Origin of the sequence: Bacillus sp. FSL K6-3200 (assembly GCF_038630485.1) — a bacterium.
Classification (GTDB): domain Bacteria; phylum Bacillota; class Bacilli; order Bacillales; family Bacillaceae; genus Bacillus; species Bacillus safensis.
Genome location: NZ_CP152032.1, coordinates 2,017,704 through 2,133,046, shown reverse-complemented (window position 1 = coordinate 2,133,046; position 115,343 = coordinate 2,017,704). Strand labels below are relative to the sequence as shown.

107 protein-coding genes, 1 tRNA gene and 1 other annotated feature (1 of these 109 only partly in view) are annotated in these 115,343 nt (G+C 42.3%); of the genes, 24 read left to right on the top strand and 84 right to left on the bottom strand.

Features of this window, described 5'->3' with window-relative positions; genetic code table 11:
• Positions 1-18 precede the first annotated feature (18 nt).
• The 4 genes from gap to MHI60_RS10690 all read right to left on the bottom strand — a co-directional run bounded on the left by gap (position 19) and on the right by MHI60_RS10690 (position 5,111).
• Positions 19-1,026: a type I glyceraldehyde-3-phosphate dehydrogenase gene (gene gap / locus MHI60_RS10705; RefSeq protein ID WP_007500174.1), complete on the bottom strand. Its 1,008-nt coding sequence runs from the start codon at positions 1,024-1,026 to the stop codon at positions 19-21.
• A 31-nt stretch (positions 1,027-1,057) separates the two neighbouring features.
• A complete protein-coding gene (locus MHI60_RS10700) occupies positions 1,058-2,095 on the bottom strand; it encodes a sugar-binding transcriptional regulator (RefSeq protein ID WP_034280955.1) in 1,038 nt (345 codons plus the stop codon).
• A gap of 309 nt (positions 2,096-2,404) precedes the next feature.
• A complete protein-coding gene (locus tag MHI60_RS10695) occupies positions 2,405-3,778 on the bottom strand; it encodes an amino acid permease (RefSeq protein WP_342502687.1) in 1,374 nt (457 codons plus the stop codon).
• A 139-nt stretch (positions 3,779-3,917) separates the two neighbouring features.
• Positions 3,918-5,111: an ornithine--oxo-acid transaminase gene (locus tag MHI60_RS10690; RefSeq protein ID WP_034280960.1), complete on the bottom strand. Its 1,194-nt coding sequence runs from the start codon at positions 5,109-5,111 to the stop codon at positions 3,918-3,920.
• A gap of 198 nt (positions 5,112-5,309) precedes the next feature.
• Between MHI60_RS10690 and MHI60_RS10685 the strand changes: the two genes are divergently transcribed.
• Entirely contained in the window at positions 5,310-6,749 is a 1,440-nt protein-coding gene (locus MHI60_RS10685) for a sigma 54-interacting transcriptional regulator (protein WP_144483551.1), read from the top strand.
• Positions 6,750-6,779: 30 nt separating this feature from the next.
• Here the strand turns inward: MHI60_RS10685 and MHI60_RS10680 are convergent, their stop codons facing one another.
• Positions 6,780-7,517, bottom strand: a complete 738-nt coding sequence (locus MHI60_RS10680; RefSeq protein ID WP_095409595.1) for a FadR/GntR family transcriptional regulator — start codon at positions 7,515-7,517, stop codon at positions 6,780-6,782.
• Positions 7,518-7,689: 172 nt separating this feature from the next.
• Positions 7,690-8,988: an RNA polymerase factor sigma-54 gene (rpoN, locus tag MHI60_RS10675; RefSeq protein ID WP_144472093.1), complete on the bottom strand. Its 1,299-nt coding sequence runs from the start codon at positions 8,986-8,988 to the stop codon at positions 7,690-7,692.
• 70 nt (positions 8,989-9,058) lie between these two features.
• Here rpoN and yvfG point away from each other — a divergent pair, with 70 nt between their 5' ends.
• Complete coding sequence (gene yvfG / locus MHI60_RS10670) at positions 9,059-9,274, top strand: protein YvfG (protein WP_024423509.1); 216 nt, start codon at positions 9,059-9,061, stop codon at positions 9,272-9,274.
• Between the two features lie 20 nt (positions 9,275-9,294).
• On the opposite strand, the gene MHI60_RS10665 is transcribed toward yvfG, so the two are convergent.
• The 19 genes from MHI60_RS10665 to MHI60_RS10575 form a co-directional block, all read right to left on the bottom strand.
• The gene (locus tag MHI60_RS10665) at positions 9,295-10,620 is read right to left on the bottom strand and encodes an MATE family efflux transporter (RefSeq protein WP_144483554.1); all 1,326 of its coding nucleotides are present in this window, start codon (positions 10,618-10,620) and stop codon (positions 9,295-9,297) included.
• Between the two features lie 150 nt (positions 10,621-10,770).
• Positions 10,771-11,586 carry a nickel import ATP-binding protein NikE gene (gene nikE, locus MHI60_RS10660; protein ID WP_095409598.1) on the bottom strand — a complete coding sequence of 272 codons (816 nt, stop codon included), beginning with the start codon at positions 11,584-11,586 and terminating at the stop codon, positions 10,771-10,773.
• 13 nt (positions 11,587-11,599) lie between these two features.
• Positions 11,600-12,415: a nickel import ATP-binding protein NikD gene (gene nikD / locus MHI60_RS10655; protein WP_186318683.1), complete on the bottom strand. Its 816-nt coding sequence runs from the start codon at positions 12,413-12,415 to the stop codon at positions 11,600-11,602.
• A 4-nt stretch (positions 12,416-12,419) separates the two neighbouring features.
• Positions 12,420-13,253 (bottom strand): nickel ABC transporter permease subunit NikC, encoded by an 834-nt coding sequence (gene nikC / locus MHI60_RS10650; protein ID WP_144472089.1) that lies wholly within the window; start codon positions 13,251-13,253, stop codon positions 12,420-12,422.
• A complete protein-coding gene (gene nikB, locus MHI60_RS10645) occupies positions 13,250-14,194 on the bottom strand; it encodes a nickel ABC transporter permease subunit NikB (RefSeq protein ID WP_144483557.1) in 945 nt (314 codons plus the stop codon). Before nikB ends, nikC begins: the two co-directional genes overlap by 4 nt.
• 18 nt (positions 14,195-14,212) lie before the next feature.
• Complete coding sequence (gene nikA, locus MHI60_RS10640; RefSeq protein WP_144472087.1) at positions 14,213-15,835, bottom strand: nickel ABC transporter substrate-binding protein; 1,623 nt, start codon at positions 15,833-15,835, stop codon at positions 14,213-14,215.
• 149 nt (positions 15,836-15,984) lie between these two features.
• Positions 15,985-17,163 (bottom strand): aminotransferase class I/II-fold pyridoxal phosphate-dependent enzyme, encoded by a 1,179-nt coding sequence (locus MHI60_RS10635; protein ID WP_111291394.1) that lies wholly within the window; start codon positions 17,161-17,163, stop codon positions 15,985-15,987.
• Positions 17,163-17,849, bottom strand: coding sequence for an acetyltransferase (locus MHI60_RS10630; protein WP_144483560.1), 687 nt, complete (start codon positions 17,847-17,849; stop codon positions 17,163-17,165). The genes MHI60_RS10635 and MHI60_RS10630 overlap by 1 nt, the downstream gene beginning before the upstream one ends.
• Positions 17,812-18,405 (bottom strand): sugar transferase, encoded by a 594-nt coding sequence (locus MHI60_RS10625; RefSeq protein WP_095409604.1) that lies wholly within the window; start codon positions 18,403-18,405, stop codon positions 17,812-17,814. The genes MHI60_RS10630 and MHI60_RS10625 overlap by 38 nt, the downstream gene beginning before the upstream one ends.
• 20 nt (positions 18,406-18,425) lie before the next feature.
• Positions 18,426-19,940, bottom strand: a complete 1,515-nt coding sequence (locus MHI60_RS10620; RefSeq protein ID WP_144483563.1) for an MATE family efflux transporter — start codon at positions 19,938-19,940, stop codon at positions 18,426-18,428.
• 28 nt (positions 19,941-19,968) lie between these two features.
• Positions 19,969-20,991, bottom strand: coding sequence for a polysaccharide pyruvyl transferase family protein (locus MHI60_RS10615; RefSeq protein ID WP_263640236.1), 1,023 nt, complete (start codon positions 20,989-20,991; stop codon positions 19,969-19,971).
• Positions 20,992-21,002: 11 nt separating this feature from the next.
• Positions 21,003-22,025, bottom strand: coding sequence for a glycosyltransferase (locus MHI60_RS10610; protein WP_144483568.1), 1,023 nt, complete (start codon positions 22,023-22,025; stop codon positions 21,003-21,005).
• A gap of 27 nt (positions 22,026-22,052) precedes the next feature.
• The gene (locus MHI60_RS10605) at positions 22,053-23,156 is read right to left on the bottom strand and encodes an EpsG family protein (RefSeq protein WP_144483571.1); all 1,104 of its coding nucleotides are present in this window, start codon (positions 23,154-23,156) and stop codon (positions 22,053-22,055) included.
• 14 nt (positions 23,157-23,170) lie between these two features.
• Positions 23,171-24,301, bottom strand: coding sequence for a glycosyltransferase family 1 protein (locus MHI60_RS10600; RefSeq protein ID WP_144483573.1), 1,131 nt, complete (start codon positions 24,299-24,301; stop codon positions 23,171-23,173).
• Entirely contained in the window at positions 24,294-25,133 is an 840-nt protein-coding gene (locus MHI60_RS10595; protein ID WP_095409610.1) for a glycosyltransferase, read from the bottom strand. The genes MHI60_RS10600 and MHI60_RS10595 overlap by 8 nt, the downstream gene beginning before the upstream one ends.
• Positions 25,126-26,274 (bottom strand): glycosyltransferase family 4 protein, encoded by a 1,149-nt coding sequence (locus MHI60_RS10590; RefSeq protein WP_144483576.1) that lies wholly within the window; start codon positions 26,272-26,274, stop codon positions 25,126-25,128. Before MHI60_RS10590 ends, MHI60_RS10595 begins: the two co-directional genes overlap by 8 nt.
• Positions 26,240-28,114 carry a nucleoside-diphosphate sugar epimerase/dehydratase gene (locus MHI60_RS10585; RefSeq protein ID WP_095409612.1) on the bottom strand — a complete coding sequence of 625 codons (1,875 nt, stop codon included), beginning with the start codon at positions 28,112-28,114 and terminating at the stop codon, positions 26,240-26,242. The genes MHI60_RS10590 and MHI60_RS10585 overlap by 35 nt, the downstream gene beginning before the upstream one ends.
• 165 nt (positions 28,115-28,279) lie before the next feature.
• Entirely contained in the window at positions 28,280-28,963 is a 684-nt protein-coding gene (locus MHI60_RS10580) for a CpsD/CapB family tyrosine-protein kinase (RefSeq protein WP_075611942.1), read from the bottom strand.
• A complete protein-coding gene (locus tag MHI60_RS10575; protein WP_024423528.1) occupies positions 28,953-29,684 on the bottom strand; it encodes a Wzz/FepE/Etk N-terminal domain-containing protein in 732 nt (243 codons plus the stop codon). Before MHI60_RS10575 ends, MHI60_RS10580 begins: the two co-directional genes overlap by 11 nt.
• A gap of 257 nt (positions 29,685-29,941) precedes the next feature.
• Between MHI60_RS10575 and MHI60_RS10570 the strand changes: the two genes are divergently transcribed.
• Positions 29,942-30,412 (top strand): helix-turn-helix domain-containing protein, encoded by a 471-nt coding sequence (locus MHI60_RS10570; protein WP_075611943.1) that lies wholly within the window; start codon positions 29,942-29,944, stop codon positions 30,410-30,412.
• Positions 30,413-30,498: 86 nt separating this feature from the next.
• Here MHI60_RS10570 and MHI60_RS10565 read toward each other — a convergent pair whose 3' ends face one another.
• The 4 genes from MHI60_RS10565 to MHI60_RS10550 form a co-directional block, all read right to left on the bottom strand.
• Positions 30,499-30,723, bottom strand: coding sequence for a phage holin (locus MHI60_RS10565; RefSeq protein ID WP_144483579.1), 225 nt, complete (start codon positions 30,721-30,723; stop codon positions 30,499-30,501).
• 144 nt (positions 30,724-30,867) lie between these two features.
• Positions 30,868-31,767: an ABC transporter substrate-binding protein gene (locus MHI60_RS10560; RefSeq protein ID WP_186437294.1), complete on the bottom strand. Its 900-nt coding sequence runs from the start codon at positions 31,765-31,767 to the stop codon at positions 30,868-30,870.
• A gap of 17 nt (positions 31,768-31,784) precedes the next feature.
• Positions 31,785-32,786 (bottom strand): iron ABC transporter permease, encoded by a 1,002-nt coding sequence (locus MHI60_RS10555; protein ID WP_065214796.1) that lies wholly within the window; start codon positions 32,784-32,786, stop codon positions 31,785-31,787.
• A complete protein-coding gene (locus MHI60_RS10550) occupies positions 32,783-33,811 on the bottom strand; it encodes an iron ABC transporter permease (RefSeq protein WP_186437283.1) in 1,029 nt (342 codons plus the stop codon). Before MHI60_RS10550 ends, MHI60_RS10555 begins: the two co-directional genes overlap by 4 nt.
• Before the next feature lie 323 nt (positions 33,812-34,134).
• Here MHI60_RS10550 and MHI60_RS10545 point away from each other — a divergent pair, with 323 nt between their 5' ends.
• Positions 34,135-35,544: a polysaccharide deacetylase family protein gene (locus MHI60_RS10545; RefSeq protein WP_144483588.1), complete on the top strand. Its 1,410-nt coding sequence runs from the start codon at positions 34,135-34,137 to the stop codon at positions 35,542-35,544.
• A 216-nt stretch (positions 35,545-35,760) separates the two neighbouring features.
• Here MHI60_RS10545 and abc-f read toward each other — a convergent pair whose 3' ends face one another.
• The 6 genes from abc-f to MHI60_RS10515 all read right to left on the bottom strand — a co-directional run bounded on the left by abc-f (position 35,761) and on the right by MHI60_RS10515 (position 41,704).
• Positions 35,761-37,320 (bottom strand): ABC-F type ribosomal protection protein, encoded by a 1,560-nt coding sequence (abc-f, locus tag MHI60_RS10540; RefSeq protein ID WP_197197751.1) that lies wholly within the window; start codon positions 37,318-37,320, stop codon positions 35,761-35,763.
• A 393-nt stretch (positions 37,321-37,713) separates the two neighbouring features.
• Complete coding sequence (locus MHI60_RS10535) at positions 37,714-38,880, bottom strand: macrolide family glycosyltransferase (protein WP_144483594.1); 1,167 nt, start codon at positions 38,878-38,880, stop codon at positions 37,714-37,716.
• A gap of 688 nt (positions 38,881-39,568) precedes the next feature.
• Positions 39,569-40,378 (bottom strand): DUF6270 domain-containing protein, encoded by an 810-nt coding sequence (locus MHI60_RS10530; protein ID WP_095409620.1) that lies wholly within the window; start codon positions 40,376-40,378, stop codon positions 39,569-39,571.
• A 410-nt stretch (positions 40,379-40,788) separates the two neighbouring features.
• Positions 40,789-40,887, bottom strand: coding sequence for a hypothetical protein (locus MHI60_RS10525; protein WP_263640238.1), 99 nt, complete (start codon positions 40,885-40,887; stop codon positions 40,789-40,791).
• The gene (locus MHI60_RS10520) at positions 40,883-41,059 is read right to left on the bottom strand and encodes a hypothetical protein (protein ID WP_223251027.1); all 177 of its coding nucleotides are present in this window, start codon (positions 41,057-41,059) and stop codon (positions 40,883-40,885) included. The genes MHI60_RS10525 and MHI60_RS10520 overlap by 5 nt, the downstream gene beginning before the upstream one ends.
• 569 nt (positions 41,060-41,628) lie before the next feature.
• Positions 41,629-41,704 (bottom strand) — tRNA-Arg (locus MHI60_RS10515).
• 253 nt (positions 41,705-41,957) lie between these two features.
• Here MHI60_RS10515 and clpP point away from each other — a divergent pair.
• Positions 41,958-42,554, top strand: a complete 597-nt coding sequence (gene clpP, locus MHI60_RS10510; RefSeq protein ID WP_024427684.1) for an ATP-dependent Clp endopeptidase proteolytic subunit ClpP — start codon at positions 41,958-41,960, stop codon at positions 42,552-42,554.
• 58 nt (positions 42,555-42,612) lie between these two features.
• On the opposite strand, the gene MHI60_RS10505 is transcribed toward clpP, so the two are convergent.
• Positions 42,613-43,191, bottom strand: coding sequence for a TIGR00730 family Rossman fold protein (locus tag MHI60_RS10505; RefSeq protein ID WP_095409621.1), 579 nt, complete (start codon positions 43,189-43,191; stop codon positions 42,613-42,615).
• A gap of 135 nt (positions 43,192-43,326) precedes the next feature.
• On the opposite strand from MHI60_RS10505, the gene MHI60_RS10500 reads away from it, so the two are divergent.
• Positions 43,327-43,668 (top strand): MazG-like family protein, encoded by a 342-nt coding sequence (locus tag MHI60_RS10500; RefSeq protein ID WP_095409622.1) that lies wholly within the window; start codon positions 43,327-43,329, stop codon positions 43,666-43,668.
• A gap of 26 nt (positions 43,669-43,694) precedes the next feature.
• Here the strand turns inward: MHI60_RS10500 and MHI60_RS10495 are convergent, their stop codons facing one another.
• Both MHI60_RS10495 and MHI60_RS10490 read right to left on the bottom strand, forming a co-directional pair.
• Complete coding sequence (locus MHI60_RS10495; protein WP_144483597.1) at positions 43,695-45,317, bottom strand: SulP family inorganic anion transporter; 1,623 nt, start codon at positions 45,315-45,317, stop codon at positions 43,695-43,697.
• Between the two features lie 38 nt (positions 45,318-45,355).
• Positions 45,356-45,937 carry a carbonic anhydrase gene (locus MHI60_RS10490; RefSeq protein WP_144483600.1) on the bottom strand — a complete coding sequence of 194 codons (582 nt, stop codon included), beginning with the start codon at positions 45,935-45,937 and terminating at the stop codon, positions 45,356-45,358.
• A gap of 553 nt (positions 45,938-46,490) precedes the next feature.
• On the opposite strand from MHI60_RS10490, the gene MHI60_RS10485 reads away from it, so the two are divergent.
• On the top strand, positions 46,491-47,468 hold the full coding sequence (locus MHI60_RS10485; RefSeq protein WP_144483602.1) for a D-glycerate dehydrogenase: 978 nt from the start codon (positions 46,491-46,493) through the stop codon (positions 47,466-47,468).
• 178 nt (positions 47,469-47,646) lie between these two features.
• Positions 47,647-48,126, top strand: coding sequence for a ribonuclease (locus MHI60_RS10480; protein ID WP_144483604.1), 480 nt, complete (start codon positions 47,647-47,649; stop codon positions 48,124-48,126).
• 53 nt (positions 48,127-48,179) lie between these two features.
• Here MHI60_RS10480 and MHI60_RS10475 read toward each other — a convergent pair whose 3' ends face one another.
• From MHI60_RS10475 to MHI60_RS10395, 17 genes are all read right to left on the bottom strand, one after another.
• Positions 48,180-48,923 carry an arylamine N-acetyltransferase gene (locus MHI60_RS10475; protein ID WP_144483607.1) on the bottom strand — a complete coding sequence of 248 codons (744 nt, stop codon included), beginning with the start codon at positions 48,921-48,923 and terminating at the stop codon, positions 48,180-48,182.
• 38 nt (positions 48,924-48,961) lie between these two features.
• Entirely contained in the window at positions 48,962-49,219 is a 258-nt protein-coding gene (locus tag MHI60_RS10470; RefSeq protein ID WP_024423549.1) for an HPr family phosphocarrier protein, read from the bottom strand.
• A gap of 26 nt (positions 49,220-49,245) precedes the next feature.
• Positions 49,246-50,196, bottom strand: coding sequence for a DNA-binding protein WhiA (whiA, locus tag MHI60_RS10465; protein ID WP_003213321.1), 951 nt, complete (start codon positions 50,194-50,196; stop codon positions 49,246-49,248).
• A 17-nt stretch (positions 50,197-50,213) separates the two neighbouring features.
• Entirely contained in the window at positions 50,214-51,173 is a 960-nt protein-coding gene (locus MHI60_RS10460; RefSeq protein WP_095409627.1) for a YvcK family protein, read from the bottom strand.
• Entirely contained in the window at positions 51,174-52,061 is an 888-nt protein-coding gene (rapZ, locus tag MHI60_RS10455; protein WP_048238005.1) for an RNase adapter RapZ, read from the bottom strand.
• Positions 52,062-52,100: 39 nt separating this feature from the next.
• Positions 52,101-52,565 carry an 8-oxo-dGTP diphosphatase gene (locus MHI60_RS10450; protein WP_024423553.1) on the bottom strand — a complete coding sequence of 155 codons (465 nt, stop codon included), beginning with the start codon at positions 52,563-52,565 and terminating at the stop codon, positions 52,101-52,103.
• A gap of 357 nt (positions 52,566-52,922) precedes the next feature.
• Positions 52,923-53,873 carry a thioredoxin-disulfide reductase gene (gene trxB, locus MHI60_RS10445; protein WP_048238006.1) on the bottom strand — a complete coding sequence of 317 codons (951 nt, stop codon included), beginning with the start codon at positions 53,871-53,873 and terminating at the stop codon, positions 52,923-52,925.
• A 234-nt stretch (positions 53,874-54,107) separates the two neighbouring features.
• Positions 54,108-55,508, bottom strand: coding sequence for an NlpC/P60 family protein (locus tag MHI60_RS10440; protein ID WP_144483610.1), 1,401 nt, complete (start codon positions 55,506-55,508; stop codon positions 54,108-54,110).
• A gap of 364 nt (positions 55,509-55,872) precedes the next feature.
• Positions 55,873-57,333 carry a tetratricopeptide repeat protein gene (locus tag MHI60_RS10435; RefSeq protein WP_144483613.1) on the bottom strand — a complete coding sequence of 487 codons (1,461 nt, stop codon included), beginning with the start codon at positions 57,331-57,333 and terminating at the stop codon, positions 55,873-55,875.
• A gap of 130 nt (positions 57,334-57,463) precedes the next feature.
• Positions 57,464-58,093, bottom strand: a complete 630-nt coding sequence (gene hisIE / locus MHI60_RS10430) for a bifunctional phosphoribosyl-AMP cyclohydrolase/phosphoribosyl-ATP diphosphatase HisIE (RefSeq protein ID WP_144483615.1) — start codon at positions 58,091-58,093, stop codon at positions 57,464-57,466.
• On the bottom strand, positions 58,090-58,848 hold the full coding sequence (hisF, locus tag MHI60_RS10425; RefSeq protein WP_039181656.1) for an imidazole glycerol phosphate synthase subunit HisF: 759 nt from the start codon (positions 58,846-58,848) through the stop codon (positions 58,090-58,092). The genes hisIE and hisF overlap by 4 nt, the downstream gene beginning before the upstream one ends.
• A complete protein-coding gene (gene hisA / locus MHI60_RS10420) occupies positions 58,845-59,582 on the bottom strand; it encodes a 1-(5-phosphoribosyl)-5-[(5-phosphoribosylamino)methylideneamino]imidazole-4-carboxamide isomerase (protein WP_095409632.1) in 738 nt (245 codons plus the stop codon). The genes hisF and hisA overlap by 4 nt, the downstream gene beginning before the upstream one ends.
• Positions 59,579-60,217: an imidazole glycerol phosphate synthase subunit HisH gene (hisH, locus tag MHI60_RS10415; protein ID WP_144483618.1), complete on the bottom strand. Its 639-nt coding sequence runs from the start codon at positions 60,215-60,217 to the stop codon at positions 59,579-59,581. The genes hisA and hisH overlap by 4 nt, the downstream gene beginning before the upstream one ends.
• A complete protein-coding gene (hisB, locus tag MHI60_RS10410) occupies positions 60,217-60,801 on the bottom strand; it encodes an imidazoleglycerol-phosphate dehydratase HisB (RefSeq protein WP_034281037.1) in 585 nt (194 codons plus the stop codon). Before hisB ends, hisH begins: the two co-directional genes overlap by 1 nt.
• Positions 60,801-62,087 (bottom strand): histidinol dehydrogenase, encoded by a 1,287-nt coding sequence (gene hisD / locus MHI60_RS10405; RefSeq protein ID WP_144483621.1) that lies wholly within the window; start codon positions 62,085-62,087, stop codon positions 60,801-60,803. Before hisD ends, hisB begins: the two co-directional genes overlap by 1 nt.
• Complete coding sequence (gene hisG, locus MHI60_RS10400) at positions 62,084-62,728, bottom strand: ATP phosphoribosyltransferase (protein WP_024427668.1); 645 nt, start codon at positions 62,726-62,728, stop codon at positions 62,084-62,086. The genes hisD and hisG overlap by 4 nt, the downstream gene beginning before the upstream one ends.
• A complete protein-coding gene (locus tag MHI60_RS10395; RefSeq protein WP_144472065.1) occupies positions 62,721-63,896 on the bottom strand; it encodes an ATP phosphoribosyltransferase regulatory subunit in 1,176 nt (391 codons plus the stop codon). Before MHI60_RS10395 ends, hisG begins: the two co-directional genes overlap by 8 nt.
• Before the next feature lie 235 nt (positions 63,897-64,131).
• Between MHI60_RS10395 and MHI60_RS10390 the strand changes: the two genes are divergently transcribed.
• On the top strand, positions 64,132-64,920 hold the full coding sequence (locus MHI60_RS10390) for a C39 family peptidase (RefSeq protein ID WP_144483624.1): 789 nt from the start codon (positions 64,132-64,134) through the stop codon (positions 64,918-64,920).
• A gap of 40 nt (positions 64,921-64,960) precedes the next feature.
• On the opposite strand, the gene MHI60_RS10385 is transcribed toward MHI60_RS10390, so the two are convergent.
• The 8 genes from MHI60_RS10385 to hprK all read right to left on the bottom strand — a co-directional run bounded on the left by MHI60_RS10385 (position 64,961) and on the right by hprK (position 70,764).
• Positions 64,961-65,593, bottom strand: a complete 633-nt coding sequence (locus MHI60_RS10385) for a DsbA family protein (protein ID WP_095409638.1) — start codon at positions 65,591-65,593, stop codon at positions 64,961-64,963.
• Positions 65,594-65,637: 44 nt separating this feature from the next.
• On the bottom strand, positions 65,638-66,279 hold the full coding sequence (locus MHI60_RS10380) for an NAD(P)-dependent oxidoreductase (protein ID WP_024423566.1): 642 nt from the start codon (positions 66,277-66,279) through the stop codon (positions 65,638-65,640).
• 87 nt (positions 66,280-66,366) lie between these two features.
• Positions 66,367-66,795: an Rrf2 family transcriptional regulator gene (locus tag MHI60_RS10375; protein ID WP_024423567.1), complete on the bottom strand. Its 429-nt coding sequence runs from the start codon at positions 66,793-66,795 to the stop codon at positions 66,367-66,369.
• A 69-nt stretch (positions 66,796-66,864) separates the two neighbouring features.
• Positions 66,865-67,383 (bottom strand): acyltransferase, encoded by a 519-nt coding sequence (locus MHI60_RS10370; protein ID WP_056765708.1) that lies wholly within the window; start codon positions 67,381-67,383, stop codon positions 66,865-66,867.
• A 1-nt stretch (position 67,384) separates the two neighbouring features.
• Positions 67,385-68,035 (bottom strand): pyrophosphatase PpaX, encoded by a 651-nt coding sequence (gene ppaX / locus MHI60_RS10365; protein WP_144483629.1) that lies wholly within the window; start codon positions 68,033-68,035, stop codon positions 67,385-67,387.
• Positions 68,032-68,976 (bottom strand): nucleoside recognition domain-containing protein, encoded by a 945-nt coding sequence (locus MHI60_RS10360; protein WP_144483632.1) that lies wholly within the window; start codon positions 68,974-68,976, stop codon positions 68,032-68,034. The genes ppaX and MHI60_RS10360 overlap by 4 nt, the downstream gene beginning before the upstream one ends.
• Positions 68,977-68,995: 19 nt before the next feature.
• A complete protein-coding gene (gene lgt, locus MHI60_RS10355; protein WP_144483635.1) occupies positions 68,996-69,820 on the bottom strand; it encodes a prolipoprotein diacylglyceryl transferase in 825 nt (274 codons plus the stop codon).
• 11 nt (positions 69,821-69,831) lie between these two features.
• Complete coding sequence (gene hprK, locus MHI60_RS10350) at positions 69,832-70,764, bottom strand: HPr(Ser) kinase/phosphatase (RefSeq protein WP_024423572.1); 933 nt, start codon at positions 70,762-70,764, stop codon at positions 69,832-69,834.
• 177 nt (positions 70,765-70,941) lie between these two features.
• On the opposite strand from hprK, the gene nagA reads away from it, so the two are divergent.
• Genes nagA through MHI60_RS10335 form a run of 3 tightly spaced genes read left to right on the top strand, consistent with a single transcriptional unit; the run spans position 70,942 to position 73,601 of the window.
• Complete coding sequence (gene nagA / locus MHI60_RS10345; protein ID WP_095409641.1) at positions 70,942-72,132, top strand: N-acetylglucosamine-6-phosphate deacetylase; 1,191 nt, start codon at positions 70,942-70,944, stop codon at positions 72,130-72,132.
• The gene (gene nagB, locus MHI60_RS10340) at positions 72,132-72,857 is read left to right on the top strand and encodes a glucosamine-6-phosphate deaminase (protein WP_095409642.1); all 726 of its coding nucleotides are present in this window, start codon (positions 72,132-72,134) and stop codon (positions 72,855-72,857) included. The genes nagA and nagB overlap by 1 nt, the downstream gene beginning before the upstream one ends.
• An 18-nt stretch (positions 72,858-72,875) precedes the next feature.
• On the top strand, positions 72,876-73,601 hold the full coding sequence (locus tag MHI60_RS10335; protein ID WP_144472055.1) for a GntR family transcriptional regulator: 726 nt from the start codon (positions 72,876-72,878) through the stop codon (positions 73,599-73,601).
• 29 nt (positions 73,602-73,630) lie between these two features.
• Here MHI60_RS10335 and MHI60_RS10330 read toward each other — a convergent pair whose 3' ends face one another.
• From MHI60_RS10330 to MHI60_RS10310, 5 genes are all read right to left on the bottom strand, one after another.
• Positions 73,631-77,485, bottom strand: a complete 3,855-nt coding sequence (locus MHI60_RS10330; RefSeq protein WP_144483638.1) for a metallophosphoesterase — start codon at positions 77,483-77,485, stop codon at positions 73,631-73,633.
• 95 nt (positions 77,486-77,580) lie between these two features.
• Positions 77,581-77,967 (bottom strand): phage holin family protein, encoded by a 387-nt coding sequence (locus tag MHI60_RS10325; protein ID WP_048237526.1) that lies wholly within the window; start codon positions 77,965-77,967, stop codon positions 77,581-77,583.
• The gene (locus MHI60_RS10320) at positions 77,968-78,162 is read right to left on the bottom strand and encodes a PspC domain-containing protein (protein WP_060698416.1); all 195 of its coding nucleotides are present in this window, start codon (positions 78,160-78,162) and stop codon (positions 77,968-77,970) included. It abuts the gene before it with no gap.
• A gap of 6 nt (positions 78,163-78,168) precedes the next feature.
• Entirely contained in the window at positions 78,169-79,260 is a 1,092-nt protein-coding gene (locus MHI60_RS10315) for a DUF4097 domain-containing protein (RefSeq protein ID WP_144472051.1), read from the bottom strand.
• An 11-nt stretch (positions 79,261-79,271) separates the two neighbouring features.
• Positions 79,272-79,607, bottom strand: a complete 336-nt coding sequence (locus tag MHI60_RS10310) for a DUF4870 domain-containing protein (RefSeq protein WP_144483640.1) — start codon at positions 79,605-79,607, stop codon at positions 79,272-79,274.
• A 197-nt stretch (positions 79,608-79,804) separates the two neighbouring features.
• Between MHI60_RS10310 and MHI60_RS10305 the strand changes: the two genes are divergently transcribed.
• Positions 79,805-80,035: a hypothetical protein gene (locus MHI60_RS10305; protein WP_144472049.1), complete on the top strand. Its 231-nt coding sequence runs from the start codon at positions 79,805-79,807 to the stop codon at positions 80,033-80,035.
• A 31-nt stretch (positions 80,036-80,066) separates the two neighbouring features.
• Here MHI60_RS10305 and uvrA read toward each other — a convergent pair whose 3' ends face one another.
• The 3 genes from uvrA to MHI60_RS10290 all read right to left on the bottom strand — a co-directional run bounded on the left by uvrA (position 80,067) and on the right by MHI60_RS10290 (position 85,474).
• On the bottom strand, positions 80,067-82,943 hold the full coding sequence (gene uvrA, locus MHI60_RS10300; protein WP_095409648.1) for an excinuclease ABC subunit UvrA: 2,877 nt from the start codon (positions 82,941-82,943) through the stop codon (positions 80,067-80,069).
• A 7-nt stretch (positions 82,944-82,950) separates the two neighbouring features.
• On the bottom strand, positions 82,951-84,936 hold the full coding sequence (gene uvrB, locus MHI60_RS10295; RefSeq protein WP_144483642.1) for an excinuclease ABC subunit UvrB: 1,986 nt from the start codon (positions 84,934-84,936) through the stop codon (positions 82,951-82,953).
• 292 nt (positions 84,937-85,228) lie between these two features.
• A complete protein-coding gene (locus tag MHI60_RS10290; RefSeq protein WP_024426229.1) occupies positions 85,229-85,474 on the bottom strand; it encodes a CsbA family protein in 246 nt (81 codons plus the stop codon).
• A gap of 281 nt (positions 85,475-85,755) precedes the next feature.
• Between MHI60_RS10290 and MHI60_RS10285 the strand changes: the two genes are divergently transcribed.
• The 8 genes from MHI60_RS10285 to MHI60_RS10250 all read left to right on the top strand — a co-directional run bounded on the left by MHI60_RS10285 (position 85,756) and on the right by MHI60_RS10250 (position 97,024).
• Positions 85,756-88,287: a PEP/pyruvate-binding domain-containing protein gene (locus MHI60_RS10285; protein ID WP_144483644.1), complete on the top strand. Its 2,532-nt coding sequence runs from the start codon at positions 85,756-85,758 to the stop codon at positions 88,285-88,287.
• Positions 88,288-88,377: 90 nt separating this feature from the next.
• Positions 88,378-88,950: a TetR/AcrR family transcriptional regulator gene (locus tag MHI60_RS10280; RefSeq protein WP_144483646.1), complete on the top strand. Its 573-nt coding sequence runs from the start codon at positions 88,378-88,380 to the stop codon at positions 88,948-88,950.
• A 40-nt stretch (positions 88,951-88,990) separates the two neighbouring features.
• A complete protein-coding gene (locus tag MHI60_RS10275) occupies positions 88,991-90,325 on the top strand; it encodes an MFS transporter (protein ID WP_095409652.1) in 1,335 nt (444 codons plus the stop codon).
• Between the two features lie 273 nt (positions 90,326-90,598).
• The gene (locus MHI60_RS10270; protein WP_144483649.1) at positions 90,599-91,582 is read left to right on the top strand and encodes a YncE family protein; all 984 of its coding nucleotides are present in this window, start codon (positions 90,599-90,601) and stop codon (positions 91,580-91,582) included.
• Entirely contained in the window at positions 91,579-92,265 is a 687-nt protein-coding gene (locus MHI60_RS10265; RefSeq protein WP_095409654.1) for a response regulator transcription factor, read from the top strand. The genes MHI60_RS10270 and MHI60_RS10265 overlap by 4 nt, the downstream gene beginning before the upstream one ends.
• Positions 92,262-93,677 (top strand): HAMP domain-containing sensor histidine kinase, encoded by a 1,416-nt coding sequence (locus MHI60_RS10260; protein WP_144472043.1) that lies wholly within the window; start codon positions 92,262-92,264, stop codon positions 93,675-93,677. The genes MHI60_RS10265 and MHI60_RS10260 overlap by 4 nt, the downstream gene beginning before the upstream one ends.
• 208 nt (positions 93,678-93,885) lie before the next feature.
• Positions 93,886-96,000, top strand: a complete 2,115-nt coding sequence (locus MHI60_RS10255) for a glycosyltransferase family 39 protein (protein ID WP_144483651.1) — start codon at positions 93,886-93,888, stop codon at positions 95,998-96,000.
• Between the two features lie 31 nt (positions 96,001-96,031).
• Positions 96,032-97,024 (top strand): glycosyltransferase family 2 protein, encoded by a 993-nt coding sequence (locus tag MHI60_RS10250; protein ID WP_111292241.1) that lies wholly within the window; start codon positions 96,032-96,034, stop codon positions 97,022-97,024.
• Positions 97,025-97,069: 45 nt separating this feature from the next.
• On the opposite strand, the gene MHI60_RS10245 is transcribed toward MHI60_RS10250, so the two are convergent.
• Positions 97,070-98,419, bottom strand: a complete 1,350-nt coding sequence (locus MHI60_RS10245) for an amino acid permease (RefSeq protein ID WP_144483654.1) — start codon at positions 98,417-98,419, stop codon at positions 97,070-97,072.
• A 75-nt stretch (positions 98,420-98,494) separates the two neighbouring features.
• Positions 98,495-98,720: a binding site (T-box leader), on the bottom strand.
• 89 nt (positions 98,721-98,809) lie between these two features.
• Positions 98,810-99,484 (bottom strand): NAD(P)H-dependent oxidoreductase, encoded by a 675-nt coding sequence (locus MHI60_RS10240; RefSeq protein ID WP_111292243.1) that lies wholly within the window; start codon positions 99,482-99,484, stop codon positions 98,810-98,812.
• Between the two features lie 228 nt (positions 99,485-99,712).
• Between MHI60_RS10240 and MHI60_RS10235 the strand changes: the two genes are divergently transcribed.
• Positions 99,713-100,078 carry a winged helix-turn-helix transcriptional regulator gene (locus MHI60_RS10235; RefSeq protein ID WP_024423595.1) on the top strand — a complete coding sequence of 122 codons (366 nt, stop codon included), beginning with the start codon at positions 99,713-99,715 and terminating at the stop codon, positions 100,076-100,078.
• Positions 100,079-100,087: 9 nt separating this feature from the next.
• Here MHI60_RS10235 and MHI60_RS10230 read toward each other — a convergent pair whose 3' ends face one another.
• The 3 genes from MHI60_RS10230 to MHI60_RS10220 form a co-directional block, all read right to left on the bottom strand.
• A complete protein-coding gene (locus MHI60_RS10230; RefSeq protein WP_186318679.1) occupies positions 100,088-101,275 on the bottom strand; it encodes a PDZ domain-containing protein in 1,188 nt (395 codons plus the stop codon).
• Between the two features lie 68 nt (positions 101,276-101,343).
• Complete coding sequence (locus tag MHI60_RS10225; RefSeq protein WP_007500014.1) at positions 101,344-101,697, bottom strand: swarming motility protein SwrAA; 354 nt, start codon at positions 101,695-101,697, stop codon at positions 101,344-101,346.
• A 344-nt stretch (positions 101,698-102,041) separates the two neighbouring features.
• Complete coding sequence (locus tag MHI60_RS10220; protein ID WP_144483657.1) at positions 102,042-103,490, bottom strand: S41 family peptidase; 1,449 nt, start codon at positions 103,488-103,490, stop codon at positions 102,042-102,044.
• Between the two features lie 153 nt (positions 103,491-103,643).
• Here MHI60_RS10220 and MHI60_RS10215 point away from each other — a divergent pair, with 153 nt between their 5' ends.
• Complete coding sequence (locus MHI60_RS10215) at positions 103,644-104,384, top strand: sulfite exporter TauE/SafE family protein (protein WP_024423598.1); 741 nt, start codon at positions 103,644-103,646, stop codon at positions 104,382-104,384.
• 49 nt (positions 104,385-104,433) lie between these two features.
• Here the strand turns inward: MHI60_RS10215 and MHI60_RS10210 are convergent, their stop codons facing one another.
• From MHI60_RS10210 to MHI60_RS10190, 5 genes are all read right to left on the bottom strand, one after another.
• Positions 104,434-105,696, bottom strand: coding sequence for a M23 family metallopeptidase (locus MHI60_RS10210; protein WP_144483660.1), 1,263 nt, complete (start codon positions 105,694-105,696; stop codon positions 104,434-104,436).
• 110 nt (positions 105,697-105,806) lie between these two features.
• Positions 105,807-106,697, bottom strand: coding sequence for a permease-like cell division protein FtsX (gene ftsX / locus MHI60_RS10205; RefSeq protein ID WP_048237545.1), 891 nt, complete (start codon positions 106,695-106,697; stop codon positions 105,807-105,809).
• A complete protein-coding gene (gene ftsE, locus MHI60_RS10200; RefSeq protein ID WP_024423601.1) occupies positions 106,690-107,376 on the bottom strand; it encodes a cell division ATP-binding protein FtsE in 687 nt (228 codons plus the stop codon). Before ftsE ends, ftsX begins: the two co-directional genes overlap by 8 nt.
• Before the next feature lie 379 nt (positions 107,377-107,755).
• Entirely contained in the window at positions 107,756-108,085 is a 330-nt protein-coding gene (gene cccB, locus MHI60_RS10195) for a cytochrome c551 (RefSeq protein ID WP_048237547.1), read from the bottom strand.
• 48 nt (positions 108,086-108,133) lie between these two features.
• Positions 108,134-108,982, bottom strand: coding sequence for a YitT family protein (locus MHI60_RS10190; RefSeq protein ID WP_095409663.1), 849 nt, complete (start codon positions 108,980-108,982; stop codon positions 108,134-108,136).
• 189 nt (positions 108,983-109,171) lie between these two features.
• On the opposite strand from MHI60_RS10190, the gene MHI60_RS10185 reads away from it, so the two are divergent.
• A complete protein-coding gene (locus MHI60_RS10185) occupies positions 109,172-109,906 on the top strand; it encodes an alpha/beta family hydrolase (protein ID WP_095409664.1) in 735 nt (244 codons plus the stop codon).
• Positions 109,907-110,089: 183 nt separating this feature from the next.
• Here MHI60_RS10185 and MHI60_RS10180 read toward each other — a convergent pair whose 3' ends face one another.
• From MHI60_RS10180 to secA, 3 genes are all read right to left on the bottom strand, one after another.
• Positions 110,090-111,883, bottom strand: coding sequence for a M3 family oligoendopeptidase (locus MHI60_RS10180; protein ID WP_144483662.1), 1,794 nt, complete (start codon positions 111,881-111,883; stop codon positions 110,090-110,092).
• A gap of 124 nt (positions 111,884-112,007) precedes the next feature.
• Positions 112,008-113,109, bottom strand: a protein-coding gene (gene prfB / locus MHI60_RS10175) for a peptide chain release factor 2 (protein WP_141211642.1) whose coding sequence is annotated in 2 segments (ribosomal slippage) — positions 112,008-113,036 and positions 113,038-113,109 — 1,101 coding nt in all. Because the reading frame shifts where the segments join, the coding sequence is not laid out codon by codon here.
• 67 nt (positions 113,110-113,176) lie between these two features.
• Positions 113,177-115,343: the 3' portion of a preprotein translocase subunit SecA gene (secA, locus tag MHI60_RS10170; protein WP_095409666.1), read on the bottom strand. 359 nt of this gene lie beyond the right edge of the window; the window shows 2,167 of its 2,526 coding nt (coding positions 360-2,526); its start codon lies off the right edge, out of view; its stop codon occupies positions 113,177-113,179.

Here is a 115,343-nt window from a genome sequence, read left to right as displayed (position 1 = left end):
TTCCTTCAGTGTGAGAAATTAAAGACCTTGTTTTGCAATGTAAGCTGCAAGATCAACAACGCGGTGAGAATATCCGCTCTCGTTATCGTACCAAGAGATCACTTTCACCATGCTGCCTTCCATTACCATTGTAGAAAGAGCATCGATTGTTGAAGAGTTTGCATTACCATTGTAGTCACCAGATACTAATGGCTCTTCGCTGTAGCCAAGGATTCCTTTAAGTTCTCCTTCAGCTGCTTCTTTAAGTGCTGCATTTACATCTTCAGCCGTTACATCTTGGTTTAATTCAGCTACAAGGTCAACTAAAGAAACGTTAGGTGTTGGAACACGCATAGCGCCACCGTTTAATTTACCTTTAAGTTCAGGCAATACAAGTGAAACAGCTTTCGCAGCACCTGTAGAAGTTGGGATGATGTTTTCCGCAGCTGCACGAGCACGACGGTAATCTTTGTGCGGAAGATCAAGAATTTGTTGGTCATTTGTGTATGAGTGAACTGTTGTCATCATACCGCGTTTAATACCAAATTTATCGTTAAGAACTTTTGCAAATGGAGCTAAGCAGTTTGTCGTACAAGATGCATTAGAGATGACATCGTGGCTAGCTGCATCGTATTTGTCTTCGTTTACACCCATAACGATTGTGATATCTTCTTCGTTAGCAGGAGCAGAGATGATGACTTTTTTAGCGCCAGCTTCTAAGTGTTTAGCAGCGTCTGCACGTTTTGTGAAGAATCCAGTAGATTCAACAACGATTTCTACGCCTTGTTTACCCCAGCTTAATTTCGCAGGGTCACGTTCAGCTGATACTTCGATTGTTTTACCGTTCACTACTAAGTTTGTACCGTCTACAGAAACCTCTGCATCTAGTTTTCCGTGAACAGAGTCATATTGTAAAAGGTGTGCAAGCATGTTAGCATCTGTTAGATCGTTAACCGCTACTACCTCAACTTCAGGATTATTTAATGCTGCACGAAATACGTTACGTCCAATACGTCCAAATCCGTTAATACCGACTTTTACTGCCATGATGTTTCCTCCTTTTATAGGTCACAATGTTTTATATTGAGGGATCAATTGATTCCCTTAATAACTCTTTTGCGGCTCCTTCGTCTGTGACGAGAACCGTTCGGCGTGGTTTTTTGAAATAAGCTTCAATAGCCCCCGCCTTTGATGATCCACCTGCAACAGCAATAATGTGTGGAATGCTTTCTAAATCATCTAGCTGCATGCCGACGGAGTGCACTTTGTGAACGACCTCACCATCACGATTAAAGTAATAGCCAAAGGCCTCTGTCACTGCGTCATGCTCATCAATCTTTTTTAAATCTTCAGCTGGTGTATTTCGTCTCATCGCCATTGTTTTTGCTTCACCAATACCATGAATAAGCATCGTGGACGATTTAATCGTTTGAAGCACTTCTTTGACGGACGGCTCTTCAATAATGGAAGAGTAAGCACCTTCTGACAGCTGCCCTGGAACAAACAGCAGTTTGTAAGTACCGGAAGCTTTTTCAGCCATGTGGGCACAAATGGTGTTTGCCTGATTTTTTACATTCTCCCCAAGACCGCCTCTCGCAGGGACAAACATCATATCGCGGTTTTTGGCATCAGGGGTCATCATTTCGGCAACGGCTTCCATCGTCGTTCCGCCAGTGACGGCGACGATATTATTTCCAGTAAACCTTTTTTTCATACATTGGACAGCAGCTCTTCCCATTTCTTGCTTCACCCACGGGGATTCGTCACTGTCTCCAGAAACGATCATGACTTCTTCCAGGCCTAACTTTCTCTTTAATGTATTTTCCAAAAAGGTTAAACCTAAAACGTCCTTCATCATTCCTTCAAGCATTTCAAGCAAAGCGTGACCCTCACTCGTCAGCATCATGCCGCTCGTTTTGACATCCAGCAGATTTTGTTCTTTTAAGAACTGAACTTCAGCTCGTAAGATGCGCTCACTGAGACCAAGACTCGTCGCAAGACTTCTGCGGCCAATTGGTTCAGCTAATCTGATGTACTGCAAAATGTCGTAGCGTTTTTGCATAACAATGAGAAGATCTGGCAATAATTTTTTTTGAGCTTCCAATAAATGATTCATGGCTAACGACCCTTTCTTTTCACGTTGGACTAAAAGCGTCCCACTGTGACAAAAAACGTCCCGCCACAGCCAAAAAAAATCAATCCCTGCTTTCTTTAATTATTTTAACAGGATAATCTTGCATTTTCAACTCTTACAAACACATTTAGACAAAAAATAGACACATTTTCACCGATAGCCTGCTTGTCATCAAGGTTCTTGCTATGATATTTCTTTTCAAAATATTTATTTTCTTTTATATAGAATGTATTCACGATGGAAAATGTGCATGCTGGTGATATCAGCATGCACATTTTTTTCAGGACCTGCTTATGTTTTCGTAATGGTTCCAAGCTGTTTTGCCTCTTCCTTCGGTTTGATTTTGAGATAATAAATAATGTAGCAGGCAGCCATGAACGGAATTCCGCAATAAAGACCGATCCGCTGATCCTCGATAAAAAATAAGCTGATGAGGACGATGGCAAATGCGATAAAGCCTGCTAATGGGACAAATGGATAGAGCGGTGTTCGAAAGACAAGATCCTTTACATCTCCGCCCGCCTTTATGAATTGTTTTCTAAAGAAATACTGGGACAAACAAATCGACATCCACACCACAACTAGGACCATACCAGAAATTGAAATGAGCCACACATACACCGTTTTTGGAGCCACAACACTTGTCAGCAGGGAGAGTGCAGATACGACCATTGTCACCAATAGTGCATTGATCGGAATTTTACGCTTGGACAGCTTTTTCGTAAATTTAGGTCCTTTCCCGTCTTTCGATAGCGACCAAAGCATACGTGATGATGCATACAATCCAGAGTTTGCTACAGATAAGACCGCTGTGATGATGATAAAATTCATGATATCTGCAGCATACGGTATGCCGACCTTGTCCAGCACGACGACAAACGGGCTGTCGACGGTGCCTGCTGTCTGCCACGGAAGAAGTGCGGCCAGAACCGCAATGGATAAAACGAAAAAGACCATCGTTCTCCAAATAATATTTCGTATAGATCGCGGCAATGTTTTTTCAGGGCTTTCACTCTCTCCTGCTGCAATCCCGACAAGTTCTGTTCCTTGAAAGGAGAAATTGACCGTGACCATGGTTAATAAAATAGCAAAAACGCCGTTAGGAAATAGTCCGCCATGATCCGTCAAATGACGAAATAGAGGGGCTGGTTCTCCATCTTTTAGATGAATCATTCCGAAAATTGCGCCAATTCCAATGATAATAAATAATAGAATGGCAGCGACCTTAATGGCCGAAAACCAAAACTCGGTTTCAGCGAAGCTGCGAGCTGAGATGGCATTGACGGCAAATAAAATCACGCTAAATGCAAGACACCACAGCCAAACAGGGATATCTGGGAACCACCTTTGGAGCAAAATGCCTGCTGACGTAAATTCCAGTCCTATTGTACATGCCCAGCTAAACCAATAAAGCCAGCCGATCATAAAGCCTGTGGAGGGACCTATATATTTGGTTGCATATTCCTGAAAGGAACCCGCTGTCGGCATCGCCACAGCTAATTCTCCAAGACACAGCATCACCAAATACATTAACAATCCGCCAATGATAAAGGATAGAATGGCTCCCCCGGGTCCAGCCTGATGGATAATGAGTCCTGATCCAAGAAAAAGACCAGTACCAATGACGCCACCTAAGGCAATCATAAAGAGATGCCTGCTTTTCATGGAACGCTCTAGTTCATTATGCTGCTCTTGCTTCAAATCATTTTCCCCACTTTCACTCTTCTATTCATCATCCTTTGACAAAATTCGCTGTTCGTTGAAAGAGAAAGGGAGAAAGTGAAGGTTTCTCCCCCTTTGACATTTATGCTTGAAATAATGCTTCAATATGACCAATCGCCCAGTCTAAATCTTCTTTAGATATCGTGAGAGGCGGTGCAAAGCGGATGACGGTCTCATGGGTTTCCTTACATAACAGTCCTGCTTGTTTCAGCTTCTCACAATAAGGTCTCGCTGCCTCTGTCAGCTCCATGCCGATAAATAATCCGCGGCCGCGCACTTCCTTGATGACAGGACTTTGAATGCGCGTGAGTTTGTCTTTTAAGTATTCGCCAAGCTCCATAGAACGCGCTGCAAGGTTTTCGTCGATCAAGACATCCAGTGCAGCCAGCGACACCGCACACGCAAGAGGATTTCCGCCGAAGGTAGAGCCGTGAGATCCAGGGTTAAACACACCTAATATATCGCGGTTTGCGACTACACACGAGATTGGGAATACACCGCCGCCTAAAGCTTTCCCAAGAATCAGCATATCTGGCTCAATGTCTTCCCAGTCACATGCAAACATCTTACCTGTTCGCGCTAATCCGACCTGAATTTCATCCGCAATGAACAGCACATGTTCTTTTTCACAAAGCGCCTTCGCTTCCTTCAAGAAGCCTTCTGGCGGCATGACAATTCCCGCTTCTCCTTGAATAGGTTCGATCAGAAAGGCCGCTGTCTGTGGTGTGATGGCTTCACGTAACGCTTCAATATCTCCGTAAGGAATCAATTTAATGCCTGGAAGCATTGGACCGAAACCTCTTTGATATTCTGCTTCAGAAGAAAGAGAAACAGCTGTCATCGTTCTGCCATGAAAGTTTCCAACGCACGCAATGATTTCTGCGCGATTGTCTTCGATTCCCTTGACGTCATAGCCCCAGCGTCTTGCTGCTTTTACAGCTGTTTCTACAGCCTCAGCTCCAGTATTCATCGGGAGTGCCATCTCTTTATTCGTTAGTTGACAAATTTTCTCATACCAAGGACCAAGCTGATCATTGTGAAAAGCTCTTGAGGTTAATGTCACCCGGTCTGCCTGTTTTTTGAGTGCCTCAATAATGCGGGGGTGGCGATGGCCTTGGTTGACTGCTGAATACGCACTCAGCATATCCATATATCGATTGCCTTCAGGGTCTGTCACCCAAACTCCCTCAGCCTCAGAAATTACTATTGGCAGCGGATGATAGTTTGCCGCTCCGTATTGTTCCGTTTGTTGAATCAATTCATTTGTCTGTGTCATCGTCTATTCCTCCTTCTATAACCTAGCCTCTTTTATCTACACACATATGATATGCAAGGATCGTGCCAACTTTCTGTCCGCATCATGACGATGATTGATCTGCTTCTTTATGCAAAATATTTTTGCACATGCCAAATTTTTTAGAGGAAACCGCAAAATTTTTCATGTAAAATAGAGGTAACGTCTGGAGGTGCCTCAATGAAAGAAGATCAGTATACTGCAAAGCTCGAAAATGAGATTGATCTGTATAAACAAATGCTCGATTTAATTGATGTCGGGGTTCATGCAATTGACGAGAATGGCAATACTGTTGTTTATAATAAAAAAATGATGGAGATTGAGTCTTTGAAACGCTCTGATGTTCTCCATAAAAATGTATTAGACCTCTTCGTCTTCCAAGACGAAATGCACAGTACGCTTGTCCAAGCGCTGCGTACTGGGAAACAAACCGTTCATGCAAAGCAGACGTATCATAATTACAACGGAAAAGAAATCACAACAATTAATCATACATACCCGCTCGTTCGAGACGGTCTTATCCAAGGAGCGGTTGAAATTTCGAATGATGTGACCAAGCTGGAACGGCTGATTCACCACAATATGAAGAAAAAAGGAAGCACCCGCTTTACCTTTGATTCCATTATTGGACAGAGTCCTGCGTTTTTAGAGGTGATTGAGCATGCAAAACGAGCGACACGCACCTCTTCCTATGTGCTCATTGTTGGAGAAACAGGGACAGGAAAAGAACTATTTGCTCAAAGTATTCATAACGGCAGCAGCCGGTCATCTGGACCATTTATTACCCAAAATTGCGCGGCACTGCCAGATAACCTCATTGAAAGTCTGCTCTTTGGTACGCAAAAAGGAGCTTTTACCGGCGCAACTGATCAGCCCGGCTTATTTGAACAGGCGCAGGGAGGTACACTGCTTCTAGATGAGATCAACTCATTAAATCCTGGCCTTCAAGCAAAACTACTGCGCGTATTACAAGAGAAGCGTGTGAGAAGGTTGGGCAGCACAAAAGAAATCGCTGTTGATGTAAGAGTCATTGCCAATATGAATGAGGACCCTGTAGATGCAATCGCAGGCGGACGCATGCGCAAGGATTTATTTTATCGGCTCGGTATTGTCACCTTATTTATTCCGCCGCTTTCGGAGCGAAAAGAAGATATCCCTACGTTTGTCAGTCACTTTATTCAAAAATATAATGAGCTGTTTCAAATGAAGGTGAAGACGGCTGATGAAGAAGTACTAGCCCTTTTTCAAGCGTATGATTGGCCGGGTAATGTACGAGAGCTGGAGCATGTGATTGAAGCGGGGATGAATATGATGATGGATGAGGATTCCTTAAGCATGCATCATCTTCCATATCATTTTAGATTTAAACATAGGGAAGGCCGTCCTACTGCGCAATTACAGACGAATCCTTTGCAGCATACCTCAGCAGCTGACACGTTTATTTATACAAGCCCAGAACATACGACTGATTTTCAAACCCAAATGGAAAGATTCGAAAAACAATACATCGTCCATTACTTAGAAAAAATGGACGATAATATTTCACAGACTGCAAAGATATTGGGCATGAGCAGGCAAAGTCTGCAATATCGCATGAAAAAGCTGCATATTTCTCGTTAATAATAGAGCTGTGCCCTCATTCGGCACAGCTTACTGTGGTTCTGACTGTCCTGCCGGTTCTTGACTCACATCACTCAGCAGTTTTTCTACATTTTTTAAATGCGTGAGCATCGCTCTTTCTGCTTCTTCTGGCTGTCTTGCCATGACGGCTTTGTAAATGTGTTCATGTTCTTTGTAAAGCTGCCGAATGGAGGCTTTTCTTGAAAACAAGACGACGTTTCTCGTCTCCCGCATTGTTTCTACCAGCAAGGTGGAGACCTGATTCATTAACGCTTTTAATAAATCATTCTTTGAGGCTTTGGCTAAGGCGAGATGGAATGCGAGGTCTGCCTCTTCACCAGTTTCTTTATGTGCTTCTGCGCGTTTCATTTGTTCGAGTGCCTCACGCAGCTGATGAAGGTCATCGTCCGTTCGCATGAGCGCTGCCTTTTTAACAGCACCCGTCTCAATAATGGTTCTTAATTCAAGGAGCTGTGTGACATCATGCTGCTTCATCAAAAATGCAGGAGACAGACTAAATGTGAGCTGCTCAGGATCAAACTGCTTCACATACGTGCCTTCCCCTTGCTTCATCTCTATTAATCCGATCGCTTTGAGAGCAGACAGTGCCTCTCTTACAGCGGAACGGCTGACTTGAAAGCTTTCTGAAAGCGCTTGAACCGAATCTAATTTTTCCCCCGGAAGAAGCTCACCTGTACGAATGGATTCAATTAATGCATCCGCAATTTCTTCATATATTTTTTTCGTTTTGATTTGTTTATATTTCAATTGGTCTCACCTCATCACTGTTGTCTATCCCTATCGGCTCATGCCCTAACTTATACTTTACCCCAAAATTTCCGATCACACGTCTCCACTCTTTAATTTTCAAAAAATCTTCGGGCCGCCTCGCTTTCAACAAAAAAAGAAGCACGTGCCATGTTCTGGCAAGTACTTCTTTTTAATCGTATCGCTTCCGCAGCGTAGAGGACGGAAGATTCATTTGTTCGCGATATTTTGCAATGGTTCTGCGCGACGCGCGGATACCAAAGGTTTGCTGAAGCAGCGTCATGATTTGCTGATCTGAATACGGTTTTTTCTTATTTTCCGTTTGGATGAGCTCTGCAATGTGCGTTTTGACTGTGTAGCTGGACGCCTCTTCTAGCGAATGCCCTTCTAATTTTGCTTGGAAAAATTGTTTCATTTCCATGAGACCATAAGGGGTTTGCACCATTTTCCCTTTTACAGTCCGGCTGACTGTTGATTCATGCACTTGCAGTATATCTGCGATCCGCTTCATCGTAAGCGGTTTCATTTTATGTTTCCCTGTAAGGAAAAAATCGGTCTGATGTGAGATAATCTCACGAACGACATGAGTCATCGTTTTCTTTCTTTGCTTCAGCGCTTGGACAAGCCAATTGTACTGCTGCTCTTTTTCCTTTAAATACGTGTATGCTTCATGCCGCTTTTGGTCTTGAATCATAGCGAAGTAGCCTTCATTCATTTCAACGTCTGGAAAAGCGCGCTGATTCAGCTCAAATGTGATGTGATCCTGCACCACAGTAATTGTCACATCAGGCTCTATATACACATGCTCTTCATCATATGCGAAATGAAGGCCTGGTCTTGGTTCAAGCTGAGACACTACATCTTGTACCGCTTGGAGCGTTTTCATTGAAACTCCTGTTTTCGACGCAATTTCCTTCCAAGCCTTTCTGGCAAAAAGAAAGAAATGCTCTTCGATGATCAGCTCGGCTTCATACCAGCGTTCCTTTTTCCTTCTCAGTTGAAGGAGGATGCATTCCTGCAATGATCTTGCGCCAATACCGGCAGGCTCTAGCGATTGCAGCTGATGAAGGACGGCTTCTACTTCTTCAGCTGGCACCTCTAAGACAGCTGCCATTGCGTCAATCGGTTCATTTAGATAGCCATTGGAATCAATGGACTCAATCATAAAATGAAAGATCCTTTGATTTTTTTCACTTAAATTCAAATCAATCGCCTGTCTCTTTAAAAACATTTGCAGGCTTTCTTTTTGATGCGTTCGATACGGCTCTGTCATTCGATCTTGTGATTTTTTATGATAAACTGGTTGATAGCTGTCCGTGTCTTTCCGCTCAATCAGAGGGTTCTCAAGCGCTAACTGGTCAAGATACTCGCCGAGCTCTGCGCAATTCAGCTGCAGCAGCGTAATGGCCTGCCTGAGTTCTTGTGTGAGCACCTGCTTTAATACCTGTTCTTGTTGCAGTTTAAGGCTCATTGTCTCCCCTCCCTCTCATCATTTTACATGAAGATTGACGGACCGTATATACGAAATAGGAGTGATTTCTATGTCTGAACTTTTTTCCGTTCCATACTTTGTCGACAACTTGAAACAGCACATCGCCATGAACCAAAATGAAGACAAGGTCCATGCCATGAATGCCTATTACCGCTCAGTGGTGTCAACACTTGTTCAAGACCAATTGACTAAAAATGCGGTTGTATTGAAGCGCATTCAGCATCTTGATGAAGCCTATCAAAAGGTGAAAAAAGAAAGCGAATGAACGAAAAAGAACACCCTTTGTCAAGATGGCAAAGGGTGTTTATCATATGCGAAAAGTTTCTGATCCAGCCTCGATTTATACATCATCAAAAAGCCAGACCGCCCTACAGTATAGATGATAAAAGCAAACCATAGACCATGATTGTGCCAAATGGGCGTGACCGCGGTTTGAACTGCGATAAACAAAATCATCGCAAACAGCATCGAATTTCTGACAGAGGCAATTTCTGTCGCACCTGTGAATACGCCGTAAATGACCAAACCGAAACAAGCTGCAAACGGATAAAGAACGAGCCAGTCTGCATAGCGTAATGTCACATCAAGCAGCTGTGGGAGATTTGTAAACAAGCTCAATATCGGCTCTTTTAATAGAAAATAAACCGCAGCAATGACACATGCCATGATAAGTGCCCACTGCCTCGAAAGGGTTAAGGTTCTTTCATAGAGGGTGCGGTCATTTGCACCAACTGATCGGCCAACAAGGATGCTGGACGCATTGGCAAAACCATCAAACAAATAAGCCATGATGTAGTGAATTTGAAATAAGATGGCGTTCGCTGCCAGCAGCTCTGTACCAAAAGAAGCGCCTTTTGCGGTAAACATGTTGATCACCACTAGCAGACAGATCGTGCGAATAAACAAATCTTTATTCACATGAAACATTTTCTTCACTGCCTGAGTATCCATGATTTTCTTAATAGAAGGCATCTGTAATCCGCTTGACGAATGTTTCATGATGATCCATGCCCCTAACACAAAAGCGGTTAGTTCAGATATCAATGTCGCCGCCGCTACCCCTTTGACTGCAAACGAAAACACATGAGCAAGCAGAAATGCGAGGGCCATATTCATGACATTGATCAAGATTTGTAATGAAAGAGCTTCTTTCATTTTTGCCATCCCCATCAGCCAGCCCAATATGACATAATTCATTAAGGTAAATGGCGCTCCCCAAATGCGAATATGAAAATAGTCTGCGGCAAATTGACAGACATCAGCATCAGGAGAGATCACTAGAAAAGCAGATTGAATAATCGGCCATTGCAGGGCAATAAAACAAAGTCCGACGATGATGGCGACGAAAAAAGGTCTTAGAAAAGCAAGAACACCCTGCTCCTCATTCTGCGCTCCGTTTGCCTGAGCGGCAAAAGCAGATGTACTTACCCGCAAAAAACCAAACAGCCAATATAATGTACTGAAAATGAGACTGCCAACCGCAACGCCTCCAATATAAGCGGGATTTGCGAGCTGACCGACAACCGCTGTATCAACAGCTCCAAGTAATGGAGTGGTCATCGTTGAAATCGTTAAAGGAATGGCCAAAGCTAAATACGCCCGATGGTTCACGATGCCACCTGCCTTTCATGAAAAATAGCCTCTTTCCTAAAAGAGGCGCAGATTACCTGCAAAGGGCTAAACTGTTCTTTATTTTCGCCCTTTGCTTTTTACCGAATGCGAGGCTTTGGCTGCACGCTGAGGCATTGATAAAATGAAGATTTACTGAACCGGTCTGCCAATCGTTCGTGACAAAGGATGGACTGCGAGCATTGCATCTCTCATTTTCCGCACCGCTTCCTCTTCTGATGAAAAGAATTCATCCTTTGATTGAAATTGGGCAGCAAGCTCTCCTTGATCAAGAATCGCCAATTGATCACTTAAGTGATAGGCTGCTGTCATATCATGTGTAATAAATAAGTAAGCCACACCCAGCTCCTTCTTTAATTCTACTAATAAATCTAAAATAACAGCTTGTGTGACCATGTCTAAGCTGCTGACAGATTCATCAAGTACAATGAGCTTTGGCTGGAGCAATAAGGCTCTAGCAATGTTGATCCTTTGCAGCTGGCCACCGCTGAATTGGTGTGGATATTTAGACAAATCCTTTTCACCGAGCCCGACTCTTTCCAGCCAGTGAATCAGTACATTTTTTCGTTCTTTTCGGCTCATGGTTTCATAGTTTTCAAGCGGTTCAGATAAAATTTGTTCAACTGTCCATCTTGGATTTACCGCGGAATAGGAATCCTGAAACACTGCTTGCACATGCCGGCGAAAATGCTTGCGTGTTTGTTGATCTGCACGATAGACATCCTGACCTTCAAAAAGAACCTGTCCAGCCCTTGGCTTCTCTAAACCAAGTATGATGCGGCCAAGTGTACTTTTCCCTGCGCCGCTTTGTCCCAGCAGCCCAAGGCAGGTGCCTTCTTCAATAGTCAAATCGACGCTTTTCAGGACAGGGGCTGCGCCTTTTTTTCTCATTAGAAACGACCGGTTCGTGTATGCATGACTGACTGCTTTCACTTCTAATAAATGCAAGGGCCTTCTCACCTCAAATCGGGCAAACAGCTGGAGTCGATGGACGAGCTGCTAATAGTTTTTTTGTATAATCATGTTTTGGTTGTTCAAAAAGCTCAAGAACTCCTGCCTTTTCAACAATTTCTCCTTGTTTCATGACGACAACTTGATCTGCCATTTCAGCAATGACACCAAGATCGTGGGTAATGAGTAAAATGGCCGTTCCATAGTCGTGACGAATTTGGTTCAGATGCTGAAGCACCCGTTTCTGATTGTGTACATCTAAAGCAGTTGTCGGCTCATCTGCAATGATGAGGGGCGGGTGCATACAGGCAGCCATGGCGATCATGACACGCTGCAGCATCCCTCCGCTTAATTCAAAGGGATACTTGTTGAACAGCTGGTCTGGCTGCGGCAGGTTCATTTGCGCTAACGCATCCATTGCCTGTGCTCGTGCCTGCCTTTTACTGACAGCGGTATGCCGGCGGATCGTTTCAACCAGCTGATGGCCGATTGTCCATACTGGCGTAAAGCTGTTCATTGGATTTTGCATAATATACGAGATGTCTTTGCCCCGAATGGATCGCATATCCTTTTCACTTATACCGATCAATTCTCGTCCCTGTAATGTGATACTGCCAGTGACTTCAGTTGTTTTCCGATCAAGCATATGTAAGATCGACATGCTTGTCACTGTTTTCCCGCAGCCGCTCTCACCAATTAATCCAAGGATTTGACCGCGTCCTACTTCAAACGAGACTTCTTGAATAAGAGGGGTTTTCCCTTGAGGTGTTTTCGTATGTACATGCAGGTTCTCTACTTGTAAAATGGACTCTTGCACATTGATCATTCCTTTACACACGGCGTTTAATGCCATATTTCTCTGAAAGGGCTTCTCCTAGTAAATTAAACAGAACCACCACAGCCATGATCACAAGACCTGGGTACAGCATTAACTGAGGATTCGTTTGAATGTACGACTTTCCTTCATGAATCATCGCTCCCCATTCAGGCATAGGAGGCTGAACCCCTAATCCGAGGAAAGACATCGCAGAAATGTCCATAATCGCCCAGCCCATTTCAAGTGTTCCAATGACTGCTAATGGCGGCAGAACATTTGGAATCATATGCTTTCTCATAATGTTCCAGTGCGAGGTCCCACTGATCTTCGCAGCTGCAATAAAGTTCTGTTCTTTTAAACTGAGCACCATTCCTCGGAAGACGCGCGCATAATACACCCATTGCACAAGCATCAAAGCAAGTACGACTTGAGAAAGTCCCGGACCGAAGATGCCGACTAATCCAAGGATGAGCACTAAGTTTGGAAATGCCATGACACCGTCACAGATTCTCATCAATACTTGATCGATCCAGCCGCCTTTGTATCCTGAAAACAGGCCGACAATTAAACCAATGAATAACGAAGAAAGAAAGATTAATAACGCACAGCCGAGCGAAACACGCGCACCATATAAAATACGAGATAAATTGCATCGCCCTAATTGATCTGTTCCAAGAGGATACTCCCACGAAGACCCCTTTAGCTTCATCGCTAGATTGACAGCTGACGGATCGTGTGGAGCGATCCATGGTGCACATATTGTCACAACCAGCAGGAGACCGAGCAGCAGGGCGCAGATCGAGATCATCTTTTGATGAGCGAAGAGATATTTTACTTTTGTCATCATTGCTGGCGGCCTTCCTTTCTAGATATACGAGGGTCAATGATTAGCTGAACCAAATCAACGATCAAGCTGCTCACGATAAAAATACAGGCTGACATGAGGACATAAAATTGAATGACAGGCAGATCCCGGTTAAAGATCGCTTCAATAAAAAATCGGCCAAACCCTGGCCATGAGAAAACAGCCTCTACAATAATGGTTCCGGTCAAGAGCTTGCCAAGGTTCACCCCAAGTCCGGTCAGCATCGGCGATATCGCAATTCTGAACACATGCTTGAACATGATCGATTGTTCCTTCAATCCCCTGATTCTCGCATATTGAACGAAAGGCTCTTGAAGCGCCTCACTCACACTTGACCGTAACAGCCTTGTATACGTAGCAATTAAAGGGACTGCCAGTGTGATCGACGGCAGAATGAGATGCTCCCATGTTCCGATTCCTTCAACTGGTAAAAGGTCGAGCTTCACTGAAAAAAAGAAGATGAGCAAATACCCCAAGACAAACGTCGGGATAGATGCTCCTAAGAAAGAAATGAGCCGGCTCACATGATCAACGGCACCATTTTTCCTCATGCCGCTGAAAAACCCGAGCGGAATGCTGACACAAATAGCGATCAGCAGACTGGTAAGCGCCAATTGAATCGTCGCCGGTATTCGATAAATCACCTCATCAACGACAGGCTGATTGGACATATACGACCGGCCAAAATCAAGATGAATGACTTTTTCAATGGTATGAAGATACTGCATATAAAATGGTTCATCTAAGCCGAATTCACTTCGTTTTTGCGCTAATATTTCATCCGTAGGCTGGATATGAGCCGCTGTTAAATATGCCTCAGCCGGGTCAACTGGCGAGAGGTGAATCATGCCAGTTGTGAGCAGTGTGGCTAATAAAAATACAGGAATAATTGATAGCACTCGTTTGACGATATAGCGGCCCATTTCCTTACCTTCCTTCTGTTACTTCAGCTTAATGCCTGTGAAAGGATGTTCATCACGATTTGCAGGGAATTCAAAGTCCTTCACAGCTTTTTGATAAACGGCTGTCTTTTTAAAATAAGAGATTGGCACAATTGCCCCTTGATCCTGTAAAGAGGATAAGACAGACGAATACAGTGCTTTACGTTTCTTTTCATTTGTTGTGGATGGAATTTCCGTCATTTCTTTGATCAGCTTTTCCTTATTTGGATAGGCTGAAATGGCTTCTTTGAATCCAAAACCATCTGAAGAGAGAACGTTCATAAATGTATGCGGATCATACGGCGCTCCGTAGTTGCTAAAGAAGTTCATATCAAACTTATTGGCTTTAAAGCGTTGAACCTGTGTGGCCAAATCCACACCCTCAAGCTTGACGCCGACACCAACAGCTGCCCATTCTGCTTGCAGCGTTTCCGCCATCGCTTTTTGAATCGATTCCGCTGAGTCATACATCATACTAAACTCAAGCTTTTTCCCATCTTTTTCACGAACGGATTTTCCTTTTGGAAGTGTCCAGCCCGCTTCATCTAGCAATGCTTTGGCTTTGTCCACATCATATTTGAAAGACTTCACTTGAATGTGTGACGTATACGGCATGTTAGTCGGCAGGATGTGATCTGCTTCATCCTCTAAACCTGAGGTGACCCCTTCTACCATTGATTTTTTATTGAAGGCATATTGAAGGGCAAGACGCACTTTCTCATCTGACAGCTGATCTACTTTTGTGTTCATGACAAGCTGTCTTGTAGCAATAGGCTCTGACATTTTCGTTTCATACTTGCCGCTTGCCTCTAGCTGTTTGTAGGAATCAAGGCTAATGGTTCCTTCTCCGTAAAGTAAATCCACATCTCCTTTTTCAAATGCCATGACTCTCGTTTCCGCATCTGGGATAACCTTTACCTTGATTTCTTTTACCTTTGGTTTTTCTCCCCAATAATGATCGTTTCGTTCGAAAATGGCATAATCATCTTTCTTATATGTTTTTAAAACCCAAGGGCCTGTCCCCACTGGTTTTTCAATTCCTTTTGACGTATCTCCGTTTTTAGGGAAACCTGCTTCACCTAAGAAACGAACTGGACGAACAACGGCTAATTCTTGCACAGTTGGATAATATGGTTCTGTTAATGTGAGTTTAAATGTCTTTTTATCAACAGCTTCTGTCTTTTTGATTTTCTTAATGACACCTAACCAGCTATGTAAATCTTTATTTTTTAAAATCGTATCGAAGTTCTTTTTGACAATATCCGCATTAAATTCAGAGCCGTCTGAGAATGTCACTCCGTCTCTTAAATGGAACGTATACACCTTGCCATCCTTTGAAACATCCCATGATTTCGCTAATTCCGGTTTCAGCTTACCATTCTTTTGATAGCTGACCAATGGCTCATAAATCATTGATTGCGCAAACAATTGTGATGGATTGTATAAGTGCGGGTTCATTTCACCGATATCTCTTGGCCATGCCATTGTGATCATATCAGGATGATCCTTATTGCCTTCTGCTCCATTGTTTGTTTGAGAGCATCCTACTAATAAAAAGAGAATAAGCAGGAAGGGTAACACAGTATTTATTTTAATTTTCGGAAAATTATTCCAAATAGTCATAAGTTGTTCCTCCTAATTGATGCTGATAATCATTTTCATTTTAAGGAGGAAGGCAACTATTGTCAATATCATATTTTAAACGAAATGACAATACTTATCCCAATTTATTCTATAAATTGATGAATTTGATAGAAAGAGAGGCAGGCTGCTTAAGAATGAGCAGCCTGTGAAGAGGTAAATGTTTTTTCTCGCAGTACGTCGTGGAGTATATGGATGATACGCTCCTGATCTGCATCTGTCATGCTCGTTCCAGACGGAAGACAAAGCCCCCTCTCAAATAACAGCTCAGATACAGGAGTCCCTTTTTCCGCAGTATAAAAAGAGCAATGACGAAAGAGCGGCTGCTGGTGCAGCGGCTTCCATACATGCCTTGCTTCGATTTGTTCTTTTTCTAAAGCACCAATGATATCTGCAGGAGACAATTGTTTCTCATGATCAATGGTCAATGCCGTCAGCCAGCGGTTGGATTTCGTTTCTTGATATTCTGGCATCAAATGAAGACCCTCTGCTTCTGATAAAGCATCCTGATAACGCTGAAAAATGCGGCGCTTTTGTTCAACACGCTCGTCCAGCACTTCCATTTGAGCAATCCCGACACCTGCTAAGAGGTTGCTCATGCGATAGTTGTATCCCATCTCTTGATGCTCATAGTGCATGGCTTGTTCTCTGGCCTGTGAAGCAAGAAAACGGCATCGTTCAATCGCAGCTTCATCATCACTCACAAGCATTCCGCCCCCTGATGTAGTAATGATTTTATTTCCATTAAAAGAATAGATACCGAACCTGCCCATTGAACCGCTTTTTCTTCCTTTATACAGCGAACCTAACGATTCAGCTGCATCCTCAATGACTGGTACATCATATGCTTCACACAAAGCCATGATCTCGTCCATTTTTGCGCTTTGCCCATATAAATGGACAACGATGACCGCGCGTGGTTTTTTCCCAAGACGCTTTGATTCAACAAAGGCTTTCTCTAAAGCGAGCGGGCACATATTCCATGTGTCCCTTTCAGAATCAATAAAAACGGGCTCCGCTTGTTCATATAAAATCGGATTTGCCGTTGCAACAAACGTGAGGGTGGAACAAAAGACAATGTCTCCTTTTTGAACACCTATCAGCTTTAAAGCAAGGTGAATCGCTGCTGTTCCTGAGGATAAAGCAGCTCCTGTCCTCACTCCTGCATAGTCCGCCACTGCCTGTTCAAATTCATTCACAAGCGGTCCAAGCGGCGCAATCCAGTTGCTCTTGAAAGCTTCCTCTATTTTTAAATACTCTTTTCCGCTCATATGCGGAGGAGATAAGTAAATTCGCTTCTTTTCTTTCATCACTTCCCACCTTCTCTCCGATCTTTGATTTCTATTGCAGGAATTCCTACAGCGACCTTCTGATCATGTATATCTCTTGTCACTGCCGCTCCAGCGCCAATGACCGTCCAGCTTCCGATTGTTGTACCCTGTATCACCACGGCACCAGCCCCAATATGGGCACCCTCCCGTACGGATACACCGCCAGTCAGAACTGCGCCTGGTGACAGGTGCACAAACGATTCGAGTATGCAGTCATGTTCTACGATAGATCCTGTATTGATAATCGTATGCTCACCGATGGCTGCATCTGCTTGAACCACTGCCATTGCCATCACGACAGTCCCCCTTCCAATGACCGCTGACGGACTCATGACCGCCTCTGGATGAATGAGTGTGGCATATGCTGTGTCTTCAAATGAGAGGCGTTCCTTGATGAGTTGTCTGATTTCATTTTGTCCGATTGCAATCAGCCATTTCATATGTGGCATGGTCTTTCTCAGCTGCTCACTCATGGAGATCGGTCCATACAAAATCCCACTTTGAGTGACCGTCTCTTCAAATTGATCATCTAACACCGCACATAATGAGTAATCAGAATGTGCAAAAATGACATCCTGGATGACTTTACTATGTCCGCCGGCCCCAATTAAACCAATGGTTTGCTTCTTACATATCGGTTCCTTTAAATTTTTCAGCTGTGGCATGATCCGGCTGCTGCACCCCCTCTGTTTTCATGACTTTCAGCAAAGTCATCCATAAAATTTTCATATCGAGCCAAAACGATTGATGCTCGACATACCAAAGGTCATAGGTGAATTTCTCCTCCCAGGAAAGCGTGTTCCGGCCGTTCACCTGTGCCCATCCTGTTATGCCGGGCTTCACAAGATGGCGCCTTGCTTGTTCTTTTGTATACATAGGCAAATACTCCATCAAAAGCGGTCTTGGCCCGACGAGACTGAGCTCTCCTTTGAGTACATTGACTAGCTGCGGCAATTCATCAAGACTAAGCTTTCGAATCAAGGCGCCGGTTTTTGTTAATCGCAGATGATCTGGCAGCAGCACCCCATGTTCGTCGCGTTCATCGGTCATCGTCCGAAATTTATATAGCATAAAAGGCCGGCCATACAGACCAGGCCGCTTCTGCCGAAACACCACAGGCGTTCCAATTTTCCATCTAATCAGTCCATAGATGAGAAGAAAAAGAAGACTGCCTGCGATGAGCAGCGTCAATGCCACTGTCACATCTATCATTCTTTTCATCATTGCATCTCCTTTTCATATTAGCGAGAGACCGCATGTTTTACCTTACGCATCAGCTGCATCCGCTCTCGTTTCGTTCCTGCAAACAGATACAAGTAACCCATATAGAGAATGAAACAAAGCCCGCCAATACAAAACAGCTCCCACCATGAAGTCACGTTATATACCGCCTGAATCCCTACGCAGATGCCCCAAATGAATAGCGCTCCTGCAAATGGAACCAGTGTATGTTTATAAAAGATAGTGCGTTTCTGATTCGTGATGCTGGCCGTATAAAAAGGCAGAAACACGATATTTTTGATCAATAAAACCATTGCCCCTGCTGATGCAATGCCATATAAACCTAACTGCAGCATATGAGTCAATCCATAGGCAAAAAGCACATTAGAGACACCTAATATAAGTGTGACAACCGCAGGAATTTTAAATCGATTAAACACGGTCGGCACATATGTGAGCGGTAAAAACATCAAGGTCAAACATAAATAAGCCGCATGAATCATGAGAAGCCATTTCAGCTCTTCAAAGGCAGGCCCAAGCCATAAAAGCATGAGCGGACCAGCGAGACCTCCTAGAAGTGCGGCTGGGAACGCCACAAATAAGCCGCTCCACTTAATGGCGTTTGCAGCATATTGAATGAGTCCCTCTTTGTCCTGATTCGAATAAAATTTCGTGATCGTTGGTGCAAACACAACGGCCAGTGTCCCTGCCAGTGTGCGTAATAATAATGGAAACTGTAAAATTGCCGCATACTGGCCCGTCGCTTCCGCTCCAATGAGCAAGTTGGTCATCAATAAATCAATTTGTAAAAACAACAAAATCCCCATTTGCTCAAATGAATGCCAGACCCCTGATCGAACAAGAGTGAGACTAGACGATAATGAGACGTGCCGCCACTTAAACGAAAACCAAGGGATGAGTTTCTTAAAATAATAGATACCGATTCCCATAGCCGCTAAACTTCCAATGACAGCCGCAAGTGGAATATGCCAAATGGCTGGTGTCGTCCATGTAAACAGGATGACAATCATCAGTGCCCTCAAAAACATTTGAACCGCCTGTCCAACACTTGATACATAGAGCTTATTCGCATAAAACGGTGCAGCCCCAATGCCAGACATGACGAAATTGAGCATAAATAAAAGACCCCCTAAAATAAAGGCGGTCTGTGTGTCTTTTGCGAGATGTTCAGGCACATGAAGCCATTCAACAAGCTGAGAAGACATGAAAAGACAAAGCAAAAAGAGACTGATAGATAGTAAAAACGAACTGACGAAATAGGAAGCGAGATAACGCTGCGCCTTCTCCATCTCTCCTTTATGAGCCGCCACAGAAAAAAATCGCACAACAACCGCACTTAACGAAGCCGTAATGACTGATAAATAGTTGATCATATTTTGCGTCAGATGGATTAAGCCGAATGCTTCCACTCCAAGCGTATGAACAATATAAGGTGTTAAACAAACAGACATAAGCATCATTAGGACAAACGTGATTAAGTTCGCACTGACATTGTAAAGAAACGCTCGATTCATTGTGCTTTCACGCAGCGTGTAAGAGCCCTCATCCAGCTTCCTCTCCCTTTTGACCGCTTGTTTTCATCAGCTGATGAACTGCCTCTTTCACAGCTGCCTCATTTGGTTCTTTTAAAAGGGTCATAAACGGAAGGTGCGCCACCCACTCAAATCCCTCCATCACCTTATGATCAAACGATCTAAGGACAACACACGGTGTATGAGTGATCGCACAAAAGATCATGCCATGCAGACGATCTGTCACGACGACCTGTGCTTGTTTTAACTCCGTCCACAAAGCCGATAATTCATCTAAGCGAGTTGTTCGATCGATTCGTTTGCCAATTGTCGTTGTGATCAAACCGACTTGATCATATGTCTCTTGGATATGCTGCTTCAGCTGCTGGCGCGATTCCTTTGTGAGATATGCTTCTTGATCCTCACGCAGACAAAGCAGAACCCCTTCACGTGTTTCATCCTTTGATGATTCGTCTAATGACAGCACCATATCAGGCTGTTTCCACACATCTTGATCAGGAAAATGAAGCTTCATCCATTCATAGGTTGTTTGATCTCTTGCCATGAGGAGCAGTCTTGGGTGCTGCTTATACGTGTGAATGGCGCGGCGTTCCTCTCGTTTCCCTCTCTTAGTTTCTGTAAAATGTACAGTGGCAGGCAGCTGGATCATGGGGTAGGACTTGAAGGTCTTGATGATAAATTGTCTCGTCCATTCTTCATACCGGTATAAATCCCCCATATTGCCCCCACCGATGATACAGACGATGTCTTCTGGGTGCCGGCTGCGCTTTAGCGGACGGGCAAGGCGATAGATCTCTTTCATGTCCACTTCTATGATGTCATAGGCTGGAAAGTGTTTCTTTAAAAAACAATAACTCGCATAGGCAATCGCATGATCCCCTAAATTATCATGTCCCGGCAGCAGCGTGAGAATGATTTTCTTCTGATGACTCAGTTCTGGCAGCCTTTGGCGGCTCAGTCGATATTCAAGCGGATATTTGACCTTTAAGAGCAGCCACTCTGCGGCTTTTGCCTTCAATTGCTGCACTGTCAATCCCATCACCCCTATTTCCTTGTCTGATATTCGATCCATTTTTGATAGCTAGAAGCCGCGGCAGAAAGCGGATAAACCAATCGGCACTTAGCAAGAAATAAAATCATTCGCTTTCTTACTGTGAGCTTTGATGGTTCCACTTGTTTGACGGCATATTGAAAAGTATCGTGTGTCACCATTTCCCGCATGTGATCAAGCTTTTCCTGAATGGAGAGATCATTTTGGCTCTTCCATTCGTTGAGCATACAATGAAGCGTATGATTGACGATAAAAAAGTCTAATGCTTTCTCATACAGAGAGATGTCATCATGCTCTTTTAAAAACGAGTGCTGCGCATAATAAAAGGTCAGTCCATGATGAAAATACTGCTTCTGATATCGCTGCACAATGGATGACAGATGAACCCTGTAGTAATAAAGGGGCTCATGAACAAAAGCGATACTGCGTGATAAAGAAAAGCAGCGCAGCGTCACATATTGATCTTCAATGTTCTCAAGCTCACCCCGCAGCGGAAATCGAATGTGGTGTTCTTCCATAAAGGCACGCCGATACAGCTTATTCCATGAGAATCCAGTTAAGTCTCCGTGTAATAACGCTTGGATTAAATTCGTTTTTTCGGCTGACCGCTTGTCTAACAATGTCGTTGGTATCGTTCGCTTTGACTGTTCAAATTGAATCCAATACTCACTCACAACAAGATCTGCCCCGGTCATTTCAGCTTTTTCATACATGGCTTCACAGTAATGAGGAGCGAGAATATCATCTGAATCCACAAAGGCGAGATACGTCCCTTTCGCTTCCTCGATGCCCCGGTTTCTCACAGCACCTAACCCTTGATTGAGTTGATGGATCACCCGGAAACGCTCATCACGCTCAGCATATGCTTCAAGCCATTCACCGCTGCGGTCGGTCGATCCATCATTTATAAGAATGACTTCTATATCGGAAAAGCTTTGATCTGCAATCGATTGAAGACATTGCTCTACATATTGACTCGTATTGTAAACTGCGACCAATAGACTGATAGCTGGCATTACAACATGCCCCACCTTTCTTCAAATCTACTTATTAAATATCGTTCTATACGGCAAAACCGAAGAATCAAACGGCATCAGCATGATGCTGTACAGAATATAACAAACAGCAATCCCTACATACATAAACACATTAGACCGCTGATCAAAAATACGTGTGAAATATGGCAGTAAAATGAGCTGATACAAGCCAAAATAAATATGAAATCTTGCATAAATGACATCCTTCGTTGCAAGGATGCCAAACAAGAAACCAAGCAAACAAAAATTCACAATGTAATCACTCTCAGGCGTCAGCTCACGAAGTCGTTTTCGATAAAAGAAAGCAAGCAGAAGCGGCAAAATCAAGACACCGATTTTTGTCACATTCATTCCATTCGTATTCGTTGTGAGCCATTCTTCGTAATGACCATATGAACTACCTTGCAGCATCACCACAAACACCGAGACAAAACGGTCATAAATAGCGGTTAAACCTAAGAAAATCAGGCATAAGACCAGCATCATCCAAGACCAAGCCTTTGTTCTCACGATAAAATACACAGGAATCATGATGAGGGCCGATGAATGAAACAATGAACATACAAGGACGAGCGGAAAATACAATTTCCACTGACCATTGATCACCAACCGGATGGCATAAAAAAGAATCGCTGCCACCATATACTGGCGCATGCCATTAAATGACGCATAATAATGAAAGGTCCCAAGAAAAAGCAGCATACTCAGCTCAAATGGACGGCCATATTGAATAAGCGTCTTGATAATAAAAAAATAAGTAATAGCCCCGACTGAAATATACATAATTTGCGGATCATGAGACAGTTGATTAAGCATCCATAAAATAAACGTAAACCCTGGATCTGTTGCGGCTTTATCCACACCGAATCCGAATATATGCCAAGGCTTTTCATAGTTGATGGAGAACTCATACATCTGTCCATATGTGACAAAATCGGTTCCTACTTTATACCGAATACCAGCTACGATACAAAGAAACAAAAACGGAAAAAACACCAGAAGTTTGTTAGGCCGCCATCCGCTTTGAATGGTATCATCACGTCTGCCGTAAAATGCGGCAAAGCTCGACCATAAATAGACCATGATCATGTTCACCAAATAAACCGCCATCTGCCCTTCCTTCCTTACAGTCCATATAGATTCATCACACGTGTAATATTCTGTTTCACATCAAATCCTCTTTGTTCAAGCTGTGAGGTAATGGTCTCTTGAAGAGGAGGTTCTGCATGATATGCTTCAAGCACCGCCTTCATCCATTCATGCGCGGAATCTCGCAGCGACATCCTTTTCACAAGCCCGCAGCCTAAATCTACTTCCTCTGTAATATGATCTGAAATCACACAAGGCAGCCCAGACGCCTGTGCTTCCACTAATACAAGCGGAAGACCTTCAAACAAGGAAGGCATCGCAAAAACATCAAATGCTTTCATATACTGCGGAACGTCTGATACGACGCCTGTAAAAACAATGTCATCCATCAGGCCTGCCTTCTCCGCATACGATTCGACTACTTGCTTCAGCGGTCCATCCCCTACGAGTACAAGCTGAAATGAAACGCCTTGCTTCTTTAAAGTCTGGGCCAGTTCTATAAAAAAAACATGATTTTTTTGCTCATGGAACCGCCCAATATGACCGATGACCATGTTTTTTCCGCAAAGATGAAGCTGCTTTTTGATCTCTGCCTTTTCGTCTGGATCAGGCTGAAAAAAAAGGGATAAATCAATCCCATTTGGCAGCACCTCAACTTGCCCATTCTGCATTTTTTTCTGTCCAAATAAAAAGACACCGGCATCCTCGCCGCATGCAACAAGCTGTGTAGAGAACGCAAAGATCAGCTGGCGAAATCCTTTGAGCATCATATGATCCAGCCAGTTTGGCGACTGCTTCCACGCTGTATTATGCGAATGGCAAATGCGCACCTTCACACCCGCTCGTTTTGCAGCAAGTGCGGAGAAGCCTGTTTGAAAATCCGTATGTGCATGCACTGCCTGATAGGGTCCTGTTTTCTTGATCGTCTTTGTCAATGTTTTCACAAAAGTCACCGGAGAGGACGCCCCAATACTCGGGACGTAAAAGATGCGTCCCCCAAGCCGGCGAATTTCCTCATCATAATCACAGACCTCCTGCCGGTGAGTAATGAAATCAAATTGAAGGACATTCCTGTCGAGTGCACGATAGATATTCATGATCATCGTTTCAGCTCCGCCGCGGTTCATCCCGCCCACAATATGAAGCACGCGTATTGGCTCACTCATCACGAATCGCCCTCCTCTTCAACATAGACGATGCCAGCTTCCGGCGATGATAAAGCTTCATGACCTTCGGTGACAAGCAGGCACGGACCACCGGCTTTAAAGCAAATAAATAGTCAAGCGGCGACAGCTTTAATACCCAGCATGCTTTCAAGACGAGCCAGGCATTATCCATCGAATATCGAAACTTTCGCCGCTGAAAGGCCGCTTCATCCTCTCTCACCAGATATAATGGCTCTTGTAAATTAAAACCTTTCCTCCCAGCAGCAAAAAAGCGGATCCAAAGATCGATATCTTCCATCCGCCTTGTTGTTTTCACAGAACGATAGCCATGTAAAGCCTTGTATGCAGAAGCCCGCATCATAATGGTCCCATGACAAAAAGGAGTCCCTCTTGCCAACACTTTCCGATCAGGCTCTGAAACAAGTGCCCGCACACCCTTTGTCCCCGATTCATCAAAAACCGTCATCGCCGTACCGACCACATCATATTCAGAATACGTATCGAGGAAATGAACCTGTTTTTCTAAACGAACAGGCACAGAAATGTCGTCGCCATCCTGCCTCGCAATCAACTCTCCCCTCGCTTCAGCCAGGCAGCGATTCAGACTGGCAGCGAGCCTTTGATTTTGTTTATTGCGGATCAGGCGAATTTTTTCAGGATGTCGTTTTGTATAAGACAGCACTTTCTCATAAGTGCCATCTGTTGATGCGTCATCACATATGATGAGCTCCCAGTTTTCATATGTTTGTTGAAGAATGGATTCAATGCTTTCTTCTACTGTCTCTTGGCAATTGTAGACGCCCATGATCATAGACACCTTTGGTTTATGCATGCTGTATCACCTTCTCTGCTTGATCCATATAGATTGTGTAAATTTCTTCCATTGCACTGACCGTCTGCTCCTGTGCAAATGCATGAGCCATAGAGCGCCCCGCTTTACCCATGAGAAGCAGCTGATCCTTTTTGTCATAGAGCTGCTGCAAATAATCAGCTAAACCATTCACATCTTGCGGTTTAACTAAAAAGCCATTGACGCCATGTTTGACAAGCTCACAATGCCCTCTATTCTCCGTTGCAATCACGGGTTTTTCTGCAGACATCGCTTCAAGCAGGTTCATGCCGAGCCCTTCTCTAAAGCTGGTGGAAACACACACATCGCTCATATGCATCCATTCCTCTATTTGTTGGCAAAACCCAGCAAAGTGAATATGCTTTTCAAGATGGAGCTGGCGGGTAAGCTTTTCATAGTTTGGTCTCATTGTCCCTTCCCCGGCAAACACTATTTTCATATTTGGTATTTTCCTAGACAGCTGTGCACATGCTTTGATGAGCATTCCTTGATTTTTATTCATGTTTAATTCGCCAGCACACAGCACGATAAAATCTTCCGAGGAAAAGCCATAGGCTGCGCGAAGGCGCTGCTTCTCTTTTTCATCGACTGGTGCGAACCGCTTCATATCCACACCCATACCGGGCACATAATAAACAGATGTCCGCTCTTTTGATAGACGGTCGGCTCTTTTAAAATCTTCTCCATTAATGGTGATCAAAGCGTCTGTATAGCGGGCGAGAAATCTCTCAATTGGATAATAGAGCAGCCAATTTTGAAGCGGCGCCCCCTGCCAAAAGTGAAAGCCATGTGCCGTGTAAAGAACCTTTGTTCCTTTTTTGCGCATGCCTTTGGCTGCTAGCCTGCCAATGACACTTCCCATTGGTGTGTGGCAATGGATAAAATCATAGTGCTCTTTCGCTAACAGCTTCTTCAGTTCTACATACGCAAACCGATTGCGTACATGAAAAGGAGAGCGCTGAATCGGAATCGAGTGAGCTTGATTCACATAGGGCAGCTCCAGCTGGCCGTTTGCCGCTGTATGCACTTCCCATCCTTGTTCCTGAAACCACCGGAAATATGGAAGATGAAAGGCCTTAAAGTGATAATCAACCGTTGCGCAAAACAAGACTTTTTTCTTCATTGGCAAGCGCTTCCTCCTCTCGTTTCATCTGATCGGACAACATATCTTGCGACTCAATGGCAGCAAATAATGCTTGTCTCATTTGCTCTTCACTCATCATGTCAAATTCATGGATAAAGCGGTTCAGCACATATGGGTCACCATCCAGCGCATGGCCGATGTGAATTTTCGGGAAGATTTGCTCCTGTGCTTTTTCATGCTGGTTGAGTAATTCCTCGTACATTTTCTCTCCAGGACGAATGCCTGTGAAAGTGATCGGAATCTGGTCTGTGGTGTAGCCTGAGAGGTGAATGAGGTTTTCTGCGAGGTCCACGATTTTCACTGGTTCCCCCATATCTAAAACAAAAATCTGTCTTCCTTCTGCCAGTGCACCTGCCTGAATCACAAGCCTTGATGCTTCTGGGATGGTCATAAAATATCTTGTCATGGCTGGGTGCGTGACCGTCACCGGCCCGCCTTGCTCGATTTGTTTCTTAAAAATAGGGATGACGCTTCCTCTGCTCCCCAGTACATTTCCAAACCGAACGGCGACAAATTTTGTTTCGCTGCTTGCCCCCATTTGCATGATCAGCATTTCAGCAAACCGCTTTGTGGCTCCCATCACATTGGCAGGGTTGACTGCTTTGTCAGATGAGATGAGGACGAATGTTTCAATGCCGTGCTCGTGTGCGGCTTCTGCGACATTTTTTGTCCCGATAATATTGTTTTTCACGGCTTCTTTCGGACTAATCTCCATGAGCGGAACATGCTTATGTGCCGCAGCATGATAAATCATATCCGGCTGAAATTGACCAACGATTTCACTCATTTTCTGTTTATCTTGAATATCCGCAATTTGTGGATAGAGTCTGATGCTGCCTCCATATAATTCTTTCAGCTCTAGTAAAATAGAATGAATGCTAAATTCTCCATGTCCCACAAGTACAATTGATTGAGGAGCAAACACACAAATTTGACGGCAGATTTCTGACCCAATCGATCCGCCTGCCCCTGTGACCATGATCGTTTTTCCCTTTAAATGAGCAGATAAACGGCTCGTATCTAATTGAATCGGTTCTCTCCCTAGTAAATCCTCTGGCTGTACATCCCGTAATTGATTCAGCGCATGGGTTCCTTTTAAAATCTGCTCCATTTCCGGCATGATCTGTGTTTTGACTCCGGTCGCGACACATTCCTTATACAACCCTTTTAAGGTGTGGCTGCTTTTGGACGGAATGGCGATGATGATCTTCTGAATATCCATCATGACGACAGCTGTTTGAATTTGTTCTTTTCCTCCTATAACAGGCAGACCCATAATTTCAAGCCGATGCTTCGTCTTGTCATCATCGATGAAGGCGACTGGCTCAATATGCACATCACTCGATTGCTGAAGCTGACGAACAAGCATGGTCCCCGCTGATCCGGCGCCAATAATTAAGGCCCTCTCCTTTTCTGCTTGAAGCCGTTTTGCCCCGTCATGAAATAGCCTAGAAGCCATACGAGATGCACCGATGAATAAGATATGAAAAAGCCACACGATGAATAAAAACCGAAATGGCCATGTCTGCACGAAAAGGTACAGCATCGTCATCGAAAATAAAAAAGAACACACAAAGGTCTTCATTAAAGAAAATAGCTCTCTTACTCCTGTATAAGCCCATACTTGCTTGTACACATGAAATATGCAGGCAAATACATGGTGCCCAATGAGCAGACTGAGCGAAGAAATGGCGAGCATTTCAAATGTATAAACGGTTAAAGCCGCCTCTTGGACAAATTGAAAGCCAAAAAAGACGGCAACTAAGATGAGATATGAATCTAGTGCTACGATGATTGATAATCTTTGGGCGTAAGTCAACGCTCCTCCCCCTTTTTAAAGCATCTCTATTCTTACGTAACATGGGCATCAAACCCGTCCTCACACCCCACTACTGATGACGAGCATCTAAGGCACCGGTTATGCCCACAGCAGGATCGAGTGCCTCCATTGTTAAAGATTAGGAGACATCACCTATCAATCTTTTTAATACATGTACAGCCTGCCCTTTTTCTCTTTCTTGCCATTTAGCATAGCTCCAAGCAGTTTACTTGTTGTTCCCTCTAATACTTCTTTTGATTTCTTCACAGCAGCAATCTTTGTTTTGCCGCTTAAGACAACGAGAATGCTCCCGTCCGTTCGGTTCGCCAAGATCTTTGCATCTGCAACTGGCAGAAGCGGCGTGGAATCAACGATCACCATGTCATATTGCTGTTCAATCTCATAAAAGAGCTGCTTCATCACAGAAGAGGAGAGCAGCTCAGCTGGATTCGGCGGAATGGTTCCACTCGGAAGCAGCTCTAAATGCTCAATCGGTGTAGATAAAACAGCTTCCTCCAAGCTGCAATTATTTAATAGCACATTCGTCAAACCGGTGTGATGACTCAGGTCAAAATATTCATGAACGGCCGGCTTTCGCAAATCAGCATCCATGAGCAGCACCCGCTTGTTCTGCTGTGCAAAAACAGCTGCTAAGTTTGCAGCCGTAAATGATTTCCCTTCCTTCGGCAAGGAGGAGGTCACCAATATAGATTTCAGCCTTGTTTGAATCGATGTGAATTCAATGTTTGTTCGGATCGTACGGAATTGTTCCGCAATGACAGAGTGAGGATTTAATACAGAAATACAGGATAAATCTCTCTTTTCTCTTTTCTTCCTCTTAAAGATCAATGTTCTGTCCTCCCGTTATGACGGACTGCTTGTCTTTTTTGGCCCTCCTGTCTGCCTGCATTTGATAGACACTGCCAAGCGACGGCAATCCGATCTCTTCTCTTATTTGATGTGTTCGTTTTACAGTATCATCGAGTAAATTCATTAAGAAAATGAGTGTCATTCCCCCTAATAAAGAGGCACCTAGTGCCAGAACGATATGAACGAATTTCCTTGAATTCATCAGAATCGTGTTGGACAGCTTGGCTTCAGACAAAACATTAATGCGATCCATATTCATTGTTTTTTTGATTTCTTCTTGCAGCACCTCTGTTGCGGTATTTGCAATGGCAACTGCCTTCGCGCGATCCTCATCTTGTACAGAAATATTGATGACCTCAGACTCATTTTCTGTACTTGTGGCAATTTTGTGTTTTAATCCTTCTGCTGATTCTGTGAGATGGAGTGTTTCTTTTACTTTTTCAATGACGATTGGGCTTTTTAATAAAACTTGAAAGGTACGTGTATATTGAAGGTTCATCTGAATATCGTTTAAATCTGCTTGTGCGTCATTGCTGCGTTTATGAACAAGAATTTGAGTGGTTGCCTGATATACAGGAGTCGAGACATAGAACTGATAGTAGGCTGAAATGCCCGTTACGATCAGGACAATCAGGATCAGAAGGGCCATTTTCTCTTTAATGACAGAAAACAGCTGCTTAAAACCTATATTCTCATTCATAGATACCTCCCGATTTCATCATAAAAAGGTTATATATGGTTTCTTTTTGTTAATGATTGGATTATAAAAGATAATACCCGCAAAGAAAAATGTCATAATAGGTCTTATAGTTCTTTTTAAAGAACGAAATCGTTCGTTTTCTTTTGTTTACTTCCTGATTCTTACGTTTTTGAATTTTATAAAGAACAATTTATTTCTTATAATGAACGAAAAGGTCGCAGAACTATTCGCCGTGGAGAAGGGAGATCATTGATCGAATGATAGGCAAGGTGATACGCATTTACCGAAAGAGAAAAGGATACTCGATTCAGCAGCTGGCTGAGGATGCTCATGTCTCTAAGTCATATTTGAGCAAAATTGAGCGTGGTGTCCACAGGAATCCATCTGTCCAGTTCTTAAAAAAGGTATCCTCTTCACTAGAGATTGATTTACAAGAGCTGTTTGATGCAGAGACGATGATGTTTCATAACGCTGAGGGTGGTGAACACGAATGGCGGGAGCATATCGTAAGTGCCGTCCAATCCGGCATGCCCAAAGAAGAGCTCTATCAACTGCTCCAAACCTACCGAAAAGAGCAGGAAGAAAAGTCGTTACATGTCACCCATAGAAAGCTGACTGATTCAAATATCGCAGAGTGGAAGCGTCTAATGAATGAAGCGAAAGCGATCGGCTTAAGTATTGAGGAAGTAAAAGCATTCCTCAACAACATGGGAGAACGCCGGGCGTAAGCCTTTCAGGAAGAATGATTGCGGGGAGAGGCGTTTGACGCTTCGATGAAAAAGAGCCTTTGATTCATGAAAGGCTCTTTTTTATCTTATTCTTCTATTTTTGTTCGTGCTTTTTTCGTTATATCATTGTTTTTCCAATAGGCCCATAGTGATGTAATCCCCAGAAAGGCCAGCGTGATGAATTGCTGAACGCCTTCTTCATCAATAGGAATTGGGCTTTTTCCCGCAGCAGTTAGCGCACTGTTAACAAGCGCCAGTAAAAGCAGCACAAGCCTTGCGATTGTACCTGCACTAATTTTTTGAACCTCCAACTGTAACCCCTCCCTTTCCTCTTCGTACGGGCGGTATTGCTCGTTCTCTCTCATATGTATGCAGCAGCCGAATGAATAGAAGAACGAATCAAAAAAAGAGACATCATTCCTATATGCGGAATGATGCCTGATTTCATTTGCTATTTATTTAGAAAACATCTCTTTTGCTTCATCCAATGCCATTTTATTGCCTAGAGCTGAGTAATCGAGCCACGGCTGATCGGCAATCGGATAGACTTGGTTTTTCTTCACTGCCTTTAGACCCTTCCAAATCGGAGTCTTTTCTAATTGCTTGAATGCCTGCTGCGCTTTATCATCACGGTTGACAACGACAAAGATCGCATCAGCATCATAATCAGGAAGAACCTCTTGAGAAATCACTTCAAATGGGCGCTTGCTGTCCAGATTTTTCACACCATCGACAGGTGTCAGGCCTAAATCATCGTATAAAATAGGACCCATTGGGCGCTTCATGCTAAATACGCGAAGCTCCTTTGCTGTCACACGAATCGCCATGACTTTTCCGTTTCCAATCTTTTTCTTGATGAGCGATTTGACTTCTTTTGCTTCTTGATTGTAATTCTTAATATATTGGTCCGCTTCTTTTTCTTTATTGACGTGTTTGGCGATTTTCTTCAAATGATCCCGCCATGTGCCATCACTTAAATTAAACACTTCTGTTTTGGCGATCTTCTTATATTTCGATAAGTCTTGTCCGGCTAATTCTTCATCAACATAAATGACATCTGGTTGTAACGCAAGCAGTGATTCCATATCTGGATCGGCTGCAATACCGAGCTTCTTCGTGTGACTCAGCTGCTTTTTCGCATGTGGAAGGAAATCTTTTAAGTCTCCTCCTACAACAGAGCCCGCCGGTTTGATACCGAGTGCTAACAGGTCATTTGTTAAATGAATAGACAAGGAAGCAATCTTTGGTGTGCCATTGGTCTTTTGATTTGTTGTATTCTTTGTTTCCTGTTGTCCACAAGCGGCAAGCAGCAAGAAACAGAGCGTTAATCCAATTACTAGTAGTTTTTTCATGATGAGTTCCTCTTTCATATTTATTTCGTTTTAGTTAATAAATAGAGAAAATACGGGGCACCGATAAAGGCCACGACCACACCCGCCGGTATGGCATTTGGAGCAAAGATGGAACGTCCGATTGTATCGGCACTGACCAAAATCAACAAGCCAAGCAGCGCACTAACTGGTAAAAAATACTGATGCAGTGAGCCGACAAGCCGCCTGGCCAAATGCGGGGCGACGAGGCCAATAAAGCCAATACCGCCTGTCATCGAAACACTTGCACTCGCGAGGCCTACCGCTAAGGTCAAGAGGAGAAGACGTTTACGCTGGACACGTACACCTACACTTGAGGCGACAGCATCTCCTAATGTCAATGCATTGAGCGTGTTTGACTGCATCAGCGTAAGCGGCACAAGGCATACAATCCAAGGCAGGAGTGCCAGCACATGTATCCAGTCTCTCCCCCATACATTGCCCACAAGCCACCTTGAAGCAAACGTGTATGTATCTTCATCCAGCTTCAATGACAAATATAAGGTGAGTGCACTAAATCCCGCAGCAACCGCAATTCCAACTAAGATCAGCCGGATAGGAACAAGCCCTTCATGCCGGTCATATGCAAGAAGCACGATGACCGCTGCCGCAAGCAGTCCGCCGCCAAACGTAAAGAGCGGAATAAGAAGAGACGGATTACCTTCAAGTGCGTGAAAATATGTCACAAACACAATTAAGCCAAAGGCTGCCCCGGCATTCAATCCAATAATCCCAGGATCGGCCAGCGGGTTACGGGATAAGCTCTGCAAAATGCCGCCAGCAATGCCAAGACCAATACCAGCTAACATCGTCACCACGATTCGAGGCAGACGATAGTCAAACAGCACCGTTTCACTTTGGAAATCTCCAAAGCCAAATAACGTCTTGACGACCATGACAGGGCTTAGTTTCAGCGTACCGGTATTTAAACTATACAGCACAACAGCCGCACTCAGGCAAAGCAAAACGACTGTCACGACAAGAGCACGCTGTTTCTCTCTCATGACAGGTTCCTCCCTTCTTTTCTGGCAATGTATAAGAAGAAAGGAACACCAACAAGTGCCACCATCACGCCAATGGCAAGCTCTCTTGGCGGATTGACTGTTCGGCTGGCAAGGTCTGCAAAGACAAGCAGCATTGCGCCTAATATCGCTGACATCGGAATAACGAAACGATAGTCTACACCAACAAGCTTTCGTGCAATATGCGGGATGACGAGACCGACAAACCCAATCGACCCGACTGCTGATACAGAAACCCCTGCTAATAACACAGCAGCGGTCATTCCTAGTATTCGCACTTGTCGTGTTTTCACCCCTAAATTTGCCGCTGTATCTTCACCGAGCGATAGTAAGGAAAGTGACCGGCCTAATAGCATTGCCCATACGATCACAATCAGAATGACGGGGGCAAGAATCATCAGCTGAGGCCATTTCACACCAGCTACCCCGCCTGCATACCAAAAAGCCAGATCCTGACTCAGGTCAAAATAAATCGCGATCCCAGAGCTGAGCGCATGAAGCAATGCGGCTACAACCGCCCCTGCTACAGTGAGGCGCAGCGGTGTCAATACGCCGCCAGCCGCTCCAATCGCGAAGATCAGCAGCGTACTGAGCACAGCACCAATAAAGGAAAAAAACATCAGTGCTGAATAAGGCATTCCTGGGAAAAAAGCAAAACAGAGAGCGACCACAAACATCGCACCGCCATTAATGCCCAAAATCCCCGCATCTGCCAGTGGATTTCTTGTGATGCCCTGCATAAGAGCACCCGCTACAGCAAACGCCGCTCCCACTAGAGCTGCCCCTAAAACACGTGGAAGTCTTAATTCATGGATGATCTGCTGCTCTGTAACATGTGACTGGTAGTCAAATACAGCTGTCCAAACCGTTTGCAGAGACAATGTTTTTGCACCGTATGACACAGCAAAAAACATGGCAGCCGCTAAACCAATGACAGCGAGAAAAAATATCAAAAAGAACAGAATATGTGATGATCGTTTTTGTTGAGGTGTTCGCTTATCCTGCAAAATCGGTGTCATCCTTTTCTTCATTAAAAGTCAGTTTGAAAATGAGAATCATAATCAACAAAATTATAGCCGCCAGCCTCTAAAAAATCAATGTACACCCTATTTTTTAATTAATGAAGGTATGTGTAGAGCAGCGGGGTGGGAGATTTTTTTTGCATCTCAGTACGGCCTATCATTTTTTCTCATAGTTTAATAGGAAAATAGTTGACATTTCGCATGAATATCCCCTAAAATTACAAAAGTAAGTCAAATGTTATAAAAATATTACAAACAGATGTCAAACTAATAAAGAATGACCCGTCATGAGAGGAGATTTGAAAGTTGTGTCAGTAAAGGGAAAATGGAGTATCGTCCTATTTGCGCTTGCAGTCGTCATTGGAGCAGTTGCTTTCTTTCAAAATCAACAAGCAAGCGGTACAGAGAAGAAAAATGTAAAGCAGGATTCGAACTATAAAAACGTAGAAATTGTCACTCTCGTAAATGACGGGAAATTTATGAGATATGCAGTCAACTATCCTCTTTTTCATCAAAAAGAGCTAGATGACAAGATTCAAAGCTATGCCAATTCAGCATTAGAGCATTTCAAAAAAACATTCAGTGAAGCAAAAGATATCGATGAAAATAAACGGTATGAACTGAATATTGATTATGAAATGGTGCATTATGCGAAGCAGTCTGCTGCCATTCGCTTTACGACCTATACGTATACTGGCCAGCAAAATGGAACCACCAATCATCTCACGATTAACTTTGATTTTCAGAAAAAAACCTTTCTTGACACAAAAGATTTATTTCTGCCTAAAACCAATTATTTAAAGAAATTATCCTATATTACATATACGGAACTTCGAAAGGATAAAACCTTATCTAAGGATCAGCCTCTCCTTCAGAAAGGAACAGCCCCTGATACTCAAAACTTCAGTCAATTTGCCTTGAAAGACAAATATGTAGAATTTTATTTCCCTGCATCTCAAGTAGCAGCGGAGGATCTTGGGCCGCAAACACTCGCAATCAAAAAGACATTGCTGAAGGACATATTAAAGCCAGAATATATGGATAAACTCAAAAATAAAAATGAAATGAAAGAACCGAACCCAAAAAGAAAAGCCGTCAAGCTGCCGCAAAAATCAAAGCTTGACCCGAATAAAAAAGCCATCGCCCTCACATTTGATGATGGACCGAATCCAGCGACAACCTCAAAAATTTTAGATGCGCTGAAGAAAAACAAAGGACATGCCACCTTTTTCGTATTAGGCAGCAGGGTGCAATATTATCCTGGGATGCTTGCCGACATTCTAAAAGGCGGGAATGAGATCGGAAACCATTCCTACAATCACCCTTTATTAACAAGACTGCCTTTAGAAGAAGCCGTGAAACAAGTGAAGGACACCCAGCAGCTGATTGAGAAAGCAAGCGGATATACACCTACGCACTTTAGACCGCCATATGGCGGTACAAATCAAGATATCAATCATGCAATTGGGATGAAGGTCACTTTGTGGGATGTTGATCCTGAGGATTGGAAAATCCGCAACAGCCAGCAAATCACAAACCGCGTTCTCTCACATGCAGCAGATGGCAGAACAGTGTTAATGCACGATATTTATGAAAGCTCAGCCCAAGCTGCCGTAGAGATCATCCATGAACTCACCAAACAAGGCTACCAGCTCGTCACAGTGAGTGAGCTTGAACAATTAAAAAAAGAACGACATGAACAAACCCCTGTAGAGTAAACAGGGGTTTTAGATTGTTGACAAAGGGCTAAAATGATCTTTATTTTAGCTCTTTGTCTTCTTTTCAGCGTGATGGAAAACCTTTGCAGTCTAGGAAGGACGAGTACCGGAGCGGAGCGAATTGTACATTCGTGAGCACCGGCACGCAGGACTGACAAAGAATGCGAGGGTTTGTCTACACGCTGAAACCCCTGTAGAGTAAACAGGGGTTTTCTTTTATGACTCCAAAGACTTTTTTTGTTTCAATAATGCTTGAAATGTCTCTTCAAGCTCTTGCGACGGCTCAATACTTAAACGGCTGAGCACTTCAGACAGCTGCATATCAATTAACAGAAGCTCCTCTTCTCTATTTGTCACAGCTGGTTTTTCTTCCTTTTGTTTATAGGCTTCATATGTGCCGTCAAATCCTTCAATACGTTCCTCATGAATATGGAAAATACGAGTGGCAACCTCCTCAATCAGCCTGCGATCGTGGGAAACAAACACAACGGTACCTAGGTAATCCTTCAGTAGACCTTCAAGAGCTTCAACTGCCGCCAGATCTAAAAAGTTCGTCGGTTCATCCAGCATGAGAACATTGGCATCACTGACGAGTAAGGACGCAAGCATCGTCTTCACCCGTTCTCCCCCGCTTAATACCTCAACAGGCTTATGCACATCATCCCCTCTAAATCCTAGTCTCGCCAAAACCGTTCGAACCACTGTCTCGTCTTGAACCGCCTCTTTTAGCGCATTTTGTAAAATCGATTCATCTACCTTCAATCCTGAAAGATCCTGACGAAAATAGGCTAACTTGACAGCCTCTGAGCGAGTAACTCCGGGATGTCCATTCACTAACATACGAAGAAACGTCGTTTTCCCGCTCCCGTTCTTTCCGATAATGGCAACCTTGTCTCCGCCCCTCACTTCCACATTCGCCTGCTTCCAAAGCACTTTACCTCCCGCCTTGCCATCTACATTTTTCACTCGTAAAATGGTACGGCTTGCTACTTCCTTCATCGTATGCTGAGTCATTTGAATGGGCTGAATGTCCTTTACCTTCTCCACCTTTTCTAATTTCTCCATCCTTGTTTCAATGGATTTGGCTGTTTTTTGCAGCTTTTTTTGCTTATTTGCATAGTAGGGCTTTGCAATTTTAGGCCCTGAAGATTTCACCTTTTGAGATGGTTTTGTTGCTTTGTCCGCCTTTTTCTTTTTCTTTTCGAGCGCATGCTCTAACTGTTTTTTCTTTTGTGTATACGCTTCGTACGCTTCCACCTGCTGACGATGTGCCAGCTCTTTTTGCTGTGCAAAATGCGTGTAGTTGCCTTTGTAATGATGAAGCTGCCCATGATCCAGCTCCCAAATCTCCGTACATATTGCATCTAAAAAAGCACGATCATGTGAAACAACAATGAGAGCACCTTGATAATGACGCAGCTTTTCTTCCAGCCACTCAATATGCTCTGTATCCAAATGAGTTGTCGGTTCATCTGCTAATAAAAGGGCAGATGGCCGGCTTAATGCTATTTCAATATAAGTCTGGGTCATTTCACCGCCACTCTGTCTGCCATCTCCTTGTTTCAATTGAGGAAGCAGCGTACAGGCCGCTGTGGCTGCAACTGTGCCGCTGTCTGGTGTTTCCTGCCCCGCCAGCACATGCAATAAAGTCGTTTTCCCGCTGCCATTTGTCCCTACAAGACCAATGCGATCACCTTGATGGATGGCTAGCTCCTCAATATCAAATAACAAGCGATCTTTTCGAAATACCTTTAACTGATTGGCTTTTAGTAACATCCAATCCTCTCCTTTCGTATCAGGAGACATGAAAAAGCCTCCCATTCTCAGAATAGGAGGCAAAATGGTGTACAAAAATAAGCGGATTGATCCAGCAGTATGTGTGCCGTTCATATTTAAACACACATCCCGCGTATCAATCACCTTATCCTGTGGTTCCCAAGCTGTACCATCCTATTCCGAAGCTAAAAAATGAAAACGCAGCAAACATGGCAAACTGATCGTTTGCTCACTGCCTTCGTTCGTTCATTTTGCTTACAGGTCATAGGATTAGTACTTCATTGCATTGGGTCACCCTTCCGTCGTTTGTTACGTATACGATAAAAGATTGGTTATTTTTTGTCAAGCGGGGTTCCATTTGAATATGGCCCCCACCTTCCGAAAATAAGTTATCTATTGAGTTTGTTTCGCTTGTATGAATTGATCAATCACCTTTAATGCTTTTTCTGTTCCACCTGCTGCTTGGAAGCTTTCTTCAATTTTCTCAATCCCTGCACGGTACGTGTCACTGCCTAAAACCGTCTCAACAGTTTCTCTTAGCTGCTTTGGTGTCAGCTGATCTTTATCAAGTGCACAGGCAGCAGATAATTCGGTCAGTCTTTTTGCCACCATCGGCTGATCTTTGTCGACTGGAATGACGACCATCGGAACGTGGTAATGAATCCCTTCATTGACACTATTCATGCCGCCGTGCGTTATAAACACATCTGTCAGTTCGAGCACTTCAAGCTGCGGCACATATGGCTCGATCATAAAATGAGCAGGCGCCTCTTTTAAGAGAGAACGATCTACTTTTTCACCTGTTGCGATAATCACTTTTCCGTCAAAGTCTTCGAAAGCATCTATACACATATTAAAAAATGCTTCTGTATCCCCAAGAACGGTACCCATGGAAATAAAAACGACTTTTTCTTGCTCAAGTGCTTCCAGCGGGAAATCATGCTGGTCGGCTCTTTTTAGAAAGCTCGGTCCAATGAAAACAAACGAATCGTTTAATGAATCAACAGAAGGCTGGAAATATTCACTTGTATAGACGATATTCATTTCTCCACGGTTTTTCATAAATTGCATCAAACGCGTTGGCTGAACGCCAAAACGCTCTTGTATTTTTTCTAACAGATGATCGGCTTTCTCATCCTTTCTGTATAGCGGTGTATCAAAATGCGCCTCTTGCAGCACAAAAGATGGGTTGGAACCAATGCTCGGAATGTGCAAGTAATCTCGAACAAGCTCCCCTGCCCCAAACATATCAAAGTAGACCAAATCAAATGAATGCTTCTCGGAGAGTGTTTCCACCACCTCTAAAATATCATATGATGTTTGCAGCATGGCATGAAAGAACGGCTGCATAGAATCTAAATCTCCTTCTTCCACATGTAATGTCCGAATATAGTCTGGATGTATATGTACGTGAGCGCCTAAGCGTTTAATTCGTTCCTCATAATGTACAGTTGTGACCGCATGCACTTCATCGCCTCGATCCGCCCATGCTTTGATGATTCCTAACATAGGGTTCACATGTCCTTCAGCTGGAAACGTAATCAATAAAATCTTCGCCACAAGAAATCCCTCCTCATTGTCAATTCTCTTCCATGTTAATCATATACAGCAAGCCGGCTCAACAAATACGCCTGAAAAGGGAAGAAATGAGTCTTACGTCCAGTATTTTTAAGAGGCTAACAGAAAAAAGACAAAGCCTCCTGTTACGCGCTTTGTCTTTTTTTGAGCAGCATTTGTTTAAACGCAGCAGACGGTTTTTCAATAGAGATTGGATCAGTGTTGTGTATAGTTAGCTAGCAACGAGCAGGACTTAAATATCCCTGAATCGGACACATGCTTATAGCCTTCTTTAGTCGTTGTACAATAAGAGGGAATTTGTTACAATTCCATCGAGACTCTCACTTTATGGTCGAATTACGTTTATTCGGTTATAAAATAGCGCGACTCCCGATATAGCTACGCTAACGACGCCGATCATTACAATCCAAATCCATTTCCTATTTGCTTTCATATCCGCTATATCTGCGCGGTTTTCTTTAGCAAACGCTTTGTCGGATTTTTCGCCGGCCCTATCGGCAGTCGTTTTCACATCGTTAAGGTATTCGACTTTTGTATTAATACGTACGAGTATTCATGAACTTCTGCTAATTTATCGTTATATTAGAATATGTTCGGCTCAGGCATTGTGGCGCCTCCTTTCCGTTAATTACAGCAAAAAGACGCCCAATAAGGCGTCCTGAACTCCTTGTTAGTTCGTTATTAAACTTTCCTTCTCTTTAAAAGCATCTTCAAGAGCAATCGTCAAAAGTTTCCTGGAAAAATCCTGATAAAACGACATATCATAATGTACATAAAACATATTCCAAGGATGGTCCTCAATTGATTTGAAGTGCCAACTTTGATAATCGATAACTTTTACATCATAGTTATTAATTACATGATTATCTAAAGCATCCCACCACTTATTGTATACTGGAACGTTAATATATTTAGTTTTCCCGCTTTCACTGATAATTTTTACTTCTCCAGTTTCTTTTTCGATATACTCATCAATAAATCTGGCTTTGTTAATGATGACCTTGCAGTTCGGCACATTTTCTCTTAAAAAGGTGAATAGGCTCTTCACTCCTGCTTTCCATAACTCCAGATAACGGTCTTTCTGATCGAAAAACATCTGAAATTCTTCTCTAATATCAAGACGTTCATATAGAGATGTCTGTTTAAATAACCATTTTTTATTAGTTATATAGCTATCACCTATCCTTTGAACTCCGTAAAATAGATCCCCATAAAAATCCACAATAAGATAGTCCGGTTGGCATTTTTTCAATTCACTAAAAAAACTTTTATCTAGTTCTGTGGTAAAATGTCTTGTATCAAATGGACTTAAATTGTCGATTAGTTTCTCCTCAAAAGGTATTGGATCAGAATTAAGAGAAACCATCGACATTTGATTCTGATGTAAAACACAAGTGGCATACTTTTTATAATCAGGAATGAATTTAGAATTAAAATTATCTCTCGATACACAACTGCCCAAAACTGCAACCTTAAGCATTTGGTTACCCCCAACATTTTTATTACAAATATACCATAAAATGCGATAGATTAAGAAATCGGAGTGTAACCGATATAATAAATATGTATCTTATCCCTACCTGGACCGTATGTCTTCGTTCAACGGGTTAATCCAAGGTATAATCCCATCACCCTGATTGAATATGTTCCGGTATAAAAGCCGATCTGAAAAGCATTACTATCTACAATATTTTGTATGCACGTCCAGTTGCATACCGTCCCGAACTCTTGAAATGCCGCATCCTATAACAGAATTCGTGTTAACTAAGATAGTTGGTCGGACTGTGCCTTTGAAATAATATGCGCCACTTCTTGGAATTTTACACGCTCCTGTTCTTGCCGTAGCACTTCCATATGATTTCCACTTGCTTTTCTGTATTACGATATCGTCTACATAATCGAGTTATATTTCCATATAAGCGAGGTCAGCGCGTGTCCCATTATTTTTTGTAAGGAACGTATATCGCTGCCGTTTGTTAAATAATTAATCGCAAAGATATGTCGTAAGCGATGAAGGATCGGATGCCATTCTATTTTTACGGTGCTTGTTGGCTGCGCCTAGTAGCATAATAACGAGGTTGCCAAAGTCTTTATCTTCCAGCTTAGACCATTCAAGTTCATTCGAACGAAGCCCGCATTTTAACGCAATAAGGAACGCCATATAATCGCGAAAGCCTGAGAACGATCCTTAAAGAATCGCCGTACTTTTGGCTATCTTTGAGCATCTTAATCATCTTTTCATCGACCCATAACCTGCGTTACTGGTGAAAGATCGCGTACGTTTAGCATCCTTGATATATAGGATCCCAAAGGATCATCCGTAACGTCCGTTATGTTGTCCGTCATTAGTGTGCCTGCCACTTGCATAAATTCCGCCCAATACTCCGATAAATCATTGATTGTTCTTTCGCAATAGTTCTCCGTTTCGAATAACTCGCGTATGATCCCTAACGATTTGTCAACGGTCTTCGCCGCTTTAAAACTCTTTACTATTCCATCAGTCTCACGCCGATTCCTGACGCCTTGTCGTCTTCTTGTAATCGCCATAATAAAAAGCCTCCCGGAAATTATTCCGCAAGGCTTCGTAGAGAATCGGTCTAGTTTGTCCGCTAAGACACGAAATCGGATAAAAACGGACATCCATATCTTCCTAAATCGCGTCCTTCCGTACACTTAACGCATTAACGGACCGTTGGAAAACGTTGATATAACGGCGTTAAAACGTTGTAACGCGCTCGGAGGGATTCGAACCCCCGGCAGACGTGGTACCGGAAACCACCGCTCTATCCAACTGAGCTACGAGCGCACGATATGTTTTTTGAACGTCAGCATATCAAATTATAAGGGAAATGCTGCAAGAAAGCAATGATTAATCATTCGTCTTGATGATGTATTTTCTTCTTTTGGATACATAGAATAATATGCTGGTTTGAAGTGGAATGATTTTGGGGAAAATGGATAGGGGTATTTGAATTTAGGTCAGCGTTTTGTTTGACCTTTATTGACCAAAAATGTATCATTGAATTACATACTTACCTAAAAGGTGAAGGAGGAACATTATGAATTTAATACCTACAGTCATTGAGCAAACAAATCGTGGGGAAAGAGCTTACGACATTTATTCTCGTCTTTTAAAAGACCGTATTATCATGCTTGGTTCTGCGATCGATGACAATGTTGCCAACTCCATCGTGTCACAGCTGCTTTTCTTAGAAGCTGAAGATCCAGAAAAAGATATTTCTATCTACATTAACAGCCCTGGCGGTTCAATCACAGCTGGTATGGCCATTTACGATACGATGCAATTTATTAAACCAAAGGTATCAACTATTTGTATTGGTATGGCTGCATCTATGGGTGCGTTCCTGCTTGCTGCTGGTGAAAAAGGTAAGCGTTATGCTCTTCCAAACAGTGAAGTCATGATTCACCAACCACTAGGCGGTGCCCAAGGTCAAGCAACAGAAATTGAAATTGCGGCAAAACGAATCCTTTCTTTACGCGATAAACTGAACCAAGTACTTGCTGAACGTACTGGTCAGCCAATTGAAGTCATTGAGCGCGATACAGATCGTGACAACTTCAAAACAGCGGAAGAAGCACTTCAATACGGACTCATTGACAAAGTCTTGACCCGTAATACAGAAGACCAAAAATAATGATCACAACACAAACCGTCTGCTCCTTGAACAGACGGTTTTTTGTTTTAATCCTACTTTAAGACAGCTCCGTCCATTTCTGCTGAAGAGACGGTGTTTCGTAAGAAGCCATCTGCGTAATTAATTCCTCCGGTTCGCTCGAAGCATGTAACAATTGAAGGTGTGATTCATTCGAAAAACCTTCTTGTATACTAAATTTCACCATGTCCAAGAGCGGGTTGAAATAGTCATTCACTTGATACAATCCAATTGGCTTTTGATGAATGCCGATTTGTGCCCAGCACAGCACCTCAAATAATTCTTCATATGTACCAAAGCCGCCTGGCATCGCAATAAACCCATCGGCCAGCTCGCTCATTTTCGCTTTTCGTTCATGCATGCCTGTTACCTCAATTAACTCTGTCAGCTCTTGATGCACGACTTCTCCTCTAAAAAGCCCCTTAGGCATGACCCCGATCACTTGCCCGCCATGTCTCATGACCTCATCGGCAATCGCGCCCATTAACCCAATACGCGATCCTCCGTAAACAAGACGAATGCCCTGCTTCGCCATATAAGCACCCAGCTCCACAGCCTTTTGTTTGTAGACATCATTTACACCTGGATTCGAACCAGCAAACACACAAATCGTTTTCATCAAAACAGCTCCATCTCTCTCTATGATTTCTTCACTCACTCATTCTACTATAATGATTTGTAAAGAAACAGCCATTTCTTCTATATATAGTGTAAAATCAAAAGAGTGAACACCATATAAGGAGTTGTAGAGAGAATGCAAACAACTGAGATGGAGAAGTGGATCAAGGATTTTTATCAAATGAGAAATTGGACAGAATACGGGCCGTTTATCCGGTTAGGCTTTTTAATGGAAGAAACGGGAGAACTCGCTCGTGCTGTTAGAGCAATAGAAATCGGACGAGACCGGCCTGATGAGCAGAGACAGGAATCACCTGAGCTGAAAAAAGAACTCATTGAAGAAATGGGAGATGTCTTAGCAAATCTCCTCATTTTAGCGGATCAATATGATGTCACAGTAGAAGAGGTCTTCAGCGCTCACCAACAGAAACTCACAAAACGCTTTTCTGGAGAAAAAGAGCCAGTAAAAAACACGTGACCAAGCTGTCACGTGTTTTTTACGTCTTAAAGATGCTGTGGTGAAATGTCATCCGTTCGTTCAAAGAAATGCTGTTTTCCGATATGATGGAATAGTCCCGTTCGATGCAAAAGCTCCTTAGGCTGCGATTGAAGTCCAACGATCATCAGCTTTCCATTATGATGCTTTAATCGATTGGAGATATTCATGAGAACCGCTTCTGCCGATGTATCCATATAATTGACTTTATTCATAAGCAGAATGAGCGTTTTCGGTTTTGTTTGAACATGGTCCAAAATCGAATTTTCCAATGAATCTGTTGTTCCGAAAAAGAGCGGCCCTTCAATGGAATACATACTGATTCCTTTTTCGTCTGTCTGTTTTTCTAAAGCAGCTGCTGTTTCTATTTGAGGAACAGCGACATTGGTATGAATATTGGTCGTCTGGCTCATTTTTTTGATAAAAGCGATAAACGCTAAAATGAGACCAGCAGTGACGCCAATAATCAAATCACCGATGACCGTGAGCAAAAAGGTCACGACAAGGACAAGCGAATCGGCATTTTTCACTTTCACAATATTGATAAACTCTTTTCTCTCACTCATATTCCAAGCAACAAACATTAAAATCGGTGCCATTGCAGCAAGTGGAATCATCGACGCATATGGCGCAAATAGCATTAAGATCAGCAAGACGACAACGCCATGCACGACACCAGAAATCGGACTTGCCCCGCCATTTTTTATGTTCGTGGCCGTTCGGGCAATAGCTCCCGTCGCTGGAATTCCTCCGAAAAGCGGTGCCGCAATATTGGCAATCCCTTGCCCCACAAGCTCTTTATTGCTGTCATGCTTAGAGCCTTTCATATTATCAGCGACCATTGCAGACAAAATTGATTCCACGCCGCCTAAAAGTGCAATGACAATTGCTGGAGGCAGGAGGTATATCATTTTTTCAATCGTCAATTCAGGAAAAGCGAAGGTTGGCAGCTGACGAGGGATTTCACCATATGCAGAGCCAATCGTTTCAACTTGTCCTTGAAAAAAGAGAACGGCTAGAAACGTTGAAGCCAATAGACCTAATAGAGCACCAGGTATTTTAGGAATGTATTTTTGTGCCGCCAAAATCACGATGAGCCCGATGACGGCTGTGATGATGGCGAGACTGTTTGCGGTCCCAAGATGGACCACAATTTCTCTCATATTGAGGAAAAAGCTTTCATGTTTTTCAACACCCTTTAATCCGAGGAAGTTGGCAATCTGTCCTGAAAAAATAATGACAGCAATGCCCGCAGTAAAACCGATGATAACCGGACGAGGAATAAATTTCATGAGCTTTCCTAGTTTGAATATTCCGAATAATACAAGCATACAGCCTGCCATAAAACCGGCAATGAGCAAGTTTTCAATACCGTACTGGCTGACAATCCCGAATAAAATTGGAACAAACGCCCCGGTCGGCCCGCCGATCTGATACTTTGAACCACCAAACAATGAAATCAAAATGCCGGCAACGATGACTGTGTATAATCCATATTCTGGTCCGACACCAGATGCAATGGCAAATGCCATGCCTAAAGGAATTGCCACAACGCCCACGACAAGCCCAGCGATTAAATCGCGTCTAAACTTTGATGAATTGTACCCTTCAAATCTTCCATAAAAACGCATGGTATGTGTTGGCCTCCTTCAAGTATTGTGTAGATGATTTAGGTATACTGCGCGTCAATCTGTTTGTCTTTCACAACGACATCCAGCTTTCCTGTGGCTGGATGAATCACCAGTCCATGAACAGCCACATCACTTGGCATCAGTGGATGCTCTTTCACTAATTTCACACTTTGGGCCACGCTCTCTTCAACCGAATCAAAGCCTGTCAGCCAGCCCTTTAAATCGACTCCTGAGTTTTTCACAATGCTTAAGCATTTCTCTTCGATTCCGCGTGCTTTCGCCTTTTCAAGTAAAGGGTCCGCCGCAAGACCTGCCATTCCGCATTCATGATGCCCTACAATGCATACTTCCTCTGCCTTTAGCTCATAGATGGCTAGCAGGATACTCCGCATCACACTGCCGAACGGATGTGTCACGATGGCGCCTGCATTCTTAATGATTTTCGCATCCCCGTTGCGTAGCCCCATAGATTGCGGCAATAATTCCAAAAGACGGGTATCCATGCACGTTAAAATGACCAATTTTTTCTCAGGGAATTTCCCCGCTTTGTAAGGCTCATAATGTCTCTCATTCACAAACTTTGAATTGTGCTGAAGAATCTGTTCTAATTTAGATCCCATTTTATTCATCTCCCATCTTTTTTAAGTAACGTAAGCCCGCGCCTGTCCCCCTTTTCTTTCTTGTGTTCTCAAGCATAGAGAAGAAAAATGATAGAAAAAAAAGAAAAAAATGAGAAAACGATGAGAAGAAATATCATCATTTTCTCTATTTTACGCTGCATCCCAACAGATTCGCGGGTTTGTTTTCAATCTATTGTTCTCATAAAACCAAAAGACAATAAAATGGTTTAGTAGAAAATGACCATCCCGTTTAATACATTTCAAATATAATAAATTTTCTATCAAAAAGTCTCGATCTATTTTCCAGTTTGTCAGATAATCTCTCGTAAAATTTTGCAATTTCACATGTCTCATCTACCATCAGCTTATTTTTATATAGATAAAAAATGCATCAGATGGCATATGAATCTACATTTTCACTAAGAAAATGTCTTTCTTTACCGTTATTTCAGTATATTAAATATTGAGTATCTAACATTCAAACGTGTTCTGCCGAAATGGTTGCTTTATAATAAAAGGAGCAAGATGACCATGTGAAAGGAGCGAATTGACTGTGACACCACACATTTTTGTCGCAAAACCCTTACCTGCCTCTTTTGAGGAAATGCTAAAGGAACATTGTACATACGAGGTTTGGCAATCCAAAGATCCTATTCCGAGAGACATGTTGTTTGAGAAGCTGCAGCACGCTGATGGTCTTTTAACGTCTGGAACGAAAATCGATCAAGAGCTGTTAGACCACGCACCAAAACTCAAGGTAGTGAGTAATAACTCTGTCGGCTATGACAATTTTGATATAGAGGCGATGAGGCAAAGAGGCGTGATTGCTACGCACACTCCTTATACGCTTGATCATACCGTGGCTGACCTTGCTTTTTCGCTCATTCTCTCCTCTGCGCGAAGAATCGCCGAGCTTGATCGCTTTATCCGTGACGGAAAATGGACGAAATTCGTACAGGAAGAAGATATCTTTGGCATCGATGTTCATCATCAAACGCTAGGTATTATTGGCATGGGACGTATCGGGGAACAAGTGGCCAAACGGGCAGCACATGGTTTTGATATGAATGTTCTTTATCATAACCGAAGCCGGAATGAAAAGGCTGAATCGGCGTATGGCGCTGTATATTGCGCACTTGATGACCTTTTAAAACAAGCTGATATCATCGTGTTGATTACACCGCTGACCGAGGAAACGTATCATATGATTGGGGAACGAGAATTGAAGTTAATGAAGCAAACGGCTTTATTTGTAAACATTTCCCGCGGGAAAACAGTGGATGAAAAAAGACTCATTCAAGCACTTCAGGAAGGATGGATCAAAGGCGCTGGTCTTGATGTGTATGAGCAGGAACCGCTTCAAGAGGATCATCCTTTCAAAGAAATGAACAATGTCACCCTTGCCCCCCACATCGGTTCCGCTACTGAAACAACAAGGGATCTCATGCTGAAACGAGCCATTCATAATGTGATTCATGGAATAGATGGGAAGGCACCTGTTGATGTTGTAAAGGAGCTTGCTTCATCTTGATCAGATAAGACGCAGAGAACTGAACTGCGTCTTTTTATTTATTTAGAGGCATCAGGAAAAAAGACTCATTTTAGCAAAGATCCTGATTCTTTACATTTCCTTCATGTTTGGGTGCTATAATATGAGCTAGACAAGCATCAAGAGGACGGCATCCGATTTCCTTAATAGGAGGATGAAGATGAAAAGATTGAGTTCGGTTTTTACTATGTTCGCTCTGATCGCTGCTATTCTGTTTTCTGGATTTGTCCCGCAGCAAGCTCATGCAGAAACACCTCTTACACCAACAGCCACAACTGAAACTCAGCTCACGCCAGATGTACGTACCCTTGCCGTCATTAATACGTTTGATGGTGTAGCAGATTATTTAATTCGCTATAAACGACTGCCTGATAACTACATTACGAAATCACAAGCAAGTGCTCTTGGATGGGTGGCATCTAAGGGAAATCTAGCAGAGGTGGCGCCAGGTAAAAGCATTGGTGGAGATATTTTCTCAAACCGGGAGGGACGTCTTCCTTCAGCAAGCGGCCGAACATGGCGTGAGGCAGACATCAACTACGTTTCAGGCTTCCGCAATGCTGACCGTCTTGTGTATTCAAGCGACTGGCTCATTTACAAAACAACAGACCATTACGCGACTTTCACACGTATTCGATAATCAATAAAAAAGACAGCTCTGTTTGATCTAGGGCTGTCTTTTCGTATGGTGATTTACGGTATCAGGTTTTTCACGTAATCCTCAAAAGGAATTGAAAGCGGCTTTTTCGACACTTCTTCATGCTCATGTGTGGTGACATGATCCTCTGTAACGATCACACGTCCTGTTGGCGTGAGCTTTGAGGCAAGTGGTCTTTTGTTAAATGGAGAGGATTCATTTTCATAAATCTCGTGTCTCATTTGGGCCAATACAGCCTCGTCCACCTCGTTCAATGTGAAAGCATAGCCTGTTTCAGCGCCGTCTCCCTTATCTAATTGGAGCAGATGTGTCCCTTTTTCGGTTTCCTCAGCTTTGACGCGAAACCTTATTGACGCTCCTTCCACCCAATCTTCTGTAAAAGGCACAGGCTGGAGAGGTAAATTCACACCAAATCCTGCATCAATGAGGAAGCGTTCGTTGTGATGCTTCAACATGATGGCTACGTGCGTACCATCAATTGCCCACGTATCCGCTTCTTTGTTATAAACTGTGCCTTGGAGAAGCTGTACAGAGAGCCCTGCCTCTTTTAACACATAGTATAAGAGAGGATTGAGATCGTAACAAAGACCTCCTCTGTTTTCTTCAAGAAGATGCTGCTTCAACCCTTCTTGATTCAAAGCGTAGGATTGTTTGTTCAAAACAGATCTATTTTCGAATGGAAAGGTATAGGCCATTTTTTTTAATAGTACAGGCAAGTCTTTAAAGGTGATGGACTGCCCTTCATATCCGATCTTCTGTAAAAAAGCTGATTGAATCATGACATTCCCTCCTAAAAAAACTGAGCCTTTGAAGAGACTCAGTTTTCTTGATTGATAAAATCTGTTAACGCCTCAATGGCTTCTTGTTCATCCGCACCATCTGCAATCAGTGTGACAGTAACCCCAGAGCTGATCGCAAGACTCATGAGACCCATAATGCTTTTCGCATTGACTTTTTTCCCATCTTTCTCTAGAAAAATATCAGCACCAAAGCGATTGGCTTCTTGTACGAACAAAGCAGCTGGACGTGCCTGCAAGCCTGTTTTCAGCTGGATGGTGACCGTTTTTTCCACCATATGATCTGCCTCCCTTTTTCATTCTCCTATTTGAGTGTTACAGCTTGTCCGTTTCGTAATTGTTCTGCGATTTGATCTAGCTTTCTTAAGCGATGGTTAATCCCTGACTTGCTGATCTTTCCGCTTTCCACCATTTCTCCAAGTTCCTTCAGCGTGACCTCTTGATAGTCGACTCGCAGTTTGGCAATTTCACGAAGCTTATCCGGCAAGGCATCAAGTCCAATTTTTTCATCAATGAATTGAATGTTCTCGACCTGACGCAGTGATGCACCAATCGTTTTATTCAAGTTTGCTGTTTCACAATTGACGAGCCGGTTGACGGAGTTCCTCATATCTCGGACGATTCGCACATCTTCAAACCGGAGCAGTGAGTTATGAGCGCCCACAACACTTAGAAATTCCGTGATTTTTTCTGCTTCCTTCATGTACGTAATGTACCCTTTTTTGCGCTCGAGTGTTTTACTATTGAGATGAAATTGATTCATCAGTTCACAAAGAGCATCATTATGTTCTTTATATAGTGAAAAAATCTCAAGGTGATAGGAGGACGTTTCTGGGTTATTCACAGAACCGCCTGCTAAAAAAGCACCTCTCATATAGGAGCGCTTGCAGCATCTTTTCTTCACAAGCTCTTCTGAAATATTGCGCTCAAATACAAATTGTTCACCTAATATTTTCAAATCCTCTAAAATGGTTTTCGCTCGTTCTACCAGTCTGACAATATAGACGTTATTCTTTTTCAATCTCATTTTTTTACGGACGAGCAGTTCGACTGTCACATCGTATTTCTTCTTGAGCAGCGTATAAATCCGTCTTGCAATGGCTGCGTTCTCTGTCTGTATATCTAAAATCAATTTTCGATTAGAGAAAGATAATGAACCGTTCATACGGATGAGGGCAGAAAGCTCTGCTTTTGTGCAGCAGTCCTTCACGTCCAGATTAGTCAGCTCTTTTTTTGTTTCGGATGCAAATGACATCCTTGCCACCCCCATTCCTATTTTTTCTGTTGCAGGAGATCGACAAGCAGCGAGGCTACTTTCAGCGTGTCATGACGAATGACATGCTGGTCATATGTAATGATTTCTCCAGGAATCACTTCTAGTCCCATTGCTTTCAGTGCATCTGTGTCGAATTGTACAGGCTGTGCCTGTTCTTCTGCATATTTTGCTTTGATTTCTTCTGGAATTTCTTTATTGTTCACAAAAATCGTATCGATAAATGGACGATCCATATGATCATTTAATGCCTGCACATGATCAGATGCACTGTAGGAAAGCGTTTCCCCAGGCTGCGTCATGACATTGCAAATATACACTTTTTTCGCCTTAGAGCGAATCACTTCTTCTCCAATATGCGGGACAAGCAAGTTTGGCAAAATACTTGTATACAGGCTGCCGGGTCCAATGACGATCAGATCCGCCTCACGAATGACTTGAATGGATTCTGGCAGCGGTTCAATCGTATCGGGTGTGAGGAACACTCGTTTAATTCGCTCACCATAGGTGGGAATTTTCGACTCTCCTGTCACCATTTGCCCATTTTCTAATTCCGCATGAAGAACAACACTCGAGTTCGCTGCTGGCAATACTTTTCCTCTCACATTTAAAACCTTGCTCATTTCAGTGACGGCATGAAAAAAATCACCGGTTATATTTGTCATGGCCGCAAGAATGAGGTTGCCGAGAGAGTGGCCTGTTAAGTCATTCCCTTTGTTAAAACGGTGCTGAAATAGATCTTCTACAAGCGGTTCCACATCAGAGAGAGCCGCAAGGACGTTTCGAATATCTCCTGGAGGAGGAATATTCAAATCATGGCGCAGTCTGCCTGAGCTGCCTCCGTCATCAGCAACCGTTACAATAGCGGTAATGTCCACTGGCTTCGTTTTTAGCCCTCTGAGCAAAACAGATAAGCCAGTGCCGCCGCCAAGAATGACCACCTTTGGTAGTGTTGTCATCTATTTTCTGCTTCTCTTTTCAATGTCCCGGTGAGTGACATGTGTATAGTAATCGTTTTTAAAATACTCCGATAAGTAGTTGGCCAGCGTCACAGATCGATGCTGTCCGCCTGTGCAGCCGATGGCGATCACAAGCTGGCTTTTTCCTTCTCGTTTATAGGACGGAAGCATAAAGCTGAGGAGATCGATTAATTTCTCCGTGAATTTTTGTGTTTCACTCCATTTCATCACATAGGAGCGCACTTCTTCATCGTTTCCAGTCTGTGGACGCATACTCTCAATATAGTAAGGATTCGGCAGGAATCTCACGTCAAAGACAAGATCAGCATCAATCGGCAGACCGTATTTAAAGCCAAAGGACATCACGTTTACTGTAAACACCTGTCCTTGATTGGTGGCAAAATGCGTGACAATTTTTTCTCGCAGCTGTTTTGGTTTTAAATCCGATGTATCAAAAATCATTTGAGACCGGCCTTTTAACTCCTCTAACAGCTCGCGCTCCATTGCAATTCCTTCGAGCGGCAAACCTGTTGTCGCAAGGGGATGCGAACGTCTCGTTTCTTTGTATCTTGAGACAAGCACCTTATCATTTGCATCTAAGAATAGAATTCTTGGCGTGATCCAGTCAAGATCACCCATTTCATCTAAGGCGGCAATTAAACTGTCAAAAAATTCGCGTCCGCGCAAATCCATCACAAGAGCGACCTTGCTCATCTTTGAATTCGATTCCTTCATGAGCTCTAGGAATTTCGGTAAAAGTGATGGCGGCAGGTTATCAACGCAAAAGTAGCCTAAATCTTCAAAGCTTTGAATGGCGACGGTTTTCCCCGCACCTGACATTCCTGTAATAATCACAAGCTGAATATCTTCTTGTTTGTGTGTATTCATGCCTGCTCCCTCTCCTTCTTTATGAAAACGGTTCATGTATTATTCTCCCTGAGGATCTAACCGATAAGCGATCAGCTCAAAATCGGGTGTATACGTAAAAGTGCCGTGCAGAAGCCCTTTTCCTTTGAGCATGAAATCAAGAATATGGGAATCTCCTGGAGCCATCGGCAAATGAGGCACATCCTTTACGTCATGCCATTTTAAAATACCTTCCTCTGACTCTGTTACGTTTTTTCCAGTAAATGAATCTGCCATAAAGGTGAACATCATCCACTCTTGAACGATTTGATCGCCTTCTTTTATGATAAAGGTAAAAACACCTTTTAGCTGCGGATTTAAAATATAAATACCTGTTTCTTCTCTATATTCTCGAACGACTGAATCCTTGACCGATTCTCCGCTTTCCATCTTGCCGCCCGGCGCTACCCACCAGCCCCGTCTTGGCTTTTGCAGCAAGAGAACTTGATCTTCGTGATGCAGCACACAATTGGTTACTCGTTGCATCAGCTGTCACCTACTCTTTTATGTCTTTAACTTATTATACAGGTTCAACCTGACTCCCACAATGAACATGCCCGTTCTTCCCTGAAAACAGACCGGTTTTCGTTTGAATGATGTCACGGGCCATTTCTCTACTCTTTATTTTACAGCATCTAACGGTTCTCCATGCGTCATTTGTGAACATCTCGTGAATTTCTGATTTTAGGCAAAAAAAAGGACACGGATTCTCATCCGTGCCAAACATGTATTCCTTATAAAAGGGGGTCAATTACTAGTTTCATCATAACGGAAAAGTATTTCACCCGTGTTACATTCCAGTTAAAAGCCCATGACGCTATATTAAGGATTTACGACAGCCTTTTATTTCGTTGCTTTGAGTTTTTCAGCAAGCTCTTCTACATAATGCTGTGCGCTTTGTGCTGCAATACTTCCGTCACCTGTTGCAGTCACAATTTGACGAAGTGTTTTTTCACGAATGTCACCAGCAGCGAAAATCCCTTCCACTCTCGTTTCCATTCTTTCGTTTGTTTCGATGTAGCCTTCTTTATTTGTAATACCGAGATTTTCAAATGGTTTAGACAGTGGCAGCATTCCGATATAGATGAAGGCGCCGTCTGTTTTAAACTCTTCTTCTTCACCAGTCACCGTATCAATCAATGTCACACTGCCGACTTTCCCGTTTTCTTCATTGATCTGTTTCACAGTTTTGTTCCACATGAAGTCAATTTTTTCATTATCAAAGGCACGCGCTTGTAAAATGCTTTGTGCACGAAGTTTATCGCGTCTATGGATAATCGTTACTTTAGAAGCGAAACGTGTGAGATACACACCCTCTTCTACCGCAGAATCTCCGCCGCCAATGACGACAAGCTCTTTGTTTTTAAAGAATGCCCCGTCACATACTGCACAATATGATACGCCGCGTCCGCCAAGTTCTTTTTCACCTGGTGCACCGATTTTTTTGTATTCAGCTCCTGCCGCGATAATGACAGAGCGTCCTTTGTATTCTTTTGAACCAGCTTTGACGATTTTGTATTCTTCACCGTTCACGATTTCTTTGATATCGCCATATGCATACTCTGCACCGAATTTCTTCGCATGCTCAAACATTTTATTTGAAAGTTCCGGCCCTAAAATGCTTTCAAAGCCAGGATAGTTCTCGACATCTTCCGTATTCGCCATTTGTCCGCCTGGAATTCCTCTTTCAATCATTAATGTTGAAAGGTTTCCCCGTGATGTATAAACAGCGGCTGTCATTCCGGCAGGACCCGCTCCAATGATGATCGTATCGTAGATTTTTTCTTCTGACACAACTGTCACTCCCTCTTCAATTGCTGCTCGCATTTCTTATTAGAATGCCCTTGGGTGATGCTTCCATTCATGACAGAGAGCATCATTTCCACTCTTAGCTTTTATTCCTTACCCATATCCTATTAAATCTGCGGGGAATAAGCGAATCATTTGCTCATATCTTCAAAAAAAGAAAAAGCTTCCTTAAACTGCTGTTTAAGGAAGCCTGTTTACGGTTATATACAAAGTAATGATTTATTCAACGACTCTTCTTACAACGCCATTGAATGCTTTTTTCCAGTATACGTTGTTCATTGAGTCAACTGAAACACCGCGAGAGCTGTTGTCGTTCAAGAATGAACCGTTTCCTAAGTAAATACCAACGTGTCCATTTACTTTATACGTATCAAAGAACACAAGGTCTCCGCGTTTCATGTCAGATGCACTTACAGCTCTTCCTTTACCTACAAGCGTATCTGTTGTTGTACCGCCAACTGGTCCAAGGTTGATGCCTGCTGATGCGAATGCCCAGCGAACGAATGAAGAACAGTCAAAACGACGTGCGTCAATATCGGCTTGTGATCTGCCGCCGCCCCATTTATACGGAGATTGTCCAACAATAGTAGAACCTGTGCTGATCGCACCTTCAATTCCGCCTACGTTACTGCTGACAGGTGATCCGCCGCTAGAAGAAGGCTTCTTGCTTGGTGAACTGCTGTTGTTGTTATTGTTATTATTGTTGTTGTTGTCATTAGATGATCCACTGTTACTTGAAGACGGGCTGCTATCGTTATTTGAGCTGTTGTCTTCCGCTTGAACACTAGCTTGACGCTGCTGCTGTTGTCTTTGCGCTTTTTCTTCTTTTGCTTTTTGAGCTGCTTCTCTTGCTTCTTTTTCAGCTTGTTTTTGTGCAGCTACTGTTGCGTCTTTTTCAGATGCAATGCTGTTAGCCTCACTGTTTAACTCGCTGATTTCAGAAAAAGCACTTCCTTTTTGCTTTTTCACTTGCTTGAATAGCTTGTCTTTTTCATCAAGCTGTTTATTCAAGTCTGATTGAAGTGTTTCAAGCTTTGCAAGTGTGTTTTGCACATTCTCAAGCTTTGTGTTTAATTCGTTTTCAGACTTTTGAAGCTCAGCTTTGTCTTTTTCCTGCTCTTTAATGATTTCACTGTCTGCATTGATCAGTGTAGATACTGCACCTGCACGGCTGATGAAATCGCTAAAGCTTTTTGCTCCTAGTAATACATCTATGTATTTCGTAGAACCGCCGCTCTCTTGAATGGCACGTACACGCTTTTTCAAGAACTCGTTTCTTTCTTCAATACGTTTTTCTGTATCAGCAATTTCTTTTTTCAGTGCTTTGATTTCTTTTTTTGTTTTTTCATTTTCTTTTTGTTTTTCTTCGATTTGATCACTTGTTTTTAAAGCTTTCTCGTCAATATCTTTAAGCTTTTGTGCAAGTGCCTCTTGTTTTGCTTCAAGCTTTGAAAGCTCTTCTTTTTTCTTTTGAAGGTTCTTGTTTACCTCAGATTGCTTGCTGTCTAGTTCTTGTTTCTTTTGTTCAAAGTTCTGTGCGTTTGCTTCATGCGTAAATGGAATAAATAAACCGCTCGCTCCGATCACCGAAGCTAAACCAAAAGTAATAAACTTTTTCACGAATAGTTCCTCCTTTGACAATTTCCCAAGCGACATTAGAAAGCAGCAAATTCTCTGCGATCAATCTGTGCTCTCTATGTCTTTCTTCCTGATTGTTCAGTCAGATGTTGACCAGATTGTTTCTATCACTAGGTGTTTCATTATGTATAGTAAAATATTTAAATATCTATCTTTGTTTTAATCCACGATTTTCATTATACATGAGACATCGACAAAATGAGCTAATATTTTTATTACATTTATGTTTCAAAAACATGTCGTGATTGTCATACTTCGCCAATTCCTTGCAAATCCCACCTTTTTATCCAAGAAAAAAGCATGACCTTTTCGGCCATGCTGGGATGTTCTGAATCTATTTACCTATTTAATCGATTAACGTACAGATCTCTCGTTCGTATTTTGACAGTGTTTGAACACTGATCTGAAAAGCGGACGCAACGTCTTTTTTGCTGACAGCTGATTCTTCTTGTTCATTCATCCATAGATAATAAGATGCTGCTGCCCAGGCAGGCGCATTTTTCTTATCAATACCAGAAGCACGTGCCTGCTGAATAATATGGAATAACCAAAAATAAGGCATATGACTGTCAGGCTGAACCGCTTCCTCCAAACTGGATGCCGCCTGTTTTGCAAAAACTGCATCTTCTGAAAAAGACTTTTCTTTCATTTCACCTTCATATAAAAGCAGTTCTATAAATTGCTGTTCAAAGGCCGTTTTCGCTGCGCGTGCATCAAGGACAGACTGCAGAACGTCACGTTCCCCTTTTTGTTTGCTGACATAGTACGCAGTCAGCCGTTCCTCAATCGAGACCATTGGCTCAGTCTCCTCAGGTTTATCCTGCCACGGCTTGATTTCATCTGCGTCGATATCTTCTTCGACCATCTTATCCCAAACCGTTTGGGCGAGCGTTTTGTGGCCTGTATGATAGGCTGCGCTTGCAAGCCAGTATAAAAATGTACTATCTCCCTGAAAACCTGTTTTGTACAAAGAATAAAGCCATTTAAAGGCCCATTCAAATTCTCCCACAAGGGCAAATGTTGCGCCAAGCTTATAACGCTGTTCACTTAGTATTGGATACACGTGCGTTAATTGCTTCGCTAACATGTTGACCTTCTCTTCTTCTTTTTCATAATGGTAGAAGACAAGCTGATTGCAAAGGGCATGCAGATTACCGGGATTTTCATGAAGGACCCGGTTCAACATTTCTTTCGCCTGATGGATTCGGCCAGAATAAAAATAGGCCAAAGCGAGATTATTATACGCTGACCAAAATTCTGGATACTCAACAATCATCTGTTCCAGCATCTCAATGGCTTCATCGAGTCTGCCGCTTTCTAGCAAATGGTTTGCTTGATCCTGCTTCACAATCAGGTCATCCTGATCATAAGGAAAATCTCCGTCCTCTTCGTCGCTCATATCGAGCAGGTCAAGGAGGTCGTCATTTTCATCCGCAAATTCCCCGTCCTCTTCCAGTGCGGCATAAGCAGTAGCTGATTTATATGCCTCTTGAAACAGTCCGAGATTGGCATAATTATTGGCTTTAAAATAGTGGCACTCAGACATGTTTTCATCGATGTGTTCAAGGATGAAATCAAGCAGTTCGTTTGATTGCTGGTAATGACCCATTTCAGTATAAATAATGGCAAGCTGTGACAGCATTTCTACATTTTCAGGCTCAAGTACGATGGCCCGCTGTATCAGCTTACTTGCCCTAGACAGATTTCTTTCTCTATATGCTTTAAGACCTTTATGAAAAAAGTAATGCCCATCTTGAAATAGCTGGACGACTTGTGTGTGATTATTTTGAGAAGTGTATTTACTCACCGATACCCTCCATTTCGAACAGTGTACCGTGTGTAGTATAACATACTTCCCTAGTCGTCACATAGAACAAAAGGAAAGGAAGGATTTGTTTTTCATTTAAAATGAAAAAGCCAGGGATATCCCCGGCTTTTCATTCACCTTGATGACGCTTTTTTAATACCTTTAATACATCATCAAGCGGCAATTGCTGTTCGCGTAATAATACAAGAAGATGATAGAGGAGGTCAGCAGTTTCCCATTTCAATTCTTCTTGATCTCGGTTTTTCGCTGCAATGATTACCTCGGACGCTTCTTCCCCTACCTTTTTTAGGATTTTATCGACCCCTTTTTCAAATAGATAGGTTGTATAAGCACCTTCTGGCATTTCCGTCTGCCGCTTTGCAATGACCTGTTCAAGTTCATTTAAAATCGCAAAACGATCCTGTTCTTCGCTTTGGCGCTTTACGCCTTCTTCCGAAAAACAGCTATAGCTGCCAGTGTGGCAGGCTGGGCCGCTTGGCGCGACAAGGACAAGCAGAGCGTCCTTGTCACAGTCATATCGAATAGAAGTCACTTGCTGGGTATGTCCAGAGGTAGCGCCTTTGTGCCAAAGCTCGTTTCTCGACCGGCTATAAAACCATGTTTCACCGGTTTCCAGCGTTTTTTCATAGGATTCTTGATTCATATACGCAAGCGTCAATACTTCCTTACTTTGAGCATCCTGTACAATCACAGGAATCAGGCCTGCTTCATTAAAAGTTAATTCATTTGCCTGTTTCATCTGACCTTCACCCCGTGTTCTCTCAAATATGTCTTCACCTCATGAATGGAGGTTTCTTTATAATGGAAAATAGAGGCTGCTAATGCTGCATCAGCTTCTCCTTTTGTAAATGCCTCAAGCATATGCTGGGCATTGCCAGCGCCGCCAGAAGCGATAACTGGCACAGTGACTGCCTCTGATACAAGCTTTGTCAATCGATGATCAAAGCCTGTCTTTTCACCATCAGCATCCATACTTGTCAGCAAAATCTCTCCTGCACCTCTCTGCACAGCTTCCTTCGCCCAGTCGCTAACCTCTAAATCTGTTTGACGGCGTCCTCCGTGTGTATAGACCATATATGCTTTTTTCTCTTCATCGTACTTTGCATCAATTGCGACAACGATACACTGGGAGCCAAAAAAGTCAGCACCTTCTGAAATCAGTTCCGGCCTTAACACAGCTGCTGTGTTGACAGATACTTTGTCTGCACCCGCTCTTAATATACGCTTCATGTCATCAAGGTGGTTAATCCCGCCTCCCACCGTAAATGGTATAGCAAGAGTGGACGCGACTTGTTTGACCACATCCACCATCGTTTTCCGGCCTTCATGAGAAGCAGAAATATCAAGAAAGACGAGTTCATCCGCCCCTTCCTCATCATAGATCTGCGCTAATTCGACCGGATCACCAGCATCCTTTAAGCCTAGGAATTGCACCCCTTTGACAACACGCCCTTCCTTCACATCAAGACATGGGATGATTCGTTTTGTCATCATATGCGGTCAAGCCCTTCAAATGCTTCCGCTAAAGTAAACTGCTTCGTGTAAAGTGCTTTTCCAACGATTGCACCAGACACACCAGACTGTTTTTGTGCTGACAGCTTTTGAAGATCAGCTACCGCGCTGACACCACCTGAAGCAATCACTTGTTTACCGGTTGCTTCTGCTAAACGAACCGTACTTTCCACATTTGGACCAGACAGCATGCCATCCATTTGAATATCGGTAAAAATAAAGACCTCTGCGCCTTCCTTTGCCAATTCCCTGCCGAGTTCCTCTGCCTTCACTTTAGACGTTTCAAGCCACCCTTCAGTCGATACAAAGCCATTTCGCGCATCAATCCCAATCGCTATTTTCTCTCCATATTGCGCCAGCATTTTTTTCACAAAGGCTGGGTTAGATACAGCTGAACTGCCGAGAATCACTCTATCTACGCCGTTGCTTAAGTAAAAGGCAACGTCTTCTTCTGTCCGAATACCGCCGCCGATTTGAACCTTCACATCTAAGGAAGATGCAATCGCCAGCACATGCTCATGATTGACACGTTTCCCTGCTTTTGCACCATCTAGATCGACAAGATGAATCCATTTTGCTCCTTCTTTTACAAATTGCGCAGCCATGTCGAGCGGTGAATCTCCATAAATGGTTTCTTGATCATAATCTCCTTGTACAAGACGTACACATTTGCCATTTCTCATATCAATCGCTGGATATAATGTAAAATCACTCATTTGCTCACCCTCTGTTCGTTTGCTAATTGAATAAATTGTTTGAGCAGCGCCATTCCCGTTGTACTGCTTTTTTCAGGGTGAAACTGTGCACCAAGCACATTTCCCTTGCCAACAACAGCTGGTACTTGAACACCATAGTCCGCGCTTGCTAATTGCTCATCTGGATTCATTTCGCTCACATAATAAGAGTGAACAAAGTACGCAAATCCTTCTGGTACACCGTCAAACAATGGGGAGGGCTGATGAAATGTGAGCTCATTCCACCCCATATGAGGTACCTTCAACCTTTGCCCATTCTGATCACGATCCTTTAAAAGAACGACACGCCCTTGTAACAGCCCCAATCCTTTTGTGTGTCCTGCCTCTTCACTTTCTTCAAATAACAGCTGCATGCCAAGGCAAATGCCGAATAACAGCTTTCCTTCCTGCACAACTTGGTGAATAAACGCCTCAAGTCCTGTCTGTTTTAACAGCTGCATTGCATCACGAAACGAACCGACCCCGGGCAAAATATAAGCATCTGCTTTTTTCAGCTCCTCCACATCAGAGGAGACGATATAGCGGGCATCTGCTCGTTCCAGTGCTTTTGATACGCTGAACAAATTTCCCATTCCGTAATCAATGACTCCGATCATTAGAGCATCCCCTTTGTTGACGGTATCCCTTTCACTCGTGGATCAATGGTTGTTGCTTCATCTAAGGCACGTGCCATCGCTTTAAAAATGGCTTCAATTATATGATGTGTATTGGTTCCGTAGTGAACAATGACATGAAGGTTGATCCGGGCTTCAAGTGCAAATTTCCACAGAAACTCATGCACTAGCTCTGTATCAAAGGTACCAACCTTTTGACTCGGAAAGGCCGCTCTCATTTCCAAATGAGGACGATTGCTTAAGTCGACCACGACCTGGGCAAGTGTTTCATCCATCGGAACAAAGCTTGATCCATACCGCTTAATTCCCTTTTTATCGCCTAACGCTTCCTTAAACATTTGCCCAAGTACAATGCCGATATCTTCTGTTGTGTGGTGATCATCAACATCCGTATCCCCTTTTGCATCGACGGTCAAATTAAAGTGTCCATGCTTCGTAAATAAATCAAGCATGTGCGTCATAAAAGGGACATCTGTTTGAATATCCGCTTTTCCTTCTCCATCAATTTCTAGCGCTAATGAAATATTCGTTTCATTTGTTTTTCTCGATGTTTCCGCCTGTCTCATTACGATTCCTCCCGCTTTCTCGCTTCAATCGACCTTGCATGCGCTTCAAGCCCTTCTAATCTGGCAAAAGCCGCAATGCTTTCCCTGTGTGTTTCAAAGGCCTCTTGACTATATGAAATAATGCTCGTTTTCTTTTGAAAATCAGTCACACCAAGCGGGCTGGAGAATCGAGCTGTTCCGTTTGTTGGCAGCACATGATTCGGCCCTGCAAAATAATCGCCCACTGGCTCTGGACTATAGCGTCCTAAGAAAATCGCCCCAGCATGCTTGATTTGACCAAGAAGTGATTCTGGATATGCTGTCAGCACCTCTAAGTGCTCTGGCGCTAATTGATTGACGACGTCTACTGCACGATCGATTGATTCTGTCACGTAAATACGGCCATGATCTTGTATAGATTGTGCTGCGATTGATTTTCTCGGCAAAGTATCCAGCTGCTTTCGCACTTCAGCCTGCACGCTTTCTGCAAGTGTCTTAGACGTTGTCACCAAAATACTAGATGCCAGCGCATCATGCTCTGCCTGCGAAAGTAAATCCGCCGCTACCTCATGCGCGACTGCTGTTTCGTCTGCTAGAACTGCAATTTCACTTGGACCTGCAATCATATCAATGTCTACCTGACCAAATACTTCCCGCTTTGCCAGCGCGACATAAATGTTGCCTGGACCTGTGATTTTATCAACAGGCTTGATGCTTTCCGTTCCATAGGCAAGTGCCGCAACAGCCTGTGCTCCGCCCATTTTATACATTTCAGAAATACCAAGCTCCTTCGCCGCAGCCAGTACAGCGTCAGAGAGACGGCCATCTTTCCCAGGGGGTGTCACAAGAACGATTCGTTCAACGCCAGCGACTAGCGCAGGAATCACATTCATTAATACAGATGATGGATAGGCAGCTGTTCCGCCGGGGACATACACACCTACTGCATCAAGCGGCGTTACCTTTTGTCCAAGCATTGAGCCATCCTTTTGGTGATAAAACCAAGAAGACGTCAGCTGGCGCTCGTGGTATGTGCGAATATGCTTGATAGCCGTTTGAATAATTTGAACCATCTCTTTGTCCAAGCGGTCGCAGGCTTTTGCCATTTCATCTTCTGTGACAAGTGGATCTTCAATCAACACCCCGTCAAATTGCTTTGTAAAAGACCGTACAGCTTCATCACCATTTGTTCTTACTTCTTGTATAATGCGCTGAACAGCCTGACGCTGTTCTTCTGTTCCTGTATCTAAAGACCGTTTGAGTGAGAGAGTATCTGTCTCATCTTCTTGTATGCAGGTGATGTTCATGATGATTCCTCCCCTTCTCCAATGATTCTTGCAAGACGCTGCGCCATTTCATCAATTACCGTATCCTTCATCCTATAGCTCACAGGATTGACAATAAAACGTGACGTGATATCACAAATATGCTCCGTTTCCACAAGTCCATTTTCCTTTAGTGTTTGACCTGTAGAGACAATGTCTACAATGCGATCGGCAAGCCCAATGAGCGGTGCTAATTCAATGGAACCATTCAGCTTAATGATCTCCACCTGCTCCCCTTGCTCTCTAAAATAGGAAGATGCGACATTTGGGTACTTTGTCGCCACACGCGGTGCGACACCACCCCAGCTCGCTCCTGGCAATCCAGCTACAGCTAAATGACATTTACTGATGTTTAAATCGAGCACTTCGTACACATCACGAGCTTCTTCGAGCATGACATCCTTCCCTGCAATGCCAACATCCGCCACACCGTGCTCTACATAGGTGGTCACATCCATTGGCTTGGCTAAAATAAAGCGGAGGTTTTCTTCTGGTACATCAATGATTAATTTTCTTGAATCCTCGAATTCCTCTGGCAGCTGATATCCCGCCTGCCTTAACAGCCCTGCTGCTTCTTCAAATATCCGGCCCTTCGGCATCGCCATCGTCAACACTTTACCCATTCCGCTCTTCCTTTCTAGCGCCGATAAAATAAGTCACCTGTTCAAATGCCTTGGTCATCGCGTCAATATTTTCAATCCCCGCTAAGTCTTGCAGGACGATCTTTTTCCCTTTTGACCGCTCCTTTTCTGCAAAAGCAAAAGCTTCCAGTCTTTGTTCTTTACTAAAAATCACAGCCTCCTGCGGCTCAACGATTTCTTTTGCATCGAGCGCTTCAAGAAGACGGTCTAGTCGAATTCCGAACCCTGTTGCTGGCGCGGGTGCATCAAAATGAGCAAGCAATTGATCATATCTACCGCCGCTTCCGATGACAGATCCAACATGATCTGCAAATACTTCAAACAAAATACCCGTATAATAGCTCATATGACTCACCATGCTTAAATCTAAACGGATATATTCTGTACAGCCGTAATCTTCAAGTGTCTCCCAAAGCGACTTTAACTGTGCGAGCACCTCTTTTCCTTCTTGTGAAACAACGATTTCCTCTGCCCGCTCTATGACCTCTTGGCCGCCTCTTAACTCTAAAAGCTGTAACAGCCTCGTTTTATCGATGGAGGAAAGTGGTAATTGTTTCACATGCTGACGGTATCCTACATAATTCTTTTCATATAAAAAACGGCGAAGGACGTTTGCACGCTCTGTATTTCCGAGTACATCGACAAATAACGTTTCTGCTAAAGCGACATGCCCGATCGCGATTTTGAAGGACCTTAGCCCGGCATTTTTTAATGCAAATACGGCAAGCGCGATGACTTCAGCATCTGCACTAATCGAACCATCACCAATCAATTCAATTCCGACCTGCTCAAACTCTGACGGTCTTCCGCCTTCTCTCTCCTGAGCACGGAACACATTGGCTGCATACCCAACACGAAGCGGATACGCCTGTTCATGAAGCTTGGAAGCCGCCACTCTTGCAATCGGACCTGTCATATCAGGTCTCAGTACAAGGGTTTGCCCGTTTTGATCAAGAAGCTTAAAAAGCTGTGTATCAGTAATCGCCGATTGAACACCGACTGTATCGTAAAATTCAAGTGTTGGTGTCTCCATCAAACGGAAACCCCAACCAGTCATGACCTCTGTTAACGAATGTCTCACTTTTTTCTTCGTCTCATACAATCCAGGTAATGAATCCCGCATACCATATGGTTTCTCAAACATAAACATGTTTCTTCCGCACCTCCAACACATTAAAACGAAAAATTCCGAATCCTTTAGTTCGCTAATATGATAATATGCTAACAAAATAAAGTGATTAAATCAATCATTTTTATTTTCTCTCTATTTTCATGAAAAATTTGTGGAATTATTACATTCAAGTGAAACCTGTGCCTTTTCTGTATGTTCGATGAAGGAACGTGCTATAATACTTAAAAATATTGAATAACACAGGAGATTAACAGTGAAGTTCATCCAGACATTAATCTTAACTTTGTTGTGCGCATGTCTTGTTTATTTCGGCTTTATATACGTTTCACAAATCGATCAAGTCAAGAAAACAGCTTCGCCGCAAAAAGCAGCAAAAGAAAACGATACAGCATTTGCGGCTGAAGAAACTCGTTCAACGAAAAAAGCAGAAACCACACATCATTCATTAAAAGGAAGCAAAAAAGCCATGGACGTCATTCTCTACAATCAAATGGATGCGCCAAGGCTTTATAACGGATGCGAAGTCACGAGCTTAGCGATGCTGCTTCATTACAGCGGCTATGAGCAAGTAACGAAAAACGCATTGGCAAATGAAATCAAACGCGTTCCGCTCAATTATGAAAATGGTTTAAAAGGAGACCCACGTGACGGGTTTGTAGGAGATATGGAGAATGGGCCGGGTCTTGGTGTTTACCATGAACCTATCTATCAGCTTGCGAAAAAATACGCGGGCGATCAAGTTGTCGACTTAACCGGAAAGCCTGTCAAAAAAGCCATCTATCAATCACTTGAAAAGGGCTATCCTGTCTGGGTGATTACGACATCCACCTTTGACAAAACAGATAACATCGAGACTTGGAATACCCCAAATGGCAAAATAAATGTAAGCTTTAATGTGCATAGCGTGGTCATCACAGGCTATGACAAGGAGCATGTCTACTTGAATAATCCGTACGGAGAAAAGAATCAAAAGGTCGACCGTGATCAGTTTGAAGATTCTTGGGAACAGATGGGCAGTCAGGCGATTATCATTAAAGCGTAAAAAAACAACCTCTATTCACATAGAGGTTGTTTTTAATGCTTCATTTTTCTAGTAATTCCTTCAGGCGGTTTTCCAGCTTTTCAGCTGTCATCGCACCTCCACCCAGGCTGAAGTATTCATCCCCTCTTTTTAATAAAAGTGTAGGATAACCGTTCACATGAAGTTGATGAACCTTCGCAAAGTCGGCATACGCATCATTGATCGCTTCTTTTGTTTTCATGCGTTCAATGACTGCGTCAGGATCAAGTTGATGCGCCAAAGCGATCTCCCGATACGTTTCTTCATCACTCAGGCTTTTTCCGTCTTGATAAAAAGCCTTTTGCATTGATGAAGCCAAGTACAATGCGCGCTCAGGTGCGATGGATCTTAATGCAGAAAAACCAATGGCCGCAGCCTCAGAGTCTAAAAGAAACGTTCCATTTGCTAACAGCTCCTGATAACGTTCTCCAAACTCGACACCAGTCAGCTGACTAATTCGCTGATTTGCTTCTGGAATGTGTGGATAATTCTTTATTGGAAGACTTCTTTCCCCTACAAATAAACCGCCCGACACAAGTGTGAGTGATATCTCCGGATGATTTTCATGGAAAGTGCGGATACTGTTTGAAAATCCATAACACCAGCCACAATACGCATCCCATACATAGATGAAAGACAATTCTTGCTCATTCATACGTTAGACTCCCCATTATCATTTTTAAGTAGCCATGAAACGGCTTATTCAGCTTCAGATACGACGGTAAAACGTTCTCCAACATGGGCTGCCTGCTCCACTTCATCAACCAGTGCAATGGCGTAGTCAGCATAGCTCACATAGCTGTCACCTTTAGAATTGACAATCAGATGGTCTTTCCCTTTCACGTAAGAACCTGTACGTTTGCCAGCTGGATTAAAGAATGCAGCTGGGCTGAGGAAGGTCCATTTTAATCCCTCTGTCTGTTGAAGATCTTTTAGATTTTCTCCTTGCTGTGAAGCCGTAGCAACAAATTCTTTAGGAAACTCTGGTGTGTCCACTAGTCTTGTTGTTTTCGCCTCATCTACAAATAGACTTCCTGCTCCGCCCACAACGATCAAACGAGTCTCAGGTGCCTCTTTTAAAATATCGATCAGCTTTTTCCCAGCTTCTACATGAAGATGCTCTTTTCCAGCAGGTGCGCCAAATGCATTTACAATCACATCAAAGCCTTTGATGTCTTCTGCTTGCAAGTGAAACACATCCTTCTCAAGAACAGCTAGTGATGAATCTGTCACCTTTTGTGCATCTCGGACGATCGCCGTTACTTCATGTCCTCTTGATTGAGCCTCTTTCACAATTTCTTGTCCTGCTTTACCTGTTGCGCCAATAATTCCAATTTTCATGTTAACTCCTCCTGCAATATAGTTTTATGCTGATAAAGAAAGGTGTAACTAATATGGTTACAACAGAGGTAAAAAAAATTGAATAGATCATCCAATTTTTTTGATTAGCACATGCGTTAGTTCACTTAATTTGATCTCAGCAAGTACTTGCTCCATCGCACTTTGAGCGCGGCATAAAATTAACTCAAGCACCGCTTGAATATTTGCACCGATCGGACAGTCAGGATTTGGGCTTTCATGAATTTGAAACAATTCCCCCTCATCCACGACTTCAACCGCTTTATACACATCGAGCAGTGTGATGTCGTCTTCACTGCGGTTCAGCTGAGAACCACCTTTGCCAAGACTCGTGGAGATTAGGCCTGCTTTTTTTAATTTACTCATAATGCGGCGGATGACCACTGGGTTTGTATTCACGCTTCCCGCGATATCCTCCGATGTCTGTAATGATCCTTTTTCAAGTGATAGCAAGGCCAGAATATGGACAGCGACAGTAAATCTGCTGCTGATTTTCATGTTTTCTCACCTCTGTTGTAATCATTATAGTTACACCATGTCACATTGTCAACAAAAAAGTCTGCCGAGCTACTCAGCAGACATAGATTGACGTGCTTCCATTTCTTCTTTCGTATAAATCATGCGCATTGGATTTCCTCCAACAAATGAGCCTGCTGGCACATCCTTATGAACAAGTGTACCAGCCGATACGATCGCTCCATCCCCAATGGTCACACCAGGTAAAATAGTTGAATTAGCTCCAATTAAGACTTCATCACCAATATAGACTTCCCCAAGTCTGTACTCTTTAATCAAATACTCATGGGACAGGATGGTCGTGTTATATCCGATCACACTATTCCGACCGACAGTGATTTTCTCAGGAAACATAAGATCAACCATCACCATTAAGGCAAACGCCGTATCCTCGCCGACCTTCATACGAAGAAAGGTTCGATATATCCAATTTTTCATTCCCATAAAAGGCGTGTACCTTGCCATTTGAATAAAAATGAAGTTTTTCACCACTTTGAAAAAAGGAACTGTCCGATAGACTTGCCGCAGCGAATTGACCCCTTTTACAGGATAACGATCTGTTTTTCTCAACTTAATCAGCTCCAACAATCGCCAGGAGATCACTCATTTTCTTCAGCATGAAATCAGGGCGATGCTTTAAAAGGGCCTCTTCTCCCTTAATAGACCAAGCAACACCTGCCGTTTTTGTCCCTGCCGCTTGACCAGACAAAATGTCGTGATAATTATCACCGACCATCACTGCTTCATGCGGATCACTGCCAAGCTTTGATAGTGCCAGCTGAACAGGCTCCGGATGCGGCTTCTCATTTTGTACATCATCGAGCGTCACAATGACCTCAAAGAACGGCTCTAAACCGGTCAGCTTCAATCCCATTAATACAGTATCCCGTATCTTCGTTGTGACAATACCGAGCTTAAATCCTCGATCCTGCAGGACTTTCAATGTGTCGATAACGGTCTCATATTCAGTCACAAGCAGATCATGCTGCTTATGATTAAACGTGCGGTACATCTGAATCATATCATCCGTCAAATCAGGGTCCATCGCAGAGAATGTATCAAATAAGGACGGACCAATGAAATGAAGAATATCATCACGGCTGTACTGACCAGGGTAATAATGATCCAGCGTATGCTGAAATGAAGCAATAATTAATTCATTTGTATTGATTAATGTGCCATCTAAATCAAATAGCACCGTGTTGATCGTCGATTCGTTCATATGGCTTCCTTTCTAACAGCTGCAAGTTCCCGCTTCCGCCAAATATAGCTAATAGCAGCTGTCAATAAAATTGCAGAAATCAGACGGATGACAAGAAGCGGCCATACTGGAATACCAAGTGGAATAAAAATCAGCGTATCTTCAACCACCGCATGGCAGGCAACGAGGAAAATAAAGGCAAGAGTTAAGTCCTTTTTACTCACACCATCCTCTTCCACTGCCTTCATCATCACGCCAGCTCCGTACGCCAGACCAATCGTTAATCCAGCCACCATCGTCATAGACGTATTTTCCTTCATTCCAAGCATTCTAGTAAAAGGTGACAGCCACTTAGACAGCGTATAAAGCCACCCTAAATCTCTCATGAATTGAATGATGATCATGAGCGGGATGACGATACAGGCGAGCTGGAGCACACCGAGTACAGCTTTTTGTAAAGCAAGCAGGACGATCATGTACCAGCTAGAAGGCACATCAGCCGCCTGAGCTGCCGTCAGCAGTCCATATTGCGCCGGCTCCTCGCCTCCCTGCCAAACGAGATGAATGACAATAGCCGAAATAACAGCAAGACTGATTCTGACCAGCAAAATCACAGACACTCTCAGTCCAACCTTTGCTGCCACTGTCGATTCGATGATTAGGTTATGGCAAAAGGACAGCATCACTGCCAAAATAAACACTTCCTTCACAGGAAGCTCTAATGTCAAAATGGCTGCAATCCCCGCATACAAGTTCAGCATATTTCCTAATACAAGCGGAATAGCCGCTTCTCCCGAAAGACCAAACAACCCCATAAATGGCCGAATGAATTGGATGATCCAATCCATGACAGGCGTATGCTGCAAGATACTGACGAGAATGGTCACTGGAAAGATGACTTTGCCAAGTGTCCAGGTTGTCGATAGCCCTGCTTTCAAGCCGTTTTTCCATGTCTCTCCCATCTCTTCTGATCCCCCCTGCTTAATTCGATGAGTTGTTCTCTTTATATTGTATTGATGCGTATCCTTTCATTCTTCTAAAGAAAATCAGTAGAACAGCCACTGCGAATATCGCAATCGAAATCATCTGTGCGATTCGAAGGTGCTCTGTCAGCATTAAACTGTCTGTTCTCATCCCTTCAATGAAGAAACGGCCGATTGAATACCAAATTAAATAAGACAAGAAGATTTCGCCTCTGCGCAGCGAAGTTCTGCGTAATAAAATCAAGATGACAACACCAACAAGATTCCATAATGATTCGTATAAGAACGTCGGATGATAATAAGTACCATCAATATACATTTGATTAATGATAAACTCAGGCAGATGCAAATTTTCTAAAAAGGTTCTTGAAACCGCCTCACCATGCGCTTCTTGGTTAATAAAGTTCCCCCAGCGTCCAATTGCCTGCCCTAGTAAAATACTAGGTGCTGCGACGTCAGCTATTTTCCAAAAGGATACCTTTCTCACTTTTGTAAAAACGATGGCTGTTAGCACGGCACCGATCAGCCCGCCATGAATCGCAATTCCACCATTCCAAATTTTAATGATTTCGTTTGGGTGCTGCTGATAGTAATCCCATTCGAAGGATACATAATAAATTCGGGCACAAATAATCGCTATTGGAATGGCAAATAAGATTAAGTCAATAAACGTATCTTTATTGATTCCTCTTTTTTCACATTCTCTCAGTGCGAGCCAAAGTCCAAGCAAGGCCCCGACCCCAATAATCACACCATACCAATGAACCGAAATAGGTCCGAGCTGAAAAGCGATCGGATCAATTGGCTGAATTGCTTCGTTCATATAGTCAACTCCTATTCATCCTGGCCATTGTCTTCAATGACATCGGCAAGTTTACTTGTAAATTGTTCTGCTGCATTATGTCCCATACGTTTCAGCCTGAAGTTCATCGCAGCCACCTCAATGATGACCGCTAAGTTTCGACCTGGCCGCACAGGGATCGTCAGCTTCGGCACATCTGTATCGATGATTCGCATTTTCTCTTCTTCAAGTCCTAAACGATCATACTGTTTGCCTTGTTCCCAAAGCTCAAGGTTCATTACAATCGTAATTCTCTTATAGCTTCTGACAGCACCTGCTCCAAATAAGGTCATCACATTAATAATGCCTAACCCGCGGATTTCTAAAAGATGTTCAATCAGCTCTGGTGCGCTCCCGACTAACGTATCCTGATCCTCTTGACGGATTTCCACGCAATCGTCTGCGACCAGCCGATGTCCCCTCTTCACTAATTCTAAGGCTGTTTCACTTTTTCCTACTCCGCTTTTCCCAATTAACAACACACCTACACCATATACATCTACGAGCACACCATGAATGGCAGTCGTTGGTGCAAGCTTACTTTCTAAAAAGTTGGTCAATCGACTCGAAAGTCTTGTCGTTTTTAGGCTAGATCGTAAAACGGGCACGCCATTTTCATTTGATGCTTCGATTAATTCCTTCGGGACATCACGATCTCGTGACAAAATAATAGCAGGGGTAATATCTGTACAAAGAGACATCATTCTCTGCTTTCGTTCGCGTTCTGGGAGCTGTTCAAAAAAAGAAAGCTCTGTTTTCCCTAAAAGTTGAACTCTTTCTTTTGGGTAATATGTAAAATAACCAGCCATTTCAATACCTGGTCTGGAAAGATCACTGATTGTAATGGGACGATTAATCCCTTCTTCCCCACTTACCAGTTCAAGATGAAATTGTTCCATTATGTCCTTCGTACGAACTTTCGGCACGCTTCTTCCTCCTTTTATCACAGGCGATTCAGAAATACAGCTCTATTTTATCACTTTCAATGATGAACCCAAAACAGTATTTTATCCTGTTCCTGTTTCACTGCCCTAACTGGTATAGACAACTATACTTAAAAAGAGTAAACTGAAAGCAAAGATAACGAATAAGGGGGCTCAAACATGAGCGGTTCTTTATTGCTCTCCAATATTCATATTGTGACAAAATCAAAGATCATTGAAAACGGTTTTGTCGGTTTACGCGATGGCAAGATTGACTATATTTCAACATCACCACCGACAGGAAATTATGAAAAAGTATATATTTCCCGGGAAAACTTTTATTTACTCCCCGGAATGATTGATATTCACATCCATGGAGGATATGGTGCAGACATGATGGATGCGACGGCAGAAGCGATGAATACACTCGCTGACAACCTACCGTCAGAAGGAACGACAAGTTTTTTAGCGACAACCATCACACAAAACCATCATGAGATTGAGCAGGCACTTAAAAATGTCGCTCAGTGGAAACAAAGTAATGAAGCACAAGCAGGAAGTCAGGCACAATGTATAGGAATCCATCTCGAAGGTCCATTTATTTCTAAAGATAAGGCAGGGGCACAGCCTGTTCAATGGATTAAACAGCCGGACATCCCACTTTTTAAAAAATGGCTGGATGCTTCTGATCAGCTCATTCGAATTGTCACGTTTGCGCCTGAGGAAGACACAGATTTTGCATTTCTTTCTCTATTACAAGAAAAGAACATTATTCCTTCTATTGGACATACGAATGCCCATCATGACATGATAAATTTAGCAGCTAAGCATGGTGCACGCCATGTAACGCATCTTTATAACGCAATAAGTTCGTTTCAGCACCGTGAACCGAACGCTGTAGGTGCTGCTCTTACGAACGAGAACCTTTATACTGAGCTGATCACAGATGGGATTCACTCCCATCCTCTTTCCATCAAGCTTGCGTATTTGGCGAAAGGAAGTGATCGTTTAATCATGATTACAGACTCGATGCGTGCAAAAGGGCTCGGGAATGGAACGTACGAATTTGGTGGTCAGACGGTCACAGTCAGCAGCGAAAAAGCATTGCTGGACAATGGTACACTTGCAGGATCGATTTTACGAATGAAAGATGGCGTCAAACGGATGAAACAGCTCACCGATTGTGATTGGACAGAGATTGCGAAGATGACCTCAACCAATGCGGCCGCTCAGCTGGGACTTGATCAACAGCTCGGTTCCATCGAAGTTGGAAAACTAGCAGATTTGGTGATTTGGGATGAATCTGGTGAACTGATGATGACGATCTGCCGTGGACAAATCGTCTTTGAAAAAAAGGAGGCCAACCACTAATGAACATCATCGAATTTGAAAGCAAAGATCAATTAGGAAAAGAAGCAGCTGCCATTATTGCAAGTACAATAGCTGCTAAACCCGATGCCGTACTCGGCCTAGCAACAGGCGGTACACCTATTGATACTTACAAAGAGTTAATTCAACTTCATCAAGCGCGTCAATTGTCTTTCAAGCAAACAAAAACAATCAATTTAGATGAATATGCAGGACTTGATCCAGAACACGAAAATAGTTATATGACCTACATGAAACGTCATTTATTTGATCATATTGATCTCCCTCACGATCAGTATTTTCTTCCAGATGGCAATGCAGCTCATTTAGAAAAGGAATGCTTAAGATATGACCAGCTCATTGAGGATGTAGGCGGCATCGATCTTCAGCTCCTTGGAATCGGTCAAAATGGACATATTGGTTTTAACGAACCTGGTACCCCTTTCAACTCAAAGACTCATGTCGTGCAGTTAGACGAAAACACAAGACAGGCCAATGCTAGATACTTTTCGTCTATCGATGAGGTACCTACACATGCCATCACGATGGGAATTGCGAGCATTCTTTCAAGTAAAAAGATTCTCCTTCTTGCTTCAGGAAAATCAAAAGCGAAAGTGATACAATATTTAGAACAGGCAGAGATTCATCCAGACTTTCCAGCATCAGCACTGAAACTTCATGAAGATGTAACGGTTTTGATTGATCGAGAAGCTGGATCACTACGCTAAAAACGAGAGGATTTTCACATGTTTATTGATAAGCAGTCACCTATTCCGATGTACCATCAGATTATGGAGAACCTGAAAAAACAGATTGAGGATGGAACATTAGCACCTGATACACTCATTCCTTCTGAAAGAGAATATGCCGAACGCTTTGGTATTAGCCGAATGACTGTCAGACAAGCCTTATCGAATCTTGTGAACGAAGGATATTTGTATCGACAAAAAGGAAAAGGCACCTTTGTTAGCCGAAAAAAGTTTGAACAGCCGCTTCAAGGCTTAACAAGCTTTTCAGAGGATATGCGCCAGCGTGGACTCAAAGCATCAAGCCAGCTGATTGACTTCAAAAAAACTGCATGTCCAGAGCACTTGCTGCCAGTCTTACATCTGTCAAATAGTGATGCTGTATTTGAGCTCAAACGGATACGCCTTGCAAATGATGAACCGATGGCGATTGAAACGAGCTATATACCTGAAAGATTTGCCGGAGATTTAACAAAGAAACATTTAACTGGCTCTTTATATGAATATATAGAAACTCACACCGGACATGTCATTGCTCATGCAAAACAGGAACTTGAAGCCAATGTTGCCTCAAAGGAAGAAGCAAACTTGCTGTCTATTTCAGCAGGCGATCCTGTGCTGTCAATAACAAGAACGACTTTTTTTCAACAAGACACTCCATTTGAGTATGTCGTTTCTGTTTATAGAGGGGATCGTTACAAGCTCATTCATACAATGGAAAGATAAACAGTGCCCCCAACACGGAGCACTGTTTTTTATTTCCTAAGAAATTTTGTTTCACCATCATCTTTTGTATGAATTTTCCATATAGGTGAGATGGCTTTTCCTTGAAAACGATCTTTTGCTACAGTGTACCAATAATAATCTTCATTTGGCTTTAAGCCTTTCCACTCAAAGCTCGCTTTTTTGCCGCTTTTTATGCCTCGCGCCTCTCCTAGAAGAACATTCGTATACACATTGAGTTCAAAATAATTGGTTTTGACAGATTTCATTTTCGGTGTCAAATCCACATCGATTGAAAATTCATCCTTATCTCCATACGTTTTAGGATCATAAAAATGCTCTTGATTCAAGTAAGGTGAGTATGTCGTAAAATGAAGCTGATTTTTTTCTTGATCAGCTGTTATTACCCTCATAAACCCTTGACCACCTTCAGGTCCTGACTGATAATCGGCGAGTATTTGGTATACTTTCCTGTCTACTTTTCCATCATGGTCATCATCAAGCTCATCTACTTTCCTGCTTGCTCCGTGGTAATGACCGCTAAATACTGCCACAATATTAGGATGGCGTTTCACCACTTGGTGGAAGATGAGGTCGCCAATCGGGCTTCGATTGCCGCTCACTAACAAATACTCATGGAAATTTAAAATGACGATACGATCTGGATGCTCAGAAATTACACGGTTTAACCAATCAATTTCATCTTGCTTAATCCCCCAGCCCATGTACACCATCATATAATCATTGCCGCCGGCAGAGATGAGATCATAATGACCTTTATTGTTTCGATAGGATTCACCATAGTAAGGCTTATCAGCAAAGCGTTTTTCCCCGAAATATTTCCCGTATTCCGCATATAAACCGTCCTTGTGTCTAACATCATGATTTCCTGCTAAAACACCATAGGGAATGTGATTCTCATCTAATACACGCATAAATGTATCAGCACGCTGCCATTGCTTATCCTTTGAATCATCCACAATATCGCCTGTATGGAACACATATTGAATGTTTAATTTTTCCCTCTGATCTCTGATCCATTCGACCATTTGTTTAAAGATATGTGGATAACTCTTTGCATAATATTGAGTGTCAGACATCCATACCATCTTATATGGCTTTTGCGATTTGCTGATTTCATCCTGTACTAGCAAATCAAACGTTTGATTCTTCATGTACTGTCTCACTGACAGCAGCCCTTTCAGGTAAAATTCCTTTGTATCCTTGGCAAAGTGATGAGTGATTTTATCCCACTTTTCCTGCTGGTGATTCCACGCGTACATTGTCACCTTTCTCCCTGACAGTGAACTCCCTTTCCATACAGCTTCGACGACATCCTTTTCACGTACATCATGATGAACCTTAATTTGAAAACGGTGATAAGGAAAACGCTGTAAATCCTTCGTTTCAACTGCCTTCCCATCAACAAATGCAATGCGGTTCCTTTCTTGATCAGAAAAAATCATTTCTCCTTTTTGGAGATAACTCTTTGGCGGTTCTGTCTCTGCTGCATACTTAAAAATCTTCATTGAAGGATGCAGCGATGTATATTGATAGGCACGATAAAAAGAGTAATCTAACTTATCATTCGTTGGATCCTTTGTTAGCACAGTTTGCTTTGATGATTTCATTTTCGTCTTATCTGCCACCCGTTCTGGTGTTTCAGGATGCTCATGTACCGTCTTGAACTCTTTTTTCAACGTCGATACGTTCCCGGCAGCGTCTTTTGCATTGATTGTCAATGTGTGCTTCCCAGGCTTTAATTCACTAGAGGATGTCTGATATGGCAAAGAAACTGGTTTGCCATCTACATATGCCTTCAACTCCTCAATGTCACTCCAACGGTCCGTTACTTTTGCTTTTAATGTAAAGGCGCCTTTATATTGATCCTTTGCTTGTACGTTGGTTTTGATTCTCGGCCCAGTATTATCAACTTTCACACGTACTGAAGCATGCTCGTCTGAGGTTTTGGCCTCAATCAAGTGCGGCCCTTCTTTCAGCCTTTTTGTGTCCCACTTTAGATAGGTTGAGACATAAGCCTCTTTTGGAATCTCAAATTGAAACGTTCTCACCTTTTTGGCATTCCCGCCGTCTCCCATTCTCCATTCTTTTTGCGGCTTCGCATTGATTGGCGGGATTTGTGTTCCATTCGATAAGATCATCCTGACATTTTTCAATTCAAAATCATCATGATTCTCTCCAGGAAGCCGATCCATCGGAGAAGACTTCGTGCCAGCGTGGAAAGAGATCGTTTGAAGACCTGCCTTTTTTATCTCTTCTTCGGGTATTGGCATTGTATAGGTACGATACACTTTTGTCGAATCATCAAAAACAGAAAGTAAATGCTTACCTATAGACACACCATTTTTAAAATATAAATTTGTTCCTTTGACATCAAATGCGATATATGGATCTGCTTCAAGGGCAGAGGATACTTGCTGATTCCGTTTTCCATCTATCCGCAATTCGATGCTTTTTTTCTGATCAGACGTTGCCTTTAATGAAAATAACCCTGAAACCGTATCTCCCTCTTCTACATTGAATCGGAGACCGTGGGCTTTGCTGATCTGCTCCACATCAATCGTCTTTTTCAACGTCTTGGCTTCATTTTCGCCGTCTGACGCTTCAAGCTGATATTCCAATTGTTCCTTCCCAATCAACTCAGGTGAATAAATAATATGATGAAATAACCGGTCATTATGGTCTTTTTGCAGCAGAATTTCCTTGAACGCATCTTTTCGATTCGTTCGATAGCGCAGCTTGACGGTTTTCACGTCCTGATCATCTTGGACATCTGCTTTAATCTCTACGCTTTCAGTTGGTTTCACTGGCTTCCTCACTGTCATATCTTCAATCACAGGTTTATGGATATCTTGAGAAATTTCCTTTTTTTCAGATGGAATTTGTGCTTTTAGTACTTTACCTGGAGTGGGTTCTTCCTCGATTTTCGAGATCAGTTTCATCTGCGTCGTACCATCCATTGGATACTTAAACAGCAAGGATTTATGCTCGCTAAACCATGATGGCTTCAAGCGAAATGCGGCAGAAGAAATTTCTTCACCTATATTTGTTGTGATCGAAACAAGACGAGATTTAGAGTTGGACAGCCCTTTGCTCTCGATAATGGATAAATGCTCGCCCTCTTTTAATTGGCTTTTGTACATGGCATTAAAGTCCGCTGCAGTTAAATGCTCCTGCCCTTTTTTTCTCAGCCAGAAAACATAAGGTTTTCCAGGTGAAATGGTGACTGGATTTGTGTGGAAGGAATATACATCATCCATTTCGATACCATGAGCAGGATTGCGATAGCGGAGCTGATAATGTTTAAGAGAGATAGGCGCATGTGTCGTGTTATACACTTCGATAAACTCAAAAGCATCTTTGCCTTTTCGGTTTTTTGAATTGACGACAATTTCTGTGATGAATAAGTCCGGAATATGTGAAAGATCCTCTTCAAATCCATTTAAATGAACCGATTTCTCAGCCGTTTTGATCACTGATTTTTGTGTAAGGAACTCTGTATAGTAACGAACGGTTGGATTCCATAATTGATCTGGTGGAATTTTCGCTGTAAATTCTGGTTTCATTCCTGGCAGCCGTTCCATTGGAATCAAGCGGTACCCCAGTTCATCACTTTGTTTATAGTACAAGTTCGCAGACAAAATCTGTTCTTGGTCACTAATGGACGCACGAAACTGAAGATCATGGCTTTTTCCTTGAACCGGGCGGACGTCCACATGAAATTGATCAAAGATAAAAGGAGAAAAAGGCTTGTCTGGTACATTCACTTCTGTTTGAAGAAAAGGCCCTGCTGAAGCAGGCTGACTGAAACAAAAAAGAATGATAAAAAAACATAAAAGCATAATTTGTCTGCTCACGTTCACCATCTTGCACCGCCTCCCTTCGGATATTGTGTCTCCTGAAGGGGGTTTTTATGTCAGATGGAAAGGAGAAACGATACAAATTTGCACAAAAAAAACCGTTAGCTTTTTTTCGCTAACGGCTCTACAATTCCTTTTTGTATCAACAGATGGAAAATGGATAAAATGACAGCCATCCAAATGGCCGTTCCGAACCCATCAATGTTAAAGCTATCCCCCATAAAGCTCGATGTCATCATTAGTGTAATGGCATTAATGACAAATAAGAACAATCCAAGTGAAAGGACGGTCACTGGAAGCGTTAAAATGATCAAAAACGGCTTCACTAAAATATTGAGCAAGGACAAAATGATACTTGCCACAATGGCTGCGCCGAACCCTTCAATATACACGCTACCGAGCCCAGGCAGAATGCCCGAATCAAAATATCCAGCAATGACGATTAAAAGTAATGCATTTACTAAAATACTGATGATCCATCTAAGCATTTAGTTAGTGCCTTCTTCCGGAACAACAAAATACCAGATGAAGTAGATCAGGAAGATCGGCATAAATGCTGTCAAAAATCCGATGATGACGGTTAAAATGCGAAGCAGGGATGCATCCACGCTTAAGTATTCCGCAAGTCCACCAACAACACCCGCTATTTTTTTATCTGTTGCTGAACGATAAAGCTTCTTCATGTAGAATCACTCCTTGTCTGATTGGTGCTTTACTTGTATTGAGCCTGTTTTTGTTTCTGCAAAAATGGATATACTGTGCACCGCTTGTTGATTGGCTTTGATCATTTTCTCTTTTTGTAATGTTTCATTTTTCTCTTTAATCATCTCTGCATCAAGTAAATCGTGAGAGATAGACCCGAGATTGCTTTTCAGCTCAGCAGTTACTGCACAAGCACGCGGGATTTGAACGTCCACACTGCCTGTTGTCGTTTTCGCATAGATGGAACGGCACTTTTCATCTGACAGCTGAACAGCAATATTTCCGTTAAAGCTTTGGGCATCAATTGATTCACTTTTCCCGCGCAGGTCTATGAGCCCATTGATGGTTTCTACTTCAATCATACCACACTCGTGATCTGCCAGTTTAATTTGTCCGTTTGCTGTTTCAATTCCGACTTTTTCTGCTTGTAACGAAGCAAAAGAGACAACACCATTTGTCGTTTTCGCGGCAAGTTCTTTTGTCTTTAGCTTTTCCCCGCGAATCGGCCCATTAAACAGCTTGATCTTGATCTTATCGTATTGGATACGCGGTACGTATAAAGTAACATTGACCTTCATCGTCTTTTTTTCAGTTCGAATAAAAAATTTATCTCCTTCAAGCCCGCAGTCCAATTGATTGAGAAATTGCTGTCTTGCCTGCTCTCCATCCTCTGCACGGTAGATTTTCGCATGACACTCAGCTCGAATATCTCGATCGTCCCAAGGCATCACGTTGAGGCTGCCGTTCGCCAATTGAATATCTAAATGAGAAAGCGATGCGTCCTTGAACTGAAAAATATGCTCAACATCAACTGACTGTCCAAAGTTCAAATCAAGATCCACGTCTTTTACCTTTTTCACCGCAGAATCTAACCAGCCAAACAGCTTTGCCCCAAGGTTTTCGGTGCCATTTCCTTTGCTCTCTGCTCCAGCTTTTTCTTCATGAAAGGTGTGCTCAGCTGTAGACTTTTCTAATGAGACTGACTGACCTTCTTCTAGTTTTTCTAAAAGCGTAATTGCTTCTTTTGCTGACAATATCCCGTCTTCTACTAATTTTAAAATTCGTTCTTTTTCATTCATACAAAGCCCTCCTAAGATTTGATGGATTGAAGTACTTTAATACCTTGAATGATATTCCAAATGACAGAGATCAAAAAGCCAATGACTACTAAAAAAGACAAGATGAACACCGTCATGACTGGCATAAGTGAGTCGCCTGCTTGTGTCGCCAATAAAAATGGGATAGACCCAAAAACCAACAGAATGCACGCCGCGACTGGCAAAAGATGTGACCATAATGCCCGCATCGCGTGCCGCTTCGTTTCCTTTTGATCTACTACAAAAAACGCCACGATCGGTACGATAAACGGCATAAAAAATACACTAAAGTAACAAATAGAAGCAATAATCGACTGATCTCTATTCATATATATTCGCTCCTTTATAACGAAAATTCCTTTCTAACTCATACGTTTATTGCGTATAAAAAGTTTCAAAATCATTCGATTTACATATGACCTTAGACACAAATTATTTCTTTTTGCACCTAAGAGTAGATTCTTCACAGATTACCCTTTAAAATATGTTGAAAAGATGGTGATTATCAATATAGGGGGTAATTATTTTGACAGATCATCATAATTCAAAACAAACGGCTCAAACGCTTTTAGACCTTATACAGAAACAGAAAAGCATGAACAGCGATATGATCAAGGAGCTTGAGACCATTCATCCGTCTCATCCAAAGTATGGTGATATCCGTTATTTAAAGGTATTGCTCGACAGCAGCAGCACCCATATTTTAAAGGATTTAACGCACCTCACTAATTTAATGCCGAAGGAAGATGTGCAATAAAAGAAAAACCCCTCATATCGAGGGGTTTTCTTTATGAAGAAGTCACACTTTCCGTTTCTTTAACCAACTGTTTCATGCGCTTACGGTCACGCTCTAAAATAGGCTTCAAGTATTTTCCTGTGTAAGATGCTTCTTCTTTGGCAATGTGCTCAGGAGTGCCAGAGGCAATGATCGTTCCGCCGCCTGCACCGCCTTCTGGTCCGAGATCAACAAGGTAATCAGCAGCCTTGATAATATCAAGGTTGTGCTCAATGACCAACACTGTATCTCCGTTTTCAACCAAACGCTGAAGCACTTTTAATAAACGGGCAATATCATCCACATGCAGTCCTGTTGTCGGCTCGTCCAAAATATAAAGAGACCTTCCGTTTGAACGGCGGTGAAGCTCAGATGCCAATTTCACGCGCTGCGCCTCTCCTCCGGACAATGTCGTTGCAGGCTGTCCAAGTGTAATATACCCTAGCCCAACATCATAAATCGTTTGAAGCTTCCGCTTAATTTTCGGGATATTCTCGAAAAATTGGAGTGCGTCCTCCACAGTCATTTCAAGCACATCAGCAATGTTTTTCCCTTTATATGTGACCTCGAGTGTTTCACGGTTATAACGTTTCCCGTGGCACACTTCACAAGGTACATACACATCTGGCAAAAAGTGCATTTCAATTTTAATGATGCCATCCCCGCGGCAAGCCTCACAGCGGCCGCCTTTGACGTTAAAACTGAACCTGCCTTTTTTGTAGCCTCGTACCTTTGCTTCGTTGGTCTGTGCAAACACATCCCGCACATCATCAAAGACACCTGTATACGTGGCAGGATTGGATCTTGGTGTACGGCCAATTGGAGATTGATCAATATCAATGACCTTATCTAAATGATCCATTCCTTTGATTTCTTTGTGCTGTCCTGGCTTCGCCTTCGCTCTGTGCAATTTTTGTGAAAGTGATTTTAATAGAATTTCATTCACAAGCGTACTTTTCCCTGAGCCGGATACGCCGGTCACAGCTGTAAAGACGCCCAGAGGAAACTTCGCATTCACGTTTTTCAAGTTGTTTTCTTTTGCACCTTTTATCTCAATATAGCGGCCGTCTGGTTTTCTTCTTTCAATTGGCAGCGGGATAAATTTCTCACCAGATAAATATTGTCCTGTTAAGGATTTCGGGTCCTTCATGACTTCTTCTGGCGTTCCAGCTGAAATCACTTCTCCACCATGAACTCCTGCTCCAGGTCCAATATCTATTAAATAATCAGCGGCTAGCATCGTATCTTCATCATGCTCCACGACAATCAGTGTGTTTCCGATGTCGCGCATGTTTTTCAACGTCCCGATCAACCGGTCATTATCGCGCTGATGCAGACCAATGGATGGTTCATCTAATATATAAAGAACACCTGTCAGCCTTGACCCGATTTGAGTCGCCAGGCGAATCCGCTGCGCTTCTCCGCCTGATAGTGTGCCAGCCGACCGGCTCAAATTCAGATAATCTAATCCCACATTATTTAAGAAGGACAAACGCTCTTTGATTTCACGTAAAATGAGCTGGGCAATCTGCATATCTTTCTCAGACAACTCGATTTTTTCATAGAAATCAAGGGCATCAGAGACAGACAAATCGGTGATTTCCCCGATATGCTTGCCATTGATGAGAACCGCCAGCGTTTCTTTTTTCAGACGATATCCTTTACATGTTGGACATGGCTGATTGGCCATATATTTTTCCATTTGCTCACGAATATAATCTGAGCTTGTTTCCTTATAACGCCGTTCAATATTACGAAGAACGCCTTCAAACTCAATTTCATTTTCACGTACCTGTCCAAAATCATTTTCATATTTAAAATAAATCCGTTCAGATCCGCTTCCATATAAAATTTTATCAAATAAATGCGATGGGATATCTTTTACCGGAATGTCCATGTCGATACCATAATGTGTACATACAGCTTCAAGAAGCTGCGGATAGTATTGCGAGCTTTGCGGCTCCCATGGTGCAATGGCATGCTGCCGTAAAGTCAGCTCCTTATTAGGAATGACAAGCTCAGGGTCGACTTCCAGTTTAGAACCAAGCCCATCACAGCTCGGACAGGCACCAAAAGGGCTATTAAATGAAAACATTCTCGGCTCAAGCTCACCGATAGAGAATCCGCAGTGCGGACAAGCATGATGTTCACTGAATAACAGCTCTTCTTGTCCAATCACATCAATCATCACCCGGCCTTCGCCTAACCGAAGCGCAGTTTCAAGAGAGTCAGACAAACGAGCAGCAACGCCTTCTTTGACCACAATTCGATCAATGACCACTTCAATGGAATGCTTCTTGTTCTTTTCAAGCTCGATATCTTCTGAAAGGTCTTCCATCTCTCCATCGACTCTCACTCGCACATAGCCCTGCTTCCGAATTTGATCAAGTACTTTCACATGTGTTCCTTTGCGGCCAGATACAACTGGCGCAAGCACTTGCAATTTCGTTCTTTCAGGATACTCTAAAATACGATCTGTCATCTGCTCAATCGTTTGTGACGTAATTTCGATTCCGTGTATAGGACAAATAGGTTTTCCGACTCGAGCATACAAAAGACGCAAGTAATCATAAATTTCAGTGACAGTACCAACTGTTGATCTAGGGTTTCGGCTCGTCGTTTTCTGGTCAATACTAATCGCCGGAGAAAGACCTTCAATGGCATCTACATCCGGTTTATCCATTTGTCCAAGAAATTGGCGTGCATACGCTGAAAGAGATTCAACGTACCTGCGCTGACCTTCTGCATAAATGGTATCAAAGGCAAGCGACGATTTTCCTGAACCAGATAATCCCGTAATGACCACTAGCTGGTCACGCGGGATATTGACATCAATATTTTTAAGGTTGTGGGCTCTAGCACCTTTCACCTCTATTCGTTCCATAGCCATCAGGCAATCATCCTTCCGCTTTTAGCTCTAGCAATAGATCTCTTAATTCTGCTGCTTTTTCAAAATCAAGCGCTTTTGCTGCATCTTTCATTTCCATCTCGACTTTTTCGATCACTTTTTCTCGTTCTTTTTTGCTCATTTTCGAAAGCTTTGGTGCTGCTTTTGTTTCGTATTCTTCTGAATCCTCATGTATCTTTGTTGCCTTAATGACATCTCGAATTTTCTTATGGATCGTTTGCGGGGTAATCCCGAATTTCTCGTTATATGCTTCTTGCTGTTCTCGTCTTCGCTTCGTTTCTTGAATCGCAATGTCCATCGACTTCGTCATATTGTCTGCATACATAATGACCCGGCCTTCTGCATTTCTCGCTGCACGGCCAATCGTCTGGATGAGGGATCTTTCAGAGCGCAAAAAGCCTTCTTTATCTGCATCTAAAATGGCCACGAGCGACACTTCTGGAATATCCAGTCCTTCACGAAGAAGGTTGATTCCAACAAGCACATCATATTTACCGAGACGCAGATCACGGATAATCTCAATCCGCTCAAGGGTTTTAATCTCTGAATGCAGGTAATTCACCTTGATTCCGATTTCTTTTAAGTAATCTGTGAGATCCTCAGACATTTTCTTCGTCAGCGTGGTCACGAGCACACGCTCATTTTTCTCAACTCGTGCATGAATTTCTCCAATTAAGTCATCAATTTGTCCTTCAATCGGACGGACTTCAATGATTGGATCAAGTAATCCCGTTGGACGGATAATTTGTTCCACAACCTCTGGTGTTTTCTCAAGCTCGTATGGACCAGGCGTTGCTGATACATGCACAATATGGTTGATATGCTTTTCAAATTCATTAAAGGTGAGCGGTCTGTTATCAAGCGCTGATGGCAGGCGGAATCCGTGATCAACCAACACTTGCTTTCTTGCTTGGTCCCCGTTGTACATGGCGCGGATTTGCGGAATCGTCACATGCGACTCATCGACAACAATCATAAAATCATCTGGGAAATAATCAAGCAGTGTGTAAGGTGTTGAACCAGGCGGACGCAAAGTCAGATGTCTTGAATAGTTCTCGATTCCTGAACAAAAACCCATCTCTCTCATCATCTCAAGGTCATATCTTGTCCGCTGCTCAAGGCGCTGCGCTTCAAGCAATTTTCCATTTTCACGAAGCTTTTCGAGCTGTTCTTCTAGCTCTTGTTCAATATTTATAATTGCTTTTTCCATTTTTTCTTCTCTTGTGACGAAGTGAGATGCTGGGAAAATCGCCACATGATCACGATCACCAAGTATTTCTCCAGTCAGCGCATCCACTTCACGAATACGTTCAATTTCATCACCGAAAAACTCCACTCTGATACAATGCTCATCTCGTGAAGCAGGAAAAATCTCAACGACGTCTCCTCGGACTCGGAAGGTTCCGCGCTGAAAATCTATATCATTACGAGAATACTGAATATCCACCAGCTTACGAAGCAGCTGATTGCGTTCAATCTCCATTTCAGTACGCAAAGACAGCACAAGCTCTCTATATTCCTCTGGCGAACCTAAGCCATAAATACAGGACACACTGGCAATGATGATGACATCTCTTCTCTCAAATAACGAGGACGTAGCCGAGTGTCTCAGCTTATCAATTTCATCATTGATACTGGCATCCTTCTCAATAAATGTATCGGTCTGAGGCACATATGCCTCTGGCTGATAATAATCATAGTAACTTACAAAATATTCAACAGCGTTATTCGGAAAAAATTCCTTGAATTCGCTGTATAACTGACCGGCAAGTGTCTTATTATGCGCAATGACAAGTGTCGGTTTGTTCACTTCTTTGATCAGGTTGGAGACAGTAAAGGTCTTTCCCGTACCTGTAGCACCTAACAGCGTTTGATGCTGTTTCCCCTGATGGATCCCCTCAACAAGCTTTTCAATTGCCTTTGGCTGATCTCCTTGGGGCTGATAGTTAGAAACTAATTCAAAGCGGTCACTCACATCAAAGCCTCCGTTTCGTTACGAAATCTATCTAATGAATATATTATCATAAAAGAACACAAAAATACGAACTAAAGTTCGGCTCTTACTTGATTTTTATTTCCAATACAGTCATACCCTCTCTCCCATGGCAAATAACCCTCTTAAGAAAACCTTCCTTTCAGTATGGAACATTTTGGAGTGAGATATTCGATGAGCAGAAAAAGAAAGCTGCGCTTACCAGAAATCGTAAGCACAGCTCTTGTTTAAAACATGTCAGTTTTCGGCCATCAAGCTCTTGATGGCGATGACATCATTGATTTTCTTCAGCTTTTTCTCTTTTTTCGATTTCTTTCTTAGCCATAAACAAAGCCCCAGCTACTAAAGAAATAATATCTAATCCCACAATAAAGTAGGTTTCTGTATAGCCCTTCATGTACGAAGCAAATAAAAGCGCTGCTGTTAACGCAATGCCCACGTAATGATTGTAAGTAACCTTTGAAAATAAAATAACGAGCAAGAAAGGAAAAACTAGTGCAAATATGGCTTTTGTAATCACAAAAACCCTCCCTCTTCATGGTCTACTTCCTTGATTATAGTAAAGATTGGCATATTGAACAATTCACAGTTTTCAATTTCGCCTTTTTTCTTCATGTTCGGAGACTTTTGTTTTAGAAATAGAAGGAAATTAGTGAGATTGTCCCCTTTGTAAAGATAGGTCTTTCCGTCTTTGACAATAACATCCAATCAATCCTATGATTAAAATGATAGTGCGCACTATCATTTTAAAAAATAGAGAGACATACAAACCATTGGCTATTTGGATAAGGGGGCATTCCCATGTATTCAGTTTTATTTCATGCGGCTGAAGAATCCGCATCACTCGCAGGGGCAAAAGGCCTAAATTTAATCAAATTAAACAATCACGGCCTGCCAGTCCCAGATGGATTTATTATTAAAACCAACAGCTTTGCAAGCTTTCTTTCATATCACAATCTGCAACCAGCAGAACAAAACCTTGCTCAAAAAATCAAAGAAGCATCGTTCCCTTCACAAATGGAAGCAGAGCTGCTTTCGTCCTTTCAATCATTGCGGAAGACTTATCCCTCTGTTGCAGTCAGGTCCTCTTCTGTTGCTGAAGATCTCGAAGGTGCCTCATTTGCAGGACAGTACGAGACCTATTTAAATATCAAAACAAATGAAGAGTTTTTACAAGCAGTCAAAGAATGCTGGTCTTCTTATTTTGCCGCGAGAGTCACAGAATATAAGGAAGAGATGAATGAAAATGAGGAAGAGATGCCGCTCATGGCCGTTGTTGTTCAAGGGTTGATCCATTCTGACGTCTCCGGTGTCATCTTTAGTGAGAATCCCGTATCGGGGAAAACAAATGAAATGATGCTGACCGCAAGCTACGGATTGGGAGAAGCAATTGTCTCCGGCCTTGTGACACCAGACACGTTTATTGTAGATAAAGAGAACTTTTCGATTGAAAAAACACTTGGGGCGAAAGAGCTGCAAATTGTTCCTTTCCAAGAGGGTGTCATGGAACAGCCAGTGGCGGAGAAATTGGCTGGCCAGTTTTGCCTGAACGATGATCAATTGAAAAAAATCACACAAATTACGAAACAAGTAGAAGAACTTTACGGACATGGAGTCGATATCGAATTTGGCATAGCAGATGGGTCGTTTTATTTACTTCAAGCAAGGCCGATTACCGCAGCCCTCCCAAAAACAGTAAATGAATCAGCGGGCGCTTCTTTTCAAATGCAGCCAGAAGAGCTGCAGGATTTCTGGATTTCAATGGACGATCATATGCCTGGTCCAACGAGCCCTCTTTTCTCAAGCTTGATCATACCAGCCTTAAAAAGCGGGATGAAGAAAAATGGAGAAAAGTATCAAGTGCCTGATATGAACATCAAAGATATTAAGCTTTACAGAGGCCACCTATACTCAGCACCAGCATTGCCAGAAGCGCAAGAAGGAGCTGCACCCGTTTTTGATGAACGTATATTTGAGCTATTTCCGCATTTAAGTGAGCGGATGTATGAGATTCTAGAGAAAAATTTCTTTCCATTTTACGAAAAACTCGATCGCCAAATGAAGGAACCTATGACCATTGAAAAAGCCATCATCGGCTTTGAAGAATTAAAGGATTTTTATATCCAAGCGTATGATGATCATTTTGATATCGTCACACCGCAAATCATACTATCAGCCATCATTGAAGACATGCTTGTCACGTATACTGGTGATCAAACCCAAGTCGTCTTGCTGCACGAAATGATGATAGGCGTGATGAACAAATCTCTTGAAACAGACAAGGTGCTATCTGATATCGCAAAGGATGTCCTTCAAGATCCAGAACTTCATCAAGCATTTATTCAACATGAAAAGAACTCGGAGCTGTTACATGCACTCAAACACTCGGAAAAAGGGAGGCATTTCATTTCGAAATTGGAGGATTTTCTCCAAGTTTACGGCTGGCGATCTGTTAAAAGTCATGACCTTACGGATGAGACTTGGGCAGAAAACCCGGAGTTTATATTAGATATCATCAGAAATAACATCCAGTCCCAATGTGATTTTGATGAAGAATTTGCAAAAGCAGTGATCAAAAGACAAGAGACGTATAAACATTTTATGAGTCAAGTGAAGGATGAGTCGTTTAAAACAAAATTTGAGACGCTGTATCAATTTGCCCTTCAAGCAGCGAATATCCGAGATGACCACCACTTCTACATTGATGCAATGTTAGATGCAAAAGCCCGGGTATATCTATTAAAAATTGGTGAGCTTCTCGCAAAAAAAGGAGCCATTCCTCATCAAGAAGATCTTTGGTATCTCTACGATGAAGAGGTACAAAAAGCGCTCACAACGTCTATCTCATTCGATTCGGTTATCCAGCAAAGAAAAATGGAAATGAAAGAAAATGAAGCCATTCAACCACCAGCTTACACCGGCACACCAACTGAAGCTGAATTGCAGCAAGTGGAAAGAATGCTTGGTTCATTAAGAGAAAATCAAAACAACACACAAGATGTGATCCATGGAATTGGCGCATCCAGCGGTATTGTTTCCGGAAGAGTAAAAGTGATTACTAGTGCTGAAGAATTCTCACAATTCCAAAAGGATGATATTTTAGTTTGTAAAACGACCACACCTTTATGGACGAGCTTATTTAGAGATGCGAAAGCAGTCATCACCGATGCTGGAGGCATTTTATCTCATTCAGCTATTATTGCAAGAGAGTATATGATGCCAGCTGTCTTAGGTACTAGAATAGCAACTGAAACACTTCAATCCGGTGACCTTGTGACAGTAGATGGCAGCAATGGACGCATTCAGATTTTAAAGCAGCATTCGCGTGCATAAGCTTATCATTTTGGATGATATTGGCGGTCATAGGTTTTATCGGTATACTTACTTTGTTGCAAACACATTCATAACCTGAGGTGAGTATGCTTGTTAAAATCTACAAATCAACGAATCATTCGCGCAACAATGGATTTATTAACTGAAAAGGGCTATCAAAAAACAACAACCAAAGAAATAGCAACAAAAGCGAATGTGAGTGAAGCAACTATTTTTCGCAACTTTAAAAACAAACGCGGCGTCATTGCTGCCATTATGAAAATGAAATCAACACCGACAAAAACCCTAGAAGCGGAATTCAAAGGCGATTTATACATCGATTTGAAGTTTCTCGGTACCTATTTCCTTGAAGATTTGACTTCAAAAAAAGAATTTATTTATATCAGCATGCGAGACCCGGCTATTTATAAAGATTTAACTAGTCATGAAAAGATTTATCCTCAGGAACTGAGAGAAATGCTGATACAATATTTCAAAAAGATGGGTGCCCAGCATCATGTATTAAAAGGAAATGAAGACATTTATGCAGACATTTTCATTAGTACGTATTTCGGATTTTTCATTCAGCAGCTAGAGCAAGATTTTCAACTCGTTCTCACACAAAAAGAAGATTTTATTGAAACATGCACACACATTTTCATGAGAGGAATTTCTCCCGCTTAAAGGGTGGAATTCTTCTTTTTTACAAAAGGTGGTATACACATTGAGGTTAAAAAAAGAGAGTTTCGTCATCTATTCTTTGTTGCTTGGAGCTATACTAGTTCCAGTCAACTCAACGATGATCGCTGTCGCTCTATCATCCATATCAACTTATTATGATCAATCCCTTGCAAACATCACTTGGGTTGTCACAATTTATCTTATTGTCATGGCAGTCACTCAGCCTATCGCTGGTAAGTTAGGAGATATATACGGACACCGGCGAATGTATTTAATTGGGGTCATGCTCTTTTTAATTGGCTCAATTGGATGTGCTTTAGCTCCTAATCTAGCTTTTCTCATCACTTTTCGTTCCATTCAAGCAGCTGGCGGCGCTATTTTAACACCGAATAGCATTGCATTGATTCGTGCAACAGTATCCCCCGAAAAACTATCTAAAACAATGGGTTATTTTGGGTTTGGAGCCGGTATTGGTGCCGCACTTGGACCTTTTATTGGTTCGATTCTTATTCAGAGTTTTGATTGGCATTCTATATTCTTTGTAAATATCCCATTCTTGTTCCTTACACTTGTTACCGGCGTATTACTCATTCCAAAAACAAAGCATACACGCTTACAAGCAAATGTAGACATCATTGGTTCATTGTACTTAACCATCGGGATTGCCACACTCATTTTATGCACTAAAAGCCAATTGCTAAATGAATACTTGATCTATGGAATTCTAGCGTTGATCGTGATTCCTTTATTCTTTAAACATGTACGAAAAGTAAAGAATCCGATCATCGATTTGTCGCTTTTTAAAAACAGTTCATTTACAAATGCAAACCTGTCGATCATGCTAAGTAATTTTGTCATGTATGCCATCCTTCTGATTATGCCGCTGTTTATGGAACAACAACTTGCACTTTCTCATACACAAAGCGGTATCATTCTATCAGTATTTTCTCTTTGCATGTCTATTAGCGGCTTGTTAGGGGCAAGACTCCATCCGAAAAAAGGCGCGAAAAAAATGATTCGCTTTTCATTTCTCTGCCTCACTTTATCAGGCATCATGTTAATCACACTGAGTCAGTACCCTACCTTACCACTGCTTATCGTGACACTTGTCGCAGGTGGAATTTCATCAGGGATTGGGATGACCAGTATGCAGATGGCTTCTTTAACGTCTGTTGATCAAAGCTTATCTGGTTCAGCATCTGGTATTTTCTCTACCTTTCGATATTTTGGCAGTATCATTTCGTCTACATTGATTGGGATTATGAGTGGTTTTCAATCTTTATTTATTGTATTAATGGGTGCAGGCATTCTTGGTTTCTTTTTATCTCAACGCGTAAAAACAAAGCCAACCTCTCCATCATCTGAACATTCCGCCTAATGACTCCCTTGCTCTATGCCTATTTAGAGCGGGGAGTTTTCATCATTTGTATCACTGTAAGCTATAGTGATTGCATTCATCAAATCCTGAAAATCATCTTTTAAAGAAGAAAAAATGGCATATGACCAGACAAAAAAGGAACTTCAGGGTCAAATTGTCTCCCTCACTCACCTAAAAGCTTTTTTTCATCTCCTTCAGCATGGATAACTTCAATTTTTTTTCACAATTTTTGTGGTATGATTTTGAAAATAGAGAACGTAAAGGAGCGGAAGAATGGAACGTGTGAAATATGTTTTGATCTGTTTATCAGCTCTACTTTTATTTCTGACAGGTTGTGGAACAGAACGGCAATTTACGCCGCCAGGCAGCTCTCAATCCATCGCTGTCATCTCTCAATTAAAAAAAGCCTCCTTTTCAATAGTTGATATACAAAAAAATAAAATGCTCTCTTCTGTGGATTTAAAGCACCCACTCACTGATCTTATTCAAATCAATAAAGACGTCATCATCGCTACAAGTAAAGAGGGAGAATCCCTTATCGAAATTAATCTTAAAAACGGGACAGCAACAGATTATATGGATGTGGATAAAGGACTGACTTCCCTTACATATGATGCAGCTTCTCATACATTAATCGCTGCTAACTCACAGAAAAATGTCGTTTATTTTATTGATACGGAGCGTAAAAAAATAAAATCGACTGTGAAAACCGGAAAATTACCTTCTTCTATGACTCTTTCTTCATCAGGTCTTTTATTTGTTTTAAATGCAGAAAGTCATACTGTCTCCGTCATAGATATTGAAAAGGAAAAAAATATACGTACGTTTTCTGTACTTAATCGGCCTTCTGGGATTCATTTTGATGGACAGTCTATTTGGATCGGCGGCCATGGTAAACAAGGCACCTTAAATAAGAGTATTTTTGCTTATGACCCTAAAACAGGCAAAAAACAGCGAGAAATAAAGCTAGGCGTTATGCCTGTTGCATTTTTTTCAGAGAAAAATTCTTCTACTTTATATGTACTATGCCATGGAGATCATACGCTATACAAAGTAAATACCAAAACAAATAAGCAGCTTGCTTCTGTTGAAACTGGTCAAAATCCAAATTATATCACCGCTGATACGACATCAATTTATGTGAGTAACTTGGATGACAACTCAGTATCCATCATTGATAAACACTCACTTATCATGAAAAATCAACTGAATGTACCATCAGGACCTTATGCTATCGTGTTGGAGGAAAAGAAATGAAGGAACAAATGCGTATTTTAATCGTAGATGATGAGCTCGATATGCTTGAGTTAATCGGGTCTTTTTTGAAGAGACATGGCTTTCACATTATCACTGCGAATAATGGAAAGGATGCCTTGCATCAGCTTGAAAAGGAATCAATTGACCTTGTTGTATTAGATATTATGATGCCTGACATGGATGGATTTGAGGTCTGTCAGCGTATTCGACAAACATCTCAAATACCGATTTTATTTTTAACAGCGAGGAGTTATGAGGAGGACCGAATTAGAGGACTTGAAATTGGAGCGGATGACTACATCATGAAGCCTTTCAGTCTGCGTGAGCTTGCAGCAAGAATTGAAACAACCCTTAGACGAATTAGAGGTCTTTCGCTAAAGCGCAGCCGAATACAGATTGGCGACATGGAGATTGATCAAGATGGCAGACAAGTTTACCTCCATCAACAGCCCGTTAATTTAACAAGAAGAGAGTTTGATTTACTCATGTTTCTTTTACTCAACCAAGGACAAGTTTTTTCACGAGAACACCTTTATCAAAAATTGTGGGAAACACATTCAACGAGCGGCTCTTTAAGAACAGTCGATACACATATCAAAACGCTGCGACTGAAGTTAAAGGAAGCAGAACGATTTATTAAAACCGTTTGGGGTGTCGGCTATAAGTTTGAGGAGGAAGAATGAAGCCATTATCGATTAAAAAGAAAGTACTCTTCTTAATCCTTGCAGTGATCGGAATCGTTGCAGCCTCAGCGCTTGCCCTTACCTTTTACTTATACCAACATTTATATATTGATAAACAGATCGATTCCTTAAGTTTGCAAGGTAAGAAGCTGGCAGAAATCTATCACACACACGGGAAAGACAAGTATTTTACCGACAGAATGAAATGGGCAAATGACTCAAGTCAGGCAAACATTATTTTTACAGATGATCCAATGGAGCTTTCAAGTGGACTTCCTTTTGATACGGACACAAATGATAATCTCATTACGTTCAAGGAACGCCAAAAGCTTCTTCAAGGTGAAACCGTCGTGTTAATTAGAGAACACCCAAAGTTTCACCAAGATATTCTTGGCATCGCCATCCCTGTTTTCTCAAGCAATGATGATCTATCAGGAACTATTTTCCTCTCCATGCCCTTATCAGATGTATATGAACCCTTTGTCCAAATTAGATTGACTCTTGGCATATCCATCTTAATGATTCTGCTCCTGATATTCGTGATCGGATATAAGAGCTCCAATAAAGTAGTGCAGACAATTAATAAAATGAAAGAAATTGCAATGGAAATGGAATCTGGTGATTTCTCAAAACGAATGGCCGTAACCAAAAAAGGAGATGAGTTAAACCAGCTCAGCCGCTCCTTTAATAAACTGTCTTCTACCCTCGAAAAAGTTGAACAGCACCGCAAGGAATTTCTTGCGAATGTCTCTCACGAACTTAGAACGCCTTTAAGTTATATGAAAGGCTATGCAGAAGGAATTGAAGAAGGGATCATTGATCAAAAAAAAGGAATGCAAATCATCCAAGATGAGGCCACACGTTTAAGCCGGCTTGTACATGATCTTTTAGATCTTGCACAGTTAGAAGGTGACTCCTATCCACTTACGACGGAGCCAATTGTCTTTGCTCAGCTGATCCACGATGTTCTTGATCAAATGGCCTTCTTCGCTGACAAAAAAAACATTACTCTCAAACGTACACTTGAAGAGGATTGCATTGTTTATGGTGATAGCGACCGTCTCCAACAAGTGATACGTAATTTACTGGACAATGCCATTCAGTACACGCCATCTGGAAAATCAATATCGATTGAATTACAAGTTCACCAAAGTGTTGCTGAATTGAGAGTGACTGACGAAGGCAACGGTATTCCAAAAGAAGATCTTCCACATGTTTCTGAGCGATTTTATCGTGTAAATAAAGCACGAACAAGAAAGGATGGCGGCTCTGGCCTTGGACTAGCTATTGTTTATCAAATCATCAAAAAACATCATGGGACGTTCGACATTCAATCTGAGTCTGGCATTGGTACGACAGCCATCATTCAACTTCCCAATGCTTCATTCAATGAGAGCTCACCTACTCTATAACTACTACTCACATATTTTACTCTCATTGGAATCTCTACTTTATCTGATAAATTCAGTATCCATAGGATGTGTCTACAACTAGAACAGCTCTTTTCACTAAGAGCTGTTTTTATTTCTAAAAAATAAAAAAATGGTCTTTTTTTATTAACATTTTATTCATATTTGCTTGTTACACTTTTTTCAAGTGAAAAAAAGGAGTGACTTGCTTTTGATCAGACGTTTTCAGAAATTTGATATTTATTTATTTTTCATATTGATCTTATCTGCCATCTTAAACATTTATAACATTTGGGAAGATGATACGGTGAATGCGTATTATACTGCGGCTGTCACAAGTATGATGCAAAGCTGGCATAATTTCTTCTTTGTTTCATTTGATCCAGCAGGATATGTCACGGTGGATAAACCCCCGCTCACCTTCTGGCTGCAAACAATCAGTGCCAAAATTTTTGGTCTGCATGGATGGAGCGTCATCTTGCCTCAAGCTTTAGCAGGTATTGGATCTGTTTATCTGATCTACCATCTTGTCAAACCAACTTTTGGTCAAGCAGCGGCGAGATTAGCGGCACTTATCATGGCGTGTACACCTATTGCGGTTGCTGTATCTCGCACAAATAATATTGACAGCTTACTTGTCTTTATACTTTTACTAGCAACAGGAATGATGTTCAAGGCTGTAAAACAGCAAAAGGTGCTTTGGGCGATTGCTGCGTTTGCGATGATTGGCGTCGGCTTTAATACAAAAATGCTGCAAGCCTATATGATCGTACCGGCACTCATTCTTTTTTACATCATTGCCTACCGATCGACATGGAAGAAAAAATTGTTATCACTGATGATTTCAATGATTGTTCTTTTAGGTGTATCTGTTTCTTGGTCTATAGCGGTTGATCTCACTTCCAAAGACAATCGCCCTTATATGGGATCAAGCCAATCGAACTCAGCACTAGAATTAGCCTTTGGTTACAACGGTCTTCAGCGGTTGACTGGTCAACAGTCTGGCGGGGGAGGCGGCACAAATCAGGGTGAGAGGCAGCCACCTTCACAGCAGGGTGATCAGCAAAATGACAATGATTCATCCACCATACCTCAGCCGCCATCTAATGGAAATCAAAACAACTCAGACAATTCAAACCAATCATCTAGTCAGAAACAGCCTTCAATGCAAGGACCACCAAGCAATGCAGACGGTACAACACCACCTGATATGCCTTCAGGCGGTAATGGTGATGGACCGCCAAATGGCGGGGGCGGAAAAATGGGAAATGGCTCCGGCATGTTTGGTACAGGAACCAAGGGACCGTTACGTCTGTTCCAATCTGAACTGTCCGATCAAATCAGCTGGCTGCTTCCATTTGCGATCTTCGGTGCGATTGGTATCTTCTTCTCGACTGCCTTTGAAAGAAGACGTCTCAATACAAAACAAAAAGAAACACTATTTTGGTTAGCTTGGCTTATACCTGTTGCTGCATTTTTCAGTGTAGCAGGATTTTTCCATCACTATTATTTAATCATGCTGGCACCGCCAATTGCTGTATTAGCAGGAGCCGGATGGGTTTCTATGACACAGTTGTTTCAAACAGGAACTGGGTTTAAAAAATGGCTGCTTCCAATGGCGATATTCGTCACAACAGCATTTGAAATCTTTATCCTATCCACTTTTACAAGCACGATCGGTCTTGGACTAAGCATTACAGTCGGTATCATTGGTGTTGGAACAATCCTTTCTCTGCTTTTGATAAAAGGAAAGGAAAAACTAAAACAATTCGTGTCTCTCATCGCCATCCTTGGCATGCTGATCGCACCACTATACTGGGCAAGCACACCTCTTCTTTATGGGGGAAACAGTATGCTTCCAGAGGCTGGTCCTCAGCTTGCAACTTCAAGTGGCAGCATGAGTTCACAAGTCAATGAAAAGTTGATCAGCTATCTTGAGAAAAACAATACGGGAGAAGAATTCCTATTCGGAACAACAGATGCAACCACTGCTTCACCTTACATTATTAAAACAGGAAAAGCTGTTATGGCATTAGGTGGATTTAGTGGATCTGATAACATTCTCACGCTTAGTGAATTCAAACAGCTCGTCAAAGACGGCAAAATCAAATACTTCTATCTTTCTGGTATGAGAGGCGGTAGCTCTGACATTCTCACTTGGATTCAAAAAAATGGTAAAGAAGTATCTGCTTCTAAATGGCAGAACAGCTCTACATCCAAAACGAACCAGCAAACCGACAGCCAACAATCAGAACAAAATGATCAGTCAAATGGACGAATGGGCGGAATGGAGAGCGGCACTCTTTATGAACTATCCGTTGATTAATTCATCTATTAAAAGGGGGGAAGGATGACTGATGGAAAAGAACATACGATATTCGATTGTAGTCCCAGTCTATAATGAAGAACTTGTGATCCACGAATCCTATCAACGACTGAAAACAGTCATGGATTCGACGGGAGAAGCATACGAGCTTCTCTTCGTCAATGACGGTAGTATGGATCGAACAGCTGAACTAATTAAAGGGTATTCCCAAAACGATCCGAATGTAAGACTCATTGATTTCTCGCGTAACTTTGGACACCAAATTGCAATTACAGCTGGGATGGATTATGCAAAGGGAGAAGCTGTCGTCGTGATAGATGCAGACCTACAAGATCCGCCTGAATTGATATTAGAGATGATCGCAAAATGGAAAGAAGGCTATGAAGTCGTATACGCCGTGCGCACCAAACGAAAAGGCGAAACTTTTTTCAAAAAGCAAACCGCTTCCCTTTTCTATCGCGTTTTACGTCAAATCACCGAAGTAGATATCCCAATCGACACCGGTGACTTCAGGTTAATGGATCATAGAGTGTGCCATGAAATGAGAAAAATACGAGAAAAAAATCCATTTGTTCGCGGCCTAGTCAGCTGGGTAGGTTTCAAACAAATTGCAGTAGAGTACGTTCGAGATGAACGTCTAGCAGGAGAAACAAAATACCCGCTCAAAAAGATGCTTAAGCTCTCGATGGATGGAATCACTTCCTTTTCCTATAAACCTCTGAAGCTAGCGAGTTTAGCAGGAATTGCCCTTTCCGCTATCGGATTCATTTCAATGTTTCTTGTACTTTACTTAAAGCTTTTTACAAACAGCACCATTACAGGATGGAGTTCATTAATTGTCATACAGCTGTTCTTTAGCGGCATTATCCTCTTTATGCTGGGAATGATTGGGGAATACATCGGCCGAATCTACGACGAGGCAAAAGATCGACCACTTTACATCGTAAGAGAGAGTTACGGGCTTCAGTCAAAGCCACAGCCTGTTCAATCCCCTGTTCATTTCAAGCAATACAAACAGCATTAAAAAAAGCGTGTGAGACCTCTTTAAAGGTCCCGCACGCTTCTTGTATTAAGCGGCTGTTTCAAACCGCTTTCTGTTGATGAAGAATGAAAGAGTAATAATTAGATAAATGCCCATTGTGACCATCGTTTGGACAATTGGAGTTGTTGACACAACGCCGATAAAAATGGCAATGATTGCAATCACAGAAAACCATGTTGTGAAAGGATATAGCTTCACGCGATAGCCTCCTGGTTCTGCTACACTTCGAGATTTTAAATGCCCGACAGCAATAATAAACCAGATGAATAAGACCGTATAGCTCAAAGATCCCATTAAATAATTAAAGGTTTGACTTCCTACAAAAAGAGAAATCAATACAGCAGCATACAATGTAGATGTACACACTAGGATCGCTCTGACAGGCACCTGCTGTTTTGATAGTTTTGAGAAGCCCTTCCATACACGTCCATCCATCGCTTGCGTATAGAGTACCCTTGAGGATGCGTACAATCCAGAGTTCATAGAAGACAAGATCGCTAGTAAAATAATACCGTTCATGATGTCACTTGCGTATGGCACGCCAATCGTTGCAAACACGGTGACGAATGGACTCACTTGCTCATTGTTTACTTGATTCCAAGGAATCAAGCTGACGATGATGAAGAACGGCAGTACATAGAAACCAATGATTCGTACAAATGTACTTTGAATGGCCTTTGGGATGACTTTTTCAGGATTTTTGGTTTCTGCTAATGTGACCCCAATCATTTCAGTCCCGCCATATGAATACACCACAACAAGCATGGCCGCAATTAAGCCGCCCGTTCCATTCGGGAAAAATCCTCCGTGGTCGGTTAAGTTGGATAATCCAGGTGCTGCATGCTGACCAAATGAGACAAACAGCATGGTTAACCCAATGATAATAAATAGAATAATGACAGCAATTTTAATAGAAGCTAACCAGTACTCCGTCTCAGCAAACATTTTAACGGAACAAACATTGATCAATGTCACAACAAGTGAAATGATTAACACAAGTGTCCAAATCGGCATCTGTGGGAACCAGTACTGAATAAAGATCGCAGATACAATTGCTTCTGCTGCAATGTTCAGCACCCACATTTTCCAGTATATCCAGTCTAAAAAATAAGCCGGATATTTGCCTAACACAGGTTCAATTAAATCACGGAATGTTCTTGCGCCAGGTCGTGCAACCGTCATTTCGGCAAGTCCTTGCATAATAAATAATAAAATAAGTCCACCAATCATATATGCCAAAATGACAGCAGGACCTGCGATATCAATAGCAGAGCTGCTTCCTTTAAACAGACCAGCACCAATTGCACCGCCAAGTGCGAGCATCATAATATGCCTTGACGTCATTGTTCGTTTTAACTGCACATGTTCCTTTTCCATTTTCTATAGCTCCTTTAAATTTGAATCTTCAGACAAATATAGGATAAAAGCATATAAAAAGGCCAGTCATCTCCTTGAAGAGACGACTGACCTTGCAACCGCGTTACCACTCTAATTGATTCAGCCATAGCTGAATCCAACTTAAAACCCGTTAACGGAGGTCACACGTAAAGACTTACTATTGATTCAGTCTTACCGCTCTTTGAGCGAGTTCAATGATTCGTTTTACTGCGTTGCACCACCCCGCAGCTCTCTTAAAAAAACGGATGTTCATCTACTATTCTCAAGTCAAAGCGTTTATAGTCAATTTGTATATTCATCAAAGATTTTATTTTTTAAATATACTGACTAACCACGCAATTGTCAACATCCTTTTTCAGACACTCTCTTTTAACGAATCCAAACAGCTACTTCATCCATCGGACGGCGCGTTTTGCCGCGCTTCGGCTCAGTCACACGATAACCAAAGGCTGCCATGACTGAAATGTCATACTGGCCATCCTCAAGCAGCCCTTCTTCATCTAGAATGCGATGAATCTCATCGTAGCTGAATCCCTCGACTGGGCATGAATCAATGCCAATTTGTGCAGCGGCTGTCATCATGTTTCCAAGGGCAATATACGTTTGTTTTGAAGCCCAATCAAAGAGCGTACGTTCATTTTCCAACAAATGAAGATCATTCTCTTGGAATTCTTTGTAGCGTCCCTTCACCATCTCGAACGTTTCGTCTGTCATTCCTTTGATTTGCTTGTTAATGTATTCTGCATATGCTGAATCATAACGGGCGTCTGTTCTTGCCAAGATGATCACAAAATGACTGGCAGTTGGAAGCTGCTTTTGTGCTCCCCATGTATACTCTTTTAATTTTTCTCTAAATGCTTCATTTTGAACAACGAGGAATTTCCAAGGCTCAAATCCTACAGAGCTTGGAGAAAGTCTTCCTGTTTCTAAAATGAACGCAAAATCATCCTCTGATATTTTTTTCGCTGGGTCAAACTCTTTTGTCGCATGGCGGAACTCATACGCCTCAATGATTTCTTTTTTTAATTGATCTTTGTCTCGCATTGTATTCATCCTTTCTATTGACCAATTAGGGCGTTTGTTTCATCAATCCAATTTCTTTCCATTCCCATATAGAAATTGTTATGATAAGAAAACAAACAGCCCGAATGTGTGATGTGATATCTATATGGTATAAGAAAAGCTTCGAGTGATTCAAGTACGCACATTTTTGTTCGTTAGTTACCATCTTGTTCGTGTATCACCAAATTTGTCTTAGAAAGGAGTGTTAAGATGAGTGCACCATCCAATCCAGTCAGTATTGTCAATCATGGCTGTCCCGTTTCAGTGACGACAAGTGTCATCGGAGGGAAATGGAAAGGGGTGATCCTTTATCATTTAACTTGCGGTCCAAAACGCTACAATGAATTGCGCAGGCTGCTGCCAAGAATTTCTCAGCGTGTCCTCACACTGCAATTGCGTGAGCTTGAACAAGACGGCGTTGTTCATAGAGAAGTCTATGAAGAGGTCCCCCCTCGTGTCGAATATTCACTCACTTCTCTTGGAAATACATTAAAGCCTATCATCTTCGCCATGCGTGAATGGGGCGAATCCTATGGGAAAGAAGCGCGTCCAAAAGAAAAAAGCTGCCATCTCTAGCAGCTTTTTTTACGATGAAATTGCCGTTGGTTCTTGCTGTGAATCATCCTTCACAAACAGGATGCCCAGCTGATGATGCTCCCCTTCGTAAGAAGCACGTTTCTCAAATCTTGTCTGACCATTTAAGCCAATGATCTCGAGCTTTGTTAGAGCACGATTGGTTTGAAGAGCTTCATAAAATTCCGAAACGGTTTTGACTTCAATTCCATTCACCTTTGTGATGACTTCTCCAATCTCAAGCTTTAAATCAGCCGCTGGTGTATTTGGAATAATTCCCAGCACCATCAGCCCTTGATTACGCTTAGAGAAGTAGAACGGGGCAGCATTGTCATTGACCCTCTGCTTCCATGAGAGAAAGGCTCTTCCTATCACCGCAATCAATACAGCTCCCCAAGCAATCGGTTCAAACCAAATACTTGCAGCGCCTAATAAAGCGACAGCGAGACCTAGCATAAGAATACGCCGTGCCGTAATTTGAATACTGACAATTGGCAGTGAGCCTTGAATTCTCTGACCGAATCCGATGATATATGGAATCAAAATAAATGAAAAGCTTTGATCATGCACTTGAAGCACCGGCCACCATGGCAGAGAAGAAGTGAATTCACCTGCCGGCATCAGCAAAACAAGCGGTAAAAGCCACAGACGGTTTGCCCGCTGCTGACCAATTAAAAGTCCTCTCGCACTCATCACCATAGCAGGCGATGTACGTAAATGCGCCGTTCGATAGGCTAGAATTCCCTCGGTCATTAATAGAAGTCCTAGCAGAATGACAACGGCTGATGCATTCATCATTGAGAGCTGCGGCAGCCAAGAATGACTCACTTGGAAATGAATCAGTCCAAGTGCCGCAATAAAACTGAAACCGAGTGTGTATGCAGACGAAAGCGCACTCGCCTTAAAGAATAAAGAGAAAACGATGGTCATCGCTGCAATCAGCACGATGAATCCAGGGGGGAGGGCAATCCCTAAGCCTACTGAAATGACTGATAGGCAAATCCCTAGAATCCATCCCTTTGAATATGTAAATTTTAGTTCATCGTATACATCTTCTATTCTTGTTTGAAACGCTTTTCTCTCCCGCTTTACGCGGATATAGCCATGCAATAGGCTGATTAATATCATGAAATAAAAAAGAGGATGGATTAAAAACAGACCGACCGCTTTTAATCCGGCTCCCATCCACTCCGAGCTCATTATCGTTCACCGCCCAAGTCAAGCATTTTCTCTTATTCTATCAAATAAATCGATGCTTGACATCAGGTTTATTTCTCCTGATTCATCCAAAGTGTGACATTCGACAGTGAAAAATCTTTTAAGTAGTGATTGACATCTACATCTAGTATGCCGCCGAGCAGCTGCATCGACCTCTTGATGTCGGTTAAGTTTATACCAAGTCTCTTATGATTATCCATTAAATAATTGAAGTATATCTCAGCACAGTCTTCATCGATTTCGTCGACTGATTCTACCGTTGTGTAATTGACCAAGTACCTGCTTAACAGCATGAGCAGACTTAATGCCTTTGTAGCGGAAAACGTCACATCTTTCGTACGACTCTTAAGTTCCTCTACCAACTCGTAATATTTTTTCTCTCTCACAATACTTGCCCTTTTCAATTGTGTACCCCCATTTACTAGTTCTTTTAAGAAAAGCGCAAACCTCGGTACAGCTTAATGCTCAAGCTGAATATCCGCAAAAAATAAAATATTTAAAATGAGTGCTACTTTTTATTGTAAGAATTATTTATGTAACATACAACTTTCAAAAGTTTCATTTTCATGACATGTTTAAATCAACAGAAAGTCTCTTATATACATATGTTATCGGGTAAAATTGAAGGAATGTTATGTTTTTTGTAAAATAAATGAATATATTTCTCGATATAATTTATTTTTAAACATAAATTATTACATGTTCATGACACTTATGAACCAAAAAAAAGAGGCTATTATTCGCCTCTTTATTTTTTAAGATATAGTGCTTTTAGTGCAGTCTGCAATTGAAGGTCATTTTTTTCGTAAGATTTCACTTCATCCACCATTTTGTTCATCATTTTCGCTGTTTTCAAATCAATAACACCTGATTTATTGAGATTGTATGTGCTTTGGAAGGCAAGTACAGCCTTTTTCGTTTCTTCATCAAAATATCCATCTAATCTGCCAGGGTCAAATGACAATCCCTTTAACAGCGTCTGCGCTTGTCTCACTTCTTCATTGTTCATATCAAGCTGAAGCGGTTCTTTGAGCTGAAGCGGACCTGCGGTAAAGTAATCCGGCTGATGAATCGCAATTGTCGGTACGACGCCTTTTTTGTGAATCCAATTGCCTTTTGGCGTAAGCCATTTATACAGCGTTAATTTAATATTACTTCCATCTCCCATCGGAACCGCCTGCTGCACAGTACCTTTTCCAAAGGAGACATCACCGACGACTTCATACTTTCCTGCTTCTTTCATGGCTCCAGCAAGTATTTCAGAAGCGGAAGCACTGCCTTTATCAATTAAGACGTTTACTGGATAAGGCTTTTGTTCTTTCAGTTTTGAAAAATATCGTTTCCGGTCGCCATTCCGTTCTGCGATTTGAATATAGGGCTGATCCTTCGTAATAAAATGCTTCAAAATATCTTCCACACTTTGCAGATAGCCGCCAGGGTTTCCTCTCACATCCAGTACAAGGCCTTTTATGCCCTTTTTCTCGAGCTGTTTCAGACTTGATGTGAAATCCTTCGCCGTATCTTCAGAGAAGCTGGAGATCGCAATATAGCCTGTTTTATGACCATTTACCTCTTTTACAGAGGAAGTCACAGTTTCAAGCGGGATTTCTTCTCGTTTGATATGGAACGTTAACTCTTTTTCAATCCCGTTTCGTTTGATTGTTAAGGCGACAGACGTTCCTTTTTTTCCTCTTATTTTCAACACAGCATCGTTTAAGCTTTTTTCTTTCATCGGCTCACCATCAATGCTGATGACTTCATCTTTCGGCTTTAGACCTGCTTTTGCCGCAGGGGATTTTTTAAAGGCGGAGACGATAATGATCTTTCCTTCATCCATCCCCACTTCTGCCCCAATTCCCTCAAAGGAAGAATCAAGCGAATCAGAAAATTGCTTAGCGGTTTGCTTGTCCATGTATACTGAATACGGATCATTTAACGTCGAAAGCATTCCTTGTATTGCGCCTTCTAGCAGCTTTTGCCGATCCACTTCCTCTACATATTCATTCGAAATAAGGTCATAGGCTTTCTCGATTTTTTCCATCCCATTCTCTTTCGCCTTATCACTTGATTGAGCTTGTCCAGCCATTGCAGCGGCTGCTTGCGGTGACTCCGCATGAGTTCCCTCTTTATGCGTCATCACACCTGCACTTATTAAGAGAACGACACTTGCCATAATAGATGCGATTTGTTTTTTCATATTTGGCCTCCTTCTTCAACTCTTCCTGATGACCTGAGTTATTATATGCCAGAAGAAGGGATTTCATGTAAAGACATTCTCCCGTGAAGGCTTGACGAATCATTTTATTAGGTGTAATTTTTATTTTGTTATGATTGAGAAGGAGTCTTCGCTATGTATATTATCTTGACGATGCTTTTATTAGGAATTTTATTAGGTTTTGTAGGAGCAGGCGGGGCAGGATTTGTCATCGCATTGCTTACGTTAATTTTTGATATCCCTATCCATACAGCACTCGGGACGTCATTAGCCGCCATGGCATTTACGACACTATCAGGTGCATACAGCCACTACCGGGAAGGGAACATTCAGCTGAAATCTGGTTTAATTGTCGGAGCTCTGGCTTGTATTGCTTCTTTTGCTGGGGCTAAGGTTGCTCCTTTTATTCCAGAAGAGAGTCTGCACTATTTAACAGCCGGAATGCTCTTTTTATCCGCTGTTTTTATGATGATCAAACTATTTGTTCTTAATGAGGAGGCTGAACAGCAGCCGCTTTCTTCACGTCAGCTGATGACAAGAGGCATTATTTTAGGCCTTGTGTCAGGGATGCTGTCAGGCATGTTTGGTATCGGGTCTGCACCATTTATTCAAGTAGGGCTTTTGATTTTACTGAAGCTGTCGATTCGGCAAGCTGTTGGCACGACAATGCTTGTCATTATTCCGATTTCCATCGGCGGTGGAATTGGGTATATTTCAGAGGGCTATGTTGATTTTATCTTGCTGATCCAAATTTTAATTGGAACCGTATTAGGCGCATTTATCGGCGCGAAATTCACACGCCTTGCACCAAAGCTCTTATTGAAATCAGCTGTTCTGTTAACACCTATTATTGCCGGATTACTGCTGTTATTTTAATTCTATCTAGACTAAAAAAGCCGATAACATCATGTTATCGGCTTTTTGATTAGCGGATATATTGCGCTGGATTGACTGCATTTGATTTTGCACCATTCCATAATCCTTTATGAATTTCAAAGTGAAGATGCTGACCATGCGATTGGCCGGTATTTCCCATATATCCAAGGAATTCTCCTTGTTCGACTCTCTGTCCTGTTGACACACTTCTTGTAGACAGATGGGCATATACGGTTTGATAGGTCTGTCCATTGATATTGTGCGTAATGAACACAACATTTCCGTAGCTCGATGAGTAGCTTGAGTTCGTGACTGTTCCAGATGCTGCTGCATAAACAGGAACTGTGCCCTTTGCTGCAATATCTAATCCGAAGTGGTTTCCACCAGAACGTCCGCCAAAGCCAGATGAGAATCGGCCAGCAGCTGGTTTAATAAAACCTGAGCTGCTTGCTGGTGTATCAGATACTTGATCTGAGCCGCCGCTGTGAGGTGCAGGTACATTTTTTTCAGCTGCTTGTTTTGCTTTCTTCGCTTCTTCCTTTTGTCGGTGTGCTTCCTCATACTTTACAGCCGCTTTTTGATTCGCTAGGATTTCTTGTTCATTCTCAAGCTTGCCTAGTTCATCATGTGCATGATTTTTTTTATCAGTCACATCACCTAGAATGTTTTCTTTTTCTTTTTGCTTCTTAGATAAATCTTTTTTCAGTGCTTCTAGCTCTTTCAGAGATGTTTCAAGTCCACTTAGCTGATTATTTAGCTCTGCTTCTTTTTGCTCCACCAGCTTTAAATCATTTTCATGTTCTGTAATCATGTCTTTGTCTGCTTCGACAATGGTTGTGACAGCCCCAACACGACCGACAAAATCACTAAAGCTGCGAGCACCTAGCAGCACATCTAAATAGTTGATCGTACCGCCGCTTTTTTGCATGGAACGAATTCGGTCTTTGAAAATGGCTTTTCTCTTTTCAATTCGCTCATTGATGACTTGAATGTCTTTTTTTAGCTTCTTGATCTCTTGCTTCGTTTGTTTAACTTCTTTTTCTTTTTCAGCGACTTTTTCAGTTGCAGTACTTACCTTTTGATCAATTTGTTCAATTTCTTTCTTGAGCTTTGATTCTTTCTTTTCAAGCTTTGCCAGCTCTGACTTCTTCTTCTTCATGCTTGATTCAGTCTTCGATGTTTTCTCTTCGATTTGTTGACGTTTTTGATCTAGGTCTTCGTATGCGAATGCACGATTCTCGTTCCCTGGAATGTATAGCCACGTTGTTCCAATAAACGCTGCCATTCCAGCCATCATCAGCTTTCTTTTCAAAACGATATTCCCCTCCCATGACAACTGTCGACATGAAGAGCCGACCGGATGAATCGGATCAACCGGTCACTTCTTCTATAGAATTCTCGAATGCTGCCATCAAAATATATTTATACTTTTAAGAATTTACGGATAGACGTTAAGCTTCCCCATACACCAATGATTGCACCAATCAATAGTAGAACCAATGATACTTGATAGACAAACGGGTTATATGGAAGCAGTGAAATAAATGAGCCTTGTACTCTCGGTGCGACCCAGCCGACTGCATATTGATATGTGCCAAGCAATAGGGCAATTGGTATAATGGAACCAAATACACCAAGCAATAATCCTTCAATGAAGAATGGCCAGCGGATAAACCAGTTCGTTGCACCTACCAGCTTCATAATCTCAATTTCTTTACGTCTAGCAAAAATCGTAATTTTGATCGTATTGGAGATTAAGAACATGGCTGTAAATAACAGCCCAATAATGAGCACAATACCAACATTACGCGCTACTCCGACTACATTAAAGAGTCGGCTGACCTCTTCTTTCCCATAGGTTACTTTATATGTACCCTTTAGTTTTTCTAATTTCTTCGCTACTTTTGGTGTATCGTGAGGATCTGTTGTTTTCACAATAAACGCATCGTTTAATGGATTTTCTTGATCAACAAGTCCCATGGATTGTCCATTTTCTCCGAAGCTTTTAATCAGTGCTTTCAGTTCGTCATCCTTAGATGAGTACTTCACATTACTGATTTCAGGAATCTTTTCAATTTCTGCTTTTAATTCATCCTGCTGCTTTTGATTCGCCGTTAATTCGATTAATACTTTTACTTCTACTTCTTTTTCAGCGTTTGATGCCATGTTATTCAAGTTGAGCATAATCACAAGGAAAACCCCAACTAAAATCAATGTGACAGTCACCGCACTAATTGATGCAAAAGTCATCCACGTGTTTCTTCCTAGTGAACGGAAGCTCTCACGTAAATGCCGCGAGAGAGTTTTAATCATAAATTCCGTACTCCCCTCTTGCTTCGTCACGCACAATCATTCCATCTTCGATTGCGATGACGCGTTTCTTCATGGTGTTTACAATTTCTTTGTTGTGTGTCGCCATAACCACTGTTGTTCCGCGGTTATTAATCTCTTCGAGCGTCTTCATGATTTCCCAAGAAGTGTCTGGATCAAGGTTTCCTGTCGGCTCATCTGCAATGACGACCTCAGGACTATTGACGATCGATCGAGCGATAGATACACGCTGCTGTTCACCGCCAGACAGCTGGTCAGGGAATTGGCGCGCTCTGTGCTTGAGCTGGACCAGATCGAGAACATCAAGCACTTTTTTCTTAATGATATGAGGCTGCTCACCAATCACTTCAAGAGCAAATGCTACGTTCTCAAACACAGTAAGAGTTGGAAGCAGCTTGAAATCTTGGAATACTACGCCAATTTCTCTTCTTACGTAAGGAATTTCTTTTTCCTTCATTGAGCCTAAATCTTTGTTATTAATTAAGATTTGCCCTTTGGTTGGCTTCTCTTCACGATACATCATTTTGATGAAAGTGGATTTACCAGCACCACTGGGACCAACAACATACACAAACTCTCCTGGATGGATAGAGACATTGATTCCATTGATCGCCTTTACACCATTAGGATAGATCTTGTAGACTTCCTTCATTTGAATCATGTAATCACCTAATCTTTTCTTATTCGCTGACTAACAGCTTATCATGATGTTTTGACACTTCTCGTCAAAAAACTTATGTATGGTCACGCACATACCCTTCGATACTTACTAACAATTTATGTCCTTTTCATCCAAAAAGATGAAAAAATTGAATCGTCTAAATTTCAACAACTCCAATTATACGTCATGAATCGACGCAATGGTATTACATTTATATTTCAAAACTTATAAATAAAAGGTAAATAGAACAATCAAAACCGAAAAACATGCCTTTATACCCTTATTTTTTAAATAAAATTAAATATAATACGTTTTCATACTATTTAAAAGTCTTTTTCTACATATAAAAAAATAAAACCTTGTCGATTAGACAAAGGTTTTATTTTTTCTCTGCAAGCCATTTCGCTACTTCTTTTGCTTGTTTTTCATCTACCATTCCGCTTGGCATAGAGCCTTTACCGTTTTGCGCAATATCTGCGATTTGGCTTTCATTATATTTCTTCCCTACTTCTTTCAGGCTTGGTCCGCCTCCGCCAGATAGGTCTTTCCCATGACAGCCAATACAGTTTTGCTGATAGATCTCCTCACCACTGCTCACAGATGATGCACTTTTGCTGCCTTCTTTGTCACTGCTGTTTGAATTTCCTCCACAAGCCGCGAGAACAAGAAGCATCGCTGCAAATAGCATCGTTAATCCGCCTTTTTTCATCTATTTCCCTCCCTTACAATCATTTGGTCAACGCTATTATATCCTTGTTTACGCCCTTTTAAAACCCTCACCAAGCACCTCTTTTGCATCCATCACGATGACAAATGCTGATGCATCGATTGCTTTCACCACTTGTTTCAACTTTGTGAATTGTGACTGCCCAACGACACACATCAAAATCGGGCGGTCATGATCAGTATATCCTCCGACTGCTGAAATCTTCGTCACACCGCGGTCAATTTGATCAAAAACCGCCTGTCTGACCTCATCTTCATGCCCTGTAATGATCATCGCCATTTTCGAATGACTGAAGCCAGCCTGAACGACATCAATCGTTTTACTAGAAATAAACACACCAATGACCGCGTACAGCCCCTCTTCGATTCCAAAGACCGTCATCGCAGCCAGAACAATCAAGCCATCCATCATCGCTAAACAGGTTCCTAGTGTAAGTCCTGTGTACTTATTGATGATTTTGGCAGCGAGTGCCGTTCCACCCGTTGATCCATTTCCAAGGAACACGAGCCCTATTCCGATTCCAATGACCACACCGCCAAAAATAGCCGCTAGCAGCGCTTCATGTGTGACAGGTGCAATGTGTCTTGTGACAAACACCATGAAAGGTAAAAAAATCGAGCCGACGAGTGTTTTCACTCCAAATGTACCGCCTAATAAATAAAAGCCAGCGATAAACAGCGGAATATTAAGCCCCCATTGCACATACGCCGCTTCAAAACCGAATGACTGCATGATGGTACTAATTCCGCTCACACCACCTGCCGCAATCTGATTCGGCAATAATAACGTATTAAATCCAATCGCCACGATGGCTGATCCGATTAAAATCAACAAATAATTTTTCACTTCGATCCAAAATTGTGAATGTCCCTGCTTCATGTCTTTCTTCCTCCGTTACTTCTGAATGCACACCTATTTTAAGCCCTCTCAAAACGATTGTAAATAACAGCCAAATGCAGTGCTAATGGATTAATACTTTATCACACAGACGGATCAGCGTACTTGCCGGTTGGCATAGGAGTAAATGATGGTATATTTAATATGTACATGAGAAAGAAGGGGCATGCGATGAAGAAAATACTGAAGATAACAAGTATGACATTACTTGCACTGATCATCTTAGCTTTTGGTGCTTTCTATACATGGAGCCGCTTTACATATGGACCATCAGAAGCATTAAAAAAACAAGTGAACATTGAGCAAGTGGAACATAAAAATAATGTTTATACATTTGAAGCACCAAAAAGTGATACTGGCATCATTCTCTATCCTGGGGCAAAGGTGGAACCACTTGCGTATGCCTATATCGGGGATACGCTGATGAAAAAAGGCTACTCTGTCTTTATCCCTGACATGCCATTTTCCTTTGCGATCTTCAAACCAAACAAAGCGCAGGATATCATCAAAGATCACCAATCGATCAAACACTGGTATATTGGCGGACATTCACTTGGCGGGGCAGCTGCCTCTATGTTTGCAGAAAAAAATCAGAGCAAGCTCGACGGACTCTTTTTCCTAGCGTCTTATCCAGCATCAGATGACCTGAAACAATCTTCAATGAAAGTCCTTTCTATTTCAGGTGAAAAGGATGGGCTGGCAACACAAGTGAAAATCAAAAAGTCGAAAACAAATCTGCCGTCTCAAACCGTTTATCATGAAATAAAAGGCGGGAATCATGCGCAGTTTGGCATGTACGGCAAACAAAAAGGTGATCACCCTGCGGACATTCCAGCCCTATCACAGCAAAATGATCTCATTCAGACAATGCTTGATTGGTTGAAGCCAGCAAAAAAGCTCCCGTAATGGGAGCTTCAGTGTGTAGACAAACCCTCGCATCCGTTGTCAGGTCTGCGTTCTGGTGCTCATCCTTCCTAGATTTCAAAGGTTTTCTATCACACTGAAAAAAGAAGACAAAGGGCTAAAATAAAGATCATTTTAGCCCTTTGTCAACAATCTGAAAGCTCCTATTATAGGAGCTTTTCATTTTTATTTTTTTGTCGCTTCTAAAAATTCCTCAGCATCTGCTACAGCCAAACGAATGGCTTCTTCCCAAAATGCTTTTTGGGTAAGATCCACGCCTAGATGCTTATTAGCTAAATCCTCCACTGTCATTGAAGCAGTATCCTTTAATAATGCAATGTATTTCTCTTCAAACGATGTACCAGCCTGCAATGCTTTTGCATAAATTCCTAACGAGAACATGTATCCAAAGGTGTATGGGAAATTATAAAACGGAACATTCGTGATATGGAAATGCAGCTTAGACGCCCAGAAATGCGGATGGTATTCATCTAATGAGTCACCGAACGCTTCCTTCTGCGCTTCGACCATCAGTTCATTCAACCGGTCAGCCGGCACTTCTCCTTGTTTACGCTCTTCATAAAATCGCTGTTCAAATAAGAAACGAGATTGAATGTTCATGAAGAATGCTACACTGCGCTGCAGCTTATCCTCTAACAAGCTGAGACGCTCCTCTTCATTTGCCGCTTCTTTTAATGAGGCATCAGCCACAATCATTTCTGCGAATGTCGACGCTGTTTCAGCTACATTCATTGCGTATTTGCGATTCAGAATGCGAACATCCTGCATCACTTCCTGATGGAACGAATGACCAAGCTCATGCGCTAGTGTCGCCACATTGGATGGACTTCCTGAGAAAGTCATAAAAATGCGTGACTCTCCGCTGTCAGGGAAATTTGTACAAAAGCCGCCTACCCGTTTGTTTGGACGGTCCTCAGCTTCTACCCAGCGTTCGTTAAAGGCTTTTTCTGTAAAAGCAGCAAGCTCTTCTCCAAATCCAGCGAAATGTTTCACAATAAAAGCAGCTGCTTCTTCATAAGGGTAGATTTTGGTCTCACTGCCGATAGGAGCCCCAACATCGAACCAACTCAGTTTATCCACTCCAAGCATATCGGCTTTTCGGTGTAAATAATCAATGAATGGCTGCTTATGTTCATCAATCACAGACCACATCGCATCAAGTGTTTCTTGTTTCATCCGACAAATATCAAGCGGTTCTTTTAAAATGTGATCCCAGCCTCTTGCTTCATACACTTGCAAACGAAAACCAGCAAGGTGATTGAGCGTACTAGCAAATAAATGTTCATCCTGCGTCCATGCATGCTCTAGGTTGTGGTAAACAGCCTTTCTGACTTCACGATCTGAATCATCCATGGCATTTTCCGCTTGGCCAACAGAGATCATCTGCGTTTCACCATTCTGTTCAAACGGAATGGTAATTTTATTCACTAAGCTGGAATAAAGATCATCCCACGCATGGTACCCATCAACAGCTAGCTTTTGAATCAGCGTTTCTTGTTCAACAGGTAATTGATCCTTCACACGATCTCTTCGCTCATTTAATATGTAGCGGACATCTGAAAAGGCTGCAGAATTGATCAGTTCTTCCCACTTGTTTGCAGGGATAGCAGCAAGCGCTTGGTCAAACAGTGCAAGGATGGTTCCTAAATCAGCTTCCAGCTTGGCAATCGCACCTCGAAGGCTGCCTGCCTTCGTATCCTTCGTATTTTGAGCTTGAAGACAGGATACAAATGAACCTGCTTGAGACAATTTTTTATATGTAGTTTCATACGTGTCAAGGACAGACGTTAATTCACTTTCAATGTGTGTATCTTCTTTTGAAAAGGCATCTACCTTTTGTCGTAATTCATCTAATAGCTGCTGAATGTTTTGCAGGTATGTCTTAAATTCTGGTGAAGAGCTGCCTCCTTTAAAAAAGGCATCTAAATCCCACGTTTCTTGCAATGGTGTTAATCCCAAAATATTTCCCCCTTTATTTGCTAATTTCATCATACAAAGGATATAGAATCAGTATGTCGTATGTATTCCTTTATATTCATTATATTTTCTCACAATTAAAAAAACCCGGCAAGAAGCCGAGTTTTTATGATAATTTCGAACGTAGGTAAGCATCGATAAATGAATCTAAATCTCCATCCATCACCGCTTGAACATTACCCATCTCCGTATTGGTTCGATGGTCTTTCACAAGAGAATAAGGGTGGAATACATAAGAGCGAATTTGGCTACCCCAGCCAATTTCTTTCTGCTCTCCTCTGATTTCATCCAATTCTGCCTGCTGTTCTTCGATCCGTTTTTGATAAAGTTTCGATTTCAGCATTTTCATCGCACGTTCTCTGTTTTTGATTTGTGATCTTTCTGTTTGGCACGTCACGACGACATTGGTTGGAATGTGTGTGATACGAACGGCAGAGTCCGTCGTATTGACGTGCTGCCCACCAGCTCCGCTTGCACGATACGTATCCACCTTGATATCCTCTGTCCGAATATCAATATCAATTTCTTCATTGAATTCCGGCATGACATCACAAGAAACAAAGGATGTATGTCTACGGCCAGATGAATCAAAAGGAGAAATACGGACTAAACGATGGACACCTTTTTCTGCTTTTAAGTAACCGTACGCGTTATGCCCTTTGATAAGCAAAGTCACAGACTTAATTCCTGCTTCATCACCTGGAAGATAATCAAGCGTTTCGACCTTAAAGCCTCTGCGCTCTGCCCAGCGAGTGTACATTCTCAGAAGCATAGAACCCCAATCCTGTGATTCAGTACCGCCTGCACCTGGGTGAAGCTCAAGAATGGCGTTGTTTTTATCATATGGTTCGCTTAAAAGAAGCTGCAGCTCAAATTCATTAAACTGCTTCGTTAAGTTCTTCAGCTCTTTTTCAAGTTCTGCATGAAGCTCATCGTCATAATCTTCCTTTAATAAGTCATGCGTCATTTGCAGTTCTTCATGCGATTCACTAAGCTCATGATAGGAATTCACAGAATCCTTCAGTGCATTGGCTTCATTGATAACGCCTTGAGCTTTTTGCTGATCATTCCAAAAATCAGCCTCTGACATCGTCGCTTCAAGCTCTGCGATTTTGGCCTCTTTTGTTTCTAAGTCAAAGAGACCCCCTAAAATCAGCTAGCCTGCTAGCCATATTTTCAAGCTCTTGTCTAATTTCTACTAATTCCATATCCTTCACCTCATAGATGTATGGGGGCTGACATGAATAGAAAGAGGTTTTCACCTCTTTCCATTACTTATTCTGTCTTCCCATGACAATTTTTATATTTCTTGCCGCTTCCGCAGTGACATGGAGAGTTTCGTCCAATGTCTACGACTTTACGTACCGGCTTCTTCTTCACTGTCTTCTCCTCATCGCCCTCTTGTGGCTGATGAGCCGTTGTTTGTCCTTGAACCACTTCTTCACGTTCTAGGTTGTTTTGGATTTCTGATTTCAAGACATACTTGGCCACGTCATCTTCAATTGAAGCAACCATATGCTCAAACATCGCAAAGCCTTCCATTTGGTACTCACGAAGCGGATTCGTTTGTGCATACGCACGTAAATGAATACCTTGACGCAGCTGATCCATTGCATCGATATGGTCCATCCACTTCGAATCCACCGCACGAAGAACGATGACTTTTTCAAATTCACGCATTTGTTCCTCGCCAAATGTTTCTTCTTTTGCATCGTATTTTTCTTTAATACGATCCATGATGAAAGTTGTGATTTCATCTGCTTCTTTACCGAAGATATCTTTGACCGTAATGGCCCCTTCGTCTAAATAGTTCGTGTTGATTAATTCAACAAGACCATCTAGTTTCCATTCTTCAGGCAACTCTTCTTTTGGCGTATAAGATCCCACAGCACGCTCAATAGAAGATTGGATCATATTGATGACAATTGATTTTAAGTTGTCAGAATCGATAACTTCAAAACGTTGTTTGTAGATCACTTCACGCTGTTGACGAAGCACATCGTCATATTGCAGAAGCTGCTTACGGGAATCAAAGTTGTTCCCTTCCACACGTTTTTGAGATGATTCAACGGCTTTAGAAACCATTTTACTTTGGATTGGTGTAGAGTCATCCATGCCAAAGCGGTCAAGCATCGCCATTGTCCGCTCTGCACCAAATCGGCGCATCAATTCATCTTCCATGGAGAGATAGAATTGGGTAATCCCTGGGTCTCCTTGACGGCCAGAACGTCCGCGAAGCTGGTTATCAATACGACGGGATTCATGACGCTCTGTCCCGATAACAGCCAGACCTCCAAGTTCTTTTACACCTTCGCCAAGCTTGATGTCTGTACCACGTCCTGCCATGTTTGTCGCAATGGTCACAGCACCTTTTTGACCAGCCTCTTCAATAATTTGTGCTTCACGCTCATGGTTTTTCGCGTTTAACACTTGATGAGGAATACCTTTATTTTTAAGCAGCTTAGAAATAAGCTCAGATGTCTCAACTGCTACTGTTCCGACAAGAACTGGCTGTCCTGTCATATAGCGCTGCGCAACATCCTCAGCCACTGCTTTAAATTTACCATCCATTGTGCGGTAAATTAAATCAGGTCTGTCGTCACGAACCACTGGTTGATTGGTCGGGATTGTTACAACCTGCATGTTGTAAATGTTACGGAATTCTTCTTCTTCCGTTTTTGCTGTACCAGTCATACCCGATAACTTTTCATACATACGGAAGTAGTTCTGGAACGTAATTGTTGCTAGTGTCATGCTTTCGTTCTGCACTTCGAGCCCTTCTTTTGCCTCGATGGCTTGATGCAGACCTTCACTATAACGGCGTCCCTTCATTAAACGTCCTGTGAAGGAGTCAACGATGACTACTTGGCCTTCTTCTACCACATAATCCACGTCTTTTTGCATCGCAACATGTGCCTTCAGCGCCTGAGCAATGTGATGGTTCAACGCGACATGTTTGACATCAAACAGGTTCTCGATGCCGAATGCTTTTTCCGCCTTCGTCATTCCGCTTTCAGTCAATTGCACACTTTTTGTTTTAATATCATACGTGAAATCATCTTCTATTTTTAATGTACGGACAAATGCATTGGCTTGTACGTAAAGCTTTGTTGATTTCGCAGCTTGTCCAGAAATAATAAGAGGTGTTCTCGCTTCGTCAATTAAGATGGAGTCAACCTCATCGATCACGGCATAATGAAGTGGTCTTTGAACCATCTGCTCTTTGTAAAGCACCATGTTATCTCGTAAATAGTCAAAGCCGAGTTCATTGTTTGTTGAATACGTGATATCAGCGGCGTACGCTTCTCTTTTTTCATCTTTGTCTAAGCTGTTTAAGTTTAAGCCGACCGTTAAACCAAGAAATTCAAAAATTTTACCCATTTCCTGCGCATCACGGCTTGCCAAATATTCGTTGACTGTCACGATGTGGACGCCTTTTCCA

Excerpts from the sequence above, each read along its gene's own strand:
- gap (WP_007500174.1), bottom strand. The coding sequence starts at position 1,026 with ATGGCAGTAAAAGTCGGTATTAACGGATTTGGACGTATTGGACGTAAC.
- MHI60_RS10700 (WP_034280955.1), bottom strand. The coding sequence starts at position 2,095 with ATGAATCATTTATTGGAAGCTCAAAAAAAATTATTGCCAGATCTTCTC.
- MHI60_RS10695 (WP_342502687.1), bottom strand. The coding sequence starts at position 3,778 with ATGAAAAGCAGGCATCTCTTTATGATTGCCTTAGGTGGCGTCATTGGT.
- MHI60_RS10690 (WP_034280960.1), bottom strand. The coding sequence starts at position 5,111 with ATGACACAGACAAATGAATTGATTCAACAAACGGAACAATACGGAGCG.
- MHI60_RS10685 (WP_144483551.1), top strand. The coding sequence starts at position 5,310 with ATGAAAGAAGATCAGTATACTGCAAAGCTCGAAAATGAGATTGATCTG.
- rpoN (WP_144472093.1), bottom strand. The coding sequence starts at position 8,988 with ATGAGCCTTAAACTGCAACAAGAACAGGTATTAAAGCAGGTGCTCACA.
- yvfG (WP_024423509.1), top strand. The coding sequence starts at position 9,059 with ATGTCTGAACTTTTTTCCGTTCCATACTTTGTCGACAACTTGAAACAG.
- nikD (WP_186318683.1), bottom strand. The coding sequence starts at position 12,415 with ATGATCAATGTGCAAGAGTCCATTTTACAAGTAGAGAACCTGCATGTA.
- nikC (WP_144472089.1), bottom strand. The coding sequence starts at position 13,253 with ATGATGACAAAAGTAAAATATCTCTTCGCTCATCAAAAGATGATCTCG.
- nikB (WP_144483557.1), bottom strand. The coding sequence starts at position 14,194 with ATGGGCCGCTATATCGTCAAACGAGTGCTATCAATTATTCCTGTATTT.
- nikA (WP_144472087.1), bottom strand. The coding sequence starts at position 15,835 with ATGACTATTTGGAATAATTTTCCGAAAATTAAAATAAATACTGTGTTA.
- MHI60_RS10635 (WP_111291394.1), bottom strand. The coding sequence starts at position 17,163 with ATGAAAGAAAAGAAGCGAATTTACTTATCTCCTCCGCATATGAGCGGA.
- MHI60_RS10630 (WP_144483560.1), bottom strand. The coding sequence starts at position 17,849 with ATGCCACAGCTGAAAAATTTAAAGGAACCGATATGTAAGAAGCAAACC.
- MHI60_RS10625 (WP_095409604.1), bottom strand. The coding sequence starts at position 18,405 with ATGAAAAGAATGATAGATGTGACAGTGGCATTGACGCTGCTCATCGCA.
- MHI60_RS10620 (WP_144483563.1), bottom strand. The coding sequence starts at position 19,940 with ATGAATCGAGCGTTTCTTTACAATGTCAGTGCGAACTTAATCACGTTT.
- MHI60_RS10610 (WP_144483568.1), bottom strand. The coding sequence starts at position 22,025 with ATGCCAGCTATCAGTCTATTGGTCGCAGTTTACAATACGAGTCAATAT.
- MHI60_RS10605 (WP_144483571.1), bottom strand. The coding sequence starts at position 23,156 with ATGGCGGTTTATTTGGTGAACATGATCATGGTCTATTTATGGTCGAGC.
- MHI60_RS10600 (WP_144483573.1), bottom strand. The coding sequence starts at position 24,301 with ATGAGTGAGCCAATACGCGTGCTTCATATTGTGGGCGGGATGAACCGC.
- MHI60_RS10595 (WP_095409610.1), bottom strand. The coding sequence starts at position 25,133 with ATGCATAAACCAAAGGTGTCTATGATCATGGGCGTCTACAATTGCCAA.
- MHI60_RS10590 (WP_144483576.1), bottom strand. The coding sequence starts at position 26,274 with ATGAAGAAAAAAGTCTTGTTTTGCGCAACGGTTGATTATCACTTTAAG.
- MHI60_RS10575 (WP_024423528.1), bottom strand. The coding sequence starts at position 29,684 with ATGAATGAGAATATAGGTTTTAAGCAGCTGTTTTCTGTCATTAAAGAG.
- MHI60_RS10570 (WP_075611943.1), top strand. The coding sequence starts at position 29,942 with ATGATAGGCAAGGTGATACGCATTTACCGAAAGAGAAAAGGATACTCG.
- MHI60_RS10555 (WP_065214796.1), bottom strand. The coding sequence starts at position 32,786 with ATGAGAGAGAAACAGCGTGCTCTTGTCGTGACAGTCGTTTTGCTTTGC.
- abc-f (WP_197197751.1), bottom strand. The coding sequence starts at position 37,320 with ATGTTACTAAAAGCCAATCAGTTAAAGGTATTTCGAAAAGATCGCTTG.
- MHI60_RS10530 (WP_095409620.1), bottom strand. The coding sequence starts at position 40,378 with ATGCTTAAGGTTGCAGTTTTGGGCAGTTGTGTATCGAGAGATAATTTT.
- MHI60_RS10520 (WP_223251027.1), bottom strand. The coding sequence starts at position 41,059 with ATGGCGTTCCTTATTGCGTTAAAATGCGGGCTTCGTTCGAATGAACTT.
- clpP (WP_024427684.1), top strand. The coding sequence starts at position 41,958 with ATGAATTTAATACCTACAGTCATTGAGCAAACAAATCGTGGGGAAAGA.
- MHI60_RS10505 (WP_095409621.1), bottom strand. The coding sequence starts at position 43,191 with ATGAAAACGATTTGTGTGTTTGCTGGTTCGAATCCAGGTGTAAATGAT.
- MHI60_RS10500 (WP_095409622.1), top strand. The coding sequence starts at position 43,327 with ATGCAAACAACTGAGATGGAGAAGTGGATCAAGGATTTTTATCAAATG.
- MHI60_RS10495 (WP_144483597.1), bottom strand. The coding sequence starts at position 45,317 with ATGCGTTTTTATGGAAGATTTGAAGGGTACAATTCATCAAAGTTTAGA.
- MHI60_RS10490 (WP_144483600.1), bottom strand. The coding sequence starts at position 45,937 with ATGGGATCTAAATTAGAACAGATTCTTCAGCACAATTCAAAGTTTGTG.
- MHI60_RS10480 (WP_144483604.1), top strand. The coding sequence starts at position 47,647 with ATGAAAAGATTGAGTTCGGTTTTTACTATGTTCGCTCTGATCGCTGCT.
- MHI60_RS10475 (WP_144483607.1), bottom strand. The coding sequence starts at position 48,923 with ATGATTCAATCAGCTTTTTTACAGAAGATCGGATATGAAGGGCAGTCC.
- MHI60_RS10470 (WP_024423549.1), bottom strand. The coding sequence starts at position 49,219 with ATGGTGGAAAAAACGGTCACCATCCAGCTGAAAACAGGCTTGCAGGCA.
- whiA (WP_003213321.1), bottom strand. The coding sequence starts at position 50,196 with ATGTCATTTGCATCCGAAACAAAAAAAGAGCTGACTAATCTGGACGTG.
- MHI60_RS10460 (WP_095409627.1), bottom strand. The coding sequence starts at position 51,173 with ATGACAACACTACCAAAGGTGGTCATTCTTGGCGGCGGCACTGGCTTA.
- rapZ (WP_048238005.1), bottom strand. The coding sequence starts at position 52,061 with ATGAATACACACAAACAAGAAGATATTCAGCTTGTGATTATTACAGGA.
- MHI60_RS10450 (WP_024423553.1), bottom strand. The coding sequence starts at position 52,565 with ATGCAACGAGTAACCAATTGTGTGCTGCATCACGAAGATCAAGTTCTC.
- hisIE (WP_144483615.1), bottom strand. The coding sequence starts at position 58,093 with ATGAAACAGGCAAATGAATTAACTTTTAATGAAGCAGGCCTGATTCCT.
- hisF (WP_039181656.1), bottom strand. The coding sequence starts at position 58,848 with ATGATGACAAAACGAATCATCCCATGTCTTGATGTGAAGGAAGGGCGT.
- hisA (WP_095409632.1), bottom strand. The coding sequence starts at position 59,582 with ATGAGTGATTTTACATTATATCCAGCGATTGATATGAGAAATGGCAAA.
- hisH (WP_144483618.1), bottom strand. The coding sequence starts at position 60,217 with ATGATCGGAGTCATTGATTACGGAATGGGAAATTTGTTCAGCGTATCA.
- hisB (WP_034281037.1), bottom strand. The coding sequence starts at position 60,801 with ATGAGACAGGCGGAAACATCGAGAAAAACAAATGAAACGAATATTTCA.
- hisD (WP_144483621.1), bottom strand. The coding sequence starts at position 62,087 with ATGAACATCACCTGCATACAAGAAGATGAGACAGATACTCTCTCACTC.
- hisG (WP_024427668.1), bottom strand. The coding sequence starts at position 62,728 with ATGGGTAAAGTGTTGACGATGGCGATGCCGAAGGGCCGGATATTTGAA.
- MHI60_RS10395 (WP_144472065.1), bottom strand. The coding sequence starts at position 63,896 with ATGTTTATGTTTGAGAAACCATATGGTATGCGGGATTCATTACCTGGA.
- MHI60_RS10385 (WP_095409638.1), bottom strand. The coding sequence starts at position 65,593 with ATGAATGAGCAAGAATTGTCTTTCATCTATGTATGGGATGCGTATTGT.
- MHI60_RS10380 (WP_024423566.1), bottom strand. The coding sequence starts at position 66,279 with ATGAAAATTGGAATTATTGGCGCAACAGGTAAAGCAGGACAAGAAATT.
- MHI60_RS10375 (WP_024423567.1), bottom strand. The coding sequence starts at position 66,795 with ATGAAAATCAGCAGCAGATTTACTGTCGCTGTCCATATTCTGGCCTTG.
- ppaX (WP_144483629.1), bottom strand. The coding sequence starts at position 68,035 with ATGAACGAATCGACGATCAACACGGTGCTATTTGATTTAGATGGCACA.
- MHI60_RS10360 (WP_144483632.1), bottom strand. The coding sequence starts at position 68,976 with ATGGGAGAGACATGGAAAAACGGCTTGAAAGCAGGGCTATCGACAACC.
- lgt (WP_144483635.1), bottom strand. The coding sequence starts at position 69,820 with ATGAACGAAGCAATTCAGCCAATTGATCCGATCGCTTTTCAGCTCGGA.
- nagA (WP_095409641.1), top strand. The coding sequence starts at position 70,942 with ATGAGCGGTTCTTTATTGCTCTCCAATATTCATATTGTGACAAAATCA.
- nagB (WP_095409642.1), top strand. The coding sequence starts at position 72,132 with ATGAACATCATCGAATTTGAAAGCAAAGATCAATTAGGAAAAGAAGCA.
- MHI60_RS10335 (WP_144472055.1), top strand. The coding sequence starts at position 72,876 with ATGTTTATTGATAAGCAGTCACCTATTCCGATGTACCATCAGATTATG.
- MHI60_RS10330 (WP_144483638.1), bottom strand. The coding sequence starts at position 77,485 with ATGGTGAACGTGAGCAGACAAATTATGCTTTTATGTTTTTTTATCATT.
- MHI60_RS10325 (WP_048237526.1), bottom strand. The coding sequence starts at position 77,967 with ATGCTTAGATGGATCATCAGTATTTTAGTAAATGCATTACTTTTAATC.
- MHI60_RS10320 (WP_060698416.1), bottom strand. The coding sequence starts at position 78,162 with ATGAAGAAGCTTTATCGTTCAGCAACAGATAAAAAAATAGCGGGTGTT.
- MHI60_RS10315 (WP_144472051.1), bottom strand. The coding sequence starts at position 79,260 with ATGAATGAAAAAGAACGAATTTTAAAATTAGTAGAAGACGGGATATTG.
- MHI60_RS10310 (WP_144483640.1), bottom strand. The coding sequence starts at position 79,607 with ATGAATAGAGATCAGTCGATTATTGCTTCTATTTGTTACTTTAGTGTA.
- uvrA (WP_095409648.1), bottom strand. The coding sequence starts at position 82,943 with ATGGCTATGGAACGAATAGAGGTGAAAGGTGCTAGAGCCCACAACCTT.
- MHI60_RS10285 (WP_144483644.1), top strand. The coding sequence starts at position 85,756 with ATGTATTCAGTTTTATTTCATGCGGCTGAAGAATCCGCATCACTCGCA.
- MHI60_RS10270 (WP_144483649.1), top strand. The coding sequence starts at position 90,599 with ATGGAACGTGTGAAATATGTTTTGATCTGTTTATCAGCTCTACTTTTA.
- MHI60_RS10265 (WP_095409654.1), top strand. The coding sequence starts at position 91,579 with ATGAAGGAACAAATGCGTATTTTAATCGTAGATGATGAGCTCGATATG.
- MHI60_RS10260 (WP_144472043.1), top strand. The coding sequence starts at position 92,262 with ATGAAGCCATTATCGATTAAAAAGAAAGTACTCTTCTTAATCCTTGCA.
- MHI60_RS10250 (WP_111292241.1), top strand. The coding sequence starts at position 96,032 with ATGGAAAAGAACATACGATATTCGATTGTAGTCCCAGTCTATAATGAA.
- MHI60_RS10245 (WP_144483654.1), bottom strand. The coding sequence starts at position 98,419 with ATGGAAAAGGAACATGTGCAGTTAAAACGAACAATGACGTCAAGGCAT.
- MHI60_RS10240 (WP_111292243.1), bottom strand. The coding sequence starts at position 99,484 with ATGCGAGACAAAGATCAATTAAAAAAAGAAATCATTGAGGCGTATGAG.
- MHI60_RS10235 (WP_024423595.1), top strand. The coding sequence starts at position 99,713 with ATGAGTGCACCATCCAATCCAGTCAGTATTGTCAATCATGGCTGTCCC.
- MHI60_RS10230 (WP_186318679.1), bottom strand. The coding sequence starts at position 101,275 with ATGAGCTCGGAGTGGATGGGAGCCGGATTAAAAGCGGTCGGTCTGTTT.
- MHI60_RS10220 (WP_144483657.1), bottom strand. The coding sequence starts at position 103,490 with ATGAAAAAACAAATCGCATCTATTATGGCAAGTGTCGTTCTCTTAATA.
- MHI60_RS10215 (WP_024423598.1), top strand. The coding sequence starts at position 103,644 with ATGTATATTATCTTGACGATGCTTTTATTAGGAATTTTATTAGGTTTT.
- ftsX (WP_048237545.1), bottom strand. The coding sequence starts at position 106,697 with ATGATTAAAACTCTCTCGCGGCATTTACGTGAGAGCTTCCGTTCACTA.
- ftsE (WP_024423601.1), bottom strand. The coding sequence starts at position 107,376 with ATGATTCAAATGAAGGAAGTCTACAAGATCTATCCTAATGGTGTAAAG.
- cccB (WP_048237547.1), bottom strand. The coding sequence starts at position 108,085 with ATGAAAAAAGGCGGATTAACGATGCTATTTGCAGCGATGCTTCTTGTT.
- MHI60_RS10190 (WP_095409663.1), bottom strand. The coding sequence starts at position 108,982 with ATGAAGCAGGGACATTCACAATTTTGGATCGAAGTGAAAAATTATTTG.
- MHI60_RS10185 (WP_095409664.1), top strand. The coding sequence starts at position 109,172 with ATGAAGAAAATACTGAAGATAACAAGTATGACATTACTTGCACTGATC.